Source organism: Angelakisella massiliensis (genome assembly GCF_900104675.1).
In the GTDB taxonomy this organism is placed as follows: Bacteria; Bacillota; Clostridia; order Oscillospirales; family Ruminococcaceae; genus Angelakisella; species Angelakisella massiliensis.
Genome location: NZ_LT629945.1, coordinates 463,229 through 578,571 on the forward strand (window position 1 = coordinate 463,229; position 115,343 = coordinate 578,571).

Consider the following 115,343-nt stretch of genomic DNA (forward strand, 5'->3'; position numbering starts at 1 on the left):
TTCTCCACCACGGTACGGATATAGTGGTTGACTTCATTGGCCTGCTCTGCGGTAGCTGTCTTACCAGTGCCAATGGCCCAGACAGGCTCATAAGCAATGATAATATTTTTCAGCTCCTCCTTGGTGACACCGCCCAGGGCCACCTTGGTCTGCATTCCAACGATCTCCTCGGTGATGCCGCTCTCCCGCTGTTCCAGCAGCTCGCCTACACACAAAATCACTTTCAGTCCGGCATTGAGAGCTGCCCGAACCCGCTTGTTGACGGTAACATCAGTTTCACCGAAATACTGACGGCGCTCGGAGTGGCCGATCACCACATACTCCACGCCCATTTCCGCCAGCATCGCCGCGGAAATCTCGCCGGTAAAAGCGCCGCTCTCCGCCCAATGGCAGTTCTCAGCACCCACTTTGATGTTGGTGCCCTTGGTGGCATCCAACGCGGTTTCCAGATTGGTGTAGGGAACGCAGATCACCACACCGCAGCCGGCATCCTTGACCAGGGGGATCAGCTCACTGATCAGGGCCTTTGCCTCGGGGCGGGTCTTGTTCATCTTCCAGTTGCCGGCGATAACCGCCTGGCGCAGTGCTTTATTCATACTGCTTCTCCTTTTTACATCTCAGGGCCATTGTTGCCATTCTGATTATTGCTGTTGTTGTAAGGAGGCTGCTGGCCATAAGGCTGAGCGTTATAAGGAGGCTGATAGCCGCCCTGATAGCTGGGCTGAACCTGCTGGCCAAAACCGGTAACGGAAACCGGAACGGTATTGCGGGAGAGCATCAGGCAGATGGCCTGAGCCAGAGAGGAAAAGATCACCGACAGCACGATGTACAGAACCTCTTTGCCGGGAGCGTAGTCCTTATAGAGATAGAACAGGGCAATCAGCTGGAACACCATCAGAGCGATGCCCGCCAGACCCGCCAAAGCGCTGATGAAGGGGATAAAGGAGCCTACAAAAACACCGATGTAGCCCCACAGCAGGATCTTGGAGAAAGGCATCTGCTTGCCGGTGAAGGTATAATAGGACCGTTCAGCCAGCAGGCCCAGAATATAACCGTTGGCGATGGGGATCCACGCCAGCCAGGGATTGGGAATACCCGCGTTCTTGGCCATGGTATACAGGCCAATGGAGTACAGGATATAACACGCTGCCGCAAACAGCAAAACAAAAATCAGAACTCCGCCCACAGCTGCCACAGCTGCTGCATAACTACTACTCATACTGCACACTCCTTCAATATTGTGTCGTCAAGTCAAGGGAAGGCCCCTTTCCTTCTGCGCAACAGGGAAAAATCATAAAATCAGCCTTTGTCCGCAATGCAGCCGATTCCAGGAAGCACCTTGCCCTCCAGATACTCCAGAGAAGCGCCGCCGCCGGTGGAGATATGGCTCATCTTGTCGGCAAAGCCCAGCTGCATCACAGCGGCCACACTGTCGCCGCCGCCGATGATGGTGGTAGCGTCAGTCTCTGCCAGAGCCTGAGCAACAGCAATGGTGCCCTGAGCCAGCACAGGGTTCTCAAAGACGCCCATGGGTCCGTTCCAGACCACAGTCTTGGCGGTTTTGGCTGCCTCAGCAAACAGCTCCCGGCTCTTGGGACCAATATCCAGGCCCATCATGTCGGCAGGCATCTTGTCGGAATCCACCACAGATACGTCCACCGGACCATCAATGGGATCGGGGAAGCTGCGGGCAACAACGGTATCCACCGGCAGAACCAGCTTGACACCCTTCTCCTCAGCCTTCTTGAGCATATTGGCGCAATATTCCACCTTCTCCTCATCCACCAAAGAGGTACCGATCTCATAGCCCTTGGCCTTGAGGAAAGTGTATGCCATACCGCCGCCGATGATGAGAGTATCCACCTTGGTCAGCAGGTTGTCAATTACATTGAGCTTATCGGCTACTTTGGCGCCGCCCAGGATGGCCACAAAGGGACGGACAGGATTTTCCACCGCATTGCCCAGATAGGCGATCTCCTTCTGCATCAGGTAGCCCACAGCAGTTTCCTTGACGTAATCGGTAACGCCCACGGTAGAGCAGTGGGCCCGGTGAGCGGAACCAAAGGCATCATCCACATACACATCCGCCAAAGAGGCCAGATCCTTGCTGAAGGTGTCGATATTCTTGGTTTCCTCCTTGCGGAAACGGGTGTTCTGCAGCAGAACCACATCGCCGTTTTTCATAGCGGCCACAGCGGCTTTGGCATTGGGTCCCACCACCTCGTCATCATTGGCGAAAACCACTTCCTTGCCCAGCAGCTGAGACAGACGGACAGCGACAGGAGCCAGAGAGAATTTCTCCTCAGGACCGTTCTTGGGTTTGCCCAGATGAGAGCACAGAATCAGTTTGGCGCCTTTGTCCATCAAATATTTAATTGTGGGCAGGGCGGCAATAATGCGGTTATCATTGGTGATGACTCCGTCCTTCATGGGAACGTTGAAATCACAGCGAGCCAGCACCCGCTTGCCGGTAACGTCCAGGTCTTCCACAGTTACTTTGTTGTAAGTGTTCATAGTCCATGTTCCTTTCCCGGTATTGTGAATTTTTAGGATTTGCCTTCTCCGTTATTGTATACCATGGATAGCTTTTTTGCAAGAGTTTTGACCGGTTCCACAAAGCCCTGAGGAACAATTTGTCAACTTTTTATCATATTTTTTCTTTCTGCTCTGTCCTTTCATATCAATTTTTCGTAAAAATGACATTCCCCCGGTATGACCGTCCAAAAACGGTATCCGGGGGAATGTCATGAGGAGAGAATTTACAGAACAGGAAGGTTCCCTGTCACAAAGCCCATCATCATAAAGATGGCGAAGATGCCGATGCACCACTTGAAGATATAGCCCTGATACTGAGCCAGGGTGATTTCAGTTTTATCCATCAGCAGATAGATAAAGGGTACCAGCGGGCTGAGGAAGTGGAACGCCTGTCCCATCAAGGCCGCGAAGCCGATCTGCAGATTGGTGAAGCCATAAGCCTCCGCAGTGGCGGCCAGGGGCGGAAGAACTCCATAGTAAAAAGCGTCGTTGTTGAGCAGATAGGTGCCGGGGGCGCTGATGAAAGCGATGATGATAGCGAAGTAGCGTCCCAGGGATTCCGGGATGATGGAAACCAGCAGCTGGGCAATGGCGGCGGACATTCCCGCATCTTCGGGGCCATTGAGCACGCCCATGAGCACGCCCGCGCCCAGGACCATCATAACGACGTTGATCATATCAGGCGCAATGGAGGAGATGACATTTCTCTGCACCTTCTGGTTGGGATAATTGACCACCAGGGCGATGGCGGTGCCCACGCCGAAGAGAATGGCCGAGGAGGCAAGGCCCATTACCAGGAAAACGATGATGGCGGCGGTCAGCAGCAGGTTGAAGAGGATCAGCTTGGGGCGCTTCCAGGCCATCTCCTCGGCGGAAACTTCCACTTTGGTAACGGTATTCTCCACGTTCTGGGTGACGCCCAGGCGCTTGCGTTCCTTCATGCCCAGGTAATAGGAAACACCGATGACATAGATGGCGGAAAGGACCATACCGGGCACCAGCGGCGCCAAAATCTCACCGGCATCCAGCTGCATCACTGACATGACCCGGGCAGTGGGACCACCCCAGGGGATCAGGTTCATGATACAGTTCTGAAGGATGATGAGTGTGGCCAAATAGATCTTTTTGATTTTCAGCCGGTCATAAATGGGGATCATGGCAGTGCAGCAGATCATAACGGTGGTGGTGCCGTCGCCGTCCAGGGAAACAAAGGCCGCCAGCACAGCGGTACCTACCAGCACCTTCAGGGGGTCGCCCTTGCACCAGGACACCACCTTGTCCACCATGGGATCAAACATACCGGCAGTGAGCATGACGCCAAAGTACAGAATGGCAAAGGTCATCATGGCAAAGGTGCTGGCCACATCCTTGATGCCTGTCATGGCATATTCCAGGGTGTCCCAGCCATAGCCGGCCAACAAACCGAACAGCACCGGAATAATGATCAGAGATGTGAACGGGCTGAGTTTTTTAGCCATGATCAGGGCCATGAAAACCACAATCATGCCGAAACCCAGAAATGCGAGATACATGATAACAACTCCCTTCCCTCCGGCGCAGCGATGGTCCGCCGCCGGACAACACAATTTGCGCTCAGTATAGGGGGGAAATCTTAAATAAAGGCGGGAAAAACCTTAAAACCCTGTAAGAAACCTCATATTTGTTCAAAATGTATTCTTTTGTTTTTTAAAACTATGTTTTTCGACGAAAAATCAAGCCTCCTCATCCCTTGTTTTTCAATGCAGCAGCAGTTTCTTCTTTTTTCGCAAAAAATAACTGCCTTCCGGCAGAACCAAACAGTCCTGCCGGAAGGCAGCATAAAGCGTAAAGTATAAAGAGGCTGGAAATATTTTCAGCGGTCAAAGCACTCCCGCCATCAGCGGGTGCATCCAGCTTTCCCCCACTTCTCTCCCTGGGCCTTACGGGACAAAGCGATACCCCAGGCCCCGGACAGTGAGAATATGTTTGGGATTCTGCCGGTCCGTCTCCACCTTGCTCCTCAGGCGGTTGATGTACACCATGATGGTATCGTTGTCTACCGGCCCAGCATCGCCCCAAACACTTTCATAAATCATGTCCTTGGTGAACACCTGATTGGGGTGCCGCAGAAACAACAGCAGCAGCGACCGTTCCCTGCCGGAAAGATTCAGCTCCTCTTCCCCTTTGAAAAAACGCATCGCCCCGCTGTCCCAGGAAAAGGGACCGCAGGAGGAGACCGCAGGAGCGGCGCGGTTCTTGGTACGGCGGATGAGCGCTGCCACCTTTGCCCCCAGCACCAGGGGACGGAATGGCTTGGTGACATAGTCATCCGCTCCCAGAGAAAGGCCATAGAGAGAATCAAAATCCTCGCTGCGTCCGCTGACGATCATCACCGGCGTATCAATACCCTTGCCCCGAAGGCGCTTGAGGACATCAAAGCCCTCCAAACCGTCCATGTTGATGTCCAGCAGGATGGCGTCAAAGCTTTCCTGCTCCAGCAGTACCATGGCCTGCTCTCCGCTGCCCGCCACCACAGCCTCCAGGTCATTGGCCGCCATCACTTTCACCAGCAGCTTGCAGATGGCCGGATCATCATCCACAATCAGTACCCGGTCTCCCATTTTCCTGACTCCCCCTTTGGAAAGCATTGATCGGCGCCGGAACACTCTTTTCCAAAGCTCTGTCCTCCCCTGCTGCGGACGGACAGTATAAAAACGGGTCCTGCCCCGTCCCGCTTTTGATCCCCGCCAATGTTTTGTCGGCCGCTTTATCGTTGCGGCTGTATCTTGATCTTCTCGCCATCGCTGTACGAATTTTGTCAAATCCATTATAATATAGAATGCAAATCAAGGTCAATGACCTCTGGCAAAGGAGGCGGCTTATGAGGGAAAAGGTCCGGGAGGCTCCCATCCGCAACTATGTGGCAGCCGGTATCCTGGCGGTGACCACCGCGCTGTTGGGGCTGGTGGTATTTCTGTGTGCCGACGGCTGGCAGGAATACCAGGATTCCATTATAGATAATCAAAAGGAACAGATGCTGCTGACCACCGAGGCGCTGTGCCGGAATATGGATATCTTTATCCGGGATGCCCAGTCAGATCTGGCGGTACTGTCCCGGCTTTCCCAACAGTCTTATATGGAGGGAGATTTTCAGGATCAGCTGTTTCGCTCCTACATCAGGGAACATGACGGCTTTACCACCGACATTCTCATCACCGGCGGCAGTCTGGACGATGTTCTGTACAGCGCCCAAAACACCACCATTGAGGAAATTTTCCGTCATGGCTCCACCGATGAGGGTCAGGTGGTGCAGATGCGCACAGGGGATGGCAAACTATGCCTGATGCTGGGTCAGAGCTGCGGGGAGGGGCGTACCCTTTGGCTGCTGGTGGATCTGAAGGACTATTTTGAGACCCTCATTTCCGACATTCGTCTGGGGAACAACGGCTATGTGCTGGTAAAGAACTCTCAGGGCCTGATCCTGATGCACCCGGATTCCCAGCAATACGGCATTGATGTGATCGATGACCGGAAGAAGCTTTATCCCGGCGTGGACCTGACCAGCCTGGAACAGCTTATTGACGCCCAGCTGGAGGGGGGCAGCGGCGTCATGGAATATGATTCCTACTGGTGGATGGACCCACAGCTGCCCCGGGTCCACAAGGTGGCCGCCTGGGCGCCTGTACCCATCGGGGAGGACTTTCTGGTGATCAGTTCGGTGATGGATCACTCCGATATCGATATTCCCACCGCTGACAGCATTACCCGGATGGGTTCTGCCGCCCTGCTGCTGGCTGTGGCGGTGCTGGCTCTGAGCACCTATCTGGTCAAGCTGCTTCATGACCGGCGGCTCAGTCTCCAGGAGATCACCCATCTCAAGGAGCGGGGCACACTGCTGGAGCAGCTTCACCGCAGTCAGGAGGCCATCGCTCACCAGCAGCGGCTGCAGATCGTAGGTACTATGACCGGGGGTATCGCCCACGAATTCAACAACCTTCTTACCCCCATCCTGGGGCACGCGGACCTGATGCTGATGGAACTGTCTGAAGACTCCCCGCTGTGGGAAAGCGCGGTGGAAATCTCCGACGCCGCCGCCCGGTGCAAGGAGATCATTCAGCAGCTTTCCGCCCTGAGCCGTAAAAATGTGGAAGCCGCTTATCGCCTGCTGCCCGCTGACGCTGTGATCAATCGGGTGATGAAAATGGTGCAGTCGGCCTGCCCCTCCAACGTTCAGATAATCACCCGGGTGGAACTGGAAAATGTGATGATTCTGGGCAACGAAACCCAGCTTCAGCAGGTGATCCTCAATATCTGTGTCAACGCTTTCCAGGCTATAGGCAGCGGGGAGGGAACCCTCACCATTACCGCTGCAGTCCTTTCACCCCGGCAGCAGCAGGCGATGGAAATGCTGACCGAGCAGCAGCGTGAGATCCCCCATCTTTCTCTGGTCTTTACCGATACTGGCTGCGGCATGAGCAGCGCTACCCTGGAGCAGATTTTCGACCCCTTCTTCACCACCAAAAAGATGGGACAAGGCACCGGTCTGGGGCTTGCCCTTGCCCAGCAGATCATCCAGGCCCATCACGGCATCATCTACGCTCAAAGCGCCCTGGGACAGGGCAGCTCCTTTTACCTGCTGCTGCCGGTCAGCGGCTCTCAAACAACAGAGGCTGTCACTCCCGTCCGTCATACAGGCGGAGTGCTTTCCATCCTGCTCACCGGGGAAAACCCCAAGGTGCTGGAGCCTCTGGCTGCCGGCCTGCGGGAAAAAGAGGTCCGGGTGGCCACCTGCAGCTGGAACGAGGTGGAAGGACAGCTGGCTCAGAACAATTTTCAGGTGCTGGTGATGGACTGCGGCCAGCAGCAGGATACCGTCCTGTCTCTCTGTACACATCTGAAAGAAAGCGGCAGCCGGATCCCACGACTGCTGCTGGCCACCAAGCTGACAATGGAAACCGCTCAGGCCCGTCAGCAGGGCTTGCTGCAGCAGGTGCTCCTCCAGCCGGTATCCGACCAGGAGGTATTTCTGGAGGCGCAAAAGCTCTCAAAGATGCTTTAAAGCAGAGAAGAACAGCAGAGACCCTATGGCCATACCTGCAAATCCATCTTCTTGCCCCAAAGTGATAGATCGCATAGGTCAAGCACAGACAAAGCCGGGACACAGTTTTTTAAGCTGCATCCCGGCTCTTGTGACATTTCAGGCTGGAAAACGTCTGTTATTTCTCTTCTGCCTCCGGCTCCCGCAGGGACTGCATATACCGGTCCATGGCGTCCGCCACATCCTTGGAGTAACGAACCGCTTCCACCACTGTTCTGGCCCCGGAGACCACATCTCCGCTGGCAAAGATACCGGGCCGTGAGGTCTGGCCGGCACTGTCGGTGGTCAGCAAGCCGTTGGAAGCGGTGTTAAGACCGTCGGTGGTGCTGACAATGCGGTTGAGGGCGCCCTGGCCGATGGCAATGATGACACTGGTGCAGGGGAAAAGCTTGGGCTCACTTTGGCTGACGCGGTTGCCCTGTTCATCAAATTCCGATTTGCGGTACAAAACTCCCTCTTTTTGAATCTCCACCGGCACATAGCCATAGTGGAACTCCACCCCATCCGCCACAGCATAATCCACCTCACGGCTGCTGGCAGCGGCCTTGGGACCCCGGCAGAAGAGGGATACATGACGTACCCCCTGGCGCAGCGCGGTACGGGCCACATCCATGGCGGCATTGCCCGCACCAATGACCACCAGCTGGTCCCCCAAATCGTAGACGTCGGGATTGACCAAATAGTCGATGCCATAATGCACATGGCCCAAACTTTCCCCGGGGATTCCCAGTCTTCTGGGACGCCAAACGCCGGTGCCGATGAAGATGGCCTGATAGCCATCCCGCTGAAGATCATCCACCGTCAAAGCGCTGCCGATGGAGGTATTGGGACGAATCTTGATCCCCAGTCTGGTCAGCTGGTCCCGATAACGATCCAGCACAGACTTGGGCAGACGGAAGGCGGGGATACCGTAGCGCAGCACGCCGCCAATCTTTTCCCGTCCCTCAAACAGTGTCACCTCATAGCCCCGCTGAGCCAGAATGACAGCAATGGTGATGCCCGCCGGACCGCTGCCGATGATGGCGGCCATCTGTCCCTTGGGAGGCTGGCAGGTGAACTGAGGATGGTCCAGATAAGCATCGGAGATATAATTTTCAATGCTGGAAATATGGACCGGAGCGCCCTTGCGTCCCAGAACACAATGGCCTTCGCATTGTTTTTCGTGATCGCACACCAGGGAGCAGACAATGCTCAGGGGATTGTTGTCAAAGAGCATTTTTCCCGCCTCCTCCTTCTGGTTATGGAGGAACATCTGGATCATATCCGGGATGGGAGTATTGATGGGGCACCCTTTTCTGCATTGGGGGACCTTGCAGTTGAGACACCTTCGTGCTTCGTTTACCACATGAACAGCCATATCTCATTCCTCCTGTTTCTTTTCCGGGAGCTTTCCCGCTTCCCAGTTTGGAAAGCTCAGATTGTTAGTGTTTTGTCACAATATTATTATTATTTTTTGTGCACTTTTATTATACTGTGACTTTTTTCCTGCTGCAACCACAGAAGTGTCAAAATATATCCCGGCTGAAAAATTTTGTTTTACAGCACGATTGATGCTGCTTTTTTATAAAAAGTCATGTGAAATTGTCCCAAGTTTTCCCACTGTCTTCAGCTGCGTTCTCAAAAAAACCATCTTCCCCAGGTTTCAGTTTATGGTTTCAAAACAAGGCTCCTTAAAAATATATCCCCCCCAGCAGGCTGCTGCCCAGGGAAATTTTCCCCGTCCGTCCTACACTTAAAAAACCTAAAAAACAACCCGCCTGAGACCTTCACAATCTCAGGCGGTTCAGCATCTCGAAAAACCTATTTAAAAGAACAAACAAAGCTCAAAATCATAATCATAAAAATCAGGACATGAGCCTGATTTTTATACCACGACCCGCGCCCACCGGGGCGCGAAACCGGGGGTATCGCCGCTGGTTTCGTCAGGAACCAAGCGGCGTATCCAGGGGGACTGGGTCCCCCTGGAAGCGTGTCGACTTTTCGACACGCTTAAACCGCCGGAGACCTTCACAGCCTCCGGCGGTTCTTTGTTGTATTTTTGGGAACAGAATTCTTATTCCGCCGTGCTCTCGGAGGAAGCTGCCTCCTCGGAGGATGCTTCGCTGTCGGAAGCAGCACTTTCGGAGGCTGCGCTCTCGGAAGCGGCGCTCTCAGCGGCTGCGGCATTTTCCGCAGCCAGTGCCTCGTCATAAGCGTTGGTATCGGCCACTACCTTTTCGGGGGTGAAGGTGTTGAGCACATCGGCGCTGTAGGAGATGGACAGCTCCTTGCTCCAGGAATCCGCCAGATCATTGTATTCCTCCGCCTTGACGGTGGGAAGCATCTGCTCATAATAATTGGAGATCAGCTCATCGGAAGCCTGGGCGGAGCTGAGCTTCTTGACCACGATGATATAATGATCATCCTCGATCTTGGCAATGCTGTTATCCTCCGCCTGGTTGAGGTGGTCAATCAGGACGGTGGGATAGTAATAGCCGTTATCCACTTTGTCCACGACCATATAATACTCTTCATCGGAACCCCGCTCCGGCAGCTCCTCTCCTTCAGCCAGCTCACTGGAAGCCTTCTCAAACAGCAGGTCGGCCATGTTCTCACCGCTGAGGGCCCGCTGATAGTAGCTTTCTGCCAAGGTCTGCACTTCGCCCACAATGCTCTCTTCCAGCGGCTCATAGGTGGTGGTGTCAATTTTATAGAACACCAGCATTTCGGCCAGATTATAGTTTTCATCAAAGGTGGCGCGCTTCTCCTCAATGGTGGCGCCGTATTCTCCGCCGTCGCTGTAAAGATGCTGGAACAGCTTATAAGATTCCAGGGACAAGCGGTTATAATCCATCACCGCCTGCTCACTGACGCCGGTAGCCCGGTACAGATCTCCGCTCTGGGCATAGATGCTGCGGGCATAGCTCTCGTAGGTGCTCACATCACTGTCACTGAGGGTCAGTCCCAGCTCCACAAATTTCTTGTGAATGGCAAGCTGACGGGCCGCGGCGGCAGAAGCGAACTCTTTGATATAGTCCGAACCGCTGATACCATCCAAATCGGTGGCAAGCACGTCATCCAGGCTGCTGATCAGGGGATTGACCGCAACCGCCTTGCTTCCTGCCTCGTTGATGCCGGTCATGATATCAATGATATACACGCCGACGGAAATGCTGTCCTCTCCCGCTGTAAGGGCAGCGGTGGTATCCTGGGCGTTGGTTTCCACCGGCTGTTCCTCAGCCTGGGAGGAACTGACGTCGGAAGTACCCACAGCATTGCTGTCTCCTGCGCATCCCACAGCGGTCAGCATCAGGGACAATGCCAGCAAAAATGCCAGCACTTTCATTTTTTTCATGTTGTTCTCTCCATTCCGCCCTCTCCGCAGGCATTTATTACTATTTTGAATAAGAATCCCAACCGCCCGGAGAAAGCGGCGGCGCAGCAAATGAATCTTCGCGTTGACAATATTTCATTATACACATCATTCTGCCGCTTGTCCATAAAAAATATGTGAACGTCTTTTCCCCTTGGAGCTCTCTGGCGATGCTTTTGCCGCTCATTGTATTTTTCCCCTGCCGGCCCCGGATTGCAATGAAAATAAAATTTTGTTATGCTATCCTTGTACACAGCGGACTAAAGTTGTATTCCCCGGAAAACCATTTTAAGTTCTGCATTCCGGGGATATTATCACAGACAAAAAAGACACTGCCGCCGCGTTGAAAAGGTCTATGGCGCCCAAACTCCGCTTGGATATATGAGCCATCGCATCCTTTTTTCTGCGGCAGCCGTCCTGTTGTAAAACCCTTCGTGGAAGGAAGAAAAATATGCAAGACAAACGTTATCAGCTGTTTATCAGGCTTTTGGACGCCTTTGATCAGGGATGCTCCCTGACGGAAGAATACGACGCCCTGCTTCATGATTACAATGGGGTCATTCTGTTCCAGGCGGAATCCCAGATGATCAAAATGATCGGCAACCATCCTGGCATCACCGCCTCGGAAATCTCCAAAACCTTTGACAAAACCAGCAGCGCTTCCTCCCAGCTGATCCGAAAACTGAAAAAAAAAGGATGGGTACGCCAGCAGCGCAACAAAGACAACAACCGTCAATACAATCTCTTTCTCACTGAGGAGGGGGACGCCATCTACCGCAATCATCAGCAGTTTGAGCAGGCCTGTTACCAGCGTACCTTTCAGGGCCTGGCGGATTTTTCCCAGGAGCAGCTGGAGACCTACATCGCCATCCAGCACCGGCTCAATCAGTCCTTTCAGCTGGATGTGGAGGAAAGCCGCAGCCTGGGAAAAAAGCGGGATTTATCTTTGTAAGCCGCCGTTTACACTCCCCACAAAGCCTTCTGTGTTTGGAAAAGCTTCTGCCCACCGCAAAATCTCAGGACATTTTTCCACAGAAGTTGACTTTGCGGCAGGCAAAGAATATAATTTAATTCGCTAAATATATAAGTTACTTAATCATTTTGGATTGTCGCTTTTGTCCTTCCAGCTCCTCCTTGGGACAGGACGGACACGGAATAAAGATCAAAACAAAGGTGGTAAGGAATCGATGCAGTATAATTTTGACCAGATCGTTGACCGTTCCGGCACTTACGCCTGCAAGCTGGAGGCTTTGCCGGAGGGCGCCCCCGCCGACGCTATGCCCTTGTGGGTAGCGGACATGGATTTTCCCTGCGCTGAGCCCATTATCAAGGCTTTGCATGAGCGGATCGACCGGAAAATTTTCGGTTATACCATGTATGAGAGTGAAGATGCCAGCAATGCCATCACCGGCTGGTACAAGAAACAGTTTGATTGGGATGTGGCCAAAGAGGATATCTTCTTCAGCCCCGGCGTAGTGCCTGCCCTGGCGGTTCTGCTCCGCTTCCTCACCCAGGAGGGCGACGGCGTCATCATCCAGCGGCCAGTTTATCATCCTTTCACCAACAAGATCATCGGCAATGGCCGCAAGATCGTCAACAGCCCCCTTCTTTATCATGAAGGCAAATACACCATTGATTTTGAAAACCTGGAGAAATGCTTCGCTGATCCCACCGCCAAAGGCATGATCCTATGCAGCCCTCACAATCCTGTGGGCCGGGTCTGGACCCCTGAGGAACTGCGGAAAGTTGTGGACATCGCCAAGAAATATGGCAAATGGATCATCTCTGATGAAATCCACTCCGATCTGGTGCGCAAGGGTGTTGTCCATACCCCGCTGCTGAAGCTGGCCCCTGATTATGCCGATAACATCGTGGTGTGCACCGCCCCTTCCAAGACCTTTAACCTGGCGGGAATGGTCCTCTCCAACATTGTCATCCCCAATAAGGAGTGGCAGAAGGAGTGGAATCATATCGTCTGCGACCAGTTGTCCATCTGTGACGCCAATCCTTTCGGCATCACCGCCATGATCGCTGCCTATACCCAGTGTGATGACTGGCTGGAGCAGGTGAAGGATTATATTGACGGCAACATCCAATATATCAAGGACTTTGTAGCGGAGAACCTGCCCAAGGCTCATGTGGCCGACGCCCAGGGAACCTATCTGGTTTGGCTGGATCTGAATGCCTACGAAAAGGATCCCAAAAAGTTGGAGGATCTGATGCACAATGTCGCCCGGGTCGCCTTTGACGAAGGTTATATCTTCGGAGAGGAAGGAAACGGCTTTGAGCGGATCAATGTGGCTACTCCCAGAGCCAACGTGGAGGAGTGCATGCGGCGGGTGAAAGCCGCTCTTGACACTCTCTGATCAAATGAATCGCAAAAAAGCGGATTGAGATGTGAAAACAGCGCAGCCCCGGTTTTCGAGGCTGCGCTGTTTTTGTGATGTAAAAAAGCAGATTCATCCTCAGCGTGGGAAGAATCAAAGCGCCGGGAGCTGTCTCCGTTTGGGAGCGCCTTTTCCTTTCTTGTCCGCTGTATGTATCATCAGCAAAAATATTCCTTTTCAGAACTGACTGAAAACCAGCGCTACCAGTACACACTGGAGCAAAAAAATCGCCGGCAAACCCCAGGAAAACTTTTTATGCCGGGTTTTGTGATGGAAAACCTCCATTCCCAAAATGGAGCCAAGGCTTCCTCCCAGCGCGGCAATCAGCAGCAGCGTCCGCTCCGGCACCCGCCAGCGGCCCTTTTTGGCCATCAGCTTGTCCCAGCCCATGGAAAGAAATCCCGCCAGGGTCATTACTGCCAGATAAAGCATGACCGCCCGATAAATCCAAGGAAGCTGCGTCACCATCCCATCCACCTCCCCCAAAGTTGGGTAAAGAAGCCGCTCAGCTCTTCCCATGCGCCCTGAGGGCCATATTGGATGGTTAAATAGGTGCCCACAAATACCGCCCCCGCCGCCAGGCCCAAAAGTACCCAGAACAGGGTATTCCGCCGGGCCACCGCCACATAGCGGTCCTCTGTCACCATATAGCCGGTAATGTGATAAAAGGCTGATGGAAAAGCCTCCGCGTCGTATACCGGCAGGCAAAATCTGTGAACACCGCTGATCCGGGTAACATAGCCAATGGCAGGACGTTTTGTACGGGTACACAGCACGCCCAGACAATTTCCCCGCTGGAAGGACCAATTGGGGTCCCGCCGCTCCAGGTCCCGCAGCGGCTCCCGCCCATACAGCGGGGTAATGATTTCCTTGATGTAACTGCCCATGGTATCCACCTCCACCCGCTTTTTCAAACAGGTGCGGCGGCTGGCCGCGTCCTCTACAGGCCGCAGCGCTCCCAGGCAGGGCAGGTCCTGTTCCTGCCGGTCCTTCAGTGCCCAGATCTTCAGCATTGTTTCTACTCCATTCCCTTGGGGAGGCTTTTGAAAAGCCCTCTTTGTAAATCATTATACTGTTGGGAATGTGTCCTGTCAATGAAAGAACTCAGCCGCCATTGCGCCGATACCTGTCCCTCTTTGGAAATATGGGAAGCGGAGACGTGTGCATCAAAACTGAGGGCGGACAGGGAGCTTGCGGGAAGATCCATCCATGGAAAGATGTACCTTCGGCAATCTGCCTCCATAAAAGCTGCAGCGGTCCGGCAGGACAAAGGATGCCTGCGGCTCTTTCCTCAAACAGCTTTTTGCAGGCAGGGCAACTGCGGTGAAGCGTGCTTTCTGTTTTTTGTTTTGATACAGACAAAACGACTGGCTGCTGTTCTGCGGCACCGTCATCCCTTTGGGCCTTGACGTCAAAAGCTGAAGGGCGCCCCCACACTTACAGAATGAGGACGCCCTTTTTTGAGTTTGTTTGAAAGCAAAAATTGGTGCCGAAAGGGATTTTTCTCCTCATCCGGCCATCAACGTTCAAACATCTCAGGATGTCAGATCAGCCCAGAACGTTGGACGCAACGCTGTCCACGACTGTATTGACCATCTCTCCCATAGCCCGGGCCGCCTTGCCCGCGGTACGCTTCATCGCTTTGCGGCTGCTCTTCATGGAACGGGCGTTCATGGCGTAGGCTGCCGCGCCCGCCGCCAGTGTCACTGCCGCAATTCCGGCTGCCGCCGGGATCACATTTTTGTGGCTATTGTGATGCATCATCATGACTCCTTCCGCGGCCGGTACTGTCAGGAATGCTTCCGGCCGCCGTCTGAGCCTGTTCGGTACAAGCAGCGCCTATTTGCTTCCTTTCATCCGTCCGCAGGGATTAGTTTGTCCCGAAAAAAGAGGGGGATACATGAGAATGTTGTAAAATTCAGCCACTTCTTTTCTACTGATTGCACAATCAAGGAGAAAGCTTAAGCATGAATATTGTGCATCAATTCCAACCGCATATAAGATCGATGGTGACAGCGAAATTTTTCATGGCAAAAGTGCTGAAACTATGCTATAATTAGCAAATCTTACTTGTTCAACTGCCCTAAATTCAAAAAGCAGATGGCTCCCTCCGGCAGAAATTGAACCGATCCCTGCTGTCCCCTTATAATACCAATCAAAGAGAGGTTCTCAAATATGGCTGTCAAACCCCTTCGCGCTGCCGCTATCCATGATCTGTCTGGCTTTGGACGGTGTTCCCTGTCAGTGATCCTTCCGGTGATGTCGGTAATGGGCGTACAGGTCTGTCCCATCCCCACTGCCGTTCTCTCCACCCACACCGGTGGTTTCGGAGAAGTTGTCCGGCGGGACCTGACCGACTACCTCCAGCCTTGTCTGGATCATTACCAGCGTCTTTCGGTGAATCTGGACTGTATTTATACCGGTTATCTCAGCTGCGTGGAACAGGTAGATCATTGTCAGGAATTTTTTTCCGCTTACCCCGACGCCCTCAAGGTAGTGGACCCGGTGATGGGAGACCACGGCAAGCTGTACCGTTCCTTCACCCCACAGCTGGTGGACGGCATCCGACGCCTGGCGTCAGAGGCGGACATCATCACTCCCAACCTGACTGAGGCTTCCATCCTTTTGGAAACGGAGCTTGGCGGCGAAGAGCTGACGGTGAGCAAGGCCCGCAGTGTGCTGACCCGCCTGAGCCAGCAGGGGCCCGGCAGAATCGTCATCACCGGCGTTACCCTGGCTTCCGGTGAATACGCCAACATCTGCTATGACCGGGAGCACAGCACCTTCTGGAAATCCCCCAGTGATTACCTTCCGGTAATCTATCCGGGAACAGGAGACCTGTTTGCCGCGGTGCTGACAGCTTCCCTGCTTCAGGGAGACAGCCTGCCCATGGCCATGGACCGGGCCACCCGGTATGTGGAACTGACCATCAAAACCACCTATGGCTACAGCACCGATCCCCGGGAAGGTGTCATGCTGGAGCAAACGCTGGAATGGCTCACCCATCGGGAAGTGCCCAGAGGCTACAGCAGCCTGTAACAAAAGAGGATCTCTCCCATCCGCGCACCGCTCAGACCGGTGCCATTGAGGAGGAGAGCATATGAACAAGAAAATTACTGTCTATGATATGGCTGTGGTTGGCCTGATGGCGGCCATGGTATTCGTTTCCACCGCCCTGCTGAAAATCGGTCCCATCATGACCCCTGCCGGGCCTACTCAGCTGAAAACCGGCAATGTGATCTGCCTGCTGGCCGGACTGCTGTTTGGAGGCTGGCGGGGAGGACTGGCAGCAGGTATCGGTTCGGCGCTGTATGATCTGTCTGACCCCACCTTTGCTCCCAGCGCCCCTTTCACCCTGGTATTTTTCTTTGTGATGGGCGCTCTGCCCGGCCTGATCTCCCACTTGGGCGGCAGGGACGGTCTGAACCGCAAGTGGAACCTTTTGGGCTGCATCGCCGGCTCCGGCAGTTATCTGGTGCTGCACCTGGGCAAAAGTCTCATCACCCTGCTGCTGGAAGGCAGCGATTTCCGGGCCGCTGTCACCGCCTGTACCGTCAAGTTCATTACCTCCGGCATCAACGCCGTGTTCGCCATTGTGGTGGCTTTTCTCCTGGCTCCCGCGCTCCATTCCGCTTTGGAAAAGGCCGGTGTGATGCAGAAGCTCCGTCACGGCCACAGCCACACTGCTCCCCAGCATCAGCAGGCGCAAGGGTAAAGCTTTAACGAAAAAAGAAAGCAGACAAAAGTCTGTATGCATACTATTTGCATCTGTGCCAAACAAAAAACAATCCATCATCCATTTTGAAGTGACCCCAAAAAGTTAGACAATATTTGAAAGTAAAAATTGTCTAAGCAGCCGAAAGGGCTTGTTGTCTGTGAAGAGCAGGCGGCAAGCCCTTCAGCTTTGCCTTGATGCGGCGGTTGTTGTAGTAATCCAGATAGTCCAGCAGTTCCCGCTTGAAGTGCTCCATAGATTCAAATTCTTGCAGATACAGCAACTCACTTTTGAGTAAGCCAAAGAAATTTTCCATAACAGCATTATCCAGACAGTTACCTTTGCGGCTCATACTCTGTTGAATTCCTTTCTTACGAAGCATACGCTGGTACTGCTTATGTTGGTATTGCCAACCTTGGTCGGAATGAAGGATTAACTCTGTTGCATCTGGTATTGTTTCAAAAGCCTTATCCAGCATGGTAGTAACCATACTCAGAATCGGTCGGTCAAAGATGGCATAACTCACCAAATACCCGTTGTGTAAATCCAGGATTGGAGAAAGATAGAGCTTCTGGCCAAATAGGCTGAACTCTGTCACATCGGTGACCCATTTCTGGTTTGGCTCTTCAGCACAGAAATTCCTGTTTAGCAAATTAGGAGCAATTTTGCCCACTTCTCCCTTGTAAGAATGATATTTCTTGATTCTGACACGGCAGACTAAGCCTAATTCTTTCATAAGCCGCTGGACAGTCTTGTGATTGCAAATAAATCCACGGTTATGTAACTCAGTTGTGATACGGCGGTACCCATACCGTCCTTTGTTCTCGTGGTAAATCAGGGTGATTTCTGCTTTGACTTCCTTGTATTTGTCTGGTACCCTCATCTGCTTCAGATGATAGTAGAAGGTAGCACGAGGAAGTTGAGCGATTTCGAGCAGAAACGACAGCGAGAATTCATGCCTCAGTTTTTGAACTACCTGCGCTTTTTGTGCTGGCGTCGCTCTTCTTCCAAAACCAAGGCTTGCAAGTTTTTTAAGTAAGCATTTTCTGCTCGTAGCCGCTGAACCTCAGCGAGTAAATTCTCTTCCACTTTGCTTGGCAGTCTCTCCGTTTCGCCCGTACTCCTGCGTCCTCGACGCTCTATAGCAAGGCCTTCCGGACCTTCTTCCAGATAAATCCGTTCCCAGCTTTGAATGCGTCCATGTCCATGGACTTCGTATAGCTTGGCAGCTTCCTCATAGCTAAGGCCATCTTGCATGACTGCCTCAACCACCTGCTTCTTGAATTCTGGTGTATAACGTTTGTTTGGTATTCCTTTTGGCATAATAAAGCACCCCACTTCTTAGTCAGTATATCATACTGTCTAACAAATGGGGTGCAGTTCAAAGGTTCTGATGCTCACTTTTTGTTTTAAAAACAGTAGTGGAGCAGGGAAAAAGCATCCCGACATTCAGCCAATAAGAATCTTTCCCTGAGGCAGCACCTGCTTGGCGCTGCTGTTCCGCATGGCCAATGAGACCGCCAATGAAACCGGCCCCACCCGTCCCAAATACATGGAAAGGATCAGCACCATTCTGGAAAGCATGCCCAGTCTGGCGGTCACTCCTGCGGAAAGTCCCACTGTGGCAAAGGCGGAAACCTCCTCGTATACAATATCAATACTGTTTACCTGGTTATCCAGAGCGAAATGCATCAGCATGGAGGAAAAAATCACCACGGTCAGCGCCAGAAACAGCAGTGCCATCGCCTTGTATACCGCTTTTTTATCCAGCTTGTGCCCCATGATAATGGTATCCTCATAACCACGCATCACACTGCTGACGGTCATGAACATCACCGCCACTGTTGTTACCTTGATACCACCGCCGGTAGAAGCAGGGGCCGCACCAATAAACATCAGGGCAATGGAGATGATTTTGGACAGATCTGTCATTCCCGCCTGATCGATGGTGTTAAAGCCGGCGGTACGGGTGGTCACTGATTGGAAAAATCCGGCCATTACCTTATCTGCCGGGGACAGTTCTGCCATAGTGGCGGGATTGTTCCACTCCAAAATGCTGATAACCACGCCACCCAAAACAATCAGCAGCACGGTCATGAACAGCACCACCCGGGTATGGAGGGAGAGTGTATGGGTACGACGGTATTGATACAATTCTCTCCATACCACAAAACCCAATCCGCCGAAAATGATCAGCAGCATGATCGGCAAACACACCATTGCCTGATCCGCGTATCCTGTAAGGGAAACGAACGCGCCATGGCGTCCCATCAGGTCAAATCCCGCATTGCAGAAGGCGGAAACAGCTGTAAAAATGGAAATATAAATTCCTTCCGCGCCATATTCCGGCACAAAGGTAAAGGCCAGCACCAGGGCGCCCAGGCCTTCAATGGCAAACGTCACCACCATGGCAGTTTTTACCATGCGTCTGGCATCGGCAAAATTATCACTGTTGACCGATTCTTTTGCCAAATCCATACTGCGCAGCCCCATTTTCCGGCCGATTGCCATATTGAAAAAGGTGGTAAGGGTCACAAGCCCCAGCCCGCCAATCTGGATCAGCAGCAAAATAATAATCTGTCCAAAAACGCTCCAATATAAATAAGTATCATATACCACCAAACCGGTAACACAGGTAGCGGAGGTGGCGGTAAACAGCGCATCGGGAAACGGCGTGATCACACCACTGCGGGAACTGATGGGCAGTGTCAGCAGAACCGCCCCAGTGAAAATAACCAGCAAAAAGCTCAGACAGATCAGCCGAACCGGGCTGGCCTTCAGCAACCGTTTATGTGGTGTGGAGGGCTGATTATTAAACATATCAAAAACCTTCCTTCCTGAAAATGCTGCAGCAGCCTGATGAAAAAAGGATCGTTCTCCCGCCGCGCAGAAAAACGACCCCGCTCAAAAAGCTTCCCCCTATTCCTACTGAGGAAGTCCCAGACGTTTTTTGGCCAGGCGAATCAATCTCTTATCATTGGAAAAAGTGACCATTTCTCCCGCTTGGTGAATGGGAACCCAACGAACCTCGCTGATTTCCTCCTCCTGCCGCACCAGTTTGTCTTCCAGCGCGCGGCCCAAAAAATACACCACCTGTTTTTTCACTCCCGGCTTTGGAAAATACTCCACACTTTCCCGAAAGCCATCCAGCAGTGTGATGGATACGCCTGTTTCCTCCTTCACTTCCCTCATGGCAGTTTGCTGCTCATTCTCCCCCTGCTCCACATGGCCTTTGGGGAAAGACCAATGACCGCCAAACCGATGGCGCAGGAGGATCAGGTCATACGACTCCTCATTTGGGCGGAACACCAAAGCTCCGCAAGACTTTTCTCTTCGCATAGAACTAAATACCTTTCTTCATTCTGCCGTTTTCGCAAAACAGCGGCGCTGCCCCATTGTCCGTTTTTTCGTTCCATCGGCAATGCGGCGGCGCTGAATCATCGGCACGCTGCACTTCAATAAAAATTCTCCACGTCATCAGCAAACGCGCAGCAACGATGACAAAACATCGCTCACAGAAGGGCGCATGCCTTCCCCTCCTGTTTATAACACATTTACTATACCATTAAAGCAAGGAAATGAAAAGACCTATAAAGGATTTTTTATTCTTTTCCGGCCTTTTCCACAAGGCTGTATTTCCTGCCCGGCTTGACAAAATGCTGCACGGGCGGTAAAATTATTTTTAATCCTGTTTGCGCAGGCTCAAATTACTTTTGCAGCAGGCATTTTTTATGGTCTTTCCCCGAATATGCCTCCGTAGTTAAATGGATATAACAAACCCCTCCTAAAAATCGAACCGTTCGAATCCCGGAGCCTTGTATAACTGAATAATTTGTGTATATGCCCCCGTACCTCACCAGGATAGAGGGTCCGCCTCCTAAAAATCGAACCGTTCGAATCCCGGAGCCTTGTAAAATTGAATAAATCCTGTATATGCCCCCGTACCTCACCAGGATAGAGGGTCCGCCTCCTAAGCGGCAGTTCGTTCGAATCCTGTGGAGCCTGAAAATTGAATATTTGTTGTATAAGCCCCCGTACCTCACCGGGATAGAGGGTCCGCCTCCTAAGGTGGCGTTACAACAATCAACTCTGCTCGGTAGTTGGGTGTCAAAAACTTAATATTTATAAATGTCTGCGTAGCTCAGTTGGATAGAGCGACCGCCTCCTAAGAGAACTAACTACGGTTCACTAAAGGAGGCGGCGTGGGATAACTTTGTTAAGTTCAAAATTTAATATGTGCCAGTAGCTCAGTTGGATAGAGCACCGCCCTCCTAAGGCGGGTGTCGGGGGTTCAAGTCCCTTCTGGCACGCCAGACAATCATTGTCGGATAAGGGTTTCCGGCGTTTTTGCTTGCTTACAAGTTGCGATTGTAGGCAAGCAATTTTTTTGCCTTTCATTTATGTTCCCCATCCTTTTTTCGGGCTAACACAGCTAAGGTTTTTGCTCATACAGGAAGGCTGTTTTTGAGGTGAAAATCAACCCTGCTAAGGTTTTTGAAGCCTTCTGCGGAAATTTGCGCTAAGGTTTTATGGCCGCCAGCAATTTAGTTAACAGCTCTGGATTATCCTGAATGATACGAAGTAGTTCTTCTGCGTCCTGCTGTGGTTTGGCATCTCCGCCCTTGTGATAATCCTCTTCCATCTTTTGCGCGATTTTTACTTGATCGTCGTCATAAGCTTTTGAATAGCGGATTACCATATCAGGTTCTGCCCACCCGCCTGCTCGCATCACCGCTTTCAGATTGCCGTTAGAAACTTGCATTTTCTTTGTGGCGCTGGCAGCACGGACACTATGGAAAACAACATCGTCCAATTTGTCTTCTGGGACGCTGGTAAACTTATAACCATTTTCACGCATTTCCACAATAATATCTTTAAACTTCCGGTTCAACTGCTCCTGCATGATAGGACGTCCATTGGGCTGGCAGATAATTAACTGATTGTCTTGATAATCGTCGCCGAAGATATTGGCAATCATTTCTTCCTGCATTTTCTTCAGCTGATCAAGCTTTTCAATCATAAGGTTGTTCAATTTGCTAAACCTCTCCGTAGCTTCTGTCTTGGGAGCTTTCAGAACGACCACCGTTTTGTTGTATGCGTTCATAATTGGAAAAGTATAGTAAATGATGAGTTTCGGCAAGTTGAGATTCTTTTTCGCCACCCTATCAAGTGCTTTGTAAATGTGCAAGGTTTTCTCAGTCCGGTTGTAATCCGGCCATTGAAGCCCACCTACTTCTCCACCACGAGTTGTGCAGTAATACTGAATGGCAAGAGCAACATGTATCGTGTATCGCTCATAGTCACTTGGATCGTCAGTGTAATCCAGTATCCATTCAAATTCATCGGGTGAAAAGGCTGGACGCTCTTCCTCCTTATGTTCGGGAAGATCCGCGTCATTAAATGGGTTTTGCCGAATGTACTTCCACTTTCGAGCTTGATTAAAAGCAGTCCGGAGTACCTTATGGATGTCACGCACAATAGCAGAGGTAACATGCCCGCCTTTATCACTACCCTTTTGTTTCCCTCTGTTTGCCACGAGAGGGCACTCTTTGATCAGAAAATCATAGTAAGTATCGATCATTTGTGTAGTAATATCGACAATCTTGTGCTGACCAAAATGGGGGTAAACATAGTTAATCATTCTGGAGCGGGAGCTGGTATAGTACGAATCACCCCAATGCTTTGTTCCATATTTCTCAATGAATTCTTCCATGTATTCTTCGAGAGTCGCATCTGTAGGGTTATCGCCAGCATTGTTGGAAACAGCTTTGACTACTTGCTTCTTCGCTTTTTCACGCGCCTTTTTTCTCTGTTCACGCCACTTCTTTTCTTCAGCATTTTTCTTGTCACGCAATTTCTCTGCCTGAGATGCCGTCAGTCCCGATTTCATAACAGGATGCCTGTCGTCACCTTCGTAGTATGTGACAGCGTATTTCCCATTTCGTTTGCTAATGCTTGCCATTACACTTCACCTCCCCAAAGAGAGATGGTGCAGTTCTTTTTATAGACTAAAGATTCCATATTCGATTATTCCTCCATTTGAGACGATTGGTTATCCAACCATGCATCAAAAGAGGCCTTAGAAACCCGTATGCTTCTGCCAATGTGGACAATCTTAAAGCTACCGGAATTGCACAGTTCGTATGCTTTTTTCCTGCTGACACCAAGAATATCCATTACTTCTGCAACAGTATAGGTCCTCTTTGCAACAGTTGGATTGGTGAAATTTTCTGTGCGTCCGATCGTCATTACCTCCCTTCTTACAATCGGACGGATTGAGGAATCCATAGTCTGTAATAGCACCTTAATTATATAATAATAGGACCCTCAATTCAATCCGATTATTTATTTCTGGATGGTCAAAATCACTTTCCAAAGGCCATTTCCTGCGCCGGGGCTTTCCGCCGCGTATTGCCAGGGCCCGCTGTGCGGTATTTCAATCGTGGGCGGGCTCCATGTGGTCATCGCACACTGTCCGCGATCCCTGTATAACTCCAATGGAAAAGGTTATGGGGCTTGTCAAGGTACAAAAAGAGCGTGCAGACTGACTATGGAATCCCATGCCATGTCTGTACGCCCTATATATAGGAGATGGCGGCCAAATTTCTGCAAATCCTGTGCCTTTAGATAAATTTATTTGCATATTGCCATTTTCAGTAACAGAAATATACTATATATAGACGATATTTCTTGACTAACGCAAGATGTTGTGCTACACTGTTTCTGTAATTGATTTTTGTGCGCCCCCCTTGTGGGATACAGACTTAGTTTCTGTACCGCGGATTGAAAAATCTGCATTGCACACGCAGTCAAGATTGTACTTGTGCCAGTAGTATTACTGCGCCCCTCTGGGCCAGTATATTACTGGCTTTTTTATTTTTCCGGGACTTTTGTTCCCATCAGCGAGGATGACTTTGGTTCATAGGCAGCTATGGACATCAGGCGTTACGCCCATTGTCACCCTCGCTTTTTTTCTGCCCAAATGCCGGAAACGGCTTTGAGGATATACCAAAATTACAGAAAGGCAGGTATGAATATGAATGTAAAAAAGCGGAGTCAGGAGTCTCTGACGAGTAAGAGGAAACCGATGGAGAGCTGGCGGCAGTATCAGAAACTGAACCAGTCCGCACAGAAGCATTGCCCGGTGATTCGGGTGCCCGTCATTCCCCGCAGGACGCGGAGGGGGTGTTGAGTATGCCGGCAGGCAGTGTGGCTGTCAAAGAGCGGCATCAGCCCATGGTGCTGGTGGATACGGCAGGCTTGTCCGAAGAAGAATGGCTTGCCTACCGCCGGAAAGGTATTGGAGGCAGCGATGTTGCAGCTCTGCTGGGCATTTCACCGTGGCGGACGGCCCGGGATCTGTTTTATGACAAGCTGAACATTGCCGTGGTCGAGGACCATGAGGACAACTGGGTGGCCCTGGAGATGGGACACCTGTTGGAACCGCTGGTGGCGAAGATCTTCCAGCACCGGACCGGCTACAAGGTCTATCAGATCAAAAAGATGTTCCAGCACCCGAAGTATCCCTGGATGCTGGCGGATGTGGACTACTTTGTAGAACTGCCGGACGGCACCACCGCTATTCTGGAGATCAAGACCACAAACTACAACGCCAAAGACAACTGGTGGCTGGATGGTGAGGAAACCATTCCGGCCTACTATGAGTCCCAGGGGCGGCATTACATGGCCGTCATGGATGTGGACCGCTGTTTCTTCTGCTGCCTGTATGGCAACAACGAGCAGGAAAGTATTATCCGTGATATGCAGAGGGATCTGGCCTATGAGGATGAGATGATTTTCCTGGAGCAGAATTTCTGGGAAAATCATGTGCTTACCAGAACGCCGCCGCCTTACACCGAAGATGGAGACCTCGTGATCGAGAGCGTGCGCCGGTACACTGGCCCCGCTGACAAGGAGGCCCCCGCTGTGTCACTCGATTTATCTCTGACGGCCAAGCTGATGCGTTTTCTCCAGCTTCAGGAGCAGAAAAAAGGCGCAGAAGCCGGCAAAAAGGAAATCGAGGAAGATATGAAGCGGCTGAAGGCTGCCATCATTGCCAAAATGGGGAAAAGCTGCAAAGCCATTTGCCAGCAGGATGGGGTGAACTATACCGTCACTTACAATCCGATACGAACCCCTGGTATCGACAAGGATAATCTGAAACGGTTGAAGCTGGACCACCCGGACATTTACGAACAATATGTGACTGTCTCAGTGTCACGCCGGTTCGTAGTCAAGTGTGACGGCGAGGCGGCATAAAAGGAGGGAAAAAGAAGTGATCCATATTTCGTCGCGCCAGTTTCCCATTATGGGATGCTGGCGTTTTTGTTTGTCGTTTTTTAGGGAATTGCCCCGGAACGTGTCACTGCCGTTCGCCACCCACTCCATTTCGGTCACTCATCCACCCACAACCGAAATGGAGGTACATAATGAAATATATCAACCTGAGGGAGCTGTATCCCGATGTTTATAAAACCGATACCCTTGTAGAAGTCACTGAGGAAGTGTTTGCCGTGATCCAGGCATCCGACCGGGCGGAGGATGCCTATAAGCGCCGGATGTATCGCTACAAAGCACAATACTCCCTGGACTGCAACAACGGCATTGAAAAAGTGGTGATGGTTCAGCCGCCAACGCCAGAGGAAATCCTGGAGGATAAGCAGCTGCGGGAACAGCTCTACGCTGCTGTGATGGCTCTGCCAGATAAGCAAGCCAAGCGGATTTATGCCCACTTCTATCTGGGCATGACTCCAAAGGAGATTGCCCAGGCGGAAGGCGTGGACCCTGGCCGGGTGCGGGACAGCATCCGCAAAGGGCTGAGGAAGTTGGCTAAACAATTTTGATAAGGCTTTATATGGTGCGTCCGTTTGAAGCCATTTTTGTCACTACTAATAGAAGGACAAGTTCTCTTTCCCCCTTCTCTGTAACTTGACAACTGAATAGACGGCATTACCGGTACATATCCCATATACGAGCGAATCAGGCGCGCCGCCGAAACGGACAGCTAAGGAGGTGAAACCAAGCTGCTCCCAGCGATCAACGTCAGCCTGTACCCCGAAGATGGCACTTCGGGCGCGAGGACTATATGGGTGCTTAAAGATACTTCCTCACGGCCTCCTAAAGACTTGGGGGGAACCCTGCGGCGCACGAGTAAAACGACGCTGCGGAGTTATGACAGCCGCGCCAGCGGCGACCGGTAATGTCCCCATCATTCGGGGTGCGTGGCAAATAGAATGAGTGAATGTAAAATCAGAAAGCAGCTGCATGGAGAATGTGGTGTATGAAAACATTTCATCCTTGCCGTGCAGCTGCTTTTTACATATTTCCTTTTTGAAAGGAGATTGGAAGCCATGCGGAGATATTTGCGGGGAGAAATCTACTATGCAAATCTTGATCCCGTGTTCGGTTCGGAACAGTCTGGGTTTCGCCCAGTTCTGATTATCCAGAATGATATTGGCAACCGTTACAGTCCTACGGTAATCGTAGCACCCATTACAAGTAAGCCGGATGTGAAGGCCAAGCTGCCTACACATTGCCGCCTTGATTTGAAAAATTGCCTGAATGAACCATCGGTTGTTCTATTGGAACAGCTGAGAACATTGGACAAGCGACGCTTGAAAAAGTACATAGGAAAATTGAAGAAATCCTCAATGAACGAGGTTAATCGAGCTTTGGCAGTCAGTGTAGGACTGTCAAAGTTTTATTTGTGCCAAAAAGAATGTGCAGAGCATTTGAACCAAATTGCTGAGAATAATACCCGGCAATGACCGGAAGGAGGTTATATTATGTTTGAAGAAAGAATTGCTGAAATGAACCGTGAAACAGAAACCATGCAGGCCCATTATGCTCCTGAGAAAAGGACCTACACAGTTGATGAAATCCAGGATATTCTGGGAATCAGCCAGCCGACCGCCTATGCGCTGATTAAAAAGAATCTGTTTCACAGTATTCGCATTGGGCGGAATATCCGGGTATCGAAAGCCAGCTTCGACGCTTGGCTGGACAATCAGGGTTAATTTGTCAAGGATGTCGCGGGACTGATCGACAACATGGATGATATGGTCTTTATCCCTTACAATATAGGCATAACAGCTGTTTACCTATTTTGAAAGGAGATCGTATCAATGAATCATGTGACGATTGCCCTGGAGCCGGGACAGGTGGATGTTGCCAGTCAGAAACGCACCTATACCGTCCTGGAGATTCAGGATATTTTGAGCATCAGCCGCCCTACGGCTTATGCGTTGATTCGGAAGAATTACTTCCGCAGCATCCGGGTGGGAGGCCAAATTCGGGTTTCCAAAAAGAGCTTCGATGAATGGCTGAACCGTGGAAACGGGGGTGATGCGCATGAATAACATTACCCCTTCCTCAAAGAAGAAAACAAGCATTTCCGTCCGGGAGATGCGCCAGATATTAGGCTTGAACAAAGTGGAATCCTATTGGCTGGTACATCAGAACCGGTTTCGCACGATAGTGGCTGCTGGCCGGATGCGGATAATGCTGGACAGCTTTGAAGAATGGTATGCCGGGCAGTTCCATTACAAGAAAGTCAATGGAGAAGCGCCCGGTTCCAAGTGGGAGAAAACCACAATGTCCATTCGGGAAGCTGCTGCCCTTTTAGGATTGCAGGAAGCAACCCTGTATGACCTGTTGAAAAAGAAGCCATTCCAAACAATCCAGGTGGATAACCGGACACGGATTGACCGGATCAGCTTCTGGGCGTGGTATGAATCCCAGGATTTTTACCGCACCGTGGCAGATCAGCAAGCCGACCGACTAAAATTCGGAGAAACCCTTACCATGCCGGAAGTTGCCCGTCTGCTGGGGACCCACCGGAACAATGTTTACTATTTAGTCCAGAAAGGATGCTTTGAAACAATTCAAACTTCCCGTACCAAGCTGATATGCAAAGATAGTTTTGAGCGTTGGTACGAGGGCCAGAGCAAATATCGGATTGTTTCCGCCGCAAACGGAGGTGATGAGGATGGCATCCATTGTTAAAAGAAAGAGCAAGTATTCCGTCGTTTATAATATCGTGGATGAGAACGGCGTGAAGCGCCAGAGATGGGAAACCTTCGCTTCTCAGGCAGAGGCGAAAAAGCGAAAGGCACAGATTGAGTACCAGCAGAGTACCGGAACCTTCATTGCGCCGACAGCAAAGACGATCCGGGAGCTTTTGGAGGAATACATCAATATCTACGGCATCAACACTTGGGCGCTGTCCACTTATGAAAGCCGCCGTGCCTTGATTGATAACTACATCAACCCAATCATCGGGGATATGCCGCTGGAGCAGGCAACGCCACGCGTAATGGACAAATATTACCGGGACTTGCTGACTGTCAAAGCGAAACCCCGCCCTTACCAGACTCCGCGAAATGAATACCTTTCTCCGAGGACGGTAAAGGAAATACATAAAATCCTGCGGAATGCTTTTAATCAGGCTGTGAAGTGGGAAATGATCTCCAGAAATCCTGTGCTGAATGCTACGCTTCCCAAGTGTGAAACCAAGCCCAGGGAAATCTGGACAGCGGATACCTTGTTCCATGCTCTGGAACTCTGTGACGATGATAACCTGGCGCTGGCGTTGAATCTGGCGTTTTCCTGTTCGCTCCGCATGGGAGAAATGCTCGCACTCACCTGGGACTGTATTGATATTTCAGCTGAGAGTATTTCTCACGATTGCGCCAGCATCTTCGTCAATAAGGAATTACAGCGAGTACAAAAGCAGTCGTTGGAAATGCTGGACGGCAAAGGCGTGATAAAGGTGTTTCCGTCTATTCTGGTATCCAAACATACGGCGCTGGTCTTAAAAGAGCCGAAAACCAAGACCAGCATCCGAAAAGTATTTCTGCCCAAAACGGTTGCTGAAATGCTTCTCAAGCGTCAGGCAGAGCAAAATGAACTGAAAGAACTTTTTGGAGAGGAGTACACCGATTATGGCTTAGTATTCTGTTCTCCGATGGGAACGCCCATTGAAGGGCAGGTTATCAACCGGGCGCTGAATAAGCTGATTGAGGATAACGGGCTTCCGAAGGTAGTATTTCATAGTCTGCGGCACAGCAGCATTACCTACAAACTCAAACTTAACGGCGGAGATATGAAATCCGTACAAGGTGATTCGGGACACGCCCAGCTGAAGATGGTGGCGGATGTGTACTCTCACATCATCGACGAGGACAGACGGCTCAATGCCAAGCGTTTTGAGGATGCCTTCTATTCCGGGCATAAAACAGAGGATGAGCTGGATGGACTTCATGCTCGCTCCATTGAGCAGGCGGCAGCGCCGCAACCAGCAGAACCGGAAACGGATCAGCAGCTCCTTCTCAAACTTCTGAATAATCCTGAGATGGCCGCACTGTTGAAAACGCTGGCAAAATCCTTATAACAGGAGAAGAAAAGCAAGGTTTGGTTCACTTAGCCACCTTGCTTTTTCTTTGTCTTAGCTTTATAATATTTTACAGTGTGACAATCAACTTTTTCAGACTCCTCTGCTAATTCCTTGCCAGTCAGAGGCCGAAAAAAGAGGTTATTTTAGCCGTAAAACCCTTTGGAATGGTTAAGAATAAAACACGCCAAAAGCCCGTAAATGCTTGGGTTTCCTTGTGTTTGGTTACGAAGCGATTAGCAAACTGGGGCGAACTCCTAAGCGGAATGTAGTGAGTTCGAGTCTCGCCGGGGGTGCCAAAATGACCGCTGTAAGCCGTTTTCGATGGTTTACAGCGGTTTTTGTTATCATTTCCTTTGGACGGTCTTGCCGCTCCGCCGGAACAATTTTATACATTTCTCGCTGTATCCCTGCTAATTGGCTTCGAACTCTTTTTCCGATTTTGCTAATGAAAATCGACGCTTTGCTAAAACGATTTTTCCGACCTATTTTTCGGATGGGGCCGCCGCCAGCAATGCGGCCAGGGTGTTGGCAAGTTCCGGCGACTTGCGGAGCTGTTCCACCAGGGCATTCAGGTCCAGCGACACACTCTCCGGCTCCTTCGGCCCCTGGGTTTTTGCCGGAGGGCGCACCGTCCGCAGGTCGGGATTGGCGCTGGCGTAAAAGGCGTCCTCAAACTTCTGGGCGTTCACCTTCCGGTCCTCGTCCAGGATATGGGCATACACGCTGGTAATCATGTCAATCTCCGCATGGCCCGTGTCGCCTTGGGTGGCCTTCAGGTCGCCGTGGTTCAGTTTCAGCTTGTAGGTGGTGCTGGAATGACGGAGGGAATGAAAGACCACCCTGGGCAGCCCTGCCTTCTCCCGCAGCTTCTCAAACTCCTTCAGGATGATGCGGTCCTCGCAGGGGCGTCCGTTGGGCAGCGCCACTACCAGGTCATAATCCTGATACTCGTCACCGAGAAAGCCCCGCAGCTCATCCTGGGCTTTCTTCCATTCCCGCAGGATGTAGGCCAGCGTCTTGGGCAGCCACACCTTGCGGATACTGGAATCCGTCTTGGGCTTTTTCAGAATCACCCTGGTGCTGGTGTTGGGAAACAACGGCGTAAAGATGTGGTAGACATCCTTCTGCCCCAGCATCTCAATGGCCCGCTTGGAGGCCCGCGCCAGCTCCTTGTCGATGAAAACATAGGCGTTGTCATCGGCAATATCGTCATCGGAGATGTGGACATTGTTCCAGGTCAGCCCCAGGATCTCACCCATCCGCAGGGAGCAGGCAAAGGACAGGTTCATCGCTACATAGAGCTTGCTGTCCGTACACTGATCCAGGGCGGTGCGGATCATATCGGCGGTCCAGATGTCCCGCTTCTTATACTCCGTCTTGGGCAGTACCACATTGTCAAAGGGGTTCTTGGCGATCAGCTCCCACCGTACTGCCTGCTTGAAGGCGCAGCGCAGGAGCTTGATGATCTTCTCAATGGTGGCGTTAGTGACCAGGTCTGTCTTTGCGTGATGGGTTCTGGTATTTACCGCCGGGGTTTTTTGCAGGGTCTGGATGTACTTATCCACTACCCGCGGAGTGACATCCTGCACCTTCATATCCCCAATGATGGGGTTGATGTAGTTGGCAATCAGCGAGTTTTGGCTGTCGTACATGGACACGCCCCACTTCTTTTCCCCATAAAGAGAAACAAAATCCAAAAGAAATTCTGCGATGGTCTGGTTGCTGGGCGGAAGGAAGGTTCCCGTGAACTGCTGGTTTTCCACCTCCGCCTTGCGCTTCAATGCGTCCTGGTAAGAGGTGCGGGTCTCCCATTTCTGCCGGGTCTCACCATTTTCATCCGTATAGTTGTAGACGATGGAATAATTCTTTTTGCGTTTGATAATCGAAGCCATAACGATACTTCCTTTCTAAGTCATAGGTCAAGTGACTCCAGCCACTCATCGAATGACCGCTTGGAAATGCGTATGGCGTTGCCAATTCGTACGATCTTATCCAAATCAGAGACGTAACTGCCCAGATATCCCGCCCGCTTTTGTGATACCAGAGAGTAGACGGAGCAGGAAATACCGTGCGCCTGGGCAAACCGCCGGAAACCATCCACCGTTCCCTCTTCCGTTATACGAATACGCTGCCTATCATCCTGCAGTACCACCACCATATTAGCCTTTTGAAACAGGCTGGTCATGGTGGATTCCAACTGTTGGATCCGGTGGGCTTCGTCTACCACCACTAAATTCGGTTCTGACTGAACCTTGTCCAGATAGACAGGCGCAATACCGGACGCCCCCGCGATCACCTGGGACAGTGTACGGCTCCTGGGCAGCGCAAAGATACATCCGCCCTTCTTCTGCCACGAAGGGCCGTATTTCAGGCAATAGGCGTAAATGGCATGCAGTCCCACCACAGTTTTTCCTGTCCCTGGTGGGCCTGAGATAATCATCAAATGCTTGCCGAACTGCGGACTACGGAGTTGATCGATCATGCTACAGATCTTGCGGTTGACCTCGATCTGATCATCCAGCATTACGGCGTTTTCTTTTCTTGCCAACACATTTCTCAAATCCCGAAAGCCTACCTGGCCCAAAACATAGGTGCCGCTAAGAAACTGCTCCACCACCTCTGGTTTCGGCTCGGAAGAGAACAAGTTTCTCAAGTCTGCAGCCAGCAGCTCCTCTTCACCTTTTGTATAGGTCTCATGACGCAGTGGCTCATATGCCTGATAACTGCCCTGGAAGAGCTGCTCCTTATCCTTAAAATTATGGAGGAATTGACGGCATCGCACATCCATCTTCCCATCAGCCACATTACTGTGGTTCATCCGCAGATGCTTGGCGTAAGTCAGCGTCTGTTGGACAGGATGGAGCCTTTCCTCAAAGCGGTTTTCCGCTGGGGACAGACAGATGGAGACACTGCTCTCCCGCCCTGCCACGTTTTCTTCAATGGCGCTCCACTGCTTGAGCTCTATAACCAGTACCAGCGGCTTTCCCGTTGTTTTCCCTTCTCCCAGGAGCACGGCGTCGATCCGGTCACCAATAGGGGTCTGATATTCCAAAACCGATGTCAACGCATCCAGTCCTGCCTGATGCAGAACCTTGACCAAAATCGGAATTGAGTTCTCCCAGGATCTATATTCTGATTCAGAAGGGTTTTCCTGGGATTCACGCAGATGGTCGGCAATTTCCTTCCCGCTCATAGAATAGAGCGTTCCTACGGTAGCAATATAACATCCATCTGTTCTGTCCATAACACCGCTCCTTCTGGCAGGATTATTGTATTTCATTATATCATGAATGTTTTGTTGATGCACCCCCCGCATTCTTTTATAACACTCCTGGTTCTATTTTGGGGAGGAGTTATAAGTCAAATTGATCCAGCCACTCGTCGAAGGATTTTCTGGATATCCGGATGGCTGTGCCAATGCGTACGCTTTTGAAGTACCCTTTCTTGACCAGGGTATAGGCAGATGACCGCCCGATATGGAGGATCGTTGCGATCTCTTCCCCCGTATAGGCATGGGGCTGGGCATGGCCTATATCGCCCTAAGCGGCCTTCAAGTCGCCATTGCTCAGCTTTCACTTACAGAAGACTGAATGGCTCGAAGGATTTACGTCAGCATCTGGATTTTTCTGAGGGAGTTTCAAGAGAACTTGTACCTCTTCAGATGCATTCTTTTGAGGCTCGCTTTTTTCTGCTATAAAATTCCTATCCAGTTCTTCCGAGATTGGTCTGCGGCTTGATCAGGCAAAATCAGTTTTGCGAATTGGAAAGCAGATAAAAAGAGACATGGCTTTCTGAGCTCTGACAAAATGAAGGCATAGCACACCGTCAGGAGGCACCAAACCATGGTGGAAGCGATCATACAGTATATCCTGTGAATAAAAATGAAAAGAACTTGTTTCAGACCATACAAATAAATATCCCCCCGCAAAGCGGGGGGTATTTCCGTTTCGGGCATAGCCCTAATACTACAGGCAACGCACAAGTGCGTTTTTTATTGGCCTGCCAGCCACGCATAGGATTACTTGCTACCCGTAAACGGGTCTCTGGGATCGTAAAGACTTATTTGATCACTTTCTCGATCCATCTTTAATTGGTTCTCGATATACTCTTTTATTGCTTTTGTATTCTTTCCTACTGTGTCCACGTAATATCCTTTGCACCAAAATTCACGGTTCCGATATGCAAACTTCATATTCCCAAACTTTTGAAATATCATTAAACTGCTTTTTCCCTTGAGGTATCCCATAAATCCCGATACACTCATTTTTGGGGGGATACTTAGAAGCAGATGGATGTGATCTGGACATACTTCTCCCTCTATAATCTCAACCCCTTTCCATTGACACAGTGTTCTGATGATATCTCTTATTGCTGCTCTTTTTTCGTTATAGAATACTTTTCTTCTATACTTTGGCGCAAATACCACATGATATTTACAATTCCACTTCGTATGTGCTAGACTGTTTGTGACGTTATTTTGCTCTGGCATTTTAATGTCCTCCTAATGTGTTTTTCAGCGTAACTGGCAGGTCACGTTTTTACTTTAACACATTAGGAGTTTTTTATCTTTTTCACCGCTTAAGCTCTTTTGAACCACGCGACTATCGCGTGGTTTTCTTTACACAAACAGCACCCGCCGATGCAGTCAGCGGGTGTTGCTTTATATGGCCTTATACTATTTGTCACGCTCTTTTTCTCCTCGCATTGGAGGGAAAGTCATCAGAAAATTTCAAGGCCGCATCAATGTATAATTTTACTACTGTACAGCAAGCATTACAGCTGCTTTTTCTTGCAATTTCTCTTTCCAACTTCAGAATTCATACCGTATGATTGAACATAATAAATGAAAAGACTGAAGGAGGAACTTTCATGAAAAAGGAAACATTATCTAAATTATCAGAACAATTCTGTCAAGCGTTAATTCAGGAAGAACGCAGCACCGGTACCATTGAAAAATATCTGCGGGATATCCGGGCTTTTTGTGTTTGGATTGAGGATAAAGAATTAAGCAAAGAAGCAACATCCAAATGGAAAGAACATCTCCTGTCCAAAGGCTATCAACCTACTACCATCAACTCCATGCTTTCTCCCCTCAATGGGTTTCTGCGCTTTATTGGCAGGGACGACTGTCGAGTGAGGTTTTTACGCATACAGCGCCGTATTTTCAGGGACCCCGAACGAGATCTGTGCAGAGATGATTATAACCGTTTGCTGGAAGCTGCCAAAAGAAATGGAAAACTCCGCCTTCAGCTCATTCTGGAAACCATCTGCTCCACTGGGATCCGAGTTTCTGAATTGCAGTTTATTACCGTGAAAGCCGCTCAAATTGGACGAGCAGAAATTTCTCTCAAAGGCAAAATCCGCACTATTTTGCTGCCGGGAAAACTATGCCGCAAACTACTGAAATATGCCCGCAAACAAAAAAATCCTTCCGGAGCGATATTTATCAGCTCAACAGGCAAAAGCATTTCCAGATGTCAAATCTGGCGTGAAATGAAGCAGCTAAGTGGTCAGGCTGGAATCGATCCCCGTAAAGTCTTCCCACATAACTTACGCCACCTTTTTGCCACTGTTTTCTATCAGACCTTTCGGGATATTGTGAAACTGGCAGATGTACTGGGGCATTCCTGTATAGAAACTACCCGTATCTATTTGCTCACCACAGGGCAGGAACACATACAGCAGCTGGAGAAATTAAAGTTGGTCAGCTAAGAAACAAAATTGACATTTTGCTGTTTCAAAGCAAAATAAATAAACTTATTTACATATAATCAAATTCATTATAGCAGTAATTCTGATGTAGCACAAGGCGATTCATGTATATTATGCATGACAAACCAAGACCACAAAGGAAACAACCTTCGTAGTCTTGGTTTGCCATGCATTTTTTGTTTCTTTCGAAAATAATTGTTACTAAAACAATGTCTATATTGGCATTTTAAAAGACCATCCCCAAAAACCGCACAACAAAATGTCAATTTTGTTGTCTGATCCCATTTAACAGAATCTGAAAAATGCAAAGAGCGATATGAACTGGTTTGACTTCTATTCTTTTTGTGACATCGGGGTGGTTTTATGGATCAATTCAACTTTAAAAAAGCGGCCATGCAAGAAAAAGAACCGTACCAAAAGCCTGGATATTTATTAGATGATATTGCCATTTTATCGGGGTGTGCGTATTTATCTGATCTGCGATATGTACCAGCCTGTCAGAGGAGGATTCCTCTTGCATTAAAATCCATCCATCCACAGGTCTATTCCCTTTGGGATTGGGCTGACGCGGCAGAATATCTGATACCCCAAGCGCCCGTTTTTAAAACAGTTTTTGATGGATATGACTACTTATTACGGGCTTTCAAAAGATGCTGACGCATGGATAAGCACCTGGATAACAGTTCGATAAACGGGCTTTGTTTCTCCCCCAAATTCGAACTGCCACTATACTGCGGGCACAGATGATAAATGATATCGGCAAAGAGGCTTTCAAACAAGAAGGGACGGTGAGGATCATGAGAAATTTCAAGCGATTGCTGGCAACTTTGCTGGCCGCGATAATGATGGTCACTTCCAGCGGGGTTACTGCGCTGGCAGAAGGCATTACATATGATTTCTCCACAGCATTTATAGAAAGTGACAGCAATCATCTTCCCTACGTTTCTGTTGATGAGAACGATGACTATGCAGATGGTGATGGGATTACCGGCAATCATGTTGTCACTGATGAAAAAAAAGATCACGAAAGCAGCAATGAAGGCTACATTTCCGGCAATACCGGCGGTGGTATGGGTGCTGCCGGGCGGGGGGACGGAATCAGTATCGGCGCCTCTTTGCCGCCTGAGGAGGACCTGGCGCCTTTCCTCCTTATCCTCTGGCTTGCAGATGAAAACAGCATACACCTGGAAGCTTCTCTGGAAAATCCCGGTGAAGATACTGCTGCCGCAATAACAATTTATTTGGATGAGGCCGAAGCAGCTGCCCTTCAGCAGCCGCTCCCTCAGAATATTGACCTGCGCCATCTGGATGATGGAGGTGCAGAGCTTTGCTTTTCTCTTTCCGCCGCTTCTCCGGAGCTGTCGGAATTGGTCCGTTTTGCCCCACTCGTACCGGGATCGGCGGTTGAAGTAACTGAAGCGGATGTTTCGGTGACTTTTTCCGGGGATCAAAGTGAAACTGCCGGCTACTCTTTCACAGGGGAGCCTCTCTTCCTGGTGGCGGAGGGCAGCTGCCACTGGACCCTGGAGGCAGATTCTGAAGAGGAAGAAGTCCTGTGGACGCAGGATGATCCTCAGGATATGCACTTTACGGTCTCCCTGAATCCTGCTGAAAGCGAAGATCCTCTTCCGGCTCAGAGCCAGGTGATGGACATCGCCCTTACCCTGCCCCAGCCTTTTGCTTTTGTGGAAGGGGAGCCTGTCTGGGACGAGACTCTCCAGCAGATCACTCTCAACGGCACACCCGCCGCATTTTTATCCGGCTTTCATGAAAAGGAAAACGTTACTGTTACCGGACTTTCTCTGTCCGGAGAAGTCTTGTCCTTTACGGTAGAACGTACAGCCGCAGAAGGTGAATCTCTGTCTCCGGCGGAGCTTTCCCTGACCGTCTATGGCGGCGCGGTAACGGTTAAGCGGCCGGAGCCTGCCATCATGACCTTTGCCTTTGCCGGTCCGGCACAGGCAGGCCCATTGAGCGAAACCGTCCAGATGCGCCTGGACGCCCGCCTTACCTCCATTCCCTTTGCAGGCGAAACCTTTGCCGGGGAGACGGCCGGGACCGCCAGCCTTTCCCTCCGGGCTGCGGGAGATATCGAGACGGAAGCCTGGGAAAGTGCACTGAGCGGCAAATTTTTCTGGTGTGACGGCTATGAACGGCAGTTCCGTCCAGCCGCATATCCTGACCCCGTGCTGCAGTTCAGAGAAACGGACCAAGACGGCAATCCGTTGAGCCAGGATTGGGCTGTACCCACACAAGCGCAGCTGGATGCCATGAACATGGAGCAGCTTCCGGTGGTAACGGTTTCCGATACCATGGGGCAGTCCTCCGGGATGTGGTCGGTACCTGCCAAAACGCTGCCCACTCAGGTTACCACCACCGATATCTTCGGTGACAAAACCACCCGGTATTACCAATGGCGGGTGGTTCCTGCAGAGGATATCCCAAACTATATGCTGCTGGAAGTGACCGAAGAGAACAAGGATGAGTACCCTACCGTCAGCGAAACCGGCTGGTACTATATGCTCCTGGATACCTATAGTTTTGATATCACCGTCCGCTGGGGTTCCCGGGGAGAAGAAGGCGGCCAGGCTGGAATTTCCAACGCTATACTTGAATGCCTGAATCTTGCGGTAGTGGCCGGTGCCAAACCGCAGACAATCCGCTTGGATGATCTGTCTCAGGTGGATCAGGTAGTGATTACCCCGGATTCGGGAGAACATCCCAATCACGCTGTTTTTTCCATCATCGACATTCCCAAATACAACATTGACAACACCCTGATTTCTTATACGGTGGAACCTTATGAGGGGCACGATGAAAAGCTGGACCATACGGAACTGCCCAGTTTGTCCGAGGACGAGTGGTATTCCGTTACCTACGACAACACCGGCACCAGCCACGGAAGTGTGACAGACAAGGTACATGATGGCGGCCACATCTATTTTACTCTTTCTGGTACAACCGAGTTTTCTGCCCAGAAAGTCTGGCTGGACGGCGGAGATCGGGAAAACCGCCCTGGTAACAGTGTTTTTCAGTTGTGGCGTTACCGAGAGGGACAGCCTTATACCAGTGCTGCCCCGGTGCGGGACAAGAATGGAAAGATTCTGGAAATGGCCGTGTCTACAGACGAAGATCAAATGGATATTGATTTCTCCCAGCTAAGCAATAACGATGGCGGAGAATCTGATCCCCTGCCCAAGTACGACTCGGAAGGTTACCGGTATATCTATGTGGTTCGGGAATATCTGGAAGGCGAAAACGCCGGAAACTACGAGCAGGTGTTCGGCGATGTAAAGAAGGACGACGCAACCGGCACCGTAACCTATACCGACCAGGTACCACCAACTGAAACCGAGCTGCCGGAAGAAACGATCCGTACCACAGCTTCCCGTGGAAATGACAATACCTTTGTATACGATAGCGGCACCCTTTCCAACCGGCGCAAGGGAACCACCAACGCCACCGCTGTCAAGAGCTGGGAAGCAGCGGCATTCCAAGCTCAGCTCAATGACGTGCGGGTGGAGTTTACCCTGCAGGTCCGTCCAAAAGGAGAAAGCACCGACGACCCGGAAAACGGATGGGAAACGGTGCTGGACAGCGACGGAAAACCCATACAGATCGAAATGGAGAACTTTACTGCGGAAGATCTGGTGGAACGCAGTGAAACCCGGTCTGCTTCCAAATACGGTCCCTTTGGCCGGGAAATGGAATACCGCTGGGTGGAGTCTGGTGTTTACCAAAAGAACGCAGATGGCGTCTATGGAGAAAACCTGCTGAAAAACGGCGTCTTTACGCTGCAGCAGGGGGGCCGGAAAATCCTTTACCGCAGCGAAAGTACCGTCTGCCAGGAGGAAGATGGCAGCTGGGTGACCCGGCTGGAAAACTCCATTGCCAACACCATTACTTACCATGTGGAAAAAAGATGGCATCAGAGCCTCAATCCCCAAGAGATTACCCTCCAGCTCTATGTAATGGGCGCGGATGGGACGGTAGGCAAACCTCTGTGTGAGTTTACCATGGACGGAACCGCGGACGGTACCCCCACCACTGTGACCATAGACGGCTTCGGCTCCTTCACGGTGCAGGAGGGGGAAAACGGGACCCCCGAAGATGGCAGCGACATCGGTCATATTTGGGCAGCGGATCTTCGTGATCTGCCCCAGTATGACAGCAGCGGGCGGCTCTATGAGTATGTGCTGCTGGAAAAGGTGGACGAAGACTCCGGCCGCATTCCTCAATCCCAAACCACTAAGGACGAGGATGGAAATTACACTACCGTGCTCACCAACGGCCCCGGCGAGGGCAACCAGATCCTGGTGCGCAAGTCCTGGATCGACGATGGAGACTCCCTCCATCGGGAATCGGTCACCATCGGCGTTTATCACAGAACCCAAACCGACCCTGAGACCCAAAAGCCTCTGAGAATCAGCGAAGTCACCCTGGAAAGTGGGATCTGGCTGAAAGAGGTGGGGATTGGCAGTTATACACCTGATGAAGTTTTCCTGGTGGAAGAAAAAATAGGCGGGAAAGAATTGGACTATGCCGCCCGTCTGGAAAACAGCCAGTCATCCCACTACGCGGAAGGAACTAATCATATCTATGAGGTCACCTACTCTGAAAAAGAGGAACTGGCAGGCGCCTCCTGCTACACGGTAACCAACCGACGTCTGGGGCATATCAACATCGTAGCCACCAAGTACTGGAACGATGGCGGGAACAACGGCCAGCGTATTGAGGACGCCCTGGAGGCTATCCCCCAGACCGAACGCCCCCGGCTGGTGCTGCGGCTGCAGTTTGCCAACCAGCTGGCCCAATATGACATTCGCCGCGCCGCCGAAGGCTATGACGAGATTTCCCTGGGGGGAGACTACATCCCCGTGCGGGACAACGGCGGAGATCCGGATGCTGAGAATGGCGGGGATTTCTCTACCATTCTGCGGGATTTGGAATATGGAGCAAATGATACGGAGTATTACTTCTCTGGGCTGCCCAAGTATGACACAGAAGGCCGTGTGGCCCACTATACCATAGCGGAAATCTGGGTTGACAGCAGCGGCCAGGAGGTTTCTCTGACAAAACTGGCGGAAAAGAGCGCTCATACACAGGCATGGCAGAATCTGCTGGATGTCTGGAAAGAGTACACCACCTCCATCAAGCAGACAGATTACTCTGTAGAGGAGCATCACGACCGGGATACCCAGTCCATGTCGGTCACCAATTCCCGGGTGGGGTCTAAAGAGATCAGCTGGCACAAGCAGTGGCAGGATGCCTACGCCTATGAACAGGGTGTCCGTCCCGACCTCTATCTGGATCTTTACCGGTACACCTCCAATCCGGATACCGCGCAGAAGCTCACCCTTTACCGGTCCAACTACCGCTGGCGGCCGGTGGCATCGGAAGAAGAGGATCCTGATGGTCTTTACGATGAGAAATGGCACTGGCACGCCGTATTCAGCGGCCTGGACAAATACGATGATGATGGCTATGAGTATACCTACTACGCCATCGAGCATACCTCGGTAAACGCCAGCGACTTTGATTATCTCCCGGCCCAGTACAAAAAAACAGCCGATGGCGCAACCGGAACAGAACCCCTCGGAACCGTTGACGCGCCGCTGGACAACTCCGCCGTGGAAAGCGGCTGGATGATCGAGCTTACCGCAGAGTGCGCCTGCAACCAGCAGGATATCGGCAAATATCTGCTGCGGGAAGAGGGCACCTTCCTCAACGCCCTCAGCGGCGAAGCCCTCATTCAGGGAGACAAGATCTGGACCGGTCTGCCCACCGGTTACGATCGTGAAAATGATCTTCCCGGCGTCACCTTTACGGTGCAGCAAAAACTGCGCGGAGTGGTGACAAACGAAAAGATCGCCACCCTCACCATCACCTCTGAGGACTGGGAAAAGCTGCAGGCCTCGGGACGGTACAAATTCACCATTCAGTATCAAGGGAGCAATGTGGTTCATATCACCGGAGAGGGAGATCAACAGCAGATTGCCTTCCACCCTGAAGGAGATCCTCAAAACTGGAAGCCTCTGTCCAAGTACGATGAAACCAATGGCAATCTCTATGAGTATACCCTCAGTGAGAGTGTTCAGTTCATCGGTGAGGGAGCGCCCGCGGATGAAGTGGTGTTTGTAAAGGACGGGAGCGGGTTCTCCTTTATCAACCAGTATATTTCCAAACAGAACCTTACCCCCTTTACGGTGAAAAAGCACCTGTATCTGCCCAAGGATGAAAATGGAGCGTATGTTTTTCCCGGAGTGACCTTCCAACTGAGCCGGACCTATATCAAAAATGACGGAATCACTGTTTCCGCCCCTGAGATCCTGGGGACCGTCTCCTGGAAATCCCAGGATGTCAAGAAGGCCTGGGAGAGCATGACCGATGAGGATGAACAAAAGCAGAATGGCTATGTCACCGGCACCATTTCCTTCGGGGACCAGGAGATCTACGCTCCCAACGGCAGCCGTTACACCTATACCGTCACAGAAGTAAAGGATAACCTGGCCGGCTTTGACACCTGGGCGGCGGCAGGGGAACTCTCTGCGGCCAATGTGATGACGGATGCAAACAAACATGACCCAACAGCGGAAGGTTCCCCGGCAGAGCCACAGGTGACGGGCATCACACTGCAGGCCCTCCCAGAGGGTCAGCAGGCCCCCATTTACGCCACCTTTGCCAACCAGCGTACGGAAATCCAGCAAACCCTTACGGCAATTCAGGGCACCAAGATCTGGAAGGATTTTGGCAATCATTTCGGGCTGCGGGCGGAAGACTTCACATCTCAGTCAAGCGATAAAGGCGGCAGCGCCATTACGCTTACCCTGTCCCGCTACGCCAAAACGCAGCCGGGGCAGAACAACGCCATCGATCTGGAGCCGGTGACCGCTACCTTCCAGGGCGACTGGTATGAGGATGGGGTGAAAGACCCAACCACCGATAACAAAACCCTGTATTCGACCTGGTACTACTCCTTCGTTTCTCAGGCAGATGACCAGGTCCTGGAGAAGTACGCCCCCAATGGTATGCCCTGGATCTATGTGGTGGAAGAAACCCTCACAGGCGACCTGACAAACTACGATGTGGAAAAGGGCAGAGTGGAGCTGTCCGCTCAAAACGCTGTGCCGGAAGACGGTACCCTTACCCTCACCCTGCCGGAACTTGTCAACTCTCTGGAACGCACGGTCACCTATTCCAAGAACTGGGTGGACAAAAACGGCCAGCCCATCACCGAGGATGTCCTGGGCTACCCTGTGGAGGTCACCTTCCGGCTGGATGTGGCAGAATACACCCGCGAACCCACAGGAGAAACCGACCAGAACGGAAAGCCTGTGTACAGCTACGACATTGTCGGCGGAAATAATGGCTGGCAAACTGCTTCCAACTACTTTGACCCCAAAAATGGAAACATCGCTCAAGAGGCCTACAATGCCATTTTTGGAGGCTCTGCCCCACCCTTCAGCCAGGTCTTGGAGGGACATTTGGGGGATGCGGCGGTATGGGGTGTAGAGTTCGACGGTCCCACCAAGCTGCCGGTGGCTATCCGCAAAAACAGCGGCCAACACACTGGGGAGATTGTTCTGCTGACCTACCGGGTGGTGGAGACACAGATCAACAGGATCGGAGAAGACGGTACAAAGACCCCTGTTGTTTCCTTTGGTGTGGAGCCATCTGATGACGGCAAAAAATATACATACACCTATCCGGCTGGCTCTTTCTTTGAGCCGGTTTACTATCCGGATGGCTTGTCTGATGGCCCCAAAGAGTATAACCACTCCTATACCCGCAGCCTCTGCAACACCTTGGATGAGGCCGCACTCACTGTAACAAAGCAGTGGGTGGGCGACCACCAGAACGCTTACAATACCCGCCCGGCTACCACCCGTACCGGCGGATATACCTGGCAGACCAGCCTGCTGATCCAGCGCAGTGTTTCCCCGGATCAGTCTGACAGCTGGGAACATATCTATACAAGAAACGGCCAGCCCGCCCCCCTCATTGTTACCCTTTACGGTGACAATTCCCAGCATCGCGTAGACTTGAGTATCTCCGGGCTGCCTGTGAAAGATGGGGAAGAAAATCCCTACACCTATCGGGTCCGGGAACTTTCGGCGGATCTCAACTGGGTGGACACCACAGATCCGGAGGTGTCTGCCGCCATCCAGGATATCACAGAAAAAGGCGACCAATCGTCGTTTGTCCTGGGGGCGGATGCCCACTACAACACCGCCTATACCGTGACCTATCCGCAAAATAATCCTGCAGCCGCCGTCAACACTCTGGACAGCACCAAACTGTATGCCTCCAAGGAGTGGATCCGGGACGAAAACCTGACCACCGGCGTCACCTTCCAGCTGCAGTATCAGGTTTCCGCTACCCAGTGGAGGAACCTATCCGCGCCTGCCGGAACAGTGGCTCTCAACGGCACAGCAGACACCCCTGCGGCAAATGATCCCAGCTATGAGCTGGATCCGGAGACCGCTTCTCCCTATCGCTGGATGGCTGTATGGGAGGATCTGCCCCTGCGTATACCGGGCAGCTGGCTGACAGACGAAAACAGTGTCACAAACTACCGCATTGTGGAAACGGTGGCTGGCGGTCAAGGCGGAAACTATATCCAGACCAGCGCTGCCGAAGACTATTCAAATGGTGGTGAAACCTACACCATCTGGAGGTTTGTCAACACCCAGAAGACCACCTATCAGGTGCAGAAAGTCTGGGCCCTGGACGCGGGTGTGAATCCGCCCAATGCGACCGTTACCCTCTACCGCACCACCGATGAAAGTAAGATCGGCACCGGCCAGGGCGAGCTGGTGAGCGTAAGCGGCAATCCTCATACCTTCAGCGGCAGAACTCCTGCCATCAAGTCCTTTGCCAACCTGCCAAAGTATAGCGAAAACCATCAGCTTTATTACTACTACGCTTTGGAAACAAGGATCGGAACCACGGATGTGGATGTCCCTGATGAAGAGGGCTATGCAACCATCGGCACTCAGGCCAATCGTTATGACGCCTACCACAGCTGGGCGGCGGATCACACCAAGACTACGGTGCTCAACATCGGCTATAAGGACCTTCCCATCACCAAGGTCTGGAAAGACAATGGCGATGCCTACGGCACCCGCCCGAATGATTTGGCCCTTACCCTCTACCGCACACCAGCGGGTGGCAGGGAGGAAGCGGTTACCGCAGTACAGCCTGAGTGGACCGATCATGGCGACAGTACCTGGACCCTGACCTACACCGGCCTGCCCATGGCGGACCCACAGGGCAATGTCTACACCTACCGGGTCGAGGAGGAACCAATTTCGGAAATCTCCGGAAAGGGCAGCTATGTCCCCACCGGGCCGGTATCGGAAAACGGCGGGTTCACCCTTACCAACACCCTTAACGGGGAGACTGCGCTCACTGTCACCAAAAACTGGGTGGACGGCGACAATGCGGATAAGACCCGTCCCCAGTCCATCACGGTCACTTTGTATCAAAACGGGCAGCCAATGCCGGGTAAGACGGTGGAAATCAAGGCCCCCAATGCGCTGCAGCAGCTTTTCGGCGCCGACGGCAACCAGTGGAGCTATACCTTTACAAATCTGCCCAAATACGATGAGGACGGTATGGAGTATACCTACACGGTCACCGAGGAGCCGGTCAACGGCTACAGCTCTGCCCAAAGCGGCGCCACCTTCACCAATATGCTGCTCACCAGCGTACAGGCGGAGAAGATCTGGCCGGGAGTGGCTGAAGCAGACAAAAAGCCGGTTACTGTGAAACTCTACCATACCACCGCTGACAACCCCACTGAAAACGACTGGACCGAGGTGCCTGTATCTGAGGGCGGCGGCGAGAAGATCATCACAGCACCTGATTGGACCATCACCTACAGCAGCCTTGTCCGGTTTGCACCGGATGGCAGCCGCTATAAATTCAAGGTGGCGGAAACTGCAATCGACGGCAAACCGGTCACGGACTATGACTACATCATTCAGTACGGCGAGAATGACACCTCCACAGCCGGCTTGATTGAACTGCTGGTGGCGAACATCAACCCCGGCAGCCTGACCGGCACCAAAACTTGGAAGGACAATGGAAACGTTTACAGCACCCGGCCTTCTAAACTGGAGCTGACCCTGGAGCGCACCACCGTGTGGAACAATCCCACTGAGGATGACTGGAAGGAAGTGCCCGCAGGCGAATATACCCTCACCTGGTCCAATACCGATACTGATCAGTGGACCTATATCATTGAGGGATTCCCATCTGCCGACGGCACAGGCAATCTGTATCTCTACCGTGTGCGTGAGGAAGCCATTGATCCTCTCCCCGGCGGCGACCACTACCAGGAAACCAGCGGCAGCAGCGGGGATTACGATTTTACCAATACGCTGCGGGGTACGCTGGATATCCCGGTAACCAAAGTGTGGCAGGACAATGATGACGCCTTTGGCCTCCGGCCGAAGCAAATCACCCTGGAACTGTACGCAAACGGAGGTACAGATCCTGTCGAAACCGCCCAGCTGAATGCCCCCAGTCTCTTGGATCTTTTGCTGGGCGATCGTCAAAACATCTGGCGCTATACCTTTGAAGACCTGCCCAAATACGACGACAGCGGCGCCTATATCACCTATGAGGTCCGGGAGGTTCTGACAGCGGAGGACGGAGAAGTTTACCAAGTGACGGTCTATCCGGAATCGGCGGACGCTTCTGACCTGCCGGCGGAGGGATTCACCCTCACCAATACCGGCGAGGGACGTCTGCTGGTTACCAAAACCGTCACCGGAAGCCGCGGTGACCGCAGGAAAGACTTCACCTTCACCCCTGTGTTTGTAAATGGCGCGGACGAAGAACTGACCCAAGCCTTCCCCTATGAAAAAACCTTCAGGACGGCACGGTCCAAACCGGAGAGATTGTCAGCGGCGAAAGCTTCCTGCTGAAGGACGGCGAACGGATGAAGATCGACGGTCTGCCCGGCACAACCCGCTACACCGTCACCGAAAGCGACAACTCCGGCTACCGGGTAAGCTCTTCCGGCGCTGACGGAGAGATCCTGCCCGGCGTGGAACGAACCGCCAGCTTTAACAACTACCGCGGCGGCAGCGGCGGGGGCGGCGGGTCAACCCCGGATCCCAAGCCTCAAGAAGAACCGACCCCTGATGATTCCCTCCCACAAACAGGACAGAACTGGATGCTTCCCTTCCTGCTGGCAGCTGCGGGGGGAGCGCTGGTGGCCACCGGAACATGGATGAGCCGCCGGAAAGGGAGGAAGCATGATGACCCATGATACAAGCCATCGGATGGGTCTGATCTTTATCCTGCTGGGGGCGGCGGCACTGACCGCCGCCGCCCTCCTGGCTGGACGCAACCTGCTGGTGGAGCACCGCGCGGAACGAAATGCCTCCCAATTGCTGGCCCAGGTAGAACAATGGTCTGCACAGCCGGAACAGGTCATCGACCAGGCTGTGCTGGCAGAAGCCCCGGAGGATTCACCCACCATTTGGGACAGCTATGATGTGGACGGGGTGCTCTCCATCCCCAGCCTGGGGCTGAAGCTGCCCGTTCTGAGCCAATACACCGAGGATCTGCTGAAGGTAAGCCCCTGCATTTATCAGGGGCTGGGGGGCAGCCAGCCCCAGCGACTGGTGATCGCGGGGCACAATTATCGTTCCCACTTCGGCTCTCTGAACCAGCTTGCTCCGGGAGATGAAATCACCTACCGCTCTCTGGATAAGACTGAAACCTTTTTCCGGGTGACCCAACTGGTGGAAATCGGTGCTGAGGATGCCGTCCTTCTGGAGGAAGGCCAATGGGATCTGACCCTCCTTACCTGCAATCTGGATATGAGCAGGCGCCTTCTGGTGCGCTGCGGCATGATTGTCCCGGATTCCCAATAACGCGGGATAAATGATTCGGGGAACATACCCTGGGAGGGGGGAAATGAAATCAAAGAAAGCTTATCCGCATATTGTCACCGCCAAAACACTCTTTGGCTTCTTCTGCAATGGGATGGGGAAGCCAACGCGCCATTATCCCCCGATTCCATCCCGTATGGCAGCACAAAAAAAGTATGGTGGAAATGTGAAAACGGCCATCGCTGGCAGGCAACCGTTAATAATCGCACCTCCGGCGGTACCGGATGCCCCTACTGTTCAGATAAAGCAGTTTGTCCAGGTGAAAATGACTTGGCAAGCCGATATCCAGATTTGGTCAAAGAATGGCATCCAACCAAAAATATTCCGCTGATGCCCAGCGATGTGTTGCCCGGAAGTGAGAAAAAGGTTTGGTGGCAATGCTCAAAAGGCCACGAATGGATCGCAGAGATCCGGTCCCGCGTAACAGGCAGCGGCTGTCCTATCTGTACCAATCGTAAAGTGTTAATTGGTACGAACGACTTGGCAACCCTATATCCCCATTTGGCCAAAGAATGGCATCCAACCAAAAACGGAGAATTGATGCCTGACTCTGTAACCTGTGGTTCCAAACGCAAAGTTTGGTGGCAATGCTCAAAAGGTCACGAATGGTGTGTTTCGGTTCAGTCCAGAGTATTGAATGACACTGGGTGCCCCGTGTGCGCCGGAAGAATCATCATACCAGGAGAAAATGATTTGGCTTCCCATTTTCCGGACATTGCCAAAGAATGGCATTCTGAAAAGAATAACGCTCTTTTACCCTCCATGGTAGCCCCATTTTGCAAACTTCATGTCTGGTGGCGATGTCCTTTCGGCCATGATTATATAGCTACCGTGGAAAGCAGAACAGCAAAACACTCCGGCTGCCCATATTGTGCCGGAAAAAAAGTGCTGCCAGGGTTCAATGATTTGGCAACCTGTCAGCCTCAAATTGCGGCTCAATGGCATCCCTCTCTCAATGATTCTCTCACACCCCAGATGGTCACTGCCGGTTCCCATAAAAAGGCTTGGTGGATTTGCGCAGCAGGTCATGTCTGGAAAGCTGCGATTTACTCCCGCACCGGTAAGCAGCAGCGCGGCTGTCCAGTATGTGCGGGTGTCGTCAGCGGAAAAAGGAAATTGCGGTACGAGAAAATGATGGCAGAGATCAAGTACAAGGGGTAACAGCCAGATTGGTGAAGAGATTGGTTGGAAAAGTGCGCTGCTGAGCTTGTAATAACATACTGCTTTATTGCAACAAACCGCAAAGGTGTCCCCAGCAAATCAACGCTGGCGGCGCCTTTAAACAGGAACATGGAAGCTTTGAAAGCTTCTTTTAAAGAACAATGCTGCCAGCCATCAATCGTGGCCGGCAGCATTGTCTTTCTCATCTCTTTTTCTGTTAAATCTAAAGCGTCAGGAAAAAATTCAGCACCGGAGCACCATATGACCTGCTCCATCCACTGAAAAAGTACCACTTTTTATGAGCATAATCCGTCAGCCGCTTCCGCCAGATAAAAATCCTCTGTATGGCTGTCCGGGAAAATTATAAACAGTGGTTTAATATGTATCCATATTTTCCGGTGGGTTCCCCACCACGCTCACCCAAAAGAATCGCCATACTGTTCTCTCTTTAAGTCTCCCTTTAAATCAGGGGCCTCACCTGCTGCCAGTCAACTTTTCTTTAAGCTGGGCCATCACAAGCAGGGGGGTGCTCCACTATTCTCTGAATTCCTCTGGCAATACGCCGGTGGACGTCTTGGAAATGTCCTCCCGGCCAAAATTCCAGCTCTACAGCAATCCCCTGCCTTGACAGCAGCTCGGCGGCGGAGCGGGTGGCATTCTCCACCTGAGCCAAACGAAGATTCCGGGTCCGTTTTTCTTTCTCGCCCAGAGAAAGATATACTTTCTGGGGCGGACAAACCAGCGGCTCCCGTTCCAGCAGCTGCAAAAAACCATCATACCACAGAGAACCGGACATAGATGCCGCCAGCTGAAAACAGTTTGTCTGAGTAAGAGACCAAAGGGCAAACAATCCTGCCAGAGAATATCCCGCCAGCGCCCTGCGCCGGGGATGAAAATCCATCATTTTCTCTCCCTGGGGAATCAGCACCTCTGTGAGCAGCGTTAAAAAGGCGCCGCCTTTACCGGCAAAATCCGTTCCTTTGCCAAAGGCCCCTGGAGCGGGCCAGGGAGAAAGATCCCTGTTCCAGTCCAATCCCCCCACGGCTCCCAAAACAGGACGGGGGGAAGGAAGCAGCTCCCATACAGCCTCCCCTTCCTCTGGAGAAAGGGGACAGTAAACTGCATCTCTTGCTTCTCCCTCACTGAAGTAGGTGAGCGTATAGCCTTCTGCTTTTATTTGGCGGCACACAGTTTCTTCCTCCCCTCAGTAAAAGCTCCCGCGCAGATACGTTCTTTCTCCTTCAAGGGATGATGGCTACCTTGATCACGCCTTCCCTGCGATGTTCAAAGAGATCATACGCCGCCTCAATCTCTCTCAGGGGATAGGTATGGGTGATCAGCGGAGTGGTATCGATTTTCCCCTGGGCGATCAGTTCCAGTGTCTGGGGGCAGTTGCAGCCGTCCACTCCTCCGGTTTTGAATATGAGATTTTTTCCATACATCTCCGGCAGCGGCAGTATCTGAGGTTCGTCATACAGGGCGATCACCGTCACAATGGCATTGGGACGGGCGCATTGCCAAGCCAGCTGGAAGGTGGAAGGGCCTCCCGCTGCCTCCAGCACCACATCCGCCCCTCCATGGTCACTGTGTTCCCGCACAAAATTCACCGCTTCTTCCGGGCCCACTGTGAATACGCCAGGATAAAGGCGATTGATGAATTCCCGGCGCTGGGGGTCCTGTTCACAGACAATCACCTGCCGGGGGCCTTTCAGCAGCACACACTGAAGCGTACAAATACCAGTGGGACCCGCGCCGATGATCAGCACCGTATCCATGGGGGAAATTTCGGAAATCTCCGCCCCCCAATAACCGGTGGCCAGAATATCTCCCACAAACAGGGCCTGGCTGTCTGTAACCTGGTCCGGAATCCGGTTGAGGCCCTGGTCCGCATAAGGGACACGGACATATTCCGCCTGACCGCCGTCAATGCGGCATCCCAATGCCCAACCGCCATTGGGGTCAGTGCAGTTGTTTACCCAGCCGTTGCGGCAGAAAAAGCATTCTCCGCAAAAGGTTTCCACATTCACTGTCACCCGGTCGCCAGGCTGCACGGTGGCAACATCCGGTCCTGTTTGCTCCACGATACCCACCATCTCATGCCCCACGGTGATCCCAGGTACCGCCCGGGGAACAGAGCCATGCTTGATATGCAGGTCGCTGGTGCAAATGCTGGCAAGCGTCACCCGAACAACAGCGTCACGGCTGTCCTGAATGGTTGGGCGCGGCTTATCCAAGAGGCGAAAATCTCCTTTTCCACAATAAGTGTATGCAAGCATGACGGTTCCTCCTTTTGACAGACTGCTCAGCCGTTCTTTGAATCACACCGCAGCCTGAGTCATTTCTTGTTTTTTCTGACATTGTTTCCATCTGTCCGGAAAATTGGATGGACTTTTTCCTGATATTCTTTTGTGCCGGAAGCTGCTGATAAAGCCTCCGGCTGTCTTTTTCCTTTCCCCCAGATCTCCCCTTTGATAAAAGCAGCAGCCTTCTGCACCACTGCCGGAACAGAGTTGTTTTCTCCCGCAGCAAACAAGGGACAGCCAGAAAGAAATCCGGAAAAAGAAAACCTCAAATCATCCATTGATATTTTTTTCATTATACTCCCCTTCCTGCCGTTGAACAAGGCAGAGTGCCGCTCAAAATGGATGTTTTAACGCAGATGATATTGCCTGGGATATTTCCAGCTTTCACCTGCACTGAGCATGAATAGCGCCCCCTTTTCCCCGCATATCCTAATTTCGGGGTGATCATGATGGAAAAAAATCAATGGAAAACCTATCTGTTCTGGATCGCGGCAGCGGAAGGAGCCGGCGCTCTTTCCGGATGGCTGAGCCGTCAGGGAACCGCCATCTATGAGCAAACTGTAGTCAAGCCGCCTTTTTCCCCTCCGGGTATCGTTTTTCCCATCGTGTGGGCAATTCTTTTCGCCCTCATGGGAATCAGCGCTGCCCGCATTTCCCTCACCGCACCATCTGAGCAGCGAAGGAAATGTCTGCGGCTGTTTGTGCTTCAGCTGGGCGTAAACTTTTTGTGGAGCCCCATTTTCTTCAACTGGCAAAAATTCGGGCTGGCGCTGATCTGGCTGCTGCTGTTGTGGGTACTGGCGCTGAGTATGATCCGCTGTTTTTATCAGCTGGACCCACCTGCCGCGTGGCTGCAAATTCCCTACTTGCTGTGGCTGACCTTTGCCGCCTATCTGAACTTTGGGGTATGGATGCTTAACCGGTGAAAAACACGCTTGTTTTCATGACTTCGCGCATATCCCTCTGCGTGTGCCAAACTTTTTCGACACGCTCAAAGGGCGTTCCCTGCCGGGAACGCCCTTTTTCATTTATCTGTCTTTCAGATCATACAGGCACTTTCCTTTTATGCCTCGCCGCCGCTCTGATAGCGGGCTACATGCTCCTTTATTTTGTCAAAGGATTCCCGGCTGATCACATGCTCCATCCGGCAGGCATCCTCTGCTGCTGTGTCAGGAGAAACTCCCAGTGACACCAGCCAGGTAGATAACAGCCGATGCCGTTCGTACACCCGCTCCGCGATCTCCAACCCCTTTGGGGTGAGGGTAATCAAACCGTCCTTATCCATTTCGGCATAACCGTTTTGACGCAGCAAGCTCATGGCGCGGCTTACACTGGGTTTGCTGAATTGGAGATAGGCAGCAATATCAATGGAACGAACCGTTCCGTTCTGATTACTCAACACCAGAATCGCTTCCAGATAATTTTCGGCTGATTCCTGGATTTTCACAACAACCCGCTCCTTTTCCGCTCTCTCACCAATGGGCAAATTCATACGGGAGCGGTATTTTTGCTTATTGTAACATAAATCCCCCGGCGGCGCAACCAAGGCCATCGGGGGAAAAGGCTTCATCAGAAGGAGTCACTTCCGCTCAAATCCCACATATCTTGTTCCCTGGAAGGTCAGGCTTCCCCGATCTCCCTCAACCAGCATTCCATACTCCTCGCCGGAAAGGCACAGCTCCATCCGGTCTCCGCTTTCCACCTGAAAAGTGACATAGTAAGTGGTATGTCCCATGTGGTTTTTGCTCCCTCTGTGATAATTGGTCCGCCGGGATACCACCTGGGCCTCTACCGTCAGCACAGGAGAAGCGTTATTGCGTTTCCACTGCCGGACACTGCGAAACAGGGAAGCCACAACCACTCCCATGGTCAGAAAGAAAATAAGGAAAAAGAACAGAGGAAACAAATACTCAAAAAATCCCATCATCCCAAAGCCCATGGAGCGCCATCTCCCTTGCTGTCAATATTTGCAGAACAGAGCGGTAGCGTAGGATTCCCCTTCGTTCTCATCCAGGGGACAGGTGAGGATACCTACACCGATAGAAGTAAACTCAGGATAAATCATCTGCGCGTAATGATCGGGGCTGCTTTTCCACAGGCTGAACCACCGGTAGGCGGAAACCTCCTCGTCAGCGGGGCGATTGGACCAGGCCAAATTTTCCGCCGCCAGGGTATAATCCACCGGCACATCAATCTGCAAAACAGTTTCCCAGGGGTCGCCGTTATGACGATGATGACCAAAATAATTATAACGGTACAGCTCCGCACTGCGCACACGGGCAGCCAGCGCCAGATCCTTATCATAGGTCAGCGGCTCCAGGCCCAAAGACTTCCGTTCCTTATTGATCAGCAGGATCACCTCTGCCTCCACAGCTTCCAGGTAGGAGCTTCCTTCAAACTGGGGGGCCACATACACCCGTCCCCCTTCGGAATATCCCAGCGGCAGCTCTGTGGCGTCGCTGGCGGACTGCTCGGGCAATTCCGGTATCTGGCTCTGGCTCTCAGGCACAGAGGATGACTGGGAGGAAGCCGGCGGCAGGCTTTGGGACTGGCTGGAAGAGCTGCTTTCAGCCGGAGCCTCACTCTCCTCCTTGGAAGATGACTGGGAAGAGGAGGATTCCTCCGAAGAAGACCTGGGAATAAACTCTGCTGGCTGGGAGGAGGTGGAAGAACCGGCTCCGGAAGAAGGTGACTGCGGCATATCCGAGGGCATACAGGCCGCAACCAGAGAAAACAGCACCGCAACCGCAAGGATACAAGCGATACTCCTTTTCATCAGACAACCTCCATCTTGGCCGGAACGTTACCGGCTTTCTTCTGCCTCATTGCAGATTCTTGTTTCATTATAGAGTGAACACCTGTAAAATGCAACGAATAATGATGGCAAAAAATTAAATAAACCGTGAAAAAATCTGTGATTTTTCGGTAAATTTTTTATGTTCACCCACATTATTACAAGTGTCGTTTTCCCCCTGCTTTTTTTGCAGCAAAAAGGGGAAATTTCTCATTTTTTGCAGAAAAGGCAGATAAACGAAAAATTCCGGCTGCATCAGCAGCCGGAATTATTGGTGACCCGTACGAGAATCGAACTCGTGTTACCGCCGTGAAAGGGCGGTGTCTTAACCGCTTGACCAACGGGCCTTAACCTGCAATGGGCGATAAAGCTCGACTTTATCGCCCATTGCTTCATGGTAGCGGTAGTGGGATTTGAACCTACGACACTTCGGGTATGAACCGAATGCTCTAGCCAACTGAGCTATACCGCCATATGAACGCCTTTAGCAGGCGAAAGTTATTATACCGGATTCATTCGAGAATGTCAACACTTTTTTCGCTTTTTTTCATATTTTTCTTTCTCTGTTTAAAACGCTCTTGCCCCTGCCCCTCTGGTATGCTATGCTCAGGCTGGATCTATGCTCTGTTTGAGCCATTCTAAAGCCATCAGAAGGGAGAACACCGTTATGCTCACCGGAAAAGTACAGCCAGCATCCCTGTACAGTCTCTGCCTGCCCCATTGGGAGGATATCCTCGCCTTTGCCGCCACAGCAAAAAACCTTTCTCCCGGCTCCTACCAGCTGGAGTGCGGAGTACGGGTGCTGGTAAAAAGCTATGACACCAAAGCCCCCGAACAGTGCAGATACGAATCCCACCGCAAAACAATCGATCTGATGATTGGCCTGGAGGGGGAGGAATACATTTATGTTCTCCCCGCCCAACAGCTGACCCCGTCGGAAGAACAACCGGAAAGGGACGCCATCAAATATCACGAAAATCCGCTGCTGGGGCGGGTGCTGCTGTCCCCAGGCAGTTTCGCCGCCTTCTTCCCGGGAGAGGCCCATGGTGTAGGAGTCTGGACCCAGGGGGAGAAACAGCCCCTGAAAAAGCTGGTGGTAAAGCTTCCTGTTGAGGAATGATCCCAGCGAAAACAAGGGGTTGAGATTAAATACAGAAGGACCTCAAACCCTTGTGACAGTGGAGAAGGTGGTGTACAGATACATCCCCACTGCCAGCAGCATGGGAATACTGGTGCAGACGCAAAAAGCCAATTCACCCGGCAGCAGCAGCTTGTCCCGGGCAGGCGCCAGGGCAAACACTGACCCGAACCGCACCCGAAGCCACACCAGGCATGGAACAGCCAATATCAGCGCCGCCCCAATGCCATTCCATGTGAAGGCGAGAGCCGCCCCGGCAGGCAGAAGCCATTGGGCCACTGTCATGACCCAGGCAAAGCTATTGTATAAAAAGTGGATGGCAATGCCGGTGAAAAGACTGCCGGAACGGACAGTAAACACACCCAGCACCAGCCCCATGAGCAAGGCCGTGGGCATCTGCCCCAATGTGGTGTGGCAAATACAAAAGGCCACAGCGCTGACCGCCACCGCAAACCGGTCTCCATACCGGCGCAAAGGCTGGAGCAGCACCCCCCGGAAAAGCAGTTCCTCAAAAAACGCAGGAAGCACCGCCGTGGACAAATAAGAAAGCAATAACGGCCAAAAGCCCGGCGCCAGCGCCGGGCGGTATGAATCTCCTTCCAGGCCCAGCCGGCCCAGCCAGTTGAGCAGCAATCCTCCCAGGAAATTTGCCGCCATAGCCAGCCCCAGGGCAGCTCCCACAGCGGGAAGGAGATAATCCCTCCGGGGAACAGACAGCGGCAGCTGACGGGCGGGGCCATCGGGAAAAATGGCCAAACCGCACAGGATGGCCCCTGCCATGGAAAAACTATAGCTGGCCATGGACATCAGCTGCGCGCCGGTGATACTCAAAGATACTCCCCAAAGCTCCATTACCCGCTGAAGCCCCAGCAGGCAAAAACGTGCCACATTGCTCAGCAGCAGCAGCACCAGCAGCGTCACCCCTGCCGCTGCCAGCAGCTGGCGCAGCTGACGAAGCGCCAGACGCCTGCGGCTGTACAGATCCCCGTCCTCAAACATCCTGTTCTCTCCTTTTCCCGCTCCGGCGGGGGTTGGTCACTCCTCACAAACCACTGACGCCCCTTGGGTTCCAGCGGATACGGTGAAGGCATTATAGTATTCCAGCCCAAGCATCTGCCCCACAAAGCACCCGGGGAAACGGCTCAGGTCGTTATTATAGGACAACACCGCCTCATTATAGCTTTTGCGGGCAGCCGCCATCTGGGTCTCCACATCCGTCAGCTTCTGCCACATTGTCTGAAGCTGGGACGTCTCCCCTGTAATTCCTTCGCCCTCCGGCAGCGCCAGAAGGTACAACACCGCCTGGCTGAGCTGTTCGTCGGCAGCAATTTTTTCATCCATCGTCACAGCGCTGGTCATGGCATCCCGCGCCGCCTTCAGCTGCTCCACCGCATCCGGATCAAGCTGCGGTGAGTTTTCTGCCGCCGATACCAATCCCGGCAGCAGGGCATTGCGCTGCTCAAGGCGCAGATCCAACCCTTCAATGGCGCTTTCCACCTGCTGTCTGCCGCGGACCAGACGGCGGCCCGCTGCCACAGACCATGCTCCAGTGAACACCAGCGCCGCGGCCAATGTCAGCGTCATCCAACGAAGACGCCGCTTTACGGCAGCATCCATTCTCTTGGTACCTCCTTTTGAGACCGGATTTCCGGCCTGCCACCAGCGGAAGCTCTCTCCCGCCGTTTTTTCCTGTGCTCTCATGGAGAGACTCCTCCCTTCCGGCAATTCCGCCCATGGGGCAGCTATCAGGTAAAGATCACCTTTCCTTTCCAGGAAAAAGGCTTCTGATCATTTTTGATGTTGATTTTATTATACCCTCCCGCAAAACCGACTTCAATAAACTCCCGTAACATCTTCATGACCATATTGTGAACCTGATACGAAACCGCCTGCTTTTTTATGACAAAACCGGCAAAAATACGATTTTAGGGAGAAATTTTCCTGCTGTGGGGGGACAAGGGGTTCCATTTTCCGGGTGTTGGTGATATAATCTGAAAGTTAAGGGAAAAATCTGTACGATATGCTTAGAATTCAGGAGGTATCCTTGTGAAAAGGGAAGATCTGAGAAACATTGCCATCATCGCCCACGTCGACCACGGCAAGACCACCCTGGTGGACGAGATGCTCAAGCAGGGCGGTACCTTCCGCAGCAATCAGGTGGTTCAGGACCGTGTTATGGACTCCAATGACCTGGAGCGGGAGCGGGGCATCACTATTCTGGCCAAAAACACTTCCACCACTTATAATGGTGTGAAAATCAACATCGTGGACACCCCCGGCCACGCCGATTTCGGCGGCGAGGTGGAGCGGGTGCTGAAGATGGTGGACGGCGTGCTGCTGCTGGTGGACGCCGCCGAGGGCCCCATGCCCCAGACCCGTTTTGTACTGGAAAAGGCCCTGGCGCTGAATCTGCGGGTCATCATCATCATCAACAAAATCGACAAGCCTGACGCCCGTATCAATGAAGTGGTGGACGAAGTGCTGGAACTGCTGATGGATCTGGGCGCCACTGACGAACAGCTGGACAGCCCCACCATTTTCTGCTCCGGACGGCAGGGCACCGCTTCCTATTCCCCCAATGTTCCCGGCGAGAATCTGGCTCCTTTGTTTGACACCATCATCAGCTATGTACAGCCTCCCCAGGGAGATGAAACCGCTCCTCTGTCCGTTCTGGTTTCCAGCGTGGACTACAGCGAGTATGTGGGCCGCATCGCCGTGGGCCGCATCGAGACCGGCGTGATGAAGGTGAACACCGAAGCTGCCGTCTGCGATTACCACAATCCCAACGTTTCCGGCAAGGCTAAGATCACTGCCATTTATCAGTATGACGGCCTCAAGCAGACCCCTGTGGAAACCGCTACTGTAGGTGACATCGTCGCCTTCTCCGGCATTGAGGACATCAACATCGGCAACACCGTCTGCGCCCCCGGCTACCTCAATCCCATCCCCTTTGTGAAGATTTCCGAACCCACCATGGAGATGACCTTCTCCGTCAACGACAGCCCCTTTGCCGGTAAAGAGGGCAAATGGGTCACTTCCCGTCAGATTCGGGACCGTCTTTACAAGGAGCTGCTCAAGGACGTCTCTCTCCATGTGGAGGACACCGACAGCGCCGACAGCTTCCGGGTGCTGGGCCGTGGTGAGATGCATCTGTCCATCCTCATCGAAACCATGCGCCGGGAAGGCTATGAGTTCCAGGTGGGCGCCCCCAAGGTGCTGATGCACAAGGATGAAAACGGCAAGATGCTGGAGCCCTATGAGGAATTTGTGGTGGACGTTCCCGAGCAGTATATGGGCAGCGTCATGGAGAAGATGGGCACCCGCAAGGGTGAGCTGCAGTCCATGGCTCCCAAAGGCAGCCGGATGGAACTGAAATTCATCGTCCCCTCCAGAGGCCTGTTCGGATATCGCAGCGAGTTCCTTACCGACACCCATGGTGAGGGCATTCAAAGCTCTATTTTCCACAGCTACGGAGAATTCAAGGGTGAGATTTCCAGCCGTAAGGTGGGCAGCCTCATCGCCTTTGAAACCGGAGAAGCGGTGGCTTACGGTATCTTCAACGCTCAGGACCGCGGCATGATGTTCATCGATCCCGGCGACAAGGTTTACGCCGGTATGGTGGTGGGCAGCAACCCCAAAGGCGAGGACATCACCGTCAATGTCTGCAAGCGCAAGCATATGACCAATACCCGTGCCAGCGGCAGCGACGACGCTCTGCGTCTGATCCCCCCCAGACATATGAGCCTGGAGGAGTGCCTGGAGTTCCTGGCTCCTGACGAGCTGCTGGAAGTAACCCCCAAACACATCCGCATCCGTAAAAAGCTGCTGGATCATGCCCAGCGAATGAAAGCCGCCGCGGCGAAAAAAGAGAAATAAAAATTTTCTGTCTGATAAAAACAGCGCCCCGATCTGTAATTGGATCGGGGCGCTTTTTTTGAATATAGGGAAAAGCTGGCATCCTTCCGGGAAGGCCGCCATATCCCCCGAATAAGCCGCCTGGTTTCTGATAAAACCAGCAAAGATGTCTCCGGTTTTCTACACCTTTGTGGGCTGAGAGAGGGATATAAAATCGGGCATAGGTCCTGATTTCACGACTTTCAAATCGCAGTATCTTTCAAGATAATTTTCAACAACTGAAACAGCGCCCCGGTCCATAACAGGATCAGGGCGCTGTTTGGTTTTTATATTTTTTTCATGGCTCAGGCGGTAACAGCAGACAGGTCCTCCAGGGTGGGTTTGCGGCCGGTCTTGGCGGACTGACGGCGCACCGCCGCGGAAAGAAGGAAATTGATGGTGAAATACACCGCTGCCATCAGGGCGAACAGGGTAAACACCTGAGCGGTGGAGGTGAAGCGGCCCATAAGGATCATGCCCTTGCCGGTAAACTCCTCAATGGCCACCGCCCACAGGAAAGAGGAATCCTTGACGATGGTTATGACCTGGGAGAGGAGAGCGGGCACGATGGAGCGGAAGCACTGGGGCACTACAATGAACCGGAGCACCTGCAGGAAGGTAAAACCCTGAGAATGGCCCGCTTCAAATTGCCCCTTGGGGATACCGCCGAGGCCACCCCGGATGATTTCGGCGATGATGGCGGTTTCAAACAGTGTCAAGGACACCACACCGGACCAAAGAGGCGGAATAGGTGTGAGGAAGCGGATCCCCAGAATCCACAGGATCAGGGGGGTGTTCCGCAGCACCTCAATATACATCGCCGCCAGTTTGCCCCAAAATCCCAGGCTGTAGCTGCGCAGCAGCGCCAGGATCAGCCCCAGGCAGATACTCAGCAGAATGGTGCTGCCGGCATAAAATATGGTCATCTTCAAACCGTCCAGAAGAAACAGCAGGTTTTCAGCGGTGAGGACCGAGAGAATATCCGTCATCATTCAGATCCCTCCCATCTGGGTTTGGGGCGCTGCCAGCGCCTGCGCGGGGGCTTTTTTGGACACTGCCACAGGAGCGGCAGCCTTGCGGTGCATCCGCTGCTCCAGCTTCCTGGCCATGGTGGACAGGGGGAAGCAGAGAATGAAATACAGCAAACCGGTGGTAACATAGGCGGGGCCGTAGAACAGCTTGCTGGCTGCCAAGGAATCCGCCTGATACATCAGGTCGCCGCCGGCGATGATGGCCAGCACCGAGGTATTCTTGATCAGATTGACCGCCTGGTTGGTGAGGGGAGGCAGAATCAGCCGGAAAGCCTGGGGCAGAATGATCAGGCGCATGGCCTGGACATAGGTAAAGCCCTGGCTTTTGGCCGCTTCCATCTGGCCGGTGGGAATGGACTGGATGCCGGTGCGGACTACCTCGCTGATGTAAGCGCCGGTATACAGGCCCACTCCCAGCACGCCGATGGCAAACTGGTCCATTACCACCCCGGCATAGGGGAGCACATAATAGAAAAAGTAGATCTGGATGACCAGCGGAATATTCTGAAACAGCTCCACATAGCACCGCACCGCCCGGCGCAGGGCTTTGTTGTTGGAGGAGGACAGGATGCCCAGCACCACCCCCACCGCCAGCGCCAGTGTCAGGGACAGCAGGGCGATGACCAGTGTGCGGGTGAAGCCTTCCGCCATGGCCTCCCAGTTGGTGAAAAACCGAAGCCATTTATCCAGGGAAAAAGGAGAAGTTTTCATAACCGTGTCCGCCTCCTTCGGAAATCGTGAAAACAAGGGTCATGGCCAGCCGGCCGGAAAAGTATCCCGGAGAGGCTGGCCTCGCCATTTACATGGAAAATACTGTGTCTTTGTCAAGGAAACAGTGGGTTCCAGCCGGAACCCCGGGCTGTTGGGGGCCTGCCGCCGTTTACAGGTTCCAGGCGGCGATCATTTCATCCAGCTCTCCGCTTTCCTTCAGCTGGCCGATGAAATCATCCACAAACTCCGCCAGATCGGTGGCGTCCAGTCTGGTGGTGACGCCGTACTCCTGAGGCGCGTAGGTCTCATCCAGAATGACGGTGGTATCATCCACATAGCCGCCCAAAATGGAGCCGTCCACCGAGAAGCAGTCTACACGTCCGGAATCCAGGGCTGTCTTGATCTCAGGATAGGTGGGATACTCGTTGAAGCTTACCTTGATGCCCAGTTCATCGGCTGCCGCCTGGAGGATCTCCCGGGAAGTGGCGCTCTGGGCCACACCGATGGTTTTGCCGTCCATATCCTTCAGGCCGGTGATGCCGGAATCCTTCTTGACCATCAGCTTGACAGCGTCGGTGTAGTAGGGCTGGGAGAAATTATAGGTAAGCTTCCGTTCCTCTGTGATGGTGAAGGTGGCAATGACCATATCCAGCTCGCCGGTATCCAGCAGCGGGCCTCTGGTCTTGGCGGTGACTGCCTGGAGGCTGATGGCTTCAGGGTCGCCCAGAATGGCTTCCGCCAGCTTTTTGGCCAGGTCGATCTCAAAGCCTTCAAACTCGCCGGTGGAGGTGTTCTGCAGGCCAAAGCCGGGAACATCCGCCTTGACGCCCACTTTCAGCACACCGTTTGCCTTGATCTGGTCCAGAACGCCGCTGGAAGCAGCGGAACTTTCGGCCGCGGAGGAAGAAGCGGCGGAATCAGCGGCGGAGGAGGCGGTGGAGGAGGCTGCGGAAGAAGCACCGGAACCGCTGCAAGCGGTGGTCAGCAGCATAGCGGCAGCGAGGAACAACGCCCAAAACTTTTTCATCATCATTTTCATCCTTTCATCAGTAAAGTCACCTTATATCCGGCGGAGAAGCTCTCCGGGGAAATCATCGTACATAAATCAGCGGAGAATCTTGCTCAGAAATGCCTTGGTCCGCTCATGGGTTGGATTTTCAAAGAAATGTTCCGGAGCACCCTCCTCCAGGATGGTGCCCTGGTCCATAAAAATGACCCGGTCGGCCACCTGTCGGGCAAACCCCATTTCGTGAGTGACCACCACCATGGTGATATTCTCCCGGGACAGGCGGATCATCACATCCAGCACCTCCTGGACCGTCTCAGGGTCCAGCGCCGAGGTGGGCTCATCAAAGAGGATGATCTTCTGGTGGGTGGCAAGGGCCCGGGCAATGGCTACCCGCTGCTGCTGGCCGCCGCTGAGGGTGGCGGGATAAACATGAGCCTTCTCCCGCAGCCCCACAATGTCCAGATACCGGAAAGCCTGCTGCTGGGCCTCCTCCTTTTTCAGCCCCTGGAGGCGGATGGGAGCGAGGGTGACGTTTTCCAGCACCGTCATGTGGGGATAAAGATTAAACTGCTGAAAAACCATGGCGATGTTTTTCCGGTTCATCTCGGTTTTGTTCTTGTGGGTCAGCTCCACCCCGTCGATGTATACATGGCCGGAGGTAGGCTCCTCCAGGAAGTTCATGCAGCGGATCATGGTGCTCTTGCCGGAGCCGGAGGGACCGATGACCACCAGTTTTTCTCCCTCCTTCACTTCCAGGTTGATATTTTTGAGAACGTGAAGATCACCAAAATACTTGTTGACATCTACCAGCCTGATCATAAAGGAACCGGCCTCCTTTTCACCAGATTTTTTTCGTGGAGCAAAGCGAAAGATATTTTTGCAAGTTTTATTTTACAACCTTTATTTTATAGTATGTTGTTTTTATGAATGTTGATATTTATTATACTCTCAATCCCGTCAAAGTCAAGTGTTTATCTGTCTAATTTTATCGAGATAAAGTACAAATATCATTTAAAATTTTCTTCTGCCAGTTGTTTATTTTGCATAACTTTTAAAAAATCCTTCATATTTTGATTGTACTCCTGCATTTTTCCCTTGTGGGGGACCAAAAACGCCGCCGTTCCTTCATCCAAAGCGTCAAACAAAACGCAGCAGGGTTGACACGCAGCCTCCATGGGGCTTATAATCAAACTTGTTCCCGGCTCCAAGGAGCCTGTGTCGGACTGGAGGTAAAACCATGAAATTCTTGCGGACCCTGTGCCTGCTGCCCGCGGCCATGCCCCTGACTGCTGTGACGGCCCTGGCGGTAGACAACCCCTTCACCGGCGACAACAGCATCATTCCCCTGGCTCTGGGCGGTATGGGCGTCGCGGCGGTGGTACTCATCGTAGTGATGGTGCTGACCCGAAACAAAAAATAAAAGAACGGCCTGCTTTTTCGGACCCGTCCGGGCAGGCTTTTTCTTTGTCTTTTTTGCTCCTGCCATAAAACTGTATTTTCATCCGGAAAGGGCGTTTTTTATGTTCATTCCCACTTTGAACACCTATCTGATTGTATGTCCTCTGGTTTTTCTGGCCGGCTTTGTGGATTCGGTGGCCGGCGGCGGCGGGCTGATCTCCATTCCCGCCTATCTCTTCGCCGGGCTGCCCATTCATATGGCTTACGGCACCAACAAGCTCTCCAGCTGCTCCGGCACCTCGGTGGCCGTCTGGCAGTACAGCCGCAGCGGCTACATCCACTGGCGCACTGCCGCCTTCGCCTGCGGAGGTGCTTTGTGCGGCTCCTTTCTGGGCGCCAAGCTGGCTATGTTCCTCAGCGAAACCTACCTCCACTATTGTTTGCTGGCCATCCTGCCGGTAGTAGCTGTCTTTCTCATCTTCAACCGCAATTTCGGCAAAACCCCTCATCCCCGTTCCTTTTCCCCTGCCGCCGCTTCCCTGCTGTCGGTGGCCATCGGACTGGTTCTGGGCTGCTATGATGGATTCTTCGGCCCCGGCACCGGCACCTTTTTGGTCATTGCCTTTACCGCTCTGCTGGGCCAGGAACTGACTGAGGCCACCGGCAACACCAAGCTGGTCAATCTCTGCTCCAACGTGTCCGCCCTGTGCGCCTATCTGCTGGGGGGCAAAGTGCTGTGGACAGTAGGCATTCCCGCGGCTCTCTGCAACATCGCGGGCAACTGGCTGGGCGCCCATCTGGCAGTTCGCAAGGGTGCTTCCTTCATCCGGCCTCTGGTACTGCTGTCAGTGGGAATGCTCTTTATCAATCTTGTGGGGGATCTGATGTAGAGTTCTCCTCTCCCTGCCAAAATCCCCTGTCCAAAGAAAAGATGAAAAAATTTTGATATTCTCTTTACGGACGGGAAAGTTTGTGTTAAACTAGAGGACGGTTTTTGGAACGCCTGTCCTCAGGGCGGATAAAAGGGAGTAGCTTGCAGCCTTACACGCTGCGGCAAAGCGCGTCAGTACGGCTCATCGGCCCGCGCTTGCATGAAAAAGCAAGACTTTTATCGCAGGACCTCTCCTGCGATAAAAGTCTTTTTCTTTTCCCGTCCGGTCAGATATGTTCCTCCCCGCAGGTCCCCCAGCGCGTCAGGGGCCGGCAGGTGTTCGCCCGGCGCGCAGAAAGGAAGGAACAAGAACGATGGAAATTCTGTACGAAAACATCCTGGCCCTTGAGCCTGGTATGCTGGTAATGTGGGTCATCGGCGGCCTGCTGATCTTCCTGGCCATCCGCTTTGACATGGAACCCGCTCTGCTGCTGCCCATGGGCTTCGGCGCCATTCTGGTCAACCTGCCCTTCTCCGGCGCGGTCACTCAGATCTATGAGACCGGCGCGGAACACGGTGTGTTGGATGTGCTGTTCAGCGCCACCATGTCCAATGAGCTGCTGCCCCTGCTGCTGTTTATTGGTATCGGCGCCATGATCGATTTCGGACCGCTGCTGTCCAACCCCAAGATGCTGCTCTTCGGCGCTGCCGCCCAGTTCGGTATCTTCTTCACCATCTCCATGTGCATGCTTTTCTTCGGCGATGTCTTCACCATCACCGACGCCGCCTCGGTAGGCATCATCGGCGCCGCTGACGGTCCCACCGCCATCTTTGTGGCCAACTACTTCGATACCCCCTACAAGGGCGCGATCTTTGTGGCCGCCTACTCCTATATGGCTCTGGTGCCCATCATTCAGCCCCCTGTCATCCGGGCCATTACCACCCGCAAGGAGCGGCTGATCCGGATGAAGTACCGTCCCAGCTCCGTCTCCAAGACCACCAAGATCCTCTTCCCCATCCTCATCACTGTCATCGCCGGTCTGGTGGCTCCCCGCTCTGTCGCGCTGGTAGGCTTCCTGATGTTCGGCAACCTCATCCGTGAGTGCGGCTGCCTCAACAACCTCTCCGAAACCGCCCAGAACGCTTTGGCCAACCTCATCACCCTGCTGCTGGGCATCACCATTGCTTCCCAGATGCGGGCCGAGGACTTCCTCCAGCCTGCCACACTGGCCATTATGGGCCTGGGCCTGGTGGCCTTCATCTTCGACACCGTGGGCGGCGTCATGTTTGCCAAGCTGCTCAACCTCTTCCTCAAGGAGAAGATCAACCCCATGGTGGGCGCTACCGGTATTTCCGCCTTCCCCATGTCCGCCCGTGTTATCCACAAAATGGGCCTGAAGGAAGATCCTCAGAACTTCCTGCTGATGCACGCTGTAGGCGCCAACGTTTCCGGACAGATCGCCTCGGTCATCGCCGGCGGCCTGATTCTCAGCCTGCTGGGTTAAGTTTGGAAAGGAGCTTTTGATTATGGGATTGAATGTTGCCGGTTTTATGCAGACCCTTCCCATTATGGGCTATGGTATGCTGGGCATTTTTGTTGTGATGGTAGTCATTTACTGCTGCATCCGCCTGCTTGGGGTGCTGTTTCCTGAGAAATCAGACAAGCAGTAATCCATTTTTATCTTTGGCATAGAGGGATATTCTAAAATAAATATCCCCCCGCAAAAGCCGGGGTGCCATAAGAAAGTAATTGTGTTTTAGAGGGAATGGCATGGCCTTTCGGGGTCATGCCGTTTCCTCTTTCATCAGTTCATTCAGCGGGATAAAGCCCACAAGGTCATAAACGATGCGGATATTCTGCCGCCGCTTGCCACTGCTCTTGTCCGGGGCCTCAATGTAGATGGCCTTCACCAGCTCCCGCAGCGCGTAGGGGGTCAGCTCCCGCTCACCGGCGTACTTGTGTACCCGCTGAATAAACTGCTCTAAATTTTCAAGCTGTCGTTCCTGTACTTCGATTTCCTTCTCTAAGGTCTGCGCCTCCGCTTGCAGAGCCGCCTGCTCGTCCTCATAGGCCGCGCTCATGGTGGCATACCGCTGGTCGCTCACCTTACCGCTCACATTGTCCTCGTAAAGCCGCATGAACAGCCGGTCAAGCTCCGCCAGCCGCTTCTCGTCCTGCGCCAGCTTCTTCCGCCGTACCCGGATGGCCTCGCCGGTGGACAGCTTCAGGCGTTCCTCCATCACCGCCCGGAAGTGGGCCTCGTAGCGGCTCACATAGGAGATCACCGCCTCCATGTGCCGCCATACCAATTCCTCCAGCACCACCGCCCGGATGAAGTGGGCCGAACAGCTCCCGGTGTTGCTCCGGTAGTTGGCGCATACAAAGTGGTCTTGCCGCCTCTCAAAATAATTCGTGGTGCAGTAACGCATTTTCGCCCCGCAGTCGGCGCAGTAGACAAGGCCGGAGAATATACTGCTCTTGCCGGTTTTCGTCCGCCGGTGCCGCTGCTGGCGTATCTCCTGCACCTTGTCAAAGACTTCTGCCTCGATGATGGCCGGGTGGGTGTTGTAGAAGATGGCCTGCCTGTCCTCCGGGCTGTGCCGCTGCTTCTTGTCCCAGATAGAGTTGGTGTAGGTCTTGAAATTGACGGTGCAGCCCGTGTACTCCCGCCGCTCCAAAATGTGGACAACGGTGTTTGTATTCCAGTGGTACGGGTCGGCCCCCTCCTTGTTGGGGGTCTTGCGGCCCTGCCGCTGCTTGTAGGCCGTGGGGGTGAGTACCCTCGCTTCCGTCAGCGCCCTGGCGATCTGCATCGGCCCCCGCCCCTCCATGCAGAGGGTGAAGATACGCTTGACCACCTGTGCCGCTTCCTCGTCCACAAGCCAGCCCTTCGGGGTGTCGGGGTCTTTCTTGTAGCCGTAGGGGATATTCGTTGTCAGCGGCTCCCCGCGCTCCCCCTTGGCCTTGTTCACCGCCCGGATCTTCCGGCTGGTGTCCCGCGCGTAAAACTCGTTGAACCAGTTTTTGATTCCGGCAAAGTCGTTGTCCACGCTGTTAGGGTCGATGGTGTCGTAGTTGTCGTTGATGGCGATAAACCGCACGCCATACTTGGCAAAGGTGATGTTGGTGTACATCCCCGTCAGGGCGGAATTGCGGCCAAACCGGGACAGGTCTTCTTGTGTCAAGTAGGGACTAAAAAAATTTTGAGAATTTACAAGCCGTTCATAGGTGGACAACCACCCGTGAACGGCTTGCGTTTTCTCTATGCTCTTTTGCCGTTCTTTGTGCGACGTTTCTTATACGCCGTCTCAAACGCCTCCTTCATTGGAGTGACCGGAAGCTCGTTGTCAGGCTTGGACAGATACTCGAACCGGATGCCGTTCTCCCTGAACTTTCGCTCAAACCTTATGAAAGAGGAAGTGTCCCGGCTAATCCGTGAGGTGTCACGGGTGAGGATCGTACCGATGTCCTGACGCTTGGCTTCGTTCAGCAGGAAGTTCATGATACCTTCCGTATGGACGCCGGAGATGCCGTCTGCTGCCATCGCAGCAGCCACCTCATAGCCTTTGTCCTTCGCATAGCGTTCCAGCTCTTCCCGCTGGTCTGCTGCCGCAAGCTGATCCGCACAGGCAACGCGGATATAAAGAAATACTTTCATTTGGCTTCTCCTTCTGATGTAGTGAGGAAGTCCTTGAACTTCCAGACGATTTCTATGTTGTCAAGATCGTAAATGTAGACCGCAGAAATGAATGCGTGGGTCAGCTCATAGGTCAGAGCTTTGCAGTCGGCGTACTGTTCGCAGACCGCATCCAGCTTTTCATCTGAACAGGCGGTCTCGGAGTCAAGCTCCTTCATCCGCTCGTGACTGCGCTGGATTACTCCATCGTTTTCAGCAATCTTCACATCCGTTGCCGCCTTCTGCTGAATGTACGCCTCCTTCGTGATGCTTCCGGCTGCATACTTCTCGTAGAGCCTCAGCTTGGACGCCTTGTGCTGCTCGTTCTGCTTTTGCAGAGTGCGGATTTTATCAGCACATTCCTTGATGGCAGATTTCCGCAGATCACCGACTTCGCGGTTCTGTATTGCTTCCTTCTGTGCCAAAGCAAGAAACTGAGTAAGGGCATGGAAGACAACCTTCTCAATATCCATTTCCGGAAAGCTCCTGCCAACCGGACAGTCTGTGTTTCCGTTGTTGACCGAGTGAATGCACTGGAAGTATCGAATGCCAGCCTTGTTCTTTCGGCGTGTCATAGCACGTTTACAGTTACCGCAGCGGACGAGTCCCTTGAGCGGATAGTCATGCTGCTTGCGCGTGGGATTCTGTCCTCCACCTCGAATGACCTTCTGAGCAAGCTCAAAGTCTTCTTTGCTGATAATAGCTTCATGCGTTCCTTCTACGATAATCGGCTCATTGACAACACGCTTTTTTGAGCCGACACCGCAGGACTTCATTTTGCGGCTGACCAGTGTTCCGGTGTAAACAAGGTTTTTGAGGATGTTATAGACCATCACGGTTTCCCAACTGATTTTCTCGCTCATGTTACTGAACTTCTTCTTGTCGGGATGCTTGCTCTTGAAGTATTGCCCCGGCGTCGGGATGCCGTCATCATTCAGGCTGCGGGCGATCTGAGAGGTGTTGCTGCCTTCCAGAGCCTCGCGGAAAATACGACGGATCACATCAGCCGCCTCCGGGTCTACGGCAAGTTTGTTCCGAATGGAGGGATGCAGGACGTAGCCGTATGGAGCGTAGCCACCGACATACTTACCCTGCTTCATCATCTGGATTTTTGCCGATGTGGTCTTTACGGAGAGGTCTTTGCTGTATGCCGCATAGATGATGCTGCGCATAACCACTTCCAGACCGCCCGTTGTGCCTTTGTAATCGTCGCTGTCATAGCCGTCATTGATAGAGATAAAGCGGACGCCCATGAATGGAAAAGTGCATTCCAGATAGTTTCCCGTTTCAATGTAGTCACGAGAAAAGCGGGAAAAGTCTTTGACGCAGATCAGGTTAATCTCGCCGCGCTTGACCTTCTCCATCATCTGCGTGAACTGAGGACGGTGAAAATTCGTGCCGGTATAACCGTCATCCGCAAACTCAGACCGCTGACAGTGAGACAGCTCCGGATGATTGTCAAGAAAGCGGTTGATGAGCATACGCTGGTTGCCGATGCTGTCACTTTCCGCCTTGCTGCCATAGCCGGTATCTTCATCAGCCATTGAGAGGCGGATGTAGATGCCGATGTTGTATTCCTTGCTCATTTACATCGCCTCCTGTACTTCCTTGATACTCTGAACGGTCAGAGCGTAAATATCGCCGTATTTCATGACCAGCTCGATTGAGCCGTCCTCATGGACTTTCACAAGCTCTACGGACTCGTCAACCAACTCCTGAGAGAGCATCGTTGTACCGCTGACGGATTTCATCAGCGTGAGCCACTTATTGTCCTCGGACATTGCCTCGGCAAACTTTACCTTCCGCTGAACCGCTTCATCCAACCGCCGTGAAAGATCGGCATACTGCTCATCGTAGGCTTTCTTGGCAAAGGCGTATTCCTCTTCATCGAGAACGCCTTCCGTGAAGTCCTCATAGAGACGGGTACGCTTCTTGGAAATACCGCTGAGTTTCAGATTCAGGCTTGTAATGAGCGCATTCTGCTGATCTCGGATGCTGCGTTCACCTTCGCTGTTTCTCAGTTTGGCAAGCAACTTGTCGTAATTGAGAGCCGCCTTGACTTGAAGCTGAATCGCCGCAAGCACATCGGCTTCGAGTTTGTCCTGCCGCGTATAGTGTGGCGTACAGAGATTGCCGCGCTTGACGGATGAACTGCACTCATAGAAGGCGTACCATGCGCCGTCCTTACGCTTGTCAACGCGCTTGCGATGGAAATAGAGCTTCCTGCCGCAGTCTGCGCAGACGATTTTGTCTTCAAAGAGATTGATCAGCGTAGCGCGGATTTCCTCCGTGCGCTCCATCTTCTCAACTCTTGTCCTTGCAGCAGCGTCGCGCATTTCTCGTACCTTCTGGAAGTCCTCACGGGAGATAATCGCCTCGTGCGTATTGGGAAAGACGATCCATTCCTCGCGGTCGATATGCTGATTCCTGACGCCCTTGTAGATGGCGTTCAGCGTCCGTCCGAGAACGGTATCTCCGACGTAATGGGGATTATCCAGAATGGTAGTGAGTGAAGACTTGTTCCAAATCTTCTTTGCCGTAGCATTGCCTGTGCGGACGCCGACCTGATACTTCTGAAACTCCGGATTGGGCGCATTCATTGCATCAAGCCGGTCTGCAATCGCAGGAAGGGACAGTCCTTCAATCTTCCATTGGAAAATCTTCCGGACAATCGGCGCGGTTTCCTCATCGAAGACCATATTGCTGTGTTCCTCATCCCAGCGATAACCATACGGGAGATTGCGCTTCTTGAACTCTCCGCTTTCCATCTGTGCCTTGAGCGCGGTGGAAACCTTGCGGGAGATGTCTTTCGAGTAGAGTGTGTTGATCATGTTTTGCAGAGGGATGATGAGGCTTTCGCCGGAGCCGTCCGCATCAAAGTTATCGTAGTTTTCCTTGATGGCGATAAACCGAAGCCCGATCTGCGGAAAGACCCGTTCCAGATAGGTTCCTGCCTCGATGTAGTCTCGCCCGAACCGGCTGAGATCACGAACCACAAGGCACTTGATCCTGCCGGTGCGGATGTCGTTCATCAGACGGTTGAACTCCGGTCTATCAAAAACCGTTCCTGTTCGTCCGTTGTCCACATAGGTATCTATCAGATTCAGGTAGGGACGCTCTGCAATGTAGGACTTGCAAATCTCAATCTGATTTGCGATGACATCCACCTTTTCGGACTTGCCGCTGTTTTCAACGGAAAGACGGGCATAGATGGCTGTTGAGAAGACCTCGGAAGAAACAGGTTCGATAACCGGCTCTTCGACTGCAATTTGTTTTCTGCTTTTTCTTGCCATTTGCTCATCCCTCCCTTATACGGCAATATCCAGTTCGTCGGCATAGCCGAGAATGTATTCAAGCGTCTGCTGGTATTCGTCCCTATATTTGAAAACGATTTCGATTGCATGGTTTTCGTGAATCAGGATGCGGTCAACCAACGACATCAGCACACGGCGGTTTAGCTCTTCGACGTTTTCATACTGCTTGAAAAGCATCACCCAGTTTCGTTCAGTCGTACCGGTTGTCACCGTCTGCTTCATTTCTTTTTTAACCCGCAGAAGCGCGTCCTGCTTGCCCTCAATGATTTTGGTGTAGCTGTTGCGGAACTCGAAGTATTCCGACTTATCAATGACGCCGCCGATGAAGTTCTCGTAAAGCCCCAGCTTGAGCTTTTGGTACCGTTCAATCTCTTCCTCGATTTTGGCGATCTGAGCTTCGTAATTGAAAGCCTTACGGCTCTGAGACGGAAGCCGTTCTATCATCGCAAGCGCGTGTTCCAGATTGATGACAAGCTCGATCTGGTCATGAATGGCACGGAAGACCTTCTCTTCAACCTCTTTTGCGGCGATGCTGTGCGGGCTGCACGTCCGGCTGTGCTTATTGGTGGAGCAGACGTAGTAAATATACTTTTTCGTCTTCGACGGGACGGTCTTGCGGATCATTGGCTGCTGACAGTCTCCGCAGAACAGGAAGCCGGAAAACAGATGCGCTTCGTCCTGATCGGGCGAACAGCGCATATCGCGCTGCATCATGACCTTGACTGCCATGAAGTCCTCGTAGGACACAAGAGCTTCATGCGCATTTTCAACCTTGACCCACTCGGATTCATCCTTGCTCTTCACAACGCGGACTTTGTAGTTGGGAGTGCCGCGCTTGCCCTGAGCCAGAACGCCGATATAAACCTCGTTGGTGAGAATACGCTGGACGGCTTTGTACGTCCATTTTGCGGTATCGCCGGTTTTGAAGACGGTATCGAACTTCACACCGGCGGAATGCTTGTATTCCATTGGGGACAGGACGCCCATCTGGTTCAGACGCTTTGCAATGCGCCCAATGGAGAAACCGTCCTTGTACATGGAAAAGATCATCTGCACATATTCGCTGACCGCTTCATCCACGATGAGCTGGTTTTTGTTCTCCGGCGATTTCATGTAGCCGTAAGGCGCGAACGAGCCGACGAACTCACCGCTCTTCTGCTTGACTTCCAAACTGCTTCGGATTTTCATGGAGATGTCCTTGCAGTAAGAATCGTTAATCAGGTTTTTGAACGGGATAACAAAGGAGTCGGACTGCGGATCACCGGTCAGACTGTCATACGCATCATTGATTGCGATGAAGCGAATGCCGAGCTGCGGGAAAATCTTTTCAATGTAGCGCCCGCCGTCGATGTAGTTTCTTGAGAAGCGGCTGAGATCCTTGACCACAATGCAGTCAAGCGCACCCTTGCGGATTGCCTCTTCCAGCTTTTTGAATTGAGGACGATTGAAGGAAACGCCGCTGTACCCGTCATCCACAAACGGCTCACAGACCAGCTCCAAATCCTCATGTCTTGCGATATAGTCCTCGCAGATGGCTCTCTGGCTGGCGATGGAGTTGCTTTCAACTTTATCTCCATCCTCACGGGACAGACGGCAATAGATCGCCGTGCGGTAAACCTTGTCTGGCATAAAAATAACCTCCGTTTTTCTGTTTGGTGTGGTACATCAAATCAGAAAGACGAAGGCTTGCTTCAACTCTTATGAAGAGGAACACGAAAACGCCACATGACCATCAGGGCAAGCGGCTTAATCCGTATTCTTCTTTTTTTGACCGATTTCATTATACCACAGGCTCAATCGCTTGTCCATAGAACCGGGTGAAAAGATTCAGACTGTTCATAAATCAAAGCCCTCTCAGATAGTGTTCCAGACACTCTTCCATCGTCGTGTCCGTCTCGGCGAAGCTGATCTTCACCACTGTCTTCCCGTCCAGATAACAATAAGGATTTCTGATCTGCTTGATGAACTCCCTCAGCCTGTCCTCTCGCGGTGCCGCAGGATCAAGCCGGACGCTGCTTCTCTGAACGAGTGTGCTTCGGTCAACCGTTTTCGGGCTGACGTTTTTCATTGTTTCAATGCCCATCATATTCTAAGCACCTCCTGTTTCGTAGAACTATTCAGGACAAAAGGATATGGCAGAGCATCTTGTGAAGACACTCTGCCACATAGTTTTCATCCTGAAACTATATAGTAAGTTTCTTTTGGGTTTGTTTCGTTGTCCGGCATATTTGCAGCTCGCGCCCCTGCCAGAAGAACTTTGCAGTTCCGGGAATGCTGCGGACTACCAACGGTTAATCGGTATCATGGGACTCTCACCCCTCCGAGGATCGCTCCGAGCCGCCCATTCAAAGAAAAGACGGAAGTATCATTATACCCGGCATCTGCATCGTCGCAAGCAGCCGCACCACACGGCTGTTATAGCTCTCCGGAGGTCGCTCACTCCCTTTCGGGAGGTCTTGGCGTCGGAAGCTGTGTTGCTTCGCAGAAGCGGAAAGATCCGCAGCACTGAACTATTCAGTTTTCAAGGAGCAGTGAAGTGGTCTGATTGACCCTTTCACTTTACAACGGACATCTTTTTGCCGTTTGTTGAGTACCGCTCAAAAAATTCTTTGAAATTTTTTCTGCACCGCTGCTTTGAGGTCAAATGCAGCTCTGATGCCGATGCCTTTCCTTCGGGCAAACTCTCGAAGAGTCAGTCCTTCACGGGTCATCGCAAGATACAATTCGCGCTGCTTCTCTGTCAGAATGGAAAGAAGCTCCTTCTCTTTGAGGGCGGTGATCAGTTCCTCCATGCAGTCGCGGGAGTCTGCCAGCCATGCAGCGGACTTCACATCGTCCTCCGGCATAGCGTCAAGGGACAGCACGGTATCAGAAATTTTCTCTGCGCCGTCTTCATCCTCAGAGGTGTTGTCAGAGCCATACGAGCGTCTGATCCGCTTTTCCTCTGCGCGAAGGATTCTCATAACCTTGCGGTCAACCTCGGAAACTTCGCCGGTTCGTTTCACGCGCACCATGCACTTGCCGTCCTCCGTAGTCCATAGGTCGTAATCGAACGCGATAGGGGTCTTAGGGATTTTCATTGTTCATCCTTTCCGCTGCGCGGGAGCAGCGGGAAGGGTGAAGACAGAAAAAGAGCCGCATGACGGTGAGGTTTGAATCCCATGCCGATAAAACAGAGCAATTAAACTCTGTCTCATGCGGCATTAGGATGACTTCACCTATCAGGCGGCTCCACAGCTCAGCTATGACATATATTTTATTTTAGGGCAATACCGCACAGAAAAAAGTGCCAGATACCGCCAAGTGTGATATAATAAACCTATGGATAAACAGATGACGATTTCCGCATTCAGTGACGAATTGGCACAGGTGCGGACGAAGAAAAAGGAATTTCTCAGTCAGATTGAACGGATTGTCCCGTGGAAGGAATGGCTTGCCATGATTCAGCCGTGCTATTACAAAGGAGAGCGCGGCAACAAACCCTATCCGCTGGAGATCATGCTCCGACTGTATCTGCTGCAAAACCTCTATGACCTGAGTGATGAGGCCACAGTGGCAGAAGCCATCGACAGCCGCGCATTTTCGGAGTTCTGCGGTGTCGATTCCAGCAACCAGGTTCCGGACGGGGATACCCTTGGCCGGTTCCGGAACTTGCTGATCAAGAACGGACTGCAGGAAAAGTTGTTCGCTCAGGTGGTAGCTGCGCTCATGGAACGTGGCCTCATTCTGAAAAAGGGCACCATTGTAGATTCCACCATCATTTCCGCCCCCTCTTCTACCAAGAATAAGGAAAAGAAACGGGATCCGGATGCCCATCAGGTCAAGAAGGGCAACACCTGGCACTTTGGGTACAAAGCACATATCGGCGTGGACAAGGACAGCGGACTGGTTCACACAGTGGAAGCCACACCGGCAAATGTCCACGACGTTGCGGAAGTGCCGAAATTGTTGACGGGAGAGGAAGAAACAGTCTATGGAGACAGCGGTTATCTCGGCGCAGGTAAGCGCGAAGATGCCGTAGTCCGAAACAAAGCTGGCCGGAAAATCAAGTACAAGATCAATCGTCGTCCATCGCAGATGAAGAAACTGAGCAAAAGCGGACAGTACGCAGCAAAGAAAGCGGAACGGGCGAAATCTTCCGTCCGGGCAAAAGTAGAGCATGTATTCGGTGTCGTTAAGAAGCAGCTGCGTTTTCGAAAAACACGATACCGAGGGCTTGAAAAGCAGCAAGCCAAATTCAATATCATGTTTGCGTTAGCAAATCTGATTCTGGCTGACAGACCCTGTCTGGCAGCTTGAGTTAGTGCGCCTTTGCGGACAAAAACTTCCGAGGTTATCCACAGTTTTTACTTGGCACCTGTTGTATAATGCGGATTGTGGCATTTATGCGGTATTGCCTTAAAAAAGTGGTTTTTGAAAGCCATGCGTCTGACATCTATCTGATTGTTGAAGAAGGATTCTACAAGCGTACCTTGGATATTCACCGAACACTAGGGTTGCTCTTGCACACTCAAGTCTCGATTCAGCAATTGCTTAAGCTGCCAGCGGAATGCTTTCATCCTAAACCAAAAGTAAACAGTGTCTTAATAAAACTTACCCGCCATACCACAGATGTTCCAGATAAATATTGGAAGCTATATACGTACTTTGTTTCAAAATGGGTCAATCGAGAATATCGTCAACTGTTTACTAAAAATCAGTTTCATCAAGCAATGAAACACGCCAAAGTAAACAATTTAAGTACCGTTACTTATGAGCAAGTATTGTCTATTTTTAATAGTTATCTATTATTTAACGGGAGGAAATAATTCTATGAGTCGCTTTTGTAAATTTGGAAAGTTACACGTTACTAAAGGGAATGTAGATAAATTATTAGGTATACTACTGACAGCTTCCAAGGAGCTAAAGAGGTCCCTAGCGCCTACGGGGAATTTGTATCGATAAGGGGTACAAATTCCCACTAAGCGCTCGGGACCCCTTGTAGGAAAATGTCCTAAGTGTGGCAACAATATTGTATTAAAAAAATCGTTTTATGGTTGTTCAAATTATCCTGAATGTACCTTCACTTTAGCTGAACATTTTAGAAAGAAAAAACTCACCAAAACAAATGTAAAAGAATTACTAGAGGGAAAAGAAACCCTGGTAAAAGGAATCAAAACGAAAGATAGAAAGTCCTACAATGCCGTTGTAAAAATCGGAGAAAAGGGATATATTGATTTTATCTATGTATGAGAACGTATTTTTTGAAATGCTTGAGCGAATCATTCAATTAGAAAACGAAAAAGAATAGAATCACAAATCACAAGTGATTAATCACAAATCACTTGTGATTTGTGATTGTTGATGATAAAATAAGAGTAAGAAGAAATAGAAAGAAGTGAGTGGTTGTGGGAAATTTAGGCGCACAAAAAGCAAAACGAAATGATACACCAATCAGTGCAAAAAAAGATATTATGGGGGATAAGACGGTTCGTGTTCGTGCTGACTTGCACCATATTATAAAAATCGAAACAGCAAAGAATGGCGGAAACGTAAAAGAAGTTATGGATAAAGCCTTAGAAGAATATATTCGGAAATATTTACCTGACAAACTTTAAAAGGAGTGAAAATGAAATGGCAGTTACTTATGAAAAAACATTTGAAATAGAGATCATTAACGAANTGACAGACCCTGTCTGGCAGCTTGAGTTAGTGCGCCTTTGCGGACAAAAACTTCCGAGGTTATCCACAGTTTTTACTTGGCACCTGTTGTATAATGCGGATTGTGGCATTTATGCGGTATTGCCTTAGAACAGAGGCTTGTCCTCCGGTTCTTACTTGGTACGCGGTCGCAGTCTTCTCATATTCAGCACATCAAAGACTGTGATCCGCCCGCATTTCTTGCACTTGGATTCTACATGACCCCTCGTGTCCTCGTAGACAGCAATGGCATTATGCTGACAATAGGGACATTTCAGGTATCGGGGCTTCTGCTGGGAAATGGCAACTCTTGCCCTGCGGATTTTTTCGATCAGCTCCGGCGTCGGTTCCTGAACCCGAATGGATGCTCTCTTCATTACCACACCTCCAATGGGTCAACATACTCACTGAATGGACGATCTACCATGTAGCCGAGCTGACGAAGGCGGATAGACGCCGTTGTCTTGGAGACACCGAACAACCGGCAGAAAAGGCGCAGCGTTAAGTGATCACCATACGAATACCTCCCCTCGTAATTGATCAGCGGCGTTTCTACAAACCGACGCATTGCCAGGTCAACCTCTTTTTGAGGAAGCAGGATCGCCGCGCCCAAGACATTTGCTTGCCACTCGTTCCAGTCCTCGCGGGTTTTCAGCTCTCGCGGCGTATAGGCTGTCCGTGCGGAATATTTCATTTCGCAGGACGCCTTTACCTCTTCCGATTCCAGTTGGAAGAGAATCTGATGGGCGCACTCGTGGGCAAGGGTAAATCTGCGCTTGGCGCAGAGCCGCTGCACGTTGCCGGATCGAATGAAGCTCTCGTCCAAGATGACCTGATTACGCTTCAAAGCCAGTGTGCGCGTAATACCAAGTTCCGTGATCTTGTACTCAGTGTCGGCATAGGCAGTGACACCGCAGATGCTTCCGTCCGGCGAGAGACGGGCGAATGATACGCGAAGACCGAGATAGTTCTTTGCAAACTGATCAATGGGTGTTGGCAAAGCTGATCGGTCGGGCTTGTCCGCCTCATCCCCGAAAAAGAACCGGTTGAAGTCCTTTGTTGTTGAGGCTGCAATTTCTTCAAGTTGTCGCTGGGATAAAATCATGAGCAGTTGTCCTCCTTTGCTTCGACAAACCACTTGTCTCCTTCGTGGAAAAGAAACGATTCCTTTCCGCGAATCTGAACTGTGTAACGGATGCCTCCGCCCCCAACCTTTTTGGATGTGGCGCGGCATTTGTAAAGAATCTGGTCGATTTGAAAGATTACACCGTTGTCCCACCAGATAAGGCGAGGGAGGATTGCCCCTTCCTTGTCCACATCCAGCGTAACCGGAACGTATGCCTTTCTGTACTGTGTAGCCATTTGCGTTTCTCACTCCTGTTCCCTCATACCGGTGTATGCCGGTACGGATGATCTTCGGCAGCGTAAATGCCTGTCCATTTGAACTGCTCAAAAGATGTAACTTTTTCGTGTACAACTACTCATGCCCCTTGACATGATGAGCAATTCAGGATATACTATGAGTAGTTGGATTGCTCAGTCATTATTATACGCACTTCAAGTGCCTTTGTCAATAGACTTGCGCAATTTGATGTCGCAAACTTTTTGTGAACAGGAGTGATTACCAAAATGACGTTTGGAGAGAAATTCAAGGCTGAACGGGAGAAGCGGAAGCTGACCCAGCAGGAAGTAGCCGATGCACTGGGGATCAACAGGCGTATGATTACCCGGTACGAGAACGGCATTTCCTTTCCTCGCACCAAGGACGCTTACAGAAAAATCGCGGAATACTTCAAGGTAGATGTGAACTATCTGCTGACCGAGGACGAAGAGTTTGTGGTTCAGGCATCCGAGCAGTACGGCTCCCGTGGCATGAAACAGGCAAAGGACCTGATTGAAGGGATGTCCGGCTTGTTTGCGGGCGGTACGCTGTCTGAGCAGGACAAGGATGCGGTGATGAAGGCGTTGCAGGATATATATTGGGAATCCAAAGCCCGGAATGTTGAGAAATACACGCCGAAGAAATACAAGAAGACCGGTACGGACGCAGAGGAATAACTGTCTGCGTCTCGGTTTCTTGACGGATTTACTTTGACTGTTTTCAACATGAAAGGGGTGAAGGTCCCGTGATAATTCGCTCCGAGGAAATATACAAAAAGGCGAACAGCATTGTCAAAAGCTGTGGAACAAGAGATACCTTGAAGATTGCCCGTGAGCTGGGCATTCATCTCCATTTCCTTGACAATCTGAACGATCTGCTCGGAATGTACACCTACCGCCATAAAGAGCGGCATATTCTTCTGAACTCCAACATGGAGTATCTGATCATGCAAATGGTTTGCGGTCACGAGATCGGGCATGATACCTTTCATCGCGATCTTGCCAAAGGGAACGAACCGCTCCCGGAGTTCGTGCTGTTCGATATGCGCACAAAACACGAATATGAGGCGAATGCGTTTGCCTCTCACCTGATCATTGACGATGATGAGCTGATTGACCTGATGAAGCAGGACTACGATGTGGTGCAGCTTTCTGCTGCAATGGGAACAAACATCAACCTGATGCTGATCAAGCTCAACGAGCTGAACCGCATGGGCTGGCAGCTCAACTTGCCGTATGTACCGCACTCTGACTTCCTGAAAAATGTCAGACCGGAGGGGTGAATGAGGATGAAGGATAGTAATTAGATGAACAACGACGACTATAAAGAAGCCCTTTTCTATGCCGCTTCCATCTTTAACGAACGCTTGGGGGCAGAGTTCAGTGAGGACAACCTTGTACTGCGCTGCTTTCAGACGGAAAACCAGCAGGAAGTCTTTGAGCAGTTCTGCAAGCAGTATTTCCCTGACCGGCTGGAAGACCGATATACAGAGGACGGCTATTTTGACTTTCACGCCTCTGCATTCGTCGGCACAGGAGACGGCGCGGACGGAATCCTTCTGCGCACAGACATAGCGCGTCATCCGGCAGAGTTGAAGCACATTCTTCTGCATGAGCTGGCGCATATCTTCTGCACCCGCAACGAGATTGACGGAGATAATTTCTTTGAGCGATACTGCATGGACGATACCATCAGCCGCGAAGAGGACGGAACCATTAACGCCGGTTATGCGGTCTGGCGGGAACTCGCTGCGGAGCTGATCGCATTTGAGCTGGATGACAACTGCGATGTAGTTCCGCTTCGACGCAAGAAAGACCTACTCAGCTATTACGAAGGAGAACTCCTGACCGGCAACGGAAAAATGGGCGTCAGCATGATTCTCTGTGAGGCAATGACCAGTGCTGAGGGCGAAGCGTCTATGACATGGGACGCTGCCAAAAGCAAGTTTACGCGGTTCAAGCCCTTTGATGATCCACTGTACAGGGACTTGCTGGAACTGGTTTTTACACACGTTAGAGAATACTTTATCGTGATTGACCGCGACTTTATCTATGAAATTGGAGTTTTGTATCTGAGCATTGCCGCACAAGCGATGATTGCGTCCCTAAAGAACAGATTTCAGGAAGAATAGGCAGACCGAAAGAGAGAAAGGACGGGTAACGATATGAAATACAAGCTGTTTCGCTCCCCCGGTGATCTGGACAAGGCAGTTCGGAAGCACGAACTGGTTGCCGTGGAGACCGGCAAGAACATTGATGATGTGGTAGACGCGCTTATCCGTGCCGTTCGGGATGATCTTGCGGAAATGCCGGAATATGCGCACTGTGAAACCGCTGCGTATGCACCGGAGCCGGTTCAGGAGCATCGCCGCGTGAGACGTTATCAGTATGAAATGATGGGTATTGTTTACCCGCAGTATGCGGAGAAAAATATCCTGATTGATTATGGCGTGATTGAAGAGGCAGAGTAATGTCAGAGCGAGATGTCGGACAACTGCATAGTGCCGATGACTTGATTGCCGCTGTTGAGCAATACGGCTTTCTGCCCTTCTTTCGGAATGAGATTCACGGCTTCTCCATCGAGGAACTTTGCCCACCTGAGTTGTGGTTTGCGGATGATGTGGACGGTCCGTGGGAATGGAAGGGTCCGGCTGCGCGGAGCGGCAAATGTCTCTACGGCAAACTTTTCAACAAGAAGGCTGGCTTTGTGAGCCGGGAGTGGATACCGGACTTCGCAAACTTCCGGCGTGACGGCTATGACTTTGACGCCCGTTGGGATGACGGCTTGGCGTCCTACAAGGACAAGGAGCTTTATGAATCCATAGCCGGTGAAGGCAGGATGCTTTCCAAACGGCTGAAAGAGGCTCTGAACTACCGCAAGGGCGGCAACACCGGTTTTGAGACGTGCATCACGCGGCTGCAAATGCAGAGCTATGTCTGCATTGCGGATTTCGTCTATATGCAGGACAGATACGGAAGACCTTATGGCTGGGGTGTCGCAGAGTATGCGACGCCGGAAGAACTTTTCGGGTATGACCTTATCACATCTGCATATCAGCGAGACCCGCAGGAATCCAAAGAGCGCATGATGCAGCATCTTTCCTCCATCCTGCCGGGTGCGTCTGTACAGCAGCTTACGAAGATATTGAAAGGATAAAACACCATGAGTAAGAAACTTGTAGCATATTTTTCTGCGTCCGGCGTGACCGCGAAGGTAGCTGAGACGCTGGCAGAGGCAATCGGCGCGGACATCTTTGAGATTGAGCCGAAGGTGCCTTACACGGAAGCCGATCTGAACTGGATGGACAAGAACGCCCGCAGCACGATTGAGATGAACGATCCTGCTTCCCGTCCTGAGATTGCCGTAAAGCGGGACAACATGAAGGACTACGATACAATCTTTGTGGGCTTCCCGATCTGGTGGTACGTTGCGCCGACGATTATCAATACATTTCTTGAGAGCTATGACCTGACCGGCAAGACGGTCATCCCGTTTGCGACCTCCGGAGGAAGCGACATTGGCAAGACGAACGAACGCCTTGCGCCGAGCTGCAAAGGCGCAAAGCTGATGGACGGCAAGGTTTTCAAGGGCTGCGTCGGGCATCAGGAGCTTGCGGCGTGGGTTGAAGGACTTGGACTTTAAGGGGCAGACAAATCGGAAGTTGTGGAGGTGCTTTATGAACGAGAGAGAAAGAATTATCCGATTATGGTTTGATATGTGGATTAAGAAAGCAGATTTAGGAATTGACAATATTTTTACAGATGATGTTGTATATACTGAGAGTTGGAGTCCTAAATATGAAAACCGCAAAACGGTAAAGCACTGGTTTGACGAATGGAATACACGCGGAAGTGTTCTTGTCTGGGAGATTAAGCAATTTTTTCATCAAGGCAATCAAACAATCGTGGAGTGGTATTTTAAAAACAAAATGAATAATGGAAATGTTGAAGAATTTGACGGAATATCTTTAATTGTATGGACACAGGATAACAAAATAAAATCATTAAAAGAGTTTGGTTGCAATCTTCATAATTACAATCCATATCGAGATAGTGATATTCCCGTATTTCGAGAAGAAAAAGCAAATTGGTTTTGAGAGGACTATAAATTCCAGTTTAACGAACAGGAGATGATGAACGCATGAAAATCCTACATGAACTTTCTTGGCTATGGGAAACGCTGGGCATTGCGCTTGTTGCTGCGGCTGTCTGCATGGCTTGCACTGCTCTGATTGGCAAGGCAGCAAAGAAGAAACTCAGCAAAAAGTTGTTGGCGGTCATAGGGGCTGCGGCATTTGTGGGCGCGATTCTGGCGGTCATTCTGATCGCCCGGACACCGATGCCGCTTTGACAGAATAGGAGAAACTGACAATGATTGTTCTTACAGAGCAGATAGAGATTCCGGCTTCCTATGAAAAATTAAAGGCATGGACTGCTAACTTTGAGGAAGAGTTTGTGAAATGGAGTCCCTACCACATCGAATGTAATCTCTATAACGGGAACTATCATGCGGGAAGCAAGGTCCGCTTCCGCGAGATTGTTATGGGGCTGGACTACGATGTGACAGGCACGATTACGGAATGCGAACAGGATGAGAACCACTTCCGCATTGTATTCCGGAGCGACAAGAAAACAGCGTTCATCATCTTTGAAGGAAAAAGAACTGAAACAGGATGCCATTTCTCTCACACCGAGGCTTTCGGCATGACCACGCCGGTAATTGGGGCGATCATGAACTTTCTGATCTTCAAGGTGTTTTTCAGGAAAAAGGCAAACTGGCAGCTTATCCGGGATGATATGATTCTGGATAACAGGTATTTATATGACATTCTGACCGAGGGAAAATACCCGGAAAGAATCCCGATGGACAAGCTGCTGACCGGCGCGAAGTAACCGAATGGGAGGGCTTGATCATGCCGCTTCAAATCGTCAGAAATGACATCACAAAAATGAAGGTGGACGCCATCGTCAATGCTGCCAACGAGTCGCTGCTGGGTGGCGGCGGTGTGGACGGCTGCATTCATCGCGCTGCAGGACCGAAGCTGCTGGCGGAATGTGAAACGCTCCACGGCTGCAAAACCGGGAGCGCAAAAATCACGAAGGGCTACAAGCTGCCCTGCAAATATGTCATTCACGCAGTCGGTCCGCGCTGGTATGACGGGCGGCACGGTGAGTGCGAACTGCTGATCTCCTGCTATCGGACATCGCTCATGCTGGCGAAGAAATACGAATGCGAGTCGGTTGCGTTCCCGCTGATTTCCTCCGGCATTTTCGGCTATCCGAAGGATCAGGCTCTCAAAGTGGCGATTGACACCATCAGCAGTTTCCTTCTTGAAAACGAAATGACGGTGTACATCGTCATTTTCGACCGCAAAGCCTATCAGATCAGCGGCAAGCTGTTTGCCGACATTGCAGCGTACATAGACGACCGCTATGTGGATGAGCATACCGATCCTCGTTCTGAGCGGCTGCGCAGAATGAGTGCCTTCCGGATGGAAGAGCCGATGCCTTGCGAGTCATCCGTCTGCGATGAAGATGCAATCGAACAGCTCATCCCTCCTGTCTCTGTGGCGGCTGCTCCTAAAAAGGCGGCAACTCTCGACGATGCACTGGAACAGATCGATGAGAGCTTTTCCGAGATGCTGCTGCGGAAGATTGACGAACGCGGCATGACGGACGCGCAGTGCTACAAGAAGGCAAATATTGACCGGAAACTCTTCTCGAAGATCCGCTCGGACAAGTCCTACAAGCCTTCCAAGCCCACCGTCATTGCATTTGCCATCGCTCTTGAGCTGCCACTTTCCGAAATGAAGGATATGCTCATGAAGGCGGGCTTCGCGCTCTCACACTCCAACAAGTTTGACATCATCGTGGAGTATTTCGTGGAGCATGGGAACTATAACGTCTTTGAGATCAACGAGGCTCTGTTTGCTTTTGACCAGAGTTTGCTCGGAGCATAATACGCAAGGAGGATAACACAGTGATCAAATCTGTTCATGATTATCAAATAGACGATGTATTCAAGAAGGACGCTGGCTTCTGCTACATGATTCCGAAATATCAGCGTGAATACACATGGGGACAATACCAATGGAAAGACCTTTACGATGACATTTGCGAAAACGACAATGGGTATTTTATCGGCTCGATTATTTGCATTGATAACTCTTCCGATGCTTTCCAAACAAAGGAGCTTGAGGTTGTCGATGGACAGCAGCGTTTAACGACGCTCTGTCTCCTTCTGACTGCAATATACAATCGGCTCAAGATACATAAGGATGAGCTGGATGAGGATGATGAGGACGAGCTTCCTGCTCTTAGAAAGTCCATTATTTGCAAAGGCGCATCAAACGGGCTTATTCTTTGTCCTCAAATTCAAAACCACAATCAGGCTGACTTCAATGTCGTAATGTACGAGAATGGTCTGCTCAAAAGTGCGAAGCGCGAAAAGAATTGGGGCAATCGTAAAATCGCGAAGTGCTATAAATACTTCCTACAAAGATTAGATCAGGATATTGAAGAGTCCGGTGATGCAGTCAAGACCCTGCTTGAAATCAAGAGCAAGGTATCGAAAGCGGTACTCGTCAAGATAGAGGTTGGAAGTCACGCGGAGGCTTACACCCTTTTTGAGTCCCTGAATAACAGAGGTACGCCATTGACAGCTATTGACCTCATGAAAAACCTTATTTTGGCGAGAGCCGAGCGTTCGGGTATGACTTGTGATGACTGCTTTGAGGATTGGCAGACACTCCTCGGTTATTTGACGGATGACTACTCTACACAAGAGCGTTTCTTCCGGCAGTATTACAATGCGTTCAAAAATCGCTTAAACGAGCCGTTCAGAACGGATGGGCAGCGCAAGAAAGATCCTCTCGGCTATATTGCCACCCGTTCCAATTTGTTGTCCATTTTTGAGGAACTGATAAGCAGAGATTTGTCCGACTTTATGAGCGACATTTTGGTATGCGGTGAGATTTACTCTCGGCTTATCCTCAGCACCGACGATAAAACGAAATATACCAACAGCCTGACCGACCTGAGTCGTATTCAGGGCGCACCTTCTTATCTGCTGCTGATGTATTTGTTCAAAAATCAAGCCACGCTTGAAGTTGCTGACGCTGATATTCTGGAAACAATCAAGTTGCTGACTCGCTTCTTTGTCCGAAGAAATATCACAGATACTCCTAATACACGAGATTTGAATAAGATCTTCATGCAGATTATTTCCGATGTTGAGGAAGGAAAACTCACCGGAACTGCAATCTATCAGCATATCTACGACGAACTTGTCCGTTGGTCTGCCACCGATGAGTTGTTTGAAGAAAAACTCAAGGGAGACATTTACGAAGAGAATGCTGGCGTTGCAAGATTCGTTCTCTGCGCTATTGCTCAGAAACACATGACCAACGAAACTTGGACTGACCTCTGGGAGCAGAATGATTATGGTGGAAAAAAGGTTTTCAAATGGACTATTGAACACATATTCCCCGAAGGAAAGAATATTCCCGACAAATGGGTAGATATGATTGCCGCTGGAGATCGTAATTTGGCTAATGAGTATCTTGAACAGTATGTCCACAAGATCGGCAACCTGACTGTTACCGGATATAACAGCACTTTAAGCAATCTCTCTTTCGTAGAAAAGAGGGATCGTCTCAATGCTCAGAAGCTCTATGTGGGGTATAAAAACGGGCTTGAAATCAATAAGGAGCTTGCAGAAAAGGACGCATGGACGGTGCAGGATATTATTGATCGTACCAATGAGCTTGTAGAAATGCTGCTCGATATGTATAAGCTCTAAGGATGAAAGGAGGATCGCCGGAGCATGAAGCAAAGAACTTATATCGCAATCGACCTCAAGAGCTTCTATGCTTCGGTTGAGTGCCGGGAGCGCGGCTTAGATCCTCTGGACACAAACCTCGTTGTCGCGGATGAGAGCCGGACGGATAAGACTATCTGCCTTGCCGTTACTCCCTCCCTCAAAAGCTACGGTATCTCCGGACGCGGACGGCTGTTTGAGGTCAAGCAGCGTGTGAAGGAAGCAAATGCCGGACGGCAGCACGACGCGCCGAGACACAGGCTGGACGGCACATCACACTTCTTCTCTGAGCTACAAGCAGATCCGTCTTTGGCGATTGACTTCATCATCGCACCGCCCCGGATGGCGTATTACATGGAGTACAGCACCCGCATCTATCAGGTCTACCTCAAGTACATTGCGCCGGAGGACATCGTTGTCTACTCCATCGACGAGGTGTTCATGGATGTGACGGACTACCTGAATACCTACAAGCTCTCCGCCCATGATCTTGCCATGAAGATCATCCTCGATGTGCTTGAGACAACCGGCATTACGGCAACCGCAGGAATCGGCACGAACCTCTTTCTCTGCAAGGTGGCAATGGACATTGTGGCGAAACACATCCCCGCCGACAAAAACGGCGTCCGAATAGCCGAACTGGATGAAATGAAGTTCCGGCGTGAGCTTTGGGCGCACCAGCCTCTCACGGATTTCTGGCGCGTGGGTCGAGGTATTGCCAAGAAACTTGAGCAGAATGGGATGTTCACCATGGGTGATGTTGCCCTCTGTTCAGAGCGGAACGAGGACTTGCTTTATAAGCTGTTCGGAAAGAATACGGAACTACTCATTGATCATGCGTGGGGCTGGGAGCCTACGACCATTGAGGCAATCAAGGCATACCGTCCCAGCTCCAACAGCCTCAGCTCCGGTCAGGTTTTGCACTGCCCCTATGAGGCAGATAAAGCGAAGCTCGTCATCCGCGAGATGACGGACTTGCTCGTTCTGGATTTGGTGGACAAGGGGCTTGTCACCGACCAGATGGTTCTCACAGTTGGCTACGACATTGAGAACCTGACCGATCCGGCACGACGGGCAAAGTATCACGGCGCGATTGAGAAAGACCCCTACGGACGGGAGATTCCCAAACAGGCGCACGGGTCCATCAACCTCGACAGTCACACATCCTCTACGCGCAAAATAATGTGTGCTGTGGCAGAACTCTTCGACCGGATCGTGGACAAGAATCTGCTTGTCCGCCGTATGTATGTTGTGGCAAATCATGTCCTGCCGGAAGCGGACGCACCGAAGAAAAATGACGGTGCTGTCCAGCTTGACCTCTTCACTGACTATGCCGCCGAAGAGGAAAAGCGGAAAGCCGAAGATGCCGCCTTGGAACGTGAACGAAAAATTCAGAAGGCGGCTCTCGCCATCAAGAAGAAGTACGGAAAGAACGCCATCCTCAAGGCGATGAATCTTGAAGAAGGCGCAACGGCAAAGGATCGGAATGCACAGATCGGCGGGCATAAGGCGTAACGCGAAAGGATTAGAGCGATGAATTACTTGACCGGAATAAGACTCAATGGGTTTCCAGAACAATCATCATATCTTGCTAACTTGCCAGTAGTCAAATACCTACAATCACTTGAAGAATTGGCTTTTGAAAAACCGGTAACTTTTTTCGTTGGTGAAAATGGGACGGGTAAATCGACATTACTTGAGGCGATTGCGGTTGCATTGGGCTTTAATCCAGAGGGAGGGTCCAGAGATTTCTCCTTCTCAACAAAGTCATCACATTCTGTTCTCCATCAGTATCTAACCACCATCAAATCCGGTTATCCCAAAGACGGATTCTTTTTAAGAGCAGAAAGCTTTTATAACACGGCAACATATTTAGATGAGCATAGCACTCTCCTTCGTTACGGTGGAGTTTCTTTTCACGCTCAGTCCCACGGAGAGTCTTTTTTGTCCCTTGTAACAAACCGTTTTGAAGGAAACGGACTTTATATTTTGGACGAACCCGAAGCAGCTCTTTCTCCGCAAAGATTGATGTCGTTGATGATTGCGATTGATGAGCTTGTCGAAGAAAACTCTCAGTTTGTCATTGCCACACATTCTCCTATACTCATGACATATCCCAAGGCTGAGATTCTCGAAATGACCGACACTGGGATACACAAAGTCAAATATTCAGAGACAGAACATTATAAAATCACAAAACAGTTTTTGGATGACCCTGAACGAATGCTGAGATACTTATTCCGCGATTAAGGGAAAGGTCTGGATGTGAAATGGAAAAATACAGAGAAATAATCGACCTCCCTCACCACGTCTCCAAGACGCGACCACAGATGCCAATGTCAGATCGGGCGGCGCAGTTCGCCCCCTTTGCTGCCCTCACCGGCTACGATGCTGCAATCAAAGAAACCGGGCGTCTGACCGATGAAAGGATTGAGCTTGACGAGGAAGCACTGACTGCATTGGACATGAAGTATCAGCTTCTCATGGATGCCCTCGATGACAAACCGGAAGTCACCATTACTTACTTCCAGCCTGATGAGCGGAAGGCTGGCGGCAAATATGTATCAGCAGTCGGTACGGTCAAAAAAGTCGATGATTTTGAGCGGCGGATCACTATGCAGGACGGCTCGAAGATTCCGATGGATGACGTTCTAATCATTGACGGAGAGATATTCTCGTCCTTAGAATAATGTCGCTTGCCATGCGACCAAACGAAGTGAATACCGAAGTACAATATGACTGTAAGGTGAGACGCCAAGCAGTCATATTTTTTATATACGGAGGTACTGAACATGAGAAAGAACTTGACGGAGATCGTATTCATCCTTGATCGCAGCGGCTCTATGAGCGGGCTGGAAGCAGACACCATCGGAGGCTTCAACTCCATGATTGAAAAGCAAAAAAAGGAGAATGGCGAGGCATTGATCTCTACCGTCCTCTTTGACAACGTGAGCGAGGTTATTCATGACCGTGTACCGGTTCAAAAGGTCGAGCCGATGACCGACAATGACTATTCCGTTCGCGGCTGCACCGCGCTTCTGGATGCTATCGGCGGAGCGATTCATCACATTGGAAATGTCCACAAGTACGCAAGAAATGAAGATGTCCCTGAACATACTCTGTTCGTCATCACAACGGACGGCATGGAGAATGCAAGCCGCCGTTATGACAGCGAGAAGGTCAAGAAAATGATTGAGCGTCAGAAGGAAAAGTATGGCTGGGAGTTTTTGTTCCTCGGTGCAAACATCGACGCAGTTGAGACGGCAAGGCATTTCGGAATTGGTGCAGACCGAGCGGTCAACTACCACTCTGACCATGAGGGAACGCAGCTCAACTATGAAGTTCTGAGCGAAGCGGTTTCTGCTGTCCGATGCAGCGTACCACTGGGTACGAATTGGAAAAAGCGTATTGATGAGGACTTCAATTCCAGAAAGGACGGGAGAAAGTAATGAGAACAATCACCGTAAAAGGGACAGGAAATGTCTCCGCAAGACCGGATTACATCATCCTATCTCTGAACATTGAAGCAAATTCAAAAAACTATGACCTTGCAATGTCGGAAGCTGCCGAGAGAATCGAAAAACTGCAAGGTGTCGCTGTCCGCGTTGGGTATCGTAAGGAAGACCTGAAAACCACGAGCTTTGATGTCCAGACAAGGTACGAGAATGTCAAGGATCGGCAAGGTAATTACAAGCGAGAGTTTGCCGGATATGCTTGCAGCTATCGCTTGAAACTTGCCTTTGACTTTGACAGCAAGCAGCTTGCAAAGGTCATTTCTGCGATTGCGGATTGTGGGGCGCAACCAGAACTCAGCATTGCGTTCACCGTGAAAAACCCGGCAAGAGTCAGCGAAGAGCTGCTGATCAATGCGACGGAGAACGCCAGAGCAAAGGCGGAGATTCTTTGCAAAGCATCAGGCAGTACGCTTGTGCAGTTGCTCAACATCGACTACAACTGGGGCGAACTCAATGTGTATTCCAGAACGAGCTATGAGGTCGAAGACTGCATTCAGCCTCTCATGGCGATGAGCAAGTGCGCCGCACCTGAGATTGAGCCAGATGATATTGATGTGACAGACACAGTGGCTTTTACATGGGAAATCCAATGATTTTTTGACTTTTTTGAAATCCGGTACTCAACAAACGCTCTTATTGTGTCCGTTGTAAAGTGAAGGGACATTTCACGGAGTAATCTTCGTAGAATACGATTTTGGGAGATTAGCAAGCAAATCCGGTGAGTACCCACCGGAGAAAAATCAGTTAAGGAGACCCTGCCCTTAACATCAGATTTTTGCTTGTTGGGATAGTCCCAAACCCTTCTAATCTTTACGACGGAGGGCGCAGCATGGTACGAAGAACACGAGACATTCAGAAGAAGATTTGGCTGACACCACAGGAAGAACGGACGATTGCAAAGAAGATGGAAATGATCGGCACGGAGAACTTCGGTGCGTATGCAAGAAAGATGCTGATCGACGGTTACATCATCGTTGTAGACTACACGGAGCAGAAAAAGCTCGCCGCCGAAATCAACAAGATCGGCGTGAACATCAATACCGTCTGCCGCAGAATCAACTCGACGGGGCGATTCTATCAGGATGATATTGACGAGCTGAAAGAAAAGATGGATGCAGTATGGCAGTTACTAAAATCAAAGCAATCCGAGGAACTTTGAGCAAGGCAATCGCGTACATTCTGAATCCCGAAAAGACCGACGAGAAGCTGCTGGTCTCGTCCTACGGCTGTGCCAGCGAGACCGCAGCGCGGGAATTTGAGTGGACGCGGAAAATAGCCGAGCAAAAAGGGATGAATCCGGTCAGGATCATAGCCCGTCATGTGATCCAGTCCTTTGAAATCGGAGAGGTCACGCCGGAGCTTGCCCACGAGATCGGCAAGCAGTTCGCGGATGAAATCCTCGGTGGAAAATACGAGTATGTGCTGACCACGCACATTGACAAGGACCATGTTCATAACCATCTGATTTTCAATGCGGTTGACTTTGTGGACTACCACGCCTACAAGAGCTACAAGCGGATTTACTATGATATGCGTGAGGTCAGCGACCGGCTCTGTAAGGAAAACGGTCTCTCTGTTATCCCTCCCTCTCAGAACAAAGGCATGAGCTACAAGGAGTACACCGAAGCCAAACGCGGCACGAGCTGGAAGCAAAAACTCAAGCAGACCATCGACCGGCTTGTCATCACAGCGAAGGACTACGATGATTTTCTGCGGCTCATGCAGGAAGCCGGTTATGAAATCAAACCCGGCAAATACATCTCCTTCCGCGCTGAAGGTCAGGAGCGGTTTACCCGTTCTAAGACCATCGGAGAGAACTACACCGAGGAACGCATCAAGGAGCGGATTGCCGGACGGACGCCCCGAAAAAGTCAGAGACAGACCACGCCGAAGGGCATCTCTCTCATCGGAGATATTCAGGAGCGGATCAGGCTCATCGACAGCAAGGGTTACGAGCATAAAGCAAAGCTCACTATCCTCAAGGAAGCGGCACGGACACTCAACTATCTCACGGAAAACAACTTGCTCCAATACGCCGATCTTGAGAAGAAGGTCGAGGATGTTCACATCTCCTATGACCGTACCGGCAAGGAACTGAAAGCCGTTGAAGCACGTCTGCGGGAAGTCCAGCCGCTTATCAAAAACATCTCCAACTACCAGCGGCTCAAGCCTGTATATGACGCCTTCCAGAAGGCGAAAGACAAGCCGAGCTTCAAGACAAAGCACGAAGCCGAACTTGTGATCTTTGAGGCGACGCGGAGTACGCTGCTTGCCATGCAGGGCGATGAAAAACTGCCGAGCTTGAAGACACTGCAAGCGGAACAGCAGCGACTTCTTGAAGAGCAACAGCGGCTCTATGATGAACGTGCGAAGCTCAAAAAAGAAGAAAAGAAAATAGAGACGATCAAGTCTAATGTTGATACGTTTCTCGCTCCTTCTGCTGACCATGACCGTGATCATCTGCGCAGCACACAGCGCGAATAGTCCTTTCAAAAGCAGGGCATCTCCTGTTGACCGGAGATGCCCTGCTTCCTTGAGAGAAGGTTCGAGAAGTTGAAACTTTTTCTTTAATTTCTGCATCAACGGATTGCTTTTGAGAATGAAATCCAGTATAATATTATAAGCGATGTTGAATGCAAGCAAGCGAAAGGATGGTTGCCGTGCGCATAAGCTATAAGAAACTATGGATGCTTCTTCTGGAACGCGACATAAAGAGGGCTTCTCTACGACATGAGGTGGGGCTGTCTGCCGGAACATGGACAAAACTGAATAAGGGGGAAGAAGTGTCCCTCTCTATTTTGCTGCGCATTTGTGATTACTTGAACTGTGACATCGGAGATATATGTGAGGCTGTGCGAACGGACAAGAACTGAGTCCGGTTTTTCGTACAGCTCTTTTTGTAGAATAGGTTAGATAAATACACAGGGAGGATTTTGATATGGCACGAGCCGCATCGGCACCGAAGAAGGAGATTTCTATGGAGGAAGCTCTGTGGAAGTCCGCAGATAAACTCCGTGGTTCTGTCGAGCCAGCAGAATATAAACACGTCGTTCTCAGTCTCTTCTTTTTGAAGTTTGCCAGCGATAAGTTTGAGGCACAAAGGAAAGCTATTTCTGAAAAATACGGTGAGAAGTTTGTTGACAATGTTGCCTTCTATACGAAGGACAATGTATTCTTCCTGCCTGAGATCAGCCGTTGGTCTTTCATCATGGAGAATGCGAAACAGGATGACATTGCGCTGAAAATCGACACCGCCCTCTATACGATTGAGAAAGCGAATCCTGCACTGAAAGGCGCACTGCCGGACAACTACTACTCACGTCTTCACATCGACACAGCAAAGCTGGCATCACTGCTGGACGAGATTGATAAGATCAACACCGGCGATAAAGAGAATGACATTATCGGGCGGGTCTACGAATACTTCCTGAGCAAGTTTGCTCTTGCGGAAGGCAAGGGCAAGGGCGAGTTCTATACGCCGAAGTGTATTGTCAATTTGATTGCAGAAATGATTGAACCGTATGATGGCATTCTGTACGACCCTTGCTGCGGTTCTGGCGGTATGTTCGTACAGTCAATGAAGTTCGTGGAGGCACATCACGGCAACAAGAAGAAGGTCTCTATCTATGGTCAGGAATATACAAACACGACGTACAAGCTGTGCAAAATGAATCTGGCTATTCGCGGTATCTCTGCAAACCTCGGAGAAATGGCAGCGAACACATTCACCAATGACCAGCACAAGGACCTCAAGGCAGATTACATTATGGCAAACCCGCCATTTAATCAGAAAGAATGGCGTGGTGATAATGAGCTGATTGATGATCCGCGCTGGGACGGCTATGAAGTTCCGCCCACGAGTAACGCAAACTATGGCTGGATTCTGAACATTGTTTCAAAGCTCTCTCAGAACGGTGTTGCCGGTTTCCTGCTTGCAAACGGCGCACTATCTGACGATGGTACAGAGTTAAAAATCCGCCGTCAGCTCATCGAGAACAATCTCGTCGAAGCAATCATCATTCTTCCCCGAAACCTCTTCTACACCACGGACATCAGCGTTACGCTTTGGATTCTGAACAAGAATAAAAAGGCTCGTGTGGTTGAAGAAAACGGTGAAGTAAAACGCTTCCGTAACCGTGAGCGCGAGATCCTTTTCATGGACTTGCGGCAAATGGGAAGCCCTTATGAAAAGAAGTATATTGAACTGACAGAAGAAGACCGTGCAAAAGTCACGGGCGTCTATCACGCATGGCAGCAGGAAGGCTATGAAGAAACTTATCAGAATGTGCCTGAATTTTGTTACAGCGCATCCTTCGATGAGGTTGCTGAAAAGGGCTTTACCCTTGTTCCGAGCCGTTACATTGAGTTTGTAAACCGCGATGAGAACATCGACTTTGATACGAAAATGAAGACGCTGCAAAGTGAGCTTCGTGAGCTGCTTGTTGCAGAAGAGAAGTCGAAGGCTGACCTGTTGACTGTGTTTAAGGAGTTGGGCTATGAAATCGAATTATGAACCTCTTGGTAAACACATTCGGCTTGTTGATTATCGAAACTCCGAGGAAGTCACCAGCACTGTTCTTGGCATAAGCATCGACAAAGAGTTTATGCCTTCCGTCGCAAATGTAATTGGCACAGATTTGAGTCGGTATAAACTGATCAGCAAGGGGCTATTTGCCTGTAACCCAATGCACGTTGGACGCGATGAACGTCTTCCGATTGCGCTCTATGAGAAAGACAACGCCGCAATAGTTTCTCCGGCGTATTTCATGTTTGAGATTATTGACCGCGATGTCTTAAATGAAGAGTATTTGATGATGTGGTTTCGTAGACCGGAGTTTGACCGTGAATGCTGGTTCATGACGGATGGCAGTGTTCGAGGCGGAATTACATGGGATGATCTTTGCCGCATAAAGCTCCCTGTCCCCTCCTATGCGAGACAATGTGAGATCGTCGAGTCCTACCGTGCAATTACCAATCGCATTGCTTTGAAGAGAGCGGAAAATGATAATTTAGCGGCTTAGGGACAGTTGAATATATTCGCGGGCATCGTTGAGTTTACGGATTTCCTCAAGATTGGTTGCAATAATCTCAATCAAGCCATCCGCCATTTTGCAGAATTGCGTCACAATGTCCTTCTGCGGGAAAACAATCCTAATACTATTTAGAATGCTTGTGTTTATTGATGGCATGGTTGCACCTACTGCGGAAGCAGTGACAAGCTGACGGATTACAGGTTGGTTGAACCACCACAAAAAGTAACTGCCGGTATTAGGATCGTATGGTCTAACACGAAGACACCGCCCTGAAAATAACCAACCATCTTCGTGTTGTGAAACCATAACTGCTCGATCCACGGAACCAACGCGACTAAAAACAATATCTCCGGTGTGATGATCATATTTCCGTAGACGTTCAACATCATTTTGCGAGACAAGCGGAAGGTTCCTGTGGGCGATGTATTTCCCATCCATGTGTTCGACCGTAATAATTGGTGTACCTGATTCTACATAGTCTTCGTTGTGAAGCTGGCTACCAAATGGTCCCGTTTGAACAGATGCAAAGTCACCAACCGTCGCGTCTGTCCAACCTTGAGGGACTTTGTTTTGCTTAATAATTGTCTCCGGGAGATTAACTCCGGCATCATGAAATGCCTTATCAAAAGCCGCTTGGATAGTCGCTTCTAAATTATCATTTACAGGAGGAATTGCTGTGAGCGATTTATGGAATCAAGTTAAAATGCAGTTCAAGGATTTTCCTGCTGAAATACGAGACCGTATTCAAGCAGAGCAGCAGGAAGTAATAGAGGAAGCAGTTCTCAGCGAACGAATCTGTTCTATCGAAAAAGCGACACTGGCTTTGCTCGAAGCCAGTGTCCCAAGAGATCAGATTGTCGCATTACTACAAAAGCATTGGGATTTACGGCGAAGCGAGGCAAATAAATTCATCGAAGAAGCCGAGAATACCAGCTCCTGCTCTTGAAAAATAACTCTCTCACCAGTGGCGAGAGTTTTTACCACAAGGAACTGCCACTGATTGTCGTTCTCTGAGAATAATCAAAGGAGATACGACAATGAAAGAACAACTGATTCAAGAAGTGCAGCGTCAGATGCTTCCGTATCTGAACAACGCACAGTTAAAACAGCTTCAAGGCGTCCTTGAGGGGGTACTGAGTGGTGTAGAGCTAAGTCACAGCGCGGGCATGGTAGAAAGCGCAAAGGTCGATACGGTTGCCTGTTTCATCAACGCAAAACGCATTGAAGGCTGCTCAGAAAAAACCTTGAGCTATTACCGTCAGACCATTATGTCAATGCTATCCGGCATTGACAAAGAACCACAAGAGATCGCAACTGAGGACTTGCGAAAGTACCTAACAGAGTATCAGGCAAACCGTAAGTCAAGCAAGGTCACGATAGATAACATCCGCCGCATCCTATCCAGCTACTTTTCGTGGCTTGAAGATGAGGATTACATCGTAAAAAGCCCGGTACGCCGGATCCACAAGGTAAAAACGGCAAAAGTGATCAAGGAAACCTATACCGACGAGGCATTGGAAATCATGCGGGACAACTGCTGCAATGTCCGCGATCTCGCTATGATTGACCTTCTCGCATCCTCCGGAATTCGTGTTGGTGAGATGGTTGCCCTTAACCGCGATGACATCAACTTCAATGAGCGAGAGTGCGTTGTTTTCGGAAAAGGGAGCAAAGAACGGATCGTCTATTTCGATGCAAGGACGAAAATCCATCTGCAAAACTATCTGGAAAGCCGTACAGACGCCTGTTCAGCTTTGTTTGTCTCGCTGACCGCGCCGCATGACCGTTTGCAGATCGGCGGCGTAGAAAGACGGCTTCGAGAACTGGGGAAAAGGCTGAATCTGCCTCGTGTCCATCCACATAAGTTCCGAAGAACATTGGCAACATCAGCCATAGATAAAGGAATGCCCATAGAGCAAGTCCAGCAGCTCTTAGGGCATCAGAAAATCGACACGACCATGCACTATGCTATGGTCAAACAGCAAAACGTCAAGCTGGCACACAGAAAATACATAGGGTGAGGTGTCACAATGAAAGAAGGATATAGGCTGCTTGGAGACTTCATTCGCCAAGTCGATGTCAGGAACACAGACGGAAAAGAGGAAAACCTTTTAGGTGTTTCCGTCCAAAAGATGTTCATTCCCTCTATTGCAAACACGGTTGGTACCGACTTTACGAAATACAAGGGAGTCAAACGGGGGCAGTTTACCTACATTCCAGATACTTCTCGGCGTGGAGACAAAATTGGTATTGCTCTTCTAACGGATTATGATGAGGGGCTTGTCAGCAATATCTATACCGTTTTTGAAGTGAAAGATGAAAACGAGCTACTGCCCGAATACCTAATGCTCTGGTTCAGCAGACCGGAGTTTGATCGTTACGCACGTTTTAAGTCTCACGGTAGCGTCCGGGAAATAATGGACTGGGATGAAATGTGCAAGGTAAAGCTACCTGTCCCCTCTATCGAGAAGCAACGCAGCATTGTAAAGGCATACAATACGATCACGGATCGGATTGAACTCAAGCGGAAGATAAATGATAATTTAGAAGCAACTGCACAAGCAGTATTCCAAGATCAATTTTCTTCTTACTATGGGTGTGACAAGCTTCCCGAAGGTTATAGCATTGTCAGTTTGGATAGCCTCTGTACAGTCAAAGGTGGCAAACGCCTTCCTGCCGACTGTGAATTACTTGATGATCCAACAGAACACCCTTATATTCGTGTTCGTGATGTTGGCGGAAGTCGCTATGTCTGTCTCACAGACCAATTCCAATATATTGATGAAGAAACGCATCAAGCCATCTCACGATATATAGTAAACACCGGAGATATTGTCATTTCGATTGTTGGTACAATCGGATTGCTCGGCAAGATTCATTCCTCTCTTGACAAAGCAAACCTTACTGAAAACTGCGTTAAACTCGCAGGTATTCATACGGTTACTTCCGACTATCTCTATTACACACTTTGCTATAAAAAGCAAATTAAGGAGATTGACCTTCTGACAGTCGGTGCGGTTCAAGCAAAGTTGCCTATGTACAACATCCAATCTATGAAAATCCTTGTCCCTCCGACCAAGGTGATCAGTGATTTTCAGAAGAAAATGAACGCTTTGGACGAGCAAATTGAAGCAAATACAATGGAAATCCAGAAACTTAATGAGCTTCGATCCGTTCTCCTTGCAAAACTGTCCGATTAAGCCGCTAAATTATCATTTACCTACGAAGGGAGGGATGAAAATGGACAAGGATACGCTGATCAGAATTGCCGAAGAGCTTCATCAAGGAGCTTTTGACGCAAATGCCTATTACCTCATATTGCAGCAGTATCGCAAAAACCAGCGCGAATATGCGGAAGAAATGAAGATGTCACCAGCGTTCTATCAAACGATCCACGGAGCTTTAATGAAAGCCTGTTTTATGGAGATCGCCAAACTGTATGATAGCTCAAATGGCGTCGTGTCCATTGGCACCCTCCTTGCCAAATGCGCGAAAAACCAAGACCTATTTCCGACGTACAGAGAAACAATGACCGTAGAGCATGATGGGACAGCATTTTCCTATCAAATTCCGTATCAGCATCAGCTCAAGCCAGAGGAAGAGCGTTTCTTCAAGGATCAGGTTGAGAGCGACAGAAAGCTCTTTGCAATGTTTGATATTCCTGATGCCGCAAATGCTCCGGTTCGGGTGGATTTGACATTTCCAGAGTTCTTAGCTCTGTATCAGAAACGCTTCAATGCGTTAAGCAAAAAGAGAGAGAATATCCGAATGCAACGGAACAAGCTCTATGCCCACAACGATGAACAGCGCATATTGAGCAAAGAGAACCCGACAGACCGTCATCCTATTTTCTATCCGGATGTGCAGGAAATGATAGCCTTTGCGCTCGATTGCACGGGACTAATACTCGGCGTTCTCACTGACGTAACCCGTGCAACGCAATACTCGAATATTGATGACTGGGAAGGAACACTCATGCTGGCACGTCTGGGTTTGAAGTATCAGGAGTACGACTTCCAGCAAAGTGAAAAAGCCTTTGAAGCAGAAATGCAGCGGCAGTTAGGGGGAAATGATAATGGCGAACTTTAATGAGCATTCTCTTGAAATGTCCATCATGGATTTGTTTCAGGATGAAGGGTATATCTATTTGAATGGTGAGCAGATCCACCGCGAACGCTCTGAGGTTCTGCTTATCGACGATCTGCGGAAATACCTCCTAAACAGATATGCCGCAGAAGGGCTTACCCCAAGTGAAATTGATAGCATCATCCTTCGCCTGAGGTCTATTTCCGGCACGATCTACGAAGCAAACAAAGCTGTCTGTAAAATGATTTGTGACGGCTTCATCTTCAACCGTGAAGATCACACAAAGAAAGACCTTTATATTGAGCTGATTGACTTTGATGAGCCAGAGAAAAATGTGTTCAAGATTATCAATCAATTTGAAATTGAAGGCATCAACAACCAGTTACGCATACCGGACGGGATTGTATTCATCAATGGCATTCCTGTTGTTGTGCTTGAGTTCAAGAGCGCGGTCAAAGAGAATACAACGATCATGGACGCCTATACTCAGCTCACCGTGCGTTATCGCCGTGATATTCCCGAACTCTTCAAGTATAACGCCTTCATCGTAATAAGCGATGGCGCAAATAATAAATACGGTTCCTTCTTCTCCCCGTATGACTTCTTCTATGCGTGGAGAAAGATTGAAGCTGACGATAAGGAATTAGACGGCATCAATTCCCTTGTAACTATGGTGAGCGGACTGTTCCGGAAAGAACGGCTTTTGGCAGTCATCAAGGATTTTGTCTATTTCCCTGATAGCTCGGACAAGGACCTCAAAATCGTCTGCCGCTATCCTCAGTATTTTGCTGCGGTCAAGCTGTTTGAGAATATCAAGGCACATCTCAGACCGGAGGGGGACGGCAAGGGCGGCACATACTTCGGCGCGACAGGCTGCGGAAAAAGCTATACTATGCTCTTCCTCACAAGAATGCTTATGAAGAGTACCTTCTTCCATAGCCCTACAATCCTGATTATTACCGACCGAACGGATTTGGATGACCAGCTCTCAAAGCAGTTTGTAGCATCTAAGAAGTACATTGGTGACGAAACCGTTGTGAGCATTGATTCCCGCGAAAAGCTGCGTCAGGAACTTCAAGGCAGGACAAGCGGCGGGGTGTACATGACCACCATCCAAAAGTTCACCGAGGACTTGGAGCTTCTGACGGATAGAGCGAATGTGATCTGCATATCCGATGAAGCACACCGTAGTCAGATAAACCTCGATCAGAAAGTCAAGGTCACTGCCGAAGGTGTAGAGCGAAGCTATGGATTCGCAAAGTACCTACACGATTCTCTCCCCAATGCTACCTATGTCGGTTTCACCGGCACGCCCGTAGATGGCACGATTGAAGTCTTCGGTCCGGTTGTCGATGCCTACACAATGACAGAGGCGGTCAAAGACGGTATCACAGTCAACCTTGTCTACGACGGACGCGCTGCACGGGTCACGCTTGATCAGGCAAAGGTTCGGGAAATTGAAGATTATTATGATCGCTGTGCTGTTGAAGGCGCAAATGAGCATCAGATTGAGGAAAGCCAGAAGGCGGTTGCTCATATTGATGCGATCATCGGTGATCCTGACCGACTTCACGCAGTTGCGGAGGACTTCATTAACCACTATGAGACCCGCGTTGCCGAAGGAGCTACCGTTGCAGGAAAAGCAATGTTTGTCTGCTCTAATCGCAAGATTGCATACGCTTTTTATCAGATTATAGTTGGAATGAGACCGGAATGGGCAGAGAAAAAGGTTTGCCCTGACGGGGTTCAACTGACGGAAAAAGAGAAAAAGGAACTCAAACCCATCGAGAAGATCAAGCTCATCATGACGCGAAATAAAGATGATGAGCCTGAGCTATATGAAATGCTGGGAACGAAAGAGGATCGCAAGGAATTTGACCGTCAGTTTAAGAACGTTAAATCAAACTTCAAAATTGCCATCGTTGTTGATATGTGGCTTACCGGCTTCGACGTACCGGCACTCGACACAATCTACATCGACAAGCCCATCCAGCAGCACAGCCTTATCCAGACGATTTCCCGCGTCAACCGCGTCTATACCGGCAAGGACAAGGGCTTGATCGTGGACTACATCGGCATTAAGAAAAACATGAATCTCGCCCTCAAGAAATACACCAACTTTGAGAGCGATGAGTTTGAAGGCGTCGAGCAGTCTATCACGATTGTTAAAGACCAGCTCGATGTCTTGGCTCAGATGTTCCACAACTTCAATAGCACGGATTACTTCAACGGCTCACCGAAAGAGCAGCTTGCTTGCCTCAATCGGGCTGTTGAGTATGTACAGCTCACGGAAGATTTGGAAACTCGCTTTATGGCGGCAGTCAAACGCATGAAACAAGCGTTCAACCTATGCAGTTCAAGTGAGGCTATCTCTGATAAAGAAAAGGACTATCTGCACTTCTACTGTGCTGTGCGCTCTATTCTTTTCAAACTCACAAAGGGTGATGCCCCTGACATTTCACAAATGAATGCCCGTGTCCGTGAACTTCTTGAAGGTGCAATTCAATCTGATGGTATAGAGGAACTGTTTGAGACGGGAAAGCACATCTCTGTTGATATTTTCAGTGACGAGTATCTGGATAAGATCAATGCAATCCAACTTCCAAACACAAAGATAAAGGTGTTGCAGAGGCTTCTTTCTCAAGCGATTGATGAGTATAAAAAGGTCAACCGCATTATGGGCATGGAGTTCTCAGACCGCCTCAAGCGGGTTGTTGATGAGTACAACAATCGCCGTCGTGATGAGGCTTTTGCTAATGAAGTTCTTGACGATGTGGCGGAGCAGCTTGCGAAGCTCCTTGAAGAACTCAAAAAGGAAAAAGACTCCTTCAAGGGCATGGGAATTGACTACGAGGAAAAAGCCTTTTATGACATTCTCAAGGCGGTTGCCAAGAAGTATGAGTTCGAGTACCCGGACGATAAGATGATTGAATTGTCAAAGCGGATTAAGATTATTGTCGATGACAAAGCTAAATACACCGACTGGTCTACCCGTGATGACATTAAGGCAAATCTGCAAGTTGACCTCATACTGCTACTGGATGAATTTGACTATCCCCCCGTAACCATTGATGATGTCTACAAGGAGGTTCTGGAACAAGCTGAAAACTTCAAAAAGTACGCTCAATAACCCGCGTTCCATCGAAAGGAGTAGATCATGGGCAATTCAGTCATGTTGAATGGCGTCGAATATGCCGGAGAACAGATTGCCTACAAAGACAGCACCTATGAACTTGTGTCAAAGGTAGCATATCTGATCGGCGTCCCGCTCCGTATTTTTCAAAATGAACACGAGCCGCCGAAGATAGAGATATACGACCGGCTTGAACAGGATAAAAATGCCCGTATCATTCGCAATCTCTGTATCATCCGCACCGCCATTGAGCGCAACTACCGGAAAATAAATGACATCATGCGGATGGAGTATCGAGGGCTGCTTTCAATGCCAGAGATCATCCCGGCTTCCAGTATGCAGCAGCTTTCAAACGACGGAATCAGCTTTATCAAAAAGTCGAGTACAAAGCTCTGCCACCACATTATCGAGATTAACCGGCTGATTTCAGACCGCATTAACAACTGCAAAAGCCTCTTTCCAATCTGGATTAACTGGACGTACATAAAAGAGCTGTTCATTATGCCAAACGGCTTGACAGAGGACGGAACGAAAGATGCTGCGGACATCTATTACGCAAGTCTCTCCTACTACCCCTATCAAATGTACATCAACTGGGTACCGATGGACGAGGGCAATGTCCTCTATAATGATAAGAAGTTTGCTACCCTGCTTTATCAATGGCATTGCGACGCCTTCACGGAATACAGTAAAGTCTCCGATGCAGGGGCTTTTGTAAAAAACAATATCTACGACTTCATAGATGACAGTGAGAAGACCGTATTGGTAGTGGACTGCGAAAACTCTGACCCGTACAAGCTGTGCGCCACGCTCAAAAACCTTGATTATGAGGTCATGCAGAAAATTACGGCGATCATTCTCTTTGATGACGTACATACCGCTACGGCATGGCGGATTCTTGAAAACTACACCCGCATCCCCGTTGAACATATCATGATTGAGCGGATCAAGCAGAACAAATCACTGGTAGACATCAAGCTCACCGCAAGAGCCTGTCAGGAACACTACCAGAAGCAAGTGGATTCCTTCGTCATCGTCTCAAGCGATTCCGACTACTGGGGGCTGATCTCTTCTTTACCGGACGCCAGATTCCTTGTCATGATTGAGCGGGAAAAATGCGGACCGGATATGAAGGCGGCACTTGCAGAATCTGGGATATTCTACTGCTATCTGGATGACTTCTACTCCGGCAACAGCGAGGACATCAAGAAAAACGCACTGTTCAAGGAGATGTACCGCTGGATTGACAACTCCGTTCACCTGAATGTCAACGATATGTTTGATGCAGCTCTGCGAAACACGAGGATCGAAATGTCTCCCGCAGAGCGGCGGCAGTTCTATGAGAAGCACATCAGGCACATGACGCTGACCATCGACGAGAACGGAAACGTCAGCATTGAGCTGAAACGCAGATAGCCTTGGTTTCTATTCCGGGAGGAATGTGGATGGATAATAGATTTTATTTTGGATTCAATACATCGGAGGAACGGAAAAAGCGCAGAAAAGCAGAGCTGTACTCCATGAGTGAGCAAGTCAGCACCTTCTTTTGGGATGAAGCCCCGCAGCATGGCTTGGAAATGCGTGAAGGGCAGCAGGATATGTCCTTTGAGATTGTGGACGCCCTCATAAACGATCAGCACTTTGCGATTGAAGCTGGCGTGGGCATTGGCAAGTCCTTTGGCTATCTTGTGCCGGTGCTGCTGTACAGCAAACGCATGAACAAGCCGGTTATCATTGCAACCTCGACCATCGCGCTTCAAGAACAGCTCTGGCGTGATGTCCACGCAGTAATGCCCCTTCTTGGGCTGAACAGAGATGTCATCCTCGCAAAAGGACAGACCCATTATCTCTGCAACAAACGCGCAGATGAATATATGTGTGATCCGAAAGCAGACCCACCGGACGCGCTTAAAGAAGGAATCAAGCAAAAGTATGAGGAACGCAAGGATTTCCCGGAGGTTTTGCCGCAAGGCGTCTGGGACAAGGTAAACGTGCAGCGGTTCAGCATGAAGAATTGTGGCTCCTGTGAAAAGAAGTGCAAGTATTACAAGGTCCGCGCAGCATTAAAGTATACGGAGGGCGTTGTTCTGTGCAATCAGGACTTTCTCACCCAGCATCTCATGAAGCTCCGGCGCGGTCAGGACGGGCTGATTAACGCCGCCGCTGATCTGCTTGTCGTGGATGAAGCGCACAACTTAGATGATAAGGTGCGTAGTGCTACAACGGAACGTTTCGGACAGGGTATGCTCTTTGGGATGATCAAGAGTGCATTCTATGAGCTGCGGTCCTCTGACCAGAGCAGTGTGTCCGGTGAAAAGCGAGAGGCAGAGAGCGCGATCATCGCCTTCTATAACTGCCTGAAAGCGCAAGTCCAAAAGCAGATCAACGAGGCAGAACAGGATATGCGCTATGCTGACCGCTTTTTCTTCGACCAAAACGGCAGTGCGGTTGAGCTGCTTACCGAGATGAACGCCGCCATACATAACCTTTCGTCCAGCATTCAGATTTATTCCAGCATGGATTTCAGAAACAACCGTTCCTTTGCTGCCTCTGACGATCTGGATGCGGTCAGCGAGTCCCTTTCGGAGCTTCTTGACCGGATAGATGATATGTTGATCTGGATTGAGCAGCGCGGTAGTAACACGGAGCTTGTCTATTGCCCTAAAAACACAAGGGAAATTGTTAGCCGCCTATACTTCAATGGTGATGAAAGAACCATCTTGACCTCTGCCACGCTGACGAACGCCACGAGCGGGTCTCTGGAAGAACAGTATTCCTACTTTATCAGCAATACCGGCTTTCCGGTTGGTGAACGCGGCTGCTTATCCGAACCGAAGCCTTCCCCATATCCATACGATGAACACGCCATGATCTACTACTGCGACGATCTCCCGCATCCGACCAAGGAACACGAAGCCTTCATTGAAAAGGGCGTGGAGCGGCTGCTTGAGATCCTGAACATTTCCAACGGGAAGGCACTCGTGCTGTTTACGGCGAAGACCGACATGGAAGAGGTCTACTCCATACTCAGTGAGAAAAATCTTCCGTACAAAATCCTGATGCAACAGCCGGGATCGTCGCAGGACAAGGTGCTGAATGAGTTTAAGGAAGATACGAACTCCGTGCTTCTGGGGACGGGCGCATATTGGGAAGGTATCAGCATTGAAGGAAAAAGCCTTTCCAATGTGATCATTTTCCGGCTTCCGTTCCCTGTCCCCGATCCAATTATCGAGTATAAGTGTTCCGTCGCAAAGGACGCTCTGATGGATGTCCGCGTTCCCGAAATGATTATCAAGCTCAAGCAAGGTATCGGGCGATTGATCCGCAATTTCACAGACACCGGCATTGTCTGCATTATCGACCGAAGACTGCGGGACGAGCCGCCGGAACGCTATCATGACATTACATGGGACTCACTGCCTATCAAAAATCGGACAAGCAGTTTGGACGAACTGAGGAAGTTTTACGAAGGTCTGCCCTCAGCCAAGGAATGATGATACAAACGGCAGTCTCTTCGGAAACATAGAGCAGCCCCCCCCAAAAAACGACAATCAGAAAACGGAGGTGTATCATGTTGTACAATGAAAATCTGCACGAAGAAGAACAACATCTGATCCAGCAGATTGCCGAGCAAACAGAGAGAGGAAAAATCGACTGGGAACTGACGGAGTATAATCCGCTGTCCTTTCTGAATGAGGACAAGATAGACAAAAACCCAGCAGTAATCTGTCAGTCCTTCTCCTTTGAAGCGATCATCGGCGGATCCCGTTACGAACTTGATGTCATGGAGAATATTGATGTGCCGTCCGGTATGGGAGACTACACCATAACCTTGACGCGGGATGAAATCGAAAATTATCTAAAAATTGAGGATGCGCTTTCCTTTGACTGTGACCGCTATGAATGCACACCGGAGGAAGTCGCAGAGCGATTTACGGACAGCCCCATTGTCCGTCTCTGCAACGCCATCATTCCTGCCACGCTTGGGCAGGAGGATTTAGAAGAGGTCTTCACATGGGCAAGGTTTTTCAACGAGACTGGCATTTCTGCAAAGCTGATGAATCATCCGCTGACCAAGCTTTGTGAAAAGCTGTTCGACGAACACCGTCTGATGGACTTCCATCGCTGCGTCTTGGATGTGGACTATCGAAAGCTGCTCCTAAATGAACTGGCTCATAACTAAGACACGGAAAAACGCCCCCGACACTGTGCCAGACGCACAGTGCCGGGGGCGTTCCCGTTTCCAGCGATTTATTTTTCTCTCGGCAAGGGACTGTTCATAAGGTGACACTTTCCGTTTTACGAAGCCGTGAAAATTCGATGTGTTCCGTGGAGATGTTCACTGGGCAGCATACGCCGTACACGTTTCCAATAATCACCGAGTAGTGCAATGTGTATTCACTATCGGGAAATACTTCACGGTTTTCACAACTCTTGATTCAGGAGTGGGATTTTTGCCTTATTCCCGCGTGACATCAAGGGAAACCGGATTGATAACGATGATAGATTTGCCCTTTTTGTGGGCATATCTCACGGTGTTCCCGGTACCGCTGGGGCATCCATTCCATACTGCGAGAATATAATCGGCGTGATCGACCATGTACCGATTTCTCTTGTCCATGCAGTCCGTCGTGTACTCCCGTTGCAGCATGGTCTCCTTGTCACACTTTGCCGCGATATTATAATACCGTTCCCGTGAAGCCACAGACCATTTGATCGCTTGTGTCTCACAAGGGATTGCACTTTCCAGAGTAATGTGAGGGTATTTTGATTTCAAATCGAGTACAATTTCCGCAGCGTACATATCGACGCCAAGAGCCATGCCGGTAATAAAATGCGTGACGCCCTCGTTCTCGATGAGTGCTACAATCTGATCCCGCATAACAGATTTCAAAGAAGTACAACGCTTATCGGATTCATCAAAGCCGAACGGAAGACTCTGCGGTCTATGACCGGTAAACGCACAAGTCTTGCCTTGAACGGATTGCTTTGCAGCTTTTTGAGCAGACTTTCTAAACTCAATAATGCGTGACATGACACCCCTTCTTTCACTCTTTTGGTAGGTAACTCCATTCTATCACCCTCATCACGGACAGTCAACGCATTGTCGTTAGTAAAATCAACGACGGCGTACCGTGGATAATGACACCGCCGTTAGGTACACTAAATGCAAAGGTGGTGAGGCTATGCGAGAGAAGAAGGACATCAATATTGAAATCGGCGGCAATATTCAAGTGGCAAGAGAACAGGCGGGCTATACGCAGGACACGCTCTCAGAAATGCTTGGCATGACGCCGAATCACCTGAGTGCTATTGAGCGTGGTGCTTCCGGTATCTCTCTTGAAGCCTTGCAGCGTCTTTGCCGTTTGCTGGGCGTCAGCGCAGACCGAATTATCTTTGGGACCGATGAGCCAGAAGCGGAAGCCCTTGCGCTTGCCAGACGTATTTCGGATGTAAAGCCAGAATACCGGCAGCAGGTTCAAGAGCTGCTGTCCGCTATTTTGAATATGTCATAAAAAAAGAGCCTCTGCCGACACCCTAACGGGCATCGACAGAGGCTCATGGTTCGTTTTCCGAGCATTCAAACAAGTGCCGAAATCGGCACTTATTTCTGCGCTAAAGAAGAAACTGCGCAGGGAATACAATCACTTAGGCTGGTCAATTTTCGCCGCTCTGAGGCTTGCTATCACAGGCTTTTTCGACCCCTAACTGTCTACACTGCGATGCCTTGCGGGAGAAGTGCGGACAGGCGATGAGATCCGCACGGAAGCTCTGCTTGCAGCTATGGACGCAGCGGACGCAGAAGCGGTTATACTTCCGGCGTCCGCTGTCCCCGATGAAGAACGACCACTCCTGCCGCCATTTCTGACTTCTGCTCACAGTTCAATCTCTCCTTTGTGCTTTTGGGGAGGGCAGCATTCCTTCTGCTTTTCAGCCTTTGCAGACTTGAGCCTGTCCATGATGGAGGACTTTTCGCCCCTTTCGGGGGCTTTGGCATCAAGGGTCTTGTCTTCCTTCGGACCGTTGTTGATGATCCCATCAATCATGCCGTAGTCATCCTCCATCGACATCTCTGCCGCCTTGAGGTAGTTTTCCTTCTCAAGTGCCGCCATCCAGCTCTCCTTGCTGATACCGAGCATTCCGCCCTTTGCCGCATGATCGGCAATCTCTTTGGCATCTACGCACAAGCCCTCGGTGTTATCGGAATAGAGACGGTAAACCTCGCAGCCCATCTCTAAAGCCTTCTCAGCCACCTCCTGACCGGCGGGAAGAACACCAGCCCATGCGTAGCCGTAGTCCTTCATATCCTGAACGGAGAGCGCGGGATCGGGCATTTCCGGCACTTCCTTGACCTCAAGGTCGAGAAGGCGGAGCGTGTCATCGTCAAAGCCGTTGTAGACATCATCAAGGACGAGCTTGCCGCGCTCATCGACAATGATGCAGGCAGCTTCATCGCCGTAGGTGTCATGCTCCATCAGGTAAAAGCTGTGACCGCCGACTTCGTGCTGGTCAATGGTGTGCCAAGTCCCGATGTGACCGGCAACCGTCAGACCAGAGGTATCGGCGTTCATCTCAAAATCCTTCTGCTCGGTAGCTTCCTTCTTCTGCTGTTCCTTCGAGATCATGGGGATCGCCACAATCTTATCGCCCAGCTTGACAAACTGCTCCGGCACTTTGAAGTGGTCAGAGAACTTCTGCATCTGCTCTACGGTCAGAGAACCGAAGCTGTCATCCGTCAAGCCTACTACCAAGAATGTTCCGGCAACAACGTCGTAGATGTCACCGTCCTCATCCCGCAGAGCGCGGTTCAGGGGCAGACCTTCCAGCTTGCCTTCCTCGTTGCAGACTAAGGCAATCGGGTCTTCGTAGGGATAAATCGCCTCGATGCAGCCGCCGACCTCATGCTGCAAGGACTCCAGCCCGGAGTCAATCTCCTTCACATAAGGCTCCTTTCCCGGCTCAACAACGAGAACTGCAATAGTGCTGTCACGCTCGGCGGCTTCCCCTGAGCCGGTGATCCGGTATTCATCGGGAATATCATCAAGGTCGCCGTCGAACTGTCTGTCCCATCTCTCGCTTGCGACGCGGACATAGCCTTCATCGGTGAAGCGTCCCTGCTCATCCATCGCAATGTCTCGCCCATAGCGTTCATAGTCGATGTAATTTGCCAGAGGTCCGAGATCCTTTTCGGAGTAGATACCGGCTTCGTGGGCGTAATAATAGCCGAGATCGGATTCGTCGTTGATACCGGGCATGATGTCGTAGCAGTCCAGATTGAACGTCAGGTTGATGAGATCGTCGATGTCGCTGACCTCATCGCACCCGGCTTCCATAATGGCAGCGAGCTTTTCCTGATCGCTCAGGGAAAGCTCGTCAATCAAAGCGGCAAGGTAGTTGAGCTTATCAAGGCTTTCGTACTCGCCAAGCATCTTCTGGACGCCATAAATGGGGCATTCGTAGTCGGTGATAAACCACTCTTCGTAGGGCTGACCAAATTCATCCTGCTTGCCGATCCCGATGCGCTCAAAGACCTTCTGCATCTCTTCTTCGGTTGTCGGGAACTTCACCCACTCACCGACCAGCATACCCTCGTTGTACTTGCCAAGGTTCGTGACGAAGGCTTCAAAATCACCGTCTAATACGGGCATAGGCATCCTCCTTTCAGTCATCCACCATGCCGTCCGGCATGATATACAGTTCCTCAAACTCCGTGTCCGTCATGGCTTCGAGCTTCCGGATGGTCTTATACATCAGCTCTGCGATCTCACCGTCCACGTCGTTCAGGGTGACGCTCTTCATATCGTCGATCAGCCGCTTCCGACTGGATGTGTTGAAGCAGCACATCAGGTTGATTTCTTCCACGGTAAAGTTTTTCATATCAGAGTTCCATATCCTTTCCTTTTGATTTCTGTGGTTTCGGTGTATGGGGCGGCTGGGCTTTCTGCGCGGATTTCAGCTTATCGCGGATAGATTCACGAGCAGCGGGCTTCTTTGGAATGGTGTCATAGATGGCAGTCCCGGCATCCTCCACATACGAACGGACATACTGGATGCTCTCAGAAAAGCGGATTGGTCTGTTCTTGTCCTCAATGTTGGTCAGCCGGACTTCATCGGCAGCAAAATCAACCGAGTCAATTCTGCACCTGATCCCATCCACATTCAGCGTCGCGCCAACAGGGATGTAATCTGCGGCTTTGAGTTCCTTGAAGGTCTCGCCGTCCTTGCTGAGAAAAACATCCGTGCCGGATTTCCAGAGCTTGTGAGAACCGGCTACCCACGCGGTTTCACGGAAGCCCGTGACCTGCATGGATGGCTTGCCTCGCACCTTCTTCTCAAGGAGCTTTGTGCCGAGAAGAGGGGCGGCTTTTTCGGCATCCTTGCCGTACAGCTCAAAATAGCCGTTCTGGGCAAAGCAAACCAGCGCGTCCGGGTGAGCCTGTTTGATTACTTCATACTTGCGGAGTTCTGCGACGGGCAGAGGCGCAAGCACTTCTTTCGTTTCTGCATCCGGCAGCTTGTCACGGCGGCTTTTCTGCGTGGACAGCACTTCCGTCAAAGCATCCGCGTCTTTCGGAAGCGTCTGGTGGGTTTTGACGCCGCCATGCTCACCGGCCAGAGCCATTGCTGCATCGAAACTGCTGCGGCAGGGAGCATCCAGCACAAAGCCGTCCGCGAAGGTCAGCCGGTCATGATCCGGCGCAACCGAGTTCTGTGCCACATTTGACGCCTGTTCCCGGTAGTTGATTTCAAAGACGTCTCCGAAGACCTTGCCGCGCTTGACGGCTTTCGGGATAATGACGCGGGCAACGCATTCGTCGTAGGTCTGTTCCGCGTAAAAGCGGAAGGTGTTGTGATCCCGCGTCCCCTGAATGAAGACCTGATTTTCGTTGAGGCAGTGCGTCCCATGCGGACGGCAGAACCACATCAGCGTCTTGTCTTCGGGATTCTGGCTTTCGGCAGCGCGGCGGATGATACGCTTGTCGATGTCGAAGTCTTCCTTGTAGCTGTCTACATGACTGTCCACGAGCTTCTGCAGCTCCGCAACGATGTCAACATCTGTGTATTTCTTCATGCGTCTCCTTTCTCACAACTCCATGTCGTGCGTTTTGGATTTGACCGGAGACTTCTTCTCCGGCTGCTGTTTTGCAGCAGTCCTGAGCTGATCGCGGATAGAGGGCTTTTCCTGCTTCTGCTCCTGCCTGACGTATTCCAGCGTCGGCATCAGCTCACGGTAACAGCCCTGTGTTTTCCGCGCCGCATGACGGCGATGGATTTTGAACAGCGGCTCACCGTTCTGCGTGACCGTGTTGCCCTCGATCCTGACGCCGTTCCGTGCCAGCAGATTGAAGGAATGGTTAGAGGCGCGATAGGACGCCCGCATACCGTCATTGTTATAGGCAATCTGCCCCTTGAGCGTGTCCATGACGGCAGCTTTGATTGCCTTCTCTTCGGCAGTCAGGCGGTGCGCCTTCGGTGCTTTTGCCGCTTCCTCCGGCAAGGGAGCAAAGGGAGACTTGACCTCCACGGTTTTTACCTCAATAGAGGTAATCTCATCGTTCTCCCACGCAACAACCTCCGGGTCTTTTTCCTCTGTTTTCTCAGAAGTGGCTTCCTTCTGGGGTTCGGTCTGCTGACGGAACGCATCCACGAAAAGTGCGGTCAGTCCAGGATTGGGTTTATCCACAAGGAAGCGGGAGGCGTTTTCGGGGCAGACATCAACGGTCTTCGCCCATTCCTTGAGGGGCTGGGGAATGCGCCCGTCAAAGTCTTTCTGCTGAATGGTGTTTGCGAGGACATATCGGACGCGCTCCGGAGAGAACTGCTCAAGGACACTTTTCACGGCAGCATCCGCATCCAGCCGGTTGTCTCCGTAGTTAGAACTGATTGCCGCCTCAATCGCACGGCGGCATTCCACGTTTGCGGCGAGAGAAGCACGATATGCGTCCATCTCACCGGCTTCATAGGCGTAATTCGCCGTCTCGCGGTAAATGGGGACTTCCGGCTTTTCCTCCGGAACAGCTTCCTTTACGGGAGCTTCGACTTCCATCTCTGCGGACTGTGCTTTCTCTGCCAGCAGCACCTTGAGCTTGGCGTCAATGCCCTCGATCATCTCAGCCGCCGTCTTGCGGATGGTGTCCAGAGAGCTTTTCAGTTCCTTGGTTTCCTTGCCGGATGACCAACCGGCGATGTAACCGAAGGAGTAGTCCGAGGTTTCAATGCCGTACCGTTGGCAGACGGTGTAGGCAACGCTTTCTGCTTCAACCTCCTTGGTGTGCCGATCCTTCTTATCTTCTGGCGCGGCTTTCTCATCCGGCTTGACGGCGTGGAGCTTTGCGTGGGCGATCTCGTGAATGGCGGTTTTGACCGTCTGGATTTCGCTCATGCCCTCCTGAATGGCAATGCGGCTTTCAACCGGCGAGAAGAATCCCTTTGCGCCGCCCGGAATATCCTCAAAGGAAATGGGGACGGGAGATTCCTGCTTGAGCGCATCGAAAAACGCCTCATAGTTTTCGACGGTGCCTTTCAGCTCATCGACGATGATGTCAGGAAGTTCCTTGCCGTCCGTCTGCGAGACATCAAAGACACTCACCACCTTGAAGGCAGGGCGCAGGACTTCGACCGTTTCCGTGACAGCCTTCCCATCTGCGCCGATCACCGGCTTCTGCGTCAAAGGATCAATCTTCTCACGCTCTTCCTGCGCCTTGTACGGCGCGGGTGCAAGAATCTTGATACCCTTTTCGCCCTTCATGACCTGACGGTCAAAGTTGCGCTGCCACGAGGTATAACCGGCAACATAGGTTGCCTCCGGCTTCTGCATCGCAATGAGCAGCGTGTTGTTGAAGGAATAGTTGTAGAACTTGGACATCGTGCGGAGGTATTCCTTGAACCGCTCGGATTCAAAAAGCTCCTTGATGCCCTGTTCCAGCTTGTCCGTGATTTCGCGGACTTGCTGTGCATTTTTGTTTTCAGCCATCTCAAACCTCCATTTCATATTTGCTTCGGGGAGAAGAAAACCCCGTCTGGGATTTGCTCGATAAACGAGCCTTTACCTTAGACGGGGTTTCTCTGCGTGTCAGCCGACGATGGAAGATGTTATCCTCGTTCTCCCATTCAATCAGCCGGTCAAACATATCCGGGTGCTTTGTGACCATGTGCAGCAGCTCCGAGTCACTGGCGTTGGGACAGAACCAGCAGCCGTTTCTTCGGCAGTGAGCGTAGATTGGGGAAAGCAGCCCGTGTTCCTGACAGAGCTTGTAGGCGTCCGCCTCGGTCATACCGTATTTGGCAAGCAGACTGACCTTCGTTATTCCATCCAGACGAGCAATGCGTTTTGGCTCATCCGCCGCGATGCCGACATAGCTCACGGTGTCCGGCGAGAGTGCGGCATTGTACTTGCGGACGGGCGGGATTTTGCAGTCTCGATTGACCGCGCACATACCAGCCCATGCAAAGCCGCGAACCTCACCTTTGTGCGGTCCGCAGGTGATGACATGATGGAACACATCATCGTAGGTCTTGTCTGCATGGAGAATGGTGAACTTGATGCCCAGCTCCTTTTCGCAGAAGGGCTTGAGCCGGTCATAGATGAAGTCCCGATGTTCCGGGACTTCACCGCTTGTGTTCTGATCAAACATGACCTCGCTGAAAACCGCCTCGTCCAGCGGCTCATTGTGCTGTGCCGCCAGCAGGAGCGTCGCTACGCTGTCTTTGCCTCCGCTGCAAGAGGCAATATACTTCGGGCGGCTCATCGGTCGAACTCCATCTTGAAGCTGACGTATTTGCCGCCGCTGTCATCCAGACGAATCACCGCATCGTAGAGCTGAGGCTTCTTCGGCGTGTAAAGCCCGGTCACTCGGCACCAGCCCTTGTCCAGCAGCTCCTTTGCAATCCTCTTGGTCAGCTTCTTTTTCTTGCTGGAAAAGAACTTGTTGTCTTCCCACAGGCAGAAGGAGCATTCCTTGTTCGAGCAGTAGAAATTGCCCTTGCCGACGTAGACCGGAGAGCCGCAGCGGGGACATTTGCCGATTTCCTCCTTACCCGTGCCGAAACGCTGGGCTTCGGCATCGGAGAGGAAGGGATAGGCTTTCACGAGATCCCCGGTCATCCGGACAATGCCGCTGAGGAAGGCGTCTGCATCCGCTTTGCCGCGCTCAATCTCCATGAGCGTATTTTCCCATTCCGCCGTCATTGCGGGAGAAGTGATCTGTTCCGGCAGGACGCAGACGAGGTTGCAGCCGTCCTTTGTGGGAATGAGGGATTTGCCCTTGCGTTCAGCAAAGCCGGACTTTACCAGCTTTTCAATGATACCGGCGCGGGTTGCGGGAGTGCCAAGACCTTTCTTTTCGGTGTCATCGTCGAACTGATCGTTTCCGGCAGTCTCCATCGCAGACAGGAGGGTATCTTCCGTGTACTGCTTCGGAGGCGTTGTGAAGTGTTCGGTGACACCGGCAGACACACCTTCCAGCATATCGCCCTCATGGACTTCGGGCAGGGACTTCATGGGATCATCCTTTTCCTTCGTCTTGAGGGATGCCTTGAACAGCTCTTCGATGGCTTTCCATCCGTTTTGAACGACGGTCTTCCCCTTGGTTTTGAACTCGTAGCCCTCGCAGAAGAGCGAGATCTGCGTTTCTGCGTAGGTGTGCTTCTCGCCGGTCGCACACAGAAGGCGCATCCCGACAAGATTGAGGATTTTCTGCTCTGACTGAGGGAGAACGGAAACATCCTGCTTTTCAAGCTGGACGGTCGGGAGAATGGCGTGGTGATCTGTGACCTTACTGTTGTCGGTTACACGGGCAATGTCCGGCGTAATCGAAACGCCAGAGAAGAGCGGAAGTTGGCGGCAAACGATAGAAATGACCTGACGGGCGGTGTCCTCCATATCATCCGTGATGAACTGGCTGTCCGTGCGCGGATAGGTCAGGAGCTTCTTTTCGTAGAGCGTCTGAACGAGATCAAGCGTCTGCTGGGCAGTGAAGCCGTAATATCGGTTTGCCTCGCGCTGCAAGGTGGTCAGATCATATAGCTTCGGAGGATTGACGGTTTTTGTTTCCCGCTTGAGAGAAGAAACGACGGCTTGCTTTTTCTCGCAAGCCGCCGCAATCTTCTTTGCTTCCTCTTCGGTTTTGACCTTTTCCAGATCGGCGGTCAGATCGCCCTTGCCGACGTGGACGTTGAAATACTTCTCCTTCTGGAACGTGGAGATTTTCCCGTCACGTTCCACCAGCATTGCAAGAGTAGGCGTCTGGACGCGCCCGACCACCAGCTTCTTGTGATAGAGCGTGGTGAAAAGGCGGGTGCCGTTGATGCCGACAATCCAGTCCGCCTTCGAGCGGCTGAGTGCCGCTTCATAGAGACGGTCATAGTCCTTGCCGTCCCGGAGATGATTGAAGCCTTCGCGGATGGCGGAGTCCTCCAACGAGCTGATCCACAGACGCTTGAAGGGCTTGATGCATCCGGCTTTGTCGTAGACCAGCCGGAAGATCAGCTCACCCTCGCGTCCTGCATCGGTTGCGCAGACCAGCTCGGTGACGCGCTTGTCCTTCATGAGAGCGGACAGCACCTTGAACTGCTGTGCTTTGTCCTTCGTGACCTCAAACATCCAGCTTTCCGGAACAATGGGCAGATCGTCATACCGCCACTTAGCATACCGCTCATCGTAGGAGCTGGCGTCTGCCAGCTCCACCAGATGACCGAAGCACCACGAAACGATGTAATTGCCGCCCTCCATGTAGCCGTCCTTGCGGGATGTCGCGCCCAGCACCTTTGCGATGGACTGGGCGACGCTGGGCTTTTCAGCAATGACTAAGATCAATCTTCATCACCTTCCGTTTCGGCATCCTCCGCGATCTGCGGCTCTTCATCCTCGTTGATGTACGGCTCTTCCTCGTAGCCTTCATCATCAAAGAAGTCCATGTCCTCATCCGTGGGCTTTCTGCCCTTGACGAACTTGATGTAGTAATAGGCTGCACCCGCAGCACCGGCAAGGGCAAAGATGACGAGGATCATGCCGATGTTGGATTTCTTTTCGGGTTTAGGGGCGGGGACATCGGTTTCCGCATCCTTGTCCGGCTCAGGTGTAACGGGGGCTGTGCCGGTGCATTCGCTCATGTTGGTCTTGCAGACCGGGCAGTCTGTGTTGACCTGACCGGCAGCGCATTTTTCCTTGCAGTTACAGGCAGTCAGAGCCGCCGCAGTATCATCATCCAGCAGCGCAAGCAGGTCGCTCTCATCGACCATGTTGAGGAAGTACGTCTGATACTGTTCCTCGTCCTCATTGATGGGTGCATCGTAGTCGATGACAATGAAAAAGGT

At 51.2% G+C, this 115,343-nt stretch carries 110 protein-coding genes, 3 tRNA genes and 3 pseudogenes (2 of these 116 running past the window's edge); 62 read left to right on the plus strand and 54 right to left on the minus strand.

The window, feature by feature from the left end; genetic code table 11:
• From tpiA to BQ5383_RS07460, 6 genes are all read right to left on the minus strand, one after another.
• Positions 1-596, minus strand: partial view of a triose-phosphate isomerase gene (gene tpiA, locus BQ5383_RS07440; protein WP_071430811.1) — the 5' portion only. It extends 172 nt beyond the left edge of the window; 596 of the gene's 768 nt are visible here — the first part of the coding sequence; it begins with the start codon at positions 594-596; its stop codon lies off the left edge, out of view.
• A 14-nt stretch (positions 597-610) separates the two neighbouring features.
• Positions 611-1,219 (minus strand): hypothetical protein, encoded by a 609-nt coding sequence (locus BQ5383_RS07445; RefSeq protein ID WP_139193381.1) that lies wholly within the window; start codon positions 1,217-1,219, stop codon positions 611-613.
• Positions 1,220-1,299: 80 nt separating this feature from the next.
• Positions 1,300-2,514 carry a phosphoglycerate kinase gene (locus BQ5383_RS07450; RefSeq protein WP_071430815.1) on the minus strand — a complete coding sequence of 405 codons (1,215 nt, stop codon included), beginning with the start codon at positions 2,512-2,514 and terminating at the stop codon, positions 1,300-1,302.
• 245 nt (positions 2,515-2,759) lie between these two features.
• Entirely contained in the window at positions 2,760-4,067 is a 1,308-nt protein-coding gene (locus BQ5383_RS07455; RefSeq protein WP_071430817.1) for a CitMHS family transporter, read from the minus strand.
• Positions 4,068-4,257: 190 nt separating this feature from the next.
• On the minus strand, positions 4,258-4,398 hold the full coding sequence (locus tag BQ5383_RS21070) for a hypothetical protein (protein WP_172724601.1): 141 nt from the start codon (positions 4,396-4,398) through the stop codon (positions 4,258-4,260).
• Positions 4,399-4,454: 56 nt separating this feature from the next.
• Positions 4,455-5,135, minus strand: coding sequence for a response regulator transcription factor (locus BQ5383_RS07460; protein WP_071430819.1), 681 nt, complete (start codon positions 5,133-5,135; stop codon positions 4,455-4,457).
• A 260-nt stretch (positions 5,136-5,395) separates the two neighbouring features.
• Here BQ5383_RS07460 and BQ5383_RS07465 point away from each other — a divergent pair, with 260 nt between their 5' ends.
• Positions 5,396-7,573, plus strand: a complete 2,178-nt coding sequence (locus BQ5383_RS07465; protein ID WP_071430821.1) for an ATP-binding protein — start codon at positions 5,396-5,398, stop codon at positions 7,571-7,573.
• A 157-nt stretch (positions 7,574-7,730) separates the two neighbouring features.
• Here the strand turns inward: BQ5383_RS07465 and BQ5383_RS07470 are convergent, their stop codons facing one another.
• On the minus strand, positions 7,731-8,969 hold the full coding sequence (locus tag BQ5383_RS07470) for an NAD(P)-dependent oxidoreductase (protein WP_071430823.1): 1,239 nt from the start codon (positions 8,967-8,969) through the stop codon (positions 7,731-7,733).
• Between the two features lie 696 nt (positions 8,970-9,665).
• Positions 9,666-10,946 (minus strand): hypothetical protein, encoded by a 1,281-nt coding sequence (locus BQ5383_RS07475; RefSeq protein WP_071430825.1) that lies wholly within the window; start codon positions 10,944-10,946, stop codon positions 9,666-9,668.
• 469 nt (positions 10,947-11,415) lie between these two features.
• Between BQ5383_RS07475 and BQ5383_RS07480 the strand changes: the two genes are divergently transcribed.
• Together BQ5383_RS07480 and BQ5383_RS07485 are read left to right on the plus strand one after the other, a co-directional pair.
• Positions 11,416-11,916, plus strand: a complete 501-nt coding sequence (locus BQ5383_RS07480; RefSeq protein ID WP_071430827.1) for a MarR family winged helix-turn-helix transcriptional regulator — start codon at positions 11,416-11,418, stop codon at positions 11,914-11,916.
• Positions 11,917-12,151: 235 nt separating this feature from the next.
• Entirely contained in the window at positions 12,152-13,330 is a 1,179-nt protein-coding gene (locus tag BQ5383_RS07485; RefSeq protein WP_071430829.1) for a MalY/PatB family protein, read from the plus strand.
• A 198-nt stretch (positions 13,331-13,528) separates the two neighbouring features.
• Here the strand turns inward: BQ5383_RS07485 and BQ5383_RS07490 are convergent, their stop codons facing one another.
• The 3 genes from BQ5383_RS07490 to BQ5383_RS07505 form a co-directional block, all read right to left on the minus strand.
• Entirely contained in the window at positions 13,529-13,819 is a 291-nt protein-coding gene (locus BQ5383_RS07490; RefSeq protein WP_235821955.1) for a DUF1294 domain-containing protein, read from the minus strand.
• Positions 13,813-14,364, minus strand: a complete 552-nt coding sequence (locus tag BQ5383_RS07495) for a hypothetical protein (protein ID WP_071430831.1) — start codon at positions 14,362-14,364, stop codon at positions 13,813-13,815. Before BQ5383_RS07495 ends, BQ5383_RS07490 begins: the two co-directional genes overlap by 7 nt.
• Before the next feature lie 535 nt (positions 14,365-14,899).
• Positions 14,900-15,118, minus strand: a complete 219-nt coding sequence (locus BQ5383_RS07505) for a hypothetical protein (protein ID WP_139193382.1) — start codon at positions 15,116-15,118, stop codon at positions 14,900-14,902.
• Positions 15,119-15,526: 408 nt separating this feature from the next.
• Here BQ5383_RS07505 and BQ5383_RS07510 point away from each other — a divergent pair, with 408 nt between their 5' ends.
• A complete protein-coding gene (locus BQ5383_RS07510) occupies positions 15,527-16,390 on the plus strand; it encodes a pyridoxamine kinase (RefSeq protein ID WP_071430836.1) in 864 nt (287 codons plus the stop codon).
• A gap of 61 nt (positions 16,391-16,451) precedes the next feature.
• Entirely contained in the window at positions 16,452-17,066 is a 615-nt protein-coding gene (locus BQ5383_RS07515) for an ECF transporter S component (protein ID WP_071430838.1), read from the plus strand.
• Between the two features lie 133 nt (positions 17,067-17,199).
• On the opposite strand, the pseudogene BQ5383_RS07520 reads toward BQ5383_RS07515, so the two are convergent.
• The 4 genes and pseudogenes from BQ5383_RS07520 to BQ5383_RS07535 all read right to left on the minus strand — a co-directional run.
• Positions 17,200-18,051 (minus strand): annotated as a pseudogene (locus BQ5383_RS07520) (IS3 family transposase); the annotation flags it as partial.
• A complete protein-coding gene (locus tag BQ5383_RS22000) occupies positions 18,039-18,389 on the minus strand; it encodes a helix-turn-helix domain-containing protein (protein WP_071430839.1) in 351 nt (116 codons plus the stop codon). The pseudogene BQ5383_RS07520 and the gene BQ5383_RS22000, both read right to left, overlap by 13 nt.
• Before the next feature lie 126 nt (positions 18,390-18,515).
• The gene (locus BQ5383_RS07530; protein WP_071430841.1) at positions 18,516-19,886 is read right to left on the minus strand and encodes a TrkH family potassium uptake protein; all 1,371 of its coding nucleotides are present in this window, start codon (positions 19,884-19,886) and stop codon (positions 18,516-18,518) included.
• Between the two features lie 105 nt (positions 19,887-19,991).
• Entirely contained in the window at positions 19,992-20,405 is a 414-nt protein-coding gene (locus tag BQ5383_RS07535) for a bis(5'-nucleosyl)-tetraphosphatase (RefSeq protein ID WP_071430843.1), read from the minus strand.
• Positions 20,406-21,302: 897 nt separating this feature from the next.
• Between BQ5383_RS07535 and BQ5383_RS07545 the strand changes: the two genes are divergently transcribed.
• A tRNA-Arg gene (locus tag BQ5383_RS07545) sits at positions 21,303-21,379 on the plus strand.
• A gap of 206 nt (positions 21,380-21,585) precedes the next feature.
• On the opposite strand, the gene BQ5383_RS07550 is transcribed toward BQ5383_RS07545, so the two are convergent.
• Both BQ5383_RS07550 and BQ5383_RS07555 read right to left on the minus strand, forming a co-directional pair.
• Positions 21,586-23,028 carry a site-specific integrase gene (locus BQ5383_RS07550; protein ID WP_071430845.1) on the minus strand — a complete coding sequence of 481 codons (1,443 nt, stop codon included), beginning with the start codon at positions 23,026-23,028 and terminating at the stop codon, positions 21,586-21,588.
• A 65-nt stretch (positions 23,029-23,093) separates the two neighbouring features.
• Entirely contained in the window at positions 23,094-23,315 is a 222-nt protein-coding gene (locus BQ5383_RS07555; protein ID WP_071430847.1) for a helix-turn-helix domain-containing protein, read from the minus strand.
• Positions 23,316-24,260: 945 nt separating this feature from the next.
• Here BQ5383_RS07555 and BQ5383_RS07560 point away from each other — a divergent pair.
• The 7 genes from BQ5383_RS07560 to BQ5383_RS07590 all read left to right on the plus strand — a co-directional run bounded on the left by BQ5383_RS07560 (position 24,261) and on the right by BQ5383_RS07590 (position 29,457).
• The gene (locus BQ5383_RS07560; RefSeq protein WP_071430849.1) at positions 24,261-25,325 is read left to right on the plus strand and encodes a YqaJ viral recombinase family nuclease; all 1,065 of its coding nucleotides are present in this window, start codon (positions 24,261-24,263) and stop codon (positions 25,323-25,325) included.
• A gap of 170 nt (positions 25,326-25,495) precedes the next feature.
• Positions 25,496-25,909 carry a sigma-70 family RNA polymerase sigma factor gene (locus BQ5383_RS07565; protein ID WP_071430851.1) on the plus strand — a complete coding sequence of 138 codons (414 nt, stop codon included), beginning with the start codon at positions 25,496-25,498 and terminating at the stop codon, positions 25,907-25,909.
• A 507-nt stretch (positions 25,910-26,416) separates the two neighbouring features.
• Positions 26,417-26,833, plus strand: a complete 417-nt coding sequence (locus BQ5383_RS07570) for a type II toxin-antitoxin system PemK/MazF family toxin (protein ID WP_015573001.1) — start codon at positions 26,417-26,419, stop codon at positions 26,831-26,833.
• Between the two features lie 18 nt (positions 26,834-26,851).
• Complete coding sequence (locus BQ5383_RS07575) at positions 26,852-27,082, plus strand: helix-turn-helix domain-containing protein (RefSeq protein ID WP_015573000.1); 231 nt, start codon at positions 26,852-26,854, stop codon at positions 27,080-27,082.
• A 108-nt stretch (positions 27,083-27,190) separates the two neighbouring features.
• The gene (locus tag BQ5383_RS07580) at positions 27,191-27,424 is read left to right on the plus strand and encodes a helix-turn-helix domain-containing protein (protein WP_015572999.1); all 234 of its coding nucleotides are present in this window, start codon (positions 27,191-27,193) and stop codon (positions 27,422-27,424) included.
• A complete protein-coding gene (locus BQ5383_RS07585) occupies positions 27,417-28,070 on the plus strand; it encodes a helix-turn-helix domain-containing protein (protein ID WP_071430853.1) in 654 nt (217 codons plus the stop codon). The genes BQ5383_RS07580 and BQ5383_RS07585 overlap by 8 nt, the downstream gene beginning before the upstream one ends.
• Positions 28,054-29,457, plus strand: coding sequence for a tyrosine-type recombinase/integrase (locus tag BQ5383_RS07590; RefSeq protein ID WP_071430855.1), 1,404 nt, complete (start codon positions 28,054-28,056; stop codon positions 29,455-29,457). Before BQ5383_RS07585 ends, BQ5383_RS07590 begins: the two co-directional genes overlap by 17 nt.
• A gap of 485 nt (positions 29,458-29,942) precedes the next feature.
• Here the strand turns inward: BQ5383_RS07590 and BQ5383_RS07595 are convergent, their stop codons facing one another.
• The 4 genes from BQ5383_RS07595 to tnpA all read right to left on the minus strand — a co-directional run bounded on the left by BQ5383_RS07595 (position 29,943) and on the right by tnpA (position 33,949).
• A complete protein-coding gene (locus BQ5383_RS07595) occupies positions 29,943-31,352 on the minus strand; it encodes a site-specific integrase (RefSeq protein ID WP_207646809.1) in 1,410 nt (469 codons plus the stop codon).
• Between the two features lie 20 nt (positions 31,353-31,372).
• On the minus strand, positions 31,373-32,704 hold the full coding sequence (locus BQ5383_RS07600; RefSeq protein ID WP_071430857.1) for a DNA/RNA helicase domain-containing protein: 1,332 nt from the start codon (positions 32,702-32,704) through the stop codon (positions 31,373-31,375).
• 109 nt (positions 32,705-32,813) lie between these two features.
• Entirely contained in the window at positions 32,814-32,993 is a 180-nt protein-coding gene (locus BQ5383_RS20015) for a helix-turn-helix domain-containing protein (RefSeq protein WP_076944513.1), read from the minus strand.
• A gap of 485 nt (positions 32,994-33,478) precedes the next feature.
• Positions 33,479-33,949 (minus strand): IS200/IS605 family transposase, encoded by a 471-nt coding sequence (tnpA, locus tag BQ5383_RS07610; RefSeq protein WP_071428887.1) that lies wholly within the window; start codon positions 33,947-33,949, stop codon positions 33,479-33,481.
• Between the two features lie 380 nt (positions 33,950-34,329).
• Between tnpA and BQ5383_RS07615 the strand changes: the two genes are divergently transcribed.
• From BQ5383_RS07615 to BQ5383_RS20700, 8 genes and pseudogenes are all read left to right on the plus strand, one after another.
• A complete protein-coding gene (locus tag BQ5383_RS07615; RefSeq protein WP_071430861.1) occupies positions 34,330-35,172 on the plus strand; it encodes a tyrosine-type recombinase/integrase in 843 nt (280 codons plus the stop codon).
• Positions 35,173-35,535: 363 nt separating this feature from the next.
• Positions 35,536-35,829, plus strand: a complete 294-nt coding sequence (locus tag BQ5383_RS20695) for a hypothetical protein (protein ID WP_139193383.1) — start codon at positions 35,536-35,538, stop codon at positions 35,827-35,829.
• Positions 35,830-35,969: 140 nt separating this feature from the next.
• Positions 35,970-46,106, plus strand: a complete 10,137-nt coding sequence (locus tag BQ5383_RS07620; protein WP_071430863.1) for a Cna B-type domain-containing protein — start codon at positions 35,970-35,972, stop codon at positions 46,104-46,106.
• Positions 46,103-46,453 carry a DUF7601 domain-containing protein gene (locus tag BQ5383_RS07625; protein ID WP_420835670.1) on the plus strand — a complete coding sequence of 117 codons (351 nt, stop codon included), beginning with the start codon at positions 46,103-46,105 and terminating at the stop codon, positions 46,451-46,453. The genes BQ5383_RS07620 and BQ5383_RS07625 overlap by 4 nt, the downstream gene beginning before the upstream one ends.
• Complete coding sequence (locus tag BQ5383_RS07630; protein ID WP_071430866.1) at positions 46,443-47,063, plus strand: sortase; 621 nt, start codon at positions 46,443-46,445, stop codon at positions 47,061-47,063. Before BQ5383_RS07625 ends, BQ5383_RS07630 begins: the two co-directional genes overlap by 11 nt.
• Positions 47,064-47,210: 147 nt before the next feature.
• Positions 47,211-47,264 (plus strand): annotated as a pseudogene (locus BQ5383_RS21535) (zinc-ribbon domain-containing protein); the annotation flags it as partial.
• Positions 47,265-47,351: 87 nt separating this feature from the next.
• Complete coding sequence (locus BQ5383_RS07635) at positions 47,352-48,242, plus strand: zinc-ribbon domain-containing protein (RefSeq protein WP_235821956.1); 891 nt, start codon at positions 47,352-47,354, stop codon at positions 48,240-48,242.
• A gap of 24 nt (positions 48,243-48,266) precedes the next feature.
• Complete coding sequence (locus BQ5383_RS20700; protein ID WP_139193385.1) at positions 48,267-48,524, plus strand: hypothetical protein; 258 nt, start codon at positions 48,267-48,269, stop codon at positions 48,522-48,524.
• A 217-nt stretch (positions 48,525-48,741) separates the two neighbouring features.
• On the opposite strand, the gene BQ5383_RS07640 is transcribed toward BQ5383_RS20700, so the two are convergent.
• Together BQ5383_RS07640 and BQ5383_RS07645 are read right to left on the minus strand one after the other, a co-directional pair.
• Positions 48,742-49,431, minus strand: coding sequence for an alpha/beta hydrolase (locus BQ5383_RS07640; protein WP_071430870.1), 690 nt, complete (start codon positions 49,429-49,431; stop codon positions 48,742-48,744).
• Positions 49,432-49,483: 52 nt separating this feature from the next.
• Positions 49,484-50,518 carry an alcohol dehydrogenase gene (locus BQ5383_RS07645; protein WP_071430872.1) on the minus strand — a complete coding sequence of 345 codons (1,035 nt, stop codon included), beginning with the start codon at positions 50,516-50,518 and terminating at the stop codon, positions 49,484-49,486.
• Positions 50,519-50,991: 473 nt separating this feature from the next.
• On the opposite strand from BQ5383_RS07645, the gene BQ5383_RS07655 reads away from it, so the two are divergent.
• Positions 50,992-51,471, plus strand: a complete 480-nt coding sequence (locus BQ5383_RS07655; protein ID WP_235821957.1) for a TspO/MBR family protein — start codon at positions 50,992-50,994, stop codon at positions 51,469-51,471.
• A gap of 137 nt (positions 51,472-51,608) precedes the next feature.
• Here the strand turns inward: BQ5383_RS07655 and BQ5383_RS07660 are convergent, their stop codons facing one another.
• The 5 genes from BQ5383_RS07660 to BQ5383_RS07680 form a co-directional block, all read right to left on the minus strand.
• On the minus strand, positions 51,609-51,992 hold the full coding sequence (locus BQ5383_RS07660; RefSeq protein WP_071434945.1) for a metal-dependent transcriptional regulator: 384 nt from the start codon (positions 51,990-51,992) through the stop codon (positions 51,609-51,611).
• A gap of 132 nt (positions 51,993-52,124) precedes the next feature.
• Positions 52,125-52,484 carry a DUF2500 domain-containing protein gene (locus tag BQ5383_RS07665; protein WP_076944461.1) on the minus strand — a complete coding sequence of 120 codons (360 nt, stop codon included), beginning with the start codon at positions 52,482-52,484 and terminating at the stop codon, positions 52,125-52,127.
• 21 nt (positions 52,485-52,505) lie between these two features.
• Complete coding sequence (locus tag BQ5383_RS07670) at positions 52,506-53,321, minus strand: CAP domain-containing protein (protein ID WP_071430878.1); 816 nt, start codon at positions 53,319-53,321, stop codon at positions 52,506-52,508.
• Positions 53,322-53,611: 290 nt separating this feature from the next.
• A tRNA-Glu gene (locus BQ5383_RS07675) sits at positions 53,612-53,686 on the minus strand.
• A 48-nt stretch (positions 53,687-53,734) separates the two neighbouring features.
• Positions 53,735-53,811 (minus strand) — tRNA-Met (locus BQ5383_RS07680).
• Positions 53,812-54,006: 195 nt separating this feature from the next.
• Between BQ5383_RS07680 and BQ5383_RS07685 the strand changes: the two genes are divergently transcribed.
• The gene (locus tag BQ5383_RS07685) at positions 54,007-54,459 is read left to right on the plus strand and encodes a NanQ anomerase/TabA/YiaL family protein (protein WP_071430880.1); all 453 of its coding nucleotides are present in this window, start codon (positions 54,007-54,009) and stop codon (positions 54,457-54,459) included.
• Positions 54,460-54,501: 42 nt separating this feature from the next.
• Here BQ5383_RS07685 and BQ5383_RS07690 read toward each other — a convergent pair whose 3' ends face one another.
• Positions 54,502-55,476 (minus strand): CPBP family intramembrane glutamic endopeptidase, encoded by a 975-nt coding sequence (locus tag BQ5383_RS07690; RefSeq protein ID WP_071430882.1) that lies wholly within the window; start codon positions 55,474-55,476, stop codon positions 54,502-54,504.
• A gap of 36 nt (positions 55,477-55,512) precedes the next feature.
• Positions 55,513-56,178: a LemA family protein gene (locus BQ5383_RS07695; RefSeq protein ID WP_071430883.1), complete on the minus strand. Its 666-nt coding sequence runs from the start codon at positions 56,176-56,178 to the stop codon at positions 55,513-55,515.
• Positions 56,179-56,523: 345 nt separating this feature from the next.
• Between BQ5383_RS07695 and typA the strand changes: the two genes are divergently transcribed.
• Entirely contained in the window at positions 56,524-58,353 is a 1,830-nt protein-coding gene (gene typA / locus BQ5383_RS07700; protein WP_071430886.1) for a translational GTPase TypA, read from the plus strand.
• A 323-nt stretch (positions 58,354-58,676) separates the two neighbouring features.
• Here typA and BQ5383_RS07705 read toward each other — a convergent pair whose 3' ends face one another.
• The 4 genes from BQ5383_RS07705 to BQ5383_RS07720 all read right to left on the minus strand — a co-directional run bounded on the left by BQ5383_RS07705 (position 58,677) and on the right by BQ5383_RS07720 (position 61,941).
• Positions 58,677-59,363: an amino acid ABC transporter permease gene (locus BQ5383_RS07705; RefSeq protein WP_083389890.1), complete on the minus strand. Its 687-nt coding sequence runs from the start codon at positions 59,361-59,363 to the stop codon at positions 58,677-58,679.
• Complete coding sequence (locus tag BQ5383_RS07710) at positions 59,364-60,113, minus strand: amino acid ABC transporter permease (protein ID WP_071430888.1); 750 nt, start codon at positions 60,111-60,113, stop codon at positions 59,364-59,366.
• Positions 60,114-60,282: 169 nt separating this feature from the next.
• On the minus strand, positions 60,283-61,140 hold the full coding sequence (locus BQ5383_RS07715; protein ID WP_071434952.1) for a transporter substrate-binding domain-containing protein: 858 nt from the start codon (positions 61,138-61,140) through the stop codon (positions 60,283-60,285).
• 78 nt (positions 61,141-61,218) lie between these two features.
• On the minus strand, positions 61,219-61,941 hold the full coding sequence (locus tag BQ5383_RS07720) for an amino acid ABC transporter ATP-binding protein (protein ID WP_071430890.1): 723 nt from the start codon (positions 61,939-61,941) through the stop codon (positions 61,219-61,221).
• Positions 61,942-62,359: 418 nt separating this feature from the next.
• On the opposite strand from BQ5383_RS07720, the gene BQ5383_RS07725 reads away from it, so the two are divergent.
• From BQ5383_RS07725 to BQ5383_RS21075, 4 genes are all read left to right on the plus strand, one after another.
• The gene (locus tag BQ5383_RS07725) at positions 62,360-62,542 is read left to right on the plus strand and encodes a hypothetical protein (RefSeq protein WP_071430892.1); all 183 of its coding nucleotides are present in this window, start codon (positions 62,360-62,362) and stop codon (positions 62,540-62,542) included.
• A gap of 100 nt (positions 62,543-62,642) precedes the next feature.
• Positions 62,643-63,410: a sulfite exporter TauE/SafE family protein gene (locus BQ5383_RS07730; protein ID WP_071430894.1), complete on the plus strand. Its 768-nt coding sequence runs from the start codon at positions 62,643-62,645 to the stop codon at positions 63,408-63,410.
• 355 nt (positions 63,411-63,765) lie between these two features.
• Positions 63,766-64,896 (plus strand): sodium ion-translocating decarboxylase subunit beta, encoded by a 1,131-nt coding sequence (locus tag BQ5383_RS07735; protein ID WP_071430896.1) that lies wholly within the window; start codon positions 63,766-63,768, stop codon positions 64,894-64,896.
• Between the two features lie 22 nt (positions 64,897-64,918).
• Positions 64,919-65,062: an OadG-related small transporter subunit gene (locus BQ5383_RS21075; RefSeq protein ID WP_172724602.1), complete on the plus strand. Its 144-nt coding sequence runs from the start codon at positions 64,919-64,921 to the stop codon at positions 65,060-65,062.
• A gap of 114 nt (positions 65,063-65,176) precedes the next feature.
• Here the strand turns inward: BQ5383_RS21075 and BQ5383_RS07740 are convergent, their stop codons facing one another.
• From BQ5383_RS07740 to BQ5383_RS07775, 7 genes are all read right to left on the minus strand, one after another.
• A complete protein-coding gene (locus tag BQ5383_RS07740) occupies positions 65,177-66,577 on the minus strand; it encodes a recombinase family protein (RefSeq protein WP_235821958.1) in 1,401 nt (466 codons plus the stop codon).
• Between the two features lie 77 nt (positions 66,578-66,654).
• Positions 66,655-67,050 carry a recombinase family protein gene (locus tag BQ5383_RS07745; protein WP_021748070.1) on the minus strand — a complete coding sequence of 132 codons (396 nt, stop codon included), beginning with the start codon at positions 67,048-67,050 and terminating at the stop codon, positions 66,655-66,657.
• On the minus strand, positions 67,047-68,654 hold the full coding sequence (locus tag BQ5383_RS07750; protein WP_071430901.1) for a recombinase family protein: 1,608 nt from the start codon (positions 68,652-68,654) through the stop codon (positions 67,047-67,049). The genes BQ5383_RS07745 and BQ5383_RS07750 overlap by 4 nt, the downstream gene beginning before the upstream one ends.
• Positions 68,655-70,361: a recombinase family protein gene (locus BQ5383_RS07755; protein ID WP_071430903.1), complete on the minus strand. Its 1,707-nt coding sequence runs from the start codon at positions 70,359-70,361 to the stop codon at positions 68,655-68,657.
• Between the two features lie 15 nt (positions 70,362-70,376).
• Entirely contained in the window at positions 70,377-72,011 is a 1,635-nt protein-coding gene (locus BQ5383_RS07760) for a recombinase family protein (RefSeq protein ID WP_020989439.1), read from the minus strand.
• A 214-nt stretch (positions 72,012-72,225) separates the two neighbouring features.
• Positions 72,226-72,468, minus strand: a complete 243-nt coding sequence (locus BQ5383_RS07765; RefSeq protein ID WP_008982978.1) for a DUF6870 family protein — start codon at positions 72,466-72,468, stop codon at positions 72,226-72,228.
• A 511-nt stretch (positions 72,469-72,979) separates the two neighbouring features.
• A complete protein-coding gene (locus BQ5383_RS07775) occupies positions 72,980-73,462 on the minus strand; it encodes a hypothetical protein (protein WP_005934739.1) in 483 nt (160 codons plus the stop codon).
• Between the two features lie 253 nt (positions 73,463-73,715).
• On the opposite strand from BQ5383_RS07775, the gene BQ5383_RS07780 reads away from it, so the two are divergent.
• The 4 genes and pseudogenes from BQ5383_RS07780 (at position 73,716) to BQ5383_RS07790 (ending at position 75,979) form a co-directional block, all read left to right on the plus strand.
• Complete coding sequence (locus BQ5383_RS07780) at positions 73,716-74,681, plus strand: IS5-like element ISBian1 family transposase (protein WP_083389760.1); 966 nt, start codon at positions 73,716-73,718, stop codon at positions 74,679-74,681.
• A gap of 98 nt (positions 74,682-74,779) precedes the next feature.
• Positions 74,780-75,190: pseudogene (locus tag BQ5383_RS07785) on the plus strand (rRNA adenine N-6-methyltransferase family protein); the annotation flags it as partial.
• Positions 75,191-75,335: 145 nt separating this feature from the next.
• Complete coding sequence (locus BQ5383_RS21870) at positions 75,336-75,614, plus strand: topoisomerase C-terminal repeat-containing protein (protein WP_074118312.1); 279 nt, start codon at positions 75,336-75,338, stop codon at positions 75,612-75,614.
• 155 nt (positions 75,615-75,769) lie between these two features.
• Positions 75,770-75,979, plus strand: a complete 210-nt coding sequence (locus BQ5383_RS07790; protein ID WP_000527317.1) for a peptide-binding protein — start codon at positions 75,770-75,772, stop codon at positions 75,977-75,979.
• A 216-nt stretch (positions 75,980-76,195) separates the two neighbouring features.
• On the opposite strand, the gene BQ5383_RS07795 is transcribed toward BQ5383_RS07790, so the two are convergent.
• From BQ5383_RS07795 to BQ5383_RS07805, 3 genes are read right to left on the minus strand one after another with little or no spacing between them, the layout of a single operon-like run.
• A complete protein-coding gene (locus tag BQ5383_RS07795; protein ID WP_005934741.1) occupies positions 76,196-76,438 on the minus strand; it encodes a hypothetical protein in 243 nt (80 codons plus the stop codon).
• Positions 76,438-77,166 (minus strand): ImmA/IrrE family metallo-endopeptidase, encoded by a 729-nt coding sequence (locus tag BQ5383_RS07800; protein WP_071430909.1) that lies wholly within the window; start codon positions 77,164-77,166, stop codon positions 76,438-76,440. Before BQ5383_RS07800 ends, BQ5383_RS07795 begins: the two co-directional genes overlap by 1 nt.
• A complete protein-coding gene (locus BQ5383_RS07805) occupies positions 77,163-77,423 on the minus strand; it encodes a hypothetical protein (protein ID WP_015564532.1) in 261 nt (86 codons plus the stop codon). Before BQ5383_RS07805 ends, BQ5383_RS07800 begins: the two co-directional genes overlap by 4 nt.
• 267 nt (positions 77,424-77,690) lie before the next feature.
• Between BQ5383_RS07805 and BQ5383_RS07810 the strand changes: the two genes are divergently transcribed.
• The 21 genes from BQ5383_RS07810 to BQ5383_RS07910 all read left to right on the plus strand — a co-directional run bounded on the left by BQ5383_RS07810 (position 77,691) and on the right by BQ5383_RS07910 (position 93,796).
• Positions 77,691-78,119 carry a helix-turn-helix domain-containing protein gene (locus tag BQ5383_RS07810; protein WP_005934745.1) on the plus strand — a complete coding sequence of 143 codons (429 nt, stop codon included), beginning with the start codon at positions 77,691-77,693 and terminating at the stop codon, positions 78,117-78,119.
• Between the two features lie 140 nt (positions 78,120-78,259).
• Positions 78,260-78,724 carry an ImmA/IrrE family metallo-endopeptidase gene (locus tag BQ5383_RS07815; RefSeq protein WP_223385148.1) on the plus strand — a complete coding sequence of 155 codons (465 nt, stop codon included), beginning with the start codon at positions 78,260-78,262 and terminating at the stop codon, positions 78,722-78,724.
• 24 nt (positions 78,725-78,748) lie between these two features.
• On the plus strand, positions 78,749-79,573 hold the full coding sequence (locus BQ5383_RS07820; protein ID WP_071430911.1) for a hypothetical protein: 825 nt from the start codon (positions 78,749-78,751) through the stop codon (positions 79,571-79,573).
• A 33-nt stretch (positions 79,574-79,606) separates the two neighbouring features.
• On the plus strand, positions 79,607-79,912 hold the full coding sequence (locus BQ5383_RS07825) for a carboxylate--amine ligase (protein WP_071430913.1): 306 nt from the start codon (positions 79,607-79,609) through the stop codon (positions 79,910-79,912).
• Entirely contained in the window at positions 79,912-80,598 is a 687-nt protein-coding gene (locus tag BQ5383_RS07830) for an AlkZ-related protein (protein WP_071430916.1), read from the plus strand. Before BQ5383_RS07825 ends, BQ5383_RS07830 begins: the two co-directional genes overlap by 1 nt.
• 6 nt (positions 80,599-80,604) lie before the next feature.
• Complete coding sequence (locus BQ5383_RS07835) at positions 80,605-81,084, plus strand: flavodoxin (RefSeq protein ID WP_071430918.1); 480 nt, start codon at positions 80,605-80,607, stop codon at positions 81,082-81,084.
• A gap of 34 nt (positions 81,085-81,118) precedes the next feature.
• Complete coding sequence (locus BQ5383_RS07840; RefSeq protein WP_007046147.1) at positions 81,119-81,538, plus strand: nuclear transport factor 2 family protein; 420 nt, start codon at positions 81,119-81,121, stop codon at positions 81,536-81,538.
• A gap of 44 nt (positions 81,539-81,582) precedes the next feature.
• Positions 81,583-81,792 carry a hypothetical protein gene (locus tag BQ5383_RS07845; RefSeq protein WP_007046146.1) on the plus strand — a complete coding sequence of 70 codons (210 nt, stop codon included), beginning with the start codon at positions 81,583-81,585 and terminating at the stop codon, positions 81,790-81,792.
• Positions 81,793-81,812: 20 nt separating this feature from the next.
• Positions 81,813-82,334 (plus strand): SRPBCC family protein, encoded by a 522-nt coding sequence (locus BQ5383_RS07850; RefSeq protein ID WP_071430920.1) that lies wholly within the window; start codon positions 81,813-81,815, stop codon positions 82,332-82,334.
• A gap of 20 nt (positions 82,335-82,354) precedes the next feature.
• Positions 82,355-83,401 carry an O-acetyl-ADP-ribose deacetylase gene (locus tag BQ5383_RS07855; protein WP_071430922.1) on the plus strand — a complete coding sequence of 349 codons (1,047 nt, stop codon included), beginning with the start codon at positions 82,355-82,357 and terminating at the stop codon, positions 83,399-83,401.
• Between the two features lie 20 nt (positions 83,402-83,421).
• Positions 83,422-85,242, plus strand: a complete 1,821-nt coding sequence (locus tag BQ5383_RS07860) for a DUF262 domain-containing protein (RefSeq protein WP_071430924.1) — start codon at positions 83,422-83,424, stop codon at positions 85,240-85,242.
• A gap of 24 nt (positions 85,243-85,266) precedes the next feature.
• A complete protein-coding gene (locus tag BQ5383_RS07865; protein WP_071430926.1) occupies positions 85,267-86,775 on the plus strand; it encodes a Y-family DNA polymerase in 1,509 nt (502 codons plus the stop codon).
• An 18-nt stretch (positions 86,776-86,793) separates the two neighbouring features.
• Complete coding sequence (locus tag BQ5383_RS07870) at positions 86,794-87,510, plus strand: AAA family ATPase (protein WP_071430927.1); 717 nt, start codon at positions 86,794-86,796, stop codon at positions 87,508-87,510.
• A gap of 20 nt (positions 87,511-87,530) precedes the next feature.
• Positions 87,531-87,950, plus strand: a complete 420-nt coding sequence (locus tag BQ5383_RS07875) for a YolD-like family protein (RefSeq protein WP_071430929.1) — start codon at positions 87,531-87,533, stop codon at positions 87,948-87,950.
• Positions 87,951-88,052: 102 nt separating this feature from the next.
• A complete protein-coding gene (locus BQ5383_RS07880) occupies positions 88,053-88,709 on the plus strand; it encodes a vWA domain-containing protein (RefSeq protein ID WP_071430931.1) in 657 nt (218 codons plus the stop codon).
• Positions 88,709-89,368 (plus strand): SIMPL domain-containing protein, encoded by a 660-nt coding sequence (locus BQ5383_RS07885; protein WP_071430933.1) that lies wholly within the window; start codon positions 88,709-88,711, stop codon positions 89,366-89,368. The genes BQ5383_RS07880 and BQ5383_RS07885 overlap by 1 nt, the downstream gene beginning before the upstream one ends.
• Before the next feature lie 236 nt (positions 89,369-89,604).
• Complete coding sequence (locus tag BQ5383_RS07890; RefSeq protein ID WP_005934759.1) at positions 89,605-89,934, plus strand: plasmid mobilization protein; 330 nt, start codon at positions 89,605-89,607, stop codon at positions 89,932-89,934.
• Positions 89,895-91,259, plus strand: a complete 1,365-nt coding sequence (locus BQ5383_RS07895) for a relaxase/mobilization nuclease domain-containing protein (protein ID WP_071430935.1) — start codon at positions 89,895-89,897, stop codon at positions 91,257-91,259. The genes BQ5383_RS07890 and BQ5383_RS07895 overlap by 40 nt, the downstream gene beginning before the upstream one ends.
• A 149-nt stretch (positions 91,260-91,408) precedes the next feature.
• On the plus strand, positions 91,409-91,648 hold the full coding sequence (locus tag BQ5383_RS07900; RefSeq protein WP_008982943.1) for a helix-turn-helix domain-containing protein: 240 nt from the start codon (positions 91,409-91,411) through the stop codon (positions 91,646-91,648).
• A gap of 65 nt (positions 91,649-91,713) precedes the next feature.
• Entirely contained in the window at positions 91,714-93,288 is a 1,575-nt protein-coding gene (locus BQ5383_RS07905) for a type I restriction-modification system subunit M (protein ID WP_071430937.1), read from the plus strand.
• Positions 93,272-93,796 carry a restriction endonuclease subunit S gene (locus tag BQ5383_RS07910; protein WP_008982941.1) on the plus strand — a complete coding sequence of 175 codons (525 nt, stop codon included), beginning with the start codon at positions 93,272-93,274 and terminating at the stop codon, positions 93,794-93,796. Before BQ5383_RS07905 ends, BQ5383_RS07910 begins: the two co-directional genes overlap by 17 nt.
• Here BQ5383_RS07910 and BQ5383_RS20025 read toward each other — a convergent pair.
• On the minus strand, positions 93,785-94,480 hold the full coding sequence (locus tag BQ5383_RS20025; RefSeq protein ID WP_083389892.1) for a restriction endonuclease subunit S: 696 nt from the start codon (positions 94,478-94,480) through the stop codon (positions 93,785-93,787). The two genes, BQ5383_RS07910 and BQ5383_RS20025, sit on opposite strands and share 12 nt — an antisense overlap.
• Positions 94,481-94,484: 4 nt before the next feature.
• Here BQ5383_RS20025 and BQ5383_RS07925 point away from each other — a divergent pair, with 4 nt between their 5' ends.
• From BQ5383_RS07925 to BQ5383_RS07960, 8 genes are all read left to right on the plus strand, one after another.
• A complete protein-coding gene (locus BQ5383_RS07925; RefSeq protein ID WP_071430941.1) occupies positions 94,485-94,754 on the plus strand; it encodes a hypothetical protein in 270 nt (89 codons plus the stop codon).
• Positions 94,755-94,845: 91 nt separating this feature from the next.
• Positions 94,846-95,829: a site-specific tyrosine recombinase/integron integrase gene (gene xerA, locus BQ5383_RS07930; RefSeq protein WP_071430943.1), complete on the plus strand. Its 984-nt coding sequence runs from the start codon at positions 94,846-94,848 to the stop codon at positions 95,827-95,829.
• 9 nt (positions 95,830-95,838) lie between these two features.
• Positions 95,839-97,008, plus strand: coding sequence for a restriction endonuclease subunit S (locus BQ5383_RS21085; protein ID WP_076944463.1), 1,170 nt, complete (start codon positions 95,839-95,841; stop codon positions 97,006-97,008).
• A 40-nt stretch (positions 97,009-97,048) separates the two neighbouring features.
• On the plus strand, positions 97,049-97,897 hold the full coding sequence (locus BQ5383_RS07940) for an AbiU2 domain-containing protein (RefSeq protein WP_071430945.1): 849 nt from the start codon (positions 97,049-97,051) through the stop codon (positions 97,895-97,897).
• Complete coding sequence (locus tag BQ5383_RS07945; RefSeq protein WP_071430947.1) at positions 97,884-101,024, plus strand: type I restriction endonuclease subunit R; 3,141 nt, start codon at positions 97,884-97,886, stop codon at positions 101,022-101,024. Before BQ5383_RS07940 ends, BQ5383_RS07945 begins: the two co-directional genes overlap by 14 nt.
• 27 nt (positions 101,025-101,051) lie before the next feature.
• Complete coding sequence (locus BQ5383_RS07950) at positions 101,052-102,443, plus strand: NYN domain-containing protein (RefSeq protein ID WP_071430949.1); 1,392 nt, start codon at positions 101,052-101,054, stop codon at positions 102,441-102,443.
• 29 nt (positions 102,444-102,472) lie between these two features.
• Complete coding sequence (locus BQ5383_RS07955) at positions 102,473-104,521, plus strand: ATP-dependent DNA helicase (protein ID WP_071430951.1); 2,049 nt, start codon at positions 102,473-102,475, stop codon at positions 104,519-104,521.
• Positions 104,522-104,598: 77 nt separating this feature from the next.
• Positions 104,599-105,210, plus strand: a complete 612-nt coding sequence (locus BQ5383_RS07960; protein WP_071430953.1) for a hypothetical protein — start codon at positions 104,599-104,601, stop codon at positions 105,208-105,210.
• A 276-nt stretch (positions 105,211-105,486) separates the two neighbouring features.
• On the opposite strand, the gene BQ5383_RS07965 is transcribed toward BQ5383_RS07960, so the two are convergent.
• On the minus strand, positions 105,487-106,062 hold the full coding sequence (locus BQ5383_RS07965; RefSeq protein ID WP_071430955.1) for an SLOG family protein: 576 nt from the start codon (positions 106,060-106,062) through the stop codon (positions 105,487-105,489).
• A 151-nt stretch (positions 106,063-106,213) separates the two neighbouring features.
• Here BQ5383_RS07965 and BQ5383_RS07970 point away from each other — a divergent pair, with 151 nt between their 5' ends.
• Complete coding sequence (locus BQ5383_RS07970) at positions 106,214-106,543, plus strand: helix-turn-helix domain-containing protein (RefSeq protein ID WP_071430956.1); 330 nt, start codon at positions 106,214-106,216, stop codon at positions 106,541-106,543.
• A 142-nt stretch (positions 106,544-106,685) separates the two neighbouring features.
• Here the strand turns inward: BQ5383_RS07970 and BQ5383_RS07975 are convergent, their stop codons facing one another.
• The 8 genes in view from BQ5383_RS07975 to BQ5383_RS08010 are tightly spaced (at most 12 nt apart) and all read right to left on the minus strand, a layout consistent with a single transcriptional unit that may run on beyond the window.
• Positions 106,686-106,907: a hypothetical protein gene (locus BQ5383_RS07975; RefSeq protein ID WP_071430958.1), complete on the minus strand. Its 222-nt coding sequence runs from the start codon at positions 106,905-106,907 to the stop codon at positions 106,686-106,688.
• A complete protein-coding gene (locus tag BQ5383_RS07980) occupies positions 106,904-108,697 on the minus strand; it encodes an antirestriction protein ArdA (protein ID WP_071430960.1) in 1,794 nt (597 codons plus the stop codon). Before BQ5383_RS07980 ends, BQ5383_RS07975 begins: the two co-directional genes overlap by 4 nt.
• On the minus strand, positions 108,690-108,905 hold the full coding sequence (locus tag BQ5383_RS07985) for a transposon-transfer assisting family protein (protein ID WP_071430962.1): 216 nt from the start codon (positions 108,903-108,905) through the stop codon (positions 108,690-108,692). Before BQ5383_RS07985 ends, BQ5383_RS07980 begins: the two co-directional genes overlap by 8 nt.
• Before the next feature lies 1 nt (position 108,906).
• Positions 108,907-110,100, minus strand: a complete 1,194-nt coding sequence (locus tag BQ5383_RS07990; protein ID WP_071430964.1) for a MutS N-terminal domain-containing protein — start codon at positions 110,098-110,100, stop codon at positions 108,907-108,909.
• 12 nt (positions 110,101-110,112) lie between these two features.
• Positions 110,113-112,002, minus strand: a complete 1,890-nt coding sequence (locus tag BQ5383_RS07995) for a DUF3849 domain-containing protein (RefSeq protein ID WP_071430966.1) — start codon at positions 112,000-112,002, stop codon at positions 110,113-110,115.
• Position 112,003: 1 nt separating this feature from the next.
• Entirely contained in the window at positions 112,004-112,777 is a 774-nt protein-coding gene (locus BQ5383_RS08000; protein WP_071430968.1) for an adenine nucleotide alpha hydrolase family protein, read from the minus strand.
• Complete coding sequence (locus BQ5383_RS08005; protein WP_071430970.1) at positions 112,774-114,843, minus strand: DNA topoisomerase 3; 2,070 nt, start codon at positions 114,841-114,843, stop codon at positions 112,774-112,776. Before BQ5383_RS08005 ends, BQ5383_RS08000 begins: the two co-directional genes overlap by 4 nt.
• Positions 114,840-115,343 carry the 3' portion of a DUF4366 domain-containing protein gene (locus BQ5383_RS08010; protein ID WP_071430972.1) on the minus strand. It continues 276 nt past the right edge of the window, so only the last 504 of its 780 coding nucleotides appear in the window; the start codon falls outside the window, past its right edge; the stop codon is at positions 114,840-114,842. The genes BQ5383_RS08005 and BQ5383_RS08010 overlap by 4 nt, the downstream gene beginning before the upstream one ends.

Excerpts from the sequence above, each read along its gene's own strand:
- BQ5383_RS07705 (WP_083389890.1), bottom strand. The coding sequence starts at position 59,363 with ATGATGACGGATATTCTCTCGGTCCTCACCGCTGAAAACCTGCTGTTT.
- BQ5383_RS07810 (WP_005934745.1), top strand. The coding sequence starts at position 77,691 with ATGACGTTTGGAGAGAAATTCAAGGCTGAACGGGAGAAGCGGAAGCTG.
- BQ5383_RS07630 (WP_071430866.1), top strand. The coding sequence starts at position 46,443 with ATGACCCATGATACAAGCCATCGGATGGGTCTGATCTTTATCCTGCTG.
- BQ5383_RS07820 (WP_071430911.1), top strand. The coding sequence starts at position 78,749 with ATGAACAACGACGACTATAAAGAAGCCCTTTTCTATGCCGCTTCCATC.
- BQ5383_RS21085 (WP_076944463.1), top strand. The coding sequence starts at position 95,839 with ATGAAAGAAGGATATAGGCTGCTTGGAGACTTCATTCGCCAAGTCGAT.
- BQ5383_RS07485 (WP_071430829.1), top strand. The coding sequence starts at position 12,152 with ATGCAGTATAATTTTGACCAGATCGTTGACCGTTCCGGCACTTACGCC.
- BQ5383_RS20695 (WP_139193383.1), top strand. The coding sequence starts at position 35,536 with ATGGATCAATTCAACTTTAAAAAAGCGGCCATGCAAGAAAAAGAACCG.
- BQ5383_RS07880 (WP_071430931.1), top strand. The coding sequence starts at position 88,053 with ATGAGAAAGAACTTGACGGAGATCGTATTCATCCTTGATCGCAGCGGC.
- BQ5383_RS07620 (WP_071430863.1), top strand. The coding sequence starts at position 35,970 with ATGAGAAATTTCAAGCGATTGCTGGCAACTTTGCTGGCCGCGATAATG.
- BQ5383_RS07890 (WP_005934759.1), top strand. The coding sequence starts at position 89,605 with ATGGTACGAAGAACACGAGACATTCAGAAGAAGATTTGGCTGACACCA.
- BQ5383_RS07480 (WP_071430827.1), top strand. The coding sequence starts at position 11,416 with ATGCAAGACAAACGTTATCAGCTGTTTATCAGGCTTTTGGACGCCTTT.
- BQ5383_RS07850 (WP_071430920.1), top strand. The coding sequence starts at position 81,813 with ATGATTGTTCTTACAGAGCAGATAGAGATTCCGGCTTCCTATGAAAAA.
- BQ5383_RS07450 (WP_071430815.1), bottom strand. The coding sequence starts at position 2,514 with ATGAACACTTACAACAAAGTAACTGTGGAAGACCTGGACGTTACCGGC.
- BQ5383_RS07585 (WP_071430853.1), top strand. The coding sequence starts at position 27,417 with ATGAATAACATTACCCCTTCCTCAAAGAAGAAAACAAGCATTTCCGTC.
- BQ5383_RS07895 (WP_071430935.1), top strand. The coding sequence starts at position 89,895 with ATGGCAGTTACTAAAATCAAAGCAATCCGAGGAACTTTGAGCAAGGCA.
- BQ5383_RS07755 (WP_071430903.1), bottom strand. The coding sequence starts at position 70,361 with ATGGCAAGAAAAAGCAGAAAACAAATTGCAGTCGAAGAGCCGGTTATC.
- BQ5383_RS07645 (WP_071430872.1), bottom strand. The coding sequence starts at position 50,518 with ATGCTTGCATACACTTATTGTGGAAAAGGAGATTTTCGCCTCTTGGAT.
- BQ5383_RS21075 (WP_172724602.1), top strand. The coding sequence starts at position 64,919 with ATGGGATTGAATGTTGCCGGTTTTATGCAGACCCTTCCCATTATGGGC.
- BQ5383_RS07575 (WP_015573000.1), top strand. The coding sequence starts at position 26,852 with ATGTTTGAAGAAAGAATTGCTGAAATGAACCGTGAAACAGAAACCATG.
- BQ5383_RS07595 (WP_207646809.1), bottom strand. The coding sequence starts at position 31,352 with ATGGCTTCGATTATCAAACGCAAAAAGAATTATTCCATCGTCTACAAC.
- BQ5383_RS07690 (WP_071430882.1), bottom strand. The coding sequence starts at position 55,476 with ATGTTTGAGGACGGGGATCTGTACAGCCGCAGGCGTCTGGCGCTTCGT.
- BQ5383_RS07830 (WP_071430916.1), top strand. The coding sequence starts at position 79,912 with ATGTCAGAGCGAGATGTCGGACAACTGCATAGTGCCGATGACTTGATT.
- BQ5383_RS07555 (WP_071430847.1), bottom strand. The coding sequence starts at position 23,315 with ATGACGATCGGACGCACAGAAAATTTCACCAATCCAACTGTTGCAAAG.
- BQ5383_RS07800 (WP_071430909.1), bottom strand. The coding sequence starts at position 77,166 with ATGATTTTATCCCAGCGACAACTTGAAGAAATTGCAGCCTCAACAACA.
- BQ5383_RS07730 (WP_071430894.1), top strand. The coding sequence starts at position 62,643 with ATGTTCATTCCCACTTTGAACACCTATCTGATTGTATGTCCTCTGGTT.
- BQ5383_RS07670 (WP_071430878.1), bottom strand. The coding sequence starts at position 53,321 with ATGAAAAGGAGTATCGCTTGTATCCTTGCGGTTGCGGTGCTGTTTTCT.
- BQ5383_RS07735 (WP_071430896.1), top strand. The coding sequence starts at position 63,766 with ATGGAAATTCTGTACGAAAACATCCTGGCCCTTGAGCCTGGTATGCTG.
- BQ5383_RS07535 (WP_071430843.1), bottom strand. The coding sequence starts at position 20,405 with ATGCGAAGAGAAAAGTCTTGCGGAGCTTTGGTGTTCCGCCCAAATGAG.
- BQ5383_RS07460 (WP_071430819.1), bottom strand. The coding sequence starts at position 5,135 with ATGGGAGACCGGGTACTGATTGTGGATGATGATCCGGCCATCTGCAAG.
- BQ5383_RS07760 (WP_020989439.1), bottom strand. The coding sequence starts at position 72,011 with ATGCCAGACAAGGTTTACCGCACGGCGATCTATTGCCGTCTGTCCCGT.
- BQ5383_RS07570 (WP_015573001.1), top strand. The coding sequence starts at position 26,417 with ATGCGGAGATATTTGCGGGGAGAAATCTACTATGCAAATCTTGATCCC.
- BQ5383_RS07600 (WP_071430857.1), bottom strand. The coding sequence starts at position 32,704 with ATGGACAGAACAGATGGATGTTATATTGCTACCGTAGGAACGCTCTAT.
- BQ5383_RS07970 (WP_071430956.1), top strand. The coding sequence starts at position 106,214 with ATGCGAGAGAAGAAGGACATCAATATTGAAATCGGCGGCAATATTCAA.
- BQ5383_RS07985 (WP_071430962.1), bottom strand. The coding sequence starts at position 108,905 with ATGAAAAACTTTACCGTGGAAGAAATCAACCTGATGTGCTGCTTCAAC.
- BQ5383_RS22000 (WP_071430839.1), bottom strand. The coding sequence starts at position 18,389 with ATGCCAAAAGGAATACCAAACAAACGTTATACACCAGAATTCAAGAAG.
- BQ5383_RS07550 (WP_071430845.1), bottom strand. The coding sequence starts at position 23,028 with ATGGCAAGCATTAGCAAACGAAATGGGAAATACGCTGTCACATACTAC.
- BQ5383_RS07840 (WP_007046147.1), top strand. The coding sequence starts at position 81,119 with ATGAACGAGAGAGAAAGAATTATCCGATTATGGTTTGATATGTGGATT.
- BQ5383_RS07870 (WP_071430927.1), top strand. The coding sequence starts at position 86,794 with ATGAATTACTTGACCGGAATAAGACTCAATGGGTTTCCAGAACAATCA.
- BQ5383_RS07950 (WP_071430949.1), top strand. The coding sequence starts at position 101,052 with ATGGGCAATTCAGTCATGTTGAATGGCGTCGAATATGCCGGAGAACAG.
- BQ5383_RS07580 (WP_015572999.1), top strand. The coding sequence starts at position 27,191 with ATGAATCATGTGACGATTGCCCTGGAGCCGGGACAGGTGGATGTTGCC.
- BQ5383_RS07990 (WP_071430964.1), bottom strand. The coding sequence starts at position 110,100 with ATGAAGAAATACACAGATGTTGACATCGTTGCGGAGCTGCAGAAGCTC.
- tnpA (WP_071428887.1), bottom strand. The coding sequence starts at position 33,949 with ATGCCAGAGCAAAATAACGTCACAAACAGTCTAGCACATACGAAGTGG.
- BQ5383_RS07495 (WP_071430831.1), bottom strand. The coding sequence starts at position 14,364 with ATGCTGAAGATCTGGGCACTGAAGGACCGGCAGGAACAGGACCTGCCC.
- BQ5383_RS07530 (WP_071430841.1), bottom strand. The coding sequence starts at position 19,886 with ATGTTTAATAATCAGCCCTCCACACCACATAAACGGTTGCTGAAGGCC.
- BQ5383_RS07745 (WP_021748070.1), bottom strand. The coding sequence starts at position 67,050 with ATGAAAGTATTTCTTTATATCCGCGTTGCCTGTGCGGATCAGCTTGCG.
- BQ5383_RS07865 (WP_071430926.1), top strand. The coding sequence starts at position 85,267 with ATGAAGCAAAGAACTTATATCGCAATCGACCTCAAGAGCTTCTATGCT.
- BQ5383_RS07470 (WP_071430823.1), bottom strand. The coding sequence starts at position 8,969 with ATGGCTGTTCATGTGGTAAACGAAGCACGAAGGTGTCTCAACTGCAAG.
- BQ5383_RS07980 (WP_071430960.1), bottom strand. The coding sequence starts at position 108,697 with ATGACTGAAAGGAGGATGCCTATGCCCGTATTAGACGGTGATTTTGAA.
- BQ5383_RS07655 (WP_235821957.1), top strand. The coding sequence starts at position 50,992 with ATGATGGAAAAAAATCAATGGAAAACCTATCTGTTCTGGATCGCGGCA.
- BQ5383_RS07490 (WP_235821955.1), bottom strand. The coding sequence starts at position 13,819 with ATGGTGACGCAGCTTCCTTGGATTTATCGGGCGGTCATGCTTTATCTG.
- BQ5383_RS07750 (WP_071430901.1), bottom strand. The coding sequence starts at position 68,654 with ATGAGCAAGGAATACAACATCGGCATCTACATCCGCCTCTCAATGGCT.
- BQ5383_RS07780 (WP_083389760.1), top strand. The coding sequence starts at position 73,716 with ATGACGATTTCCGCATTCAGTGACGAATTGGCACAGGTGCGGACGAAG.
- BQ5383_RS07720 (WP_071430890.1), bottom strand. The coding sequence starts at position 61,941 with ATGATCAGGCTGGTAGATGTCAACAAGTATTTTGGTGATCTTCACGTT.
- BQ5383_RS07590 (WP_071430855.1), top strand. The coding sequence starts at position 28,054 with ATGGCATCCATTGTTAAAAGAAAGAGCAAGTATTCCGTCGTTTATAAT.
- BQ5383_RS07515 (WP_071430838.1), top strand. The coding sequence starts at position 16,452 with ATGAACAAGAAAATTACTGTCTATGATATGGCTGTGGTTGGCCTGATG.
- BQ5383_RS07995 (WP_071430966.1), bottom strand. The coding sequence starts at position 112,002 with ATGGCTGAAAACAAAAATGCACAGCAAGTCCGCGAAATCACGGACAAG.
- BQ5383_RS07940 (WP_071430945.1), top strand. The coding sequence starts at position 97,049 with ATGGACAAGGATACGCTGATCAGAATTGCCGAAGAGCTTCATCAAGGA.
- BQ5383_RS07455 (WP_071430817.1), bottom strand. The coding sequence starts at position 4,067 with ATGTATCTCGCATTTCTGGGTTTCGGCATGATTGTGGTTTTCATGGCC.
- BQ5383_RS07560 (WP_071430849.1), top strand. The coding sequence starts at position 24,261 with ATGCCGGCAGGCAGTGTGGCTGTCAAAGAGCGGCATCAGCCCATGGTG.
- BQ5383_RS07445 (WP_139193381.1), bottom strand. The coding sequence starts at position 1,219 with ATGAGTAGTAGTTATGCAGCAGCTGTGGCAGCTGTGGGCGGAGTTCTG.
- BQ5383_RS07885 (WP_071430933.1), top strand. The coding sequence starts at position 88,709 with ATGAGAACAATCACCGTAAAAGGGACAGGAAATGTCTCCGCAAGACCG.
- BQ5383_RS07905 (WP_071430937.1), top strand. The coding sequence starts at position 91,714 with ATGGCACGAGCCGCATCGGCACCGAAGAAGGAGATTTCTATGGAGGAA.
- BQ5383_RS07835 (WP_071430918.1), top strand. The coding sequence starts at position 80,605 with ATGAGTAAGAAACTTGTAGCATATTTTTCTGCGTCCGGCGTGACCGCG.
- BQ5383_RS07965 (WP_071430955.1), bottom strand. The coding sequence starts at position 106,062 with ATGTCACGCATTATTGAGTTTAGAAAGTCTGCTCAAAAAGCTGCAAAG.
- BQ5383_RS07795 (WP_005934741.1), bottom strand. The coding sequence starts at position 76,438 with ATGAAGAGAGCATCCATTCGGGTTCAGGAACCGACGCCGGAGCTGATC.
- BQ5383_RS07960 (WP_071430953.1), top strand. The coding sequence starts at position 104,599 with ATGTTGTACAATGAAAATCTGCACGAAGAAGAACAACATCTGATCCAG.
- BQ5383_RS07695 (WP_071430883.1), bottom strand. The coding sequence starts at position 56,178 with ATGAGAGCACAGGAAAAAACGGCGGGAGAGAGCTTCCGCTGGTGGCAG.
- BQ5383_RS07825 (WP_071430913.1), top strand. The coding sequence starts at position 79,607 with ATGAAATACAAGCTGTTTCGCTCCCCCGGTGATCTGGACAAGGCAGTT.
- BQ5383_RS07510 (WP_071430836.1), top strand. The coding sequence starts at position 15,527 with ATGGCTGTCAAACCCCTTCGCGCTGCCGCTATCCATGATCTGTCTGGC.
- BQ5383_RS07565 (WP_071430851.1), top strand. The coding sequence starts at position 25,496 with ATGAAATATATCAACCTGAGGGAGCTGTATCCCGATGTTTATAAAACC.
- BQ5383_RS07910 (WP_008982941.1), top strand. The coding sequence starts at position 93,272 with ATGAAATCGAATTATGAACCTCTTGGTAAACACATTCGGCTTGTTGAT.
- BQ5383_RS07775 (WP_005934739.1), bottom strand. The coding sequence starts at position 73,462 with ATGAAAATCCCTAAGACCCCTATCGCGTTCGATTACGACCTATGGACT.
- BQ5383_RS07945 (WP_071430947.1), top strand. The coding sequence starts at position 97,884 with ATGGCGAACTTTAATGAGCATTCTCTTGAAATGTCCATCATGGATTTG.
- BQ5383_RS07955 (WP_071430951.1), top strand. The coding sequence starts at position 102,473 with ATGGATAATAGATTTTATTTTGGATTCAATACATCGGAGGAACGGAAA.
- BQ5383_RS07505 (WP_139193382.1), bottom strand. The coding sequence starts at position 15,118 with ATGATGATGCATCACAATAGCCACAAAAATGTGATCCCGGCGGCAGCC.
- BQ5383_RS07725 (WP_071430892.1), top strand. The coding sequence starts at position 62,360 with ATGAAATTCTTGCGGACCCTGTGCCTGCTGCCCGCGGCCATGCCCCTG.
- BQ5383_RS07765 (WP_008982978.1), bottom strand. The coding sequence starts at position 72,468 with ATGATGGGCATTGAAACAATGAAAAACGTCAGCCCGAAAACGGTTGAC.
- BQ5383_RS07900 (WP_008982943.1), top strand. The coding sequence starts at position 91,409 with ATGCAAGCAAGCGAAAGGATGGTTGCCGTGCGCATAAGCTATAAGAAA.
- BQ5383_RS07465 (WP_071430821.1), top strand. The coding sequence starts at position 5,396 with ATGAGGGAAAAGGTCCGGGAGGCTCCCATCCGCAACTATGTGGCAGCC.
- BQ5383_RS07615 (WP_071430861.1), top strand. The coding sequence starts at position 34,330 with ATGAAAAAGGAAACATTATCTAAATTATCAGAACAATTCTGTCAAGCG.
- BQ5383_RS07805 (WP_015564532.1), bottom strand. The coding sequence starts at position 77,423 with ATGGCTACACAGTACAGAAAGGCATACGTTCCGGTTACGCTGGATGTG.
- BQ5383_RS07475 (WP_071430825.1), bottom strand. The coding sequence starts at position 10,946 with ATGAAAAAAATGAAAGTGCTGGCATTTTTGCTGGCATTGTCCCTGATG.
- BQ5383_RS07875 (WP_071430929.1), top strand. The coding sequence starts at position 87,531 with ATGGAAAAATACAGAGAAATAATCGACCTCCCTCACCACGTCTCCAAG.
- BQ5383_RS07855 (WP_071430922.1), top strand. The coding sequence starts at position 82,355 with ATGCCGCTTCAAATCGTCAGAAATGACATCACAAAAATGAAGGTGGAC.
- xerA (WP_071430943.1), top strand. The coding sequence starts at position 94,846 with ATGAAAGAACAACTGATTCAAGAAGTGCAGCGTCAGATGCTTCCGTAT.
- BQ5383_RS07685 (WP_071430880.1), top strand. The coding sequence starts at position 54,007 with ATGCTCACCGGAAAAGTACAGCCAGCATCCCTGTACAGTCTCTGCCTG.
- BQ5383_RS07845 (WP_007046146.1), top strand. The coding sequence starts at position 81,583 with ATGAAAATCCTACATGAACTTTCTTGGCTATGGGAAACGCTGGGCATT.
- BQ5383_RS07715 (WP_071434952.1), bottom strand. The coding sequence starts at position 61,140 with ATGAAAAAGTTTTGGGCGTTGTTCCTCGCTGCCGCTATGCTGCTGACC.
- BQ5383_RS07710 (WP_071430888.1), bottom strand. The coding sequence starts at position 60,113 with ATGAAAACTTCTCCTTTTTCCCTGGATAAATGGCTTCGGTTTTTCACC.
- BQ5383_RS08000 (WP_071430968.1), bottom strand. The coding sequence starts at position 112,777 with ATGAGCCGCCCGAAGTATATTGCCTCTTGCAGCGGAGGCAAAGACAGC.
- BQ5383_RS07665 (WP_076944461.1), bottom strand. The coding sequence starts at position 52,484 with ATGGGCTTTGGGATGATGGGATTTTTTGAGTATTTGTTTCCTCTGTTC.